Annotated in this window: 97 protein-coding genes and 2 pseudogenes; 58 read left to right on the top strand and 41 right to left on the bottom strand. The window is 58.5% G+C overall.

Going from position 1 to position 102,576, the window contains the following annotated elements; genetic code table 11:
- The 4 genes from BGIM_RS55710 to BGIM_RS0143605 all read left to right on the top strand — a co-directional run.
- Nucleotides 1–353 (top strand): transposase (locus BGIM_RS55710; protein WP_020475877.1); only part of this gene is annotated, 353 nt, incomplete at its 5' end.
- 228 nt (nucleotides 354–581) lie between these two features.
- Complete coding sequence (locus tag BGIM_RS0143595; protein WP_020475878.1) at nucleotides 582–896, top strand: hypothetical protein; 315 nt, start codon at nucleotides 582–584, stop codon at nucleotides 894–896.
- A gap of 342 nt (nucleotides 897–1,238) precedes the next feature.
- Nucleotides 1,239–1,484: a hypothetical protein gene (locus BGIM_RS0143600; protein WP_020475879.1), complete on the top strand. Its 246-nt coding sequence runs from the start codon at nucleotides 1,239–1,241 to the stop codon at nucleotides 1,482–1,484.
- A 362-nt stretch (nucleotides 1,485–1,846) separates the two neighbouring features.
- Entirely contained in the window at nucleotides 1,847–2,773 is a 927-nt protein-coding gene (locus BGIM_RS0143605; RefSeq protein ID WP_020475880.1) for a hypothetical protein, read from the top strand.
- A gap of 170 nt (nucleotides 2,774–2,943) precedes the next feature.
- Here the strand turns inward: BGIM_RS0143605 and BGIM_RS0143610 are convergent, their stop codons facing one another.
- The 6 genes from BGIM_RS0143610 to egtB form a co-directional block, all read right to left on the bottom strand.
- Nucleotides 2,944–3,168 (bottom strand): hypothetical protein, encoded by a 225-nt coding sequence (locus BGIM_RS0143610; protein ID WP_020475881.1) that lies wholly within the window; start codon nucleotides 3,166–3,168, stop codon nucleotides 2,944–2,946.
- A gap of 436 nt (nucleotides 3,169–3,604) precedes the next feature.
- Nucleotides 3,605–5,137 carry an ABC transporter permease/substrate-binding protein gene (locus tag BGIM_RS0143615; RefSeq protein ID WP_020475882.1) on the bottom strand — a complete coding sequence of 511 codons (1,533 nt, stop codon included), beginning with the start codon at nucleotides 5,135–5,137 and terminating at the stop codon, nucleotides 3,605–3,607.
- Entirely contained in the window at nucleotides 5,127–5,873 is a 747-nt protein-coding gene (locus BGIM_RS0143620; RefSeq protein WP_020475883.1) for an ATP-binding cassette domain-containing protein, read from the bottom strand. The genes BGIM_RS0143615 and BGIM_RS0143620 overlap by 11 nt, the downstream gene beginning before the upstream one ends.
- A gap of 4 nt (nucleotides 5,874–5,877) precedes the next feature.
- Nucleotides 5,878–6,162 (bottom strand): DUF427 domain-containing protein, encoded by a 285-nt coding sequence (locus BGIM_RS0143625; protein ID WP_029631909.1) that lies wholly within the window; start codon nucleotides 6,160–6,162, stop codon nucleotides 5,878–5,880.
- A gap of 16 nt (nucleotides 6,163–6,178) precedes the next feature.
- Nucleotides 6,179–7,129, bottom strand: a complete 951-nt coding sequence (egtD, locus tag BGIM_RS0143630) for an L-histidine N(alpha)-methyltransferase (RefSeq protein ID WP_020475885.1) — start codon at nucleotides 7,127–7,129, stop codon at nucleotides 6,179–6,181.
- Nucleotides 7,126–8,397, bottom strand: coding sequence for an ergothioneine biosynthesis protein EgtB (gene egtB, locus BGIM_RS0143635; protein ID WP_020475886.1), 1,272 nt, complete (start codon nucleotides 8,395–8,397; stop codon nucleotides 7,126–7,128). The genes egtD and egtB overlap by 4 nt, the downstream gene beginning before the upstream one ends.
- 220 nt (nucleotides 8,398–8,617) lie before the next feature.
- Here egtB and BGIM_RS0143645 point away from each other — a divergent pair, with 220 nt between their 5' ends.
- Both BGIM_RS0143645 and BGIM_RS0143650 read left to right on the top strand, forming a co-directional pair.
- The gene (locus tag BGIM_RS0143645) at nucleotides 8,618–9,637 is read left to right on the top strand and encodes an LLM class flavin-dependent oxidoreductase (RefSeq protein WP_029631911.1); all 1,020 of its coding nucleotides are present in this window, start codon (nucleotides 8,618–8,620) and stop codon (nucleotides 9,635–9,637) included.
- 137 nt (nucleotides 9,638–9,774) lie between these two features.
- Nucleotides 9,775–11,424, top strand: coding sequence for an FAD-dependent oxidoreductase (locus BGIM_RS0143650; protein ID WP_020475888.1), 1,650 nt, complete (start codon nucleotides 9,775–9,777; stop codon nucleotides 11,422–11,424).
- 20 nt (nucleotides 11,425–11,444) lie between these two features.
- Here BGIM_RS0143650 and BGIM_RS0143655 read toward each other — a convergent pair whose 3' ends face one another.
- From BGIM_RS0143655 to BGIM_RS0143680, 6 genes are all read right to left on the bottom strand, one after another.
- Entirely contained in the window at nucleotides 11,445–11,879 is a 435-nt protein-coding gene (locus BGIM_RS0143655; RefSeq protein WP_020475889.1) for a cupin domain-containing protein, read from the bottom strand.
- Between the two features lie 16 nt (nucleotides 11,880–11,895).
- Nucleotides 11,896–12,357: a carboxymuconolactone decarboxylase family protein gene (locus BGIM_RS0143660; RefSeq protein ID WP_020475890.1), complete on the bottom strand. Its 462-nt coding sequence runs from the start codon at nucleotides 12,355–12,357 to the stop codon at nucleotides 11,896–11,898.
- 12 nt (nucleotides 12,358–12,369) lie between these two features.
- Nucleotides 12,370–13,212 (bottom strand): RNA polymerase sigma factor SigJ, encoded by an 843-nt coding sequence (gene sigJ, locus BGIM_RS0143665; RefSeq protein ID WP_020475891.1) that lies wholly within the window; start codon nucleotides 13,210–13,212, stop codon nucleotides 12,370–12,372.
- Between the two features lie 98 nt (nucleotides 13,213–13,310).
- A complete protein-coding gene (locus BGIM_RS0143670; protein ID WP_020475892.1) occupies nucleotides 13,311–14,072 on the bottom strand; it encodes a class I SAM-dependent methyltransferase in 762 nt (253 codons plus the stop codon).
- Between the two features lie 88 nt (nucleotides 14,073–14,160).
- Nucleotides 14,161–14,301 (bottom strand): alpha/beta fold hydrolase, encoded by a 141-nt coding sequence (locus BGIM_RS64195; RefSeq protein ID WP_157369888.1) that lies wholly within the window; start codon nucleotides 14,299–14,301, stop codon nucleotides 14,161–14,163.
- Between the two features lie 148 nt (nucleotides 14,302–14,449).
- The gene (locus BGIM_RS0143680; RefSeq protein WP_157369889.1) at nucleotides 14,450–15,127 is read right to left on the bottom strand and encodes a hypothetical protein; all 678 of its coding nucleotides are present in this window, start codon (nucleotides 15,125–15,127) and stop codon (nucleotides 14,450–14,452) included.
- A 277-nt stretch (nucleotides 15,128–15,404) separates the two neighbouring features.
- Between BGIM_RS0143680 and BGIM_RS64200 the strand changes: the two genes are divergently transcribed.
- The 3 genes from BGIM_RS64200 to BGIM_RS0143700 all read left to right on the top strand — a co-directional run bounded on the left by BGIM_RS64200 (nucleotide 15,405) and on the right by BGIM_RS0143700 (nucleotide 16,824).
- On the top strand, nucleotides 15,405–15,674 hold the full coding sequence (locus BGIM_RS64200) for a hypothetical protein (RefSeq protein WP_157369890.1): 270 nt from the start codon (nucleotides 15,405–15,407) through the stop codon (nucleotides 15,672–15,674).
- Nucleotides 15,675–15,768: 94 nt separating this feature from the next.
- Nucleotides 15,769–16,056 (top strand): GlsB/YeaQ/YmgE family stress response membrane protein, encoded by a 288-nt coding sequence (locus tag BGIM_RS0143690; protein WP_020475896.1) that lies wholly within the window; start codon nucleotides 15,769–15,771, stop codon nucleotides 16,054–16,056.
- Nucleotides 16,057–16,416: 360 nt separating this feature from the next.
- Nucleotides 16,417–16,824 carry a hypothetical protein gene (locus BGIM_RS0143700; protein ID WP_020475897.1) on the top strand — a complete coding sequence of 136 codons (408 nt, stop codon included), beginning with the start codon at nucleotides 16,417–16,419 and terminating at the stop codon, nucleotides 16,822–16,824.
- Between the two features lie 4 nt (nucleotides 16,825–16,828).
- Here the strand turns inward: BGIM_RS0143700 and BGIM_RS0143705 are convergent, their stop codons facing one another.
- Complete coding sequence (locus tag BGIM_RS0143705) at nucleotides 16,829–17,506, bottom strand: hypothetical protein (protein WP_157369891.1); 678 nt, start codon at nucleotides 17,504–17,506, stop codon at nucleotides 16,829–16,831.
- Between the two features lie 363 nt (nucleotides 17,507–17,869).
- On the opposite strand from BGIM_RS0143705, the pseudogene ada reads away from it, so the two are divergent.
- The 8 genes and pseudogenes from ada (at nucleotide 17,870) to BGIM_RS0143745 (ending at nucleotide 26,450) form a co-directional block, all read left to right on the top strand.
- Nucleotides 17,870–18,958 (top strand): annotated as a pseudogene (ada, locus tag BGIM_RS55715) (bifunctional DNA-binding transcriptional regulator/O6-methylguanine-DNA methyltransferase Ada).
- Nucleotides 18,959–18,961: 3 nt separating this feature from the next.
- Complete coding sequence (locus BGIM_RS0143715) at nucleotides 18,962–19,867, top strand: DNA-3-methyladenine glycosylase family protein (RefSeq protein WP_020475901.1); 906 nt, start codon at nucleotides 18,962–18,964, stop codon at nucleotides 19,865–19,867.
- Nucleotides 19,868–19,971: 104 nt separating this feature from the next.
- Nucleotides 19,972–20,964, top strand: coding sequence for a DUF1559 domain-containing protein (locus BGIM_RS0143720; RefSeq protein WP_020475902.1), 993 nt, complete (start codon nucleotides 19,972–19,974; stop codon nucleotides 20,962–20,964).
- Nucleotides 20,948–21,394 (top strand): hypothetical protein, encoded by a 447-nt coding sequence (locus BGIM_RS55720; RefSeq protein ID WP_020475903.1) that lies wholly within the window; start codon nucleotides 20,948–20,950, stop codon nucleotides 21,392–21,394. The genes BGIM_RS0143720 and BGIM_RS55720 overlap by 17 nt, the downstream gene beginning before the upstream one ends.
- A 205-nt stretch (nucleotides 21,395–21,599) precedes the next feature.
- A complete protein-coding gene (locus BGIM_RS0143730; RefSeq protein WP_029631920.1) occupies nucleotides 21,600–23,801 on the top strand; it encodes an NfeD family protein in 2,202 nt (733 codons plus the stop codon).
- A 189-nt stretch (nucleotides 23,802–23,990) separates the two neighbouring features.
- Complete coding sequence (locus BGIM_RS0143735; protein WP_020475905.1) at nucleotides 23,991–24,518, top strand: NfeD family protein; 528 nt, start codon at nucleotides 23,991–23,993, stop codon at nucleotides 24,516–24,518.
- Nucleotides 24,519–24,570: 52 nt separating this feature from the next.
- Nucleotides 24,571–25,623 carry a flotillin-like protein FloA gene (gene floA, locus BGIM_RS0143740; protein WP_020475906.1) on the top strand — a complete coding sequence of 351 codons (1,053 nt, stop codon included), beginning with the start codon at nucleotides 24,571–24,573 and terminating at the stop codon, nucleotides 25,621–25,623.
- Between the two features lie 191 nt (nucleotides 25,624–25,814).
- A complete protein-coding gene (locus BGIM_RS0143745; protein WP_029631921.1) occupies nucleotides 25,815–26,450 on the top strand; it encodes a hypothetical protein in 636 nt (211 codons plus the stop codon).
- 10 nt (nucleotides 26,451–26,460) lie between these two features.
- On the opposite strand, the gene BGIM_RS59385 is transcribed toward BGIM_RS0143745, so the two are convergent.
- A complete protein-coding gene (locus BGIM_RS59385) occupies nucleotides 26,461–29,634 on the bottom strand; it encodes a PAS domain S-box protein (RefSeq protein WP_020475907.1) in 3,174 nt (1,057 codons plus the stop codon).
- A 61-nt stretch (nucleotides 29,635–29,695) separates the two neighbouring features.
- Nucleotides 29,696–30,250, bottom strand: a complete 555-nt coding sequence (locus tag BGIM_RS0143755; RefSeq protein WP_157369892.1) for a hypothetical protein — start codon at nucleotides 30,248–30,250, stop codon at nucleotides 29,696–29,698.
- Nucleotides 30,251–30,609: 359 nt separating this feature from the next.
- Here BGIM_RS0143755 and rpmJ point away from each other — a divergent pair, with 359 nt between their 5' ends.
- From rpmJ to tnpA, 8 genes are all read left to right on the top strand, one after another.
- Entirely contained in the window at nucleotides 30,610–30,723 is a 114-nt protein-coding gene (rpmJ, locus tag BGIM_RS60845; protein WP_072022325.1) for a 50S ribosomal protein L36, read from the top strand.
- Nucleotides 30,724–30,743: 20 nt separating this feature from the next.
- Nucleotides 30,744–31,127, top strand: a complete 384-nt coding sequence (gene rpsM, locus BGIM_RS0143760) for a 30S ribosomal protein S13 (protein WP_020475909.1) — start codon at nucleotides 30,744–30,746, stop codon at nucleotides 31,125–31,127.
- Nucleotides 31,128–31,200: 73 nt separating this feature from the next.
- Entirely contained in the window at nucleotides 31,201–31,581 is a 381-nt protein-coding gene (gene rpsK, locus BGIM_RS0143765) for a 30S ribosomal protein S11 (protein WP_020475910.1), read from the top strand.
- A 52-nt stretch (nucleotides 31,582–31,633) separates the two neighbouring features.
- A complete protein-coding gene (gene rpsD / locus BGIM_RS0143770) occupies nucleotides 31,634–32,275 on the top strand; it encodes a 30S ribosomal protein S4 (protein WP_020475911.1) in 642 nt (213 codons plus the stop codon).
- Nucleotides 32,276–32,409: 134 nt separating this feature from the next.
- The gene (locus BGIM_RS0143775; protein ID WP_020475912.1) at nucleotides 32,410–33,408 is read left to right on the top strand and encodes a DNA-directed RNA polymerase subunit alpha; all 999 of its coding nucleotides are present in this window, start codon (nucleotides 32,410–32,412) and stop codon (nucleotides 33,406–33,408) included.
- Nucleotides 33,409–33,492: 84 nt separating this feature from the next.
- On the top strand, nucleotides 33,493–34,065 hold the full coding sequence (gene rplQ, locus BGIM_RS55730; RefSeq protein WP_020475913.1) for a 50S ribosomal protein L17: 573 nt from the start codon (nucleotides 33,493–33,495) through the stop codon (nucleotides 34,063–34,065).
- 177 nt (nucleotides 34,066–34,242) lie between these two features.
- A complete protein-coding gene (locus BGIM_RS0143790) occupies nucleotides 34,243–35,469 on the top strand; it encodes a prolyl oligopeptidase family serine peptidase (protein WP_202947400.1) in 1,227 nt (408 codons plus the stop codon).
- A 210-nt stretch (nucleotides 35,470–35,679) separates the two neighbouring features.
- Nucleotides 35,680–36,132: an IS200/IS605 family transposase gene (gene tnpA / locus BGIM_RS0143795; protein ID WP_029631925.1), complete on the top strand. Its 453-nt coding sequence runs from the start codon at nucleotides 35,680–35,682 to the stop codon at nucleotides 36,130–36,132.
- A gap of 185 nt (nucleotides 36,133–36,317) precedes the next feature.
- On the opposite strand, the gene BGIM_RS55735 is transcribed toward tnpA, so the two are convergent.
- Both BGIM_RS55735 and BGIM_RS0143805 read right to left on the bottom strand, forming a co-directional pair.
- Nucleotides 36,318–37,436, bottom strand: a complete 1,119-nt coding sequence (locus BGIM_RS55735; RefSeq protein WP_020475917.1) for a hypothetical protein — start codon at nucleotides 37,434–37,436, stop codon at nucleotides 36,318–36,320.
- A 72-nt stretch (nucleotides 37,437–37,508) separates the two neighbouring features.
- Nucleotides 37,509–38,624 (bottom strand): DEAD/DEAH box helicase, encoded by a 1,116-nt coding sequence (locus BGIM_RS0143805; protein ID WP_162136351.1) that lies wholly within the window; start codon nucleotides 38,622–38,624, stop codon nucleotides 37,509–37,511.
- A gap of 207 nt (nucleotides 38,625–38,831) precedes the next feature.
- On the opposite strand from BGIM_RS0143805, the gene BGIM_RS67625 reads away from it, so the two are divergent.
- From BGIM_RS67625 to BGIM_RS0143830, 4 genes are all read left to right on the top strand, one after another.
- Nucleotides 38,832–39,599 (top strand): hypothetical protein, encoded by a 768-nt coding sequence (locus tag BGIM_RS67625; protein WP_020475919.1) that lies wholly within the window; start codon nucleotides 38,832–38,834, stop codon nucleotides 39,597–39,599.
- Nucleotides 39,600–39,708: 109 nt separating this feature from the next.
- Nucleotides 39,709–40,992 (top strand): glycosyltransferase family 39 protein, encoded by a 1,284-nt coding sequence (locus BGIM_RS0143815; RefSeq protein WP_020475920.1) that lies wholly within the window; start codon nucleotides 39,709–39,711, stop codon nucleotides 40,990–40,992.
- Between the two features lie 207 nt (nucleotides 40,993–41,199).
- A complete protein-coding gene (locus tag BGIM_RS0143825; protein ID WP_020475922.1) occupies nucleotides 41,200–44,730 on the top strand; it encodes a DUF4838 domain-containing protein in 3,531 nt (1,176 codons plus the stop codon).
- 26 nt (nucleotides 44,731–44,756) lie between these two features.
- Nucleotides 44,757–45,701 (top strand): 2-hydroxyacid dehydrogenase, encoded by a 945-nt coding sequence (locus BGIM_RS0143830; RefSeq protein WP_020475923.1) that lies wholly within the window; start codon nucleotides 44,757–44,759, stop codon nucleotides 45,699–45,701.
- A 156-nt stretch (nucleotides 45,702–45,857) separates the two neighbouring features.
- Here the strand turns inward: BGIM_RS0143830 and BGIM_RS0143835 are convergent, their stop codons facing one another.
- The gene (locus BGIM_RS0143835) at nucleotides 45,858–46,466 is read right to left on the bottom strand and encodes a hypothetical protein (RefSeq protein ID WP_040892174.1); all 609 of its coding nucleotides are present in this window, start codon (nucleotides 46,464–46,466) and stop codon (nucleotides 45,858–45,860) included.
- Nucleotides 46,467–46,582: 116 nt separating this feature from the next.
- Between BGIM_RS0143835 and BGIM_RS0143840 the strand changes: the two genes are divergently transcribed.
- The gene (locus tag BGIM_RS0143840) at nucleotides 46,583–47,161 is read left to right on the top strand and encodes a hypothetical protein (RefSeq protein WP_020475925.1); all 579 of its coding nucleotides are present in this window, start codon (nucleotides 46,583–46,585) and stop codon (nucleotides 47,159–47,161) included.
- A 59-nt stretch (nucleotides 47,162–47,220) separates the two neighbouring features.
- On the opposite strand, the gene BGIM_RS0143845 is transcribed toward BGIM_RS0143840, so the two are convergent.
- The 5 genes from BGIM_RS0143845 to BGIM_RS64205 all read right to left on the bottom strand — a co-directional run bounded on the left by BGIM_RS0143845 (nucleotide 47,221) and on the right by BGIM_RS64205 (nucleotide 50,420).
- Nucleotides 47,221–47,826, bottom strand: coding sequence for a hypothetical protein (locus BGIM_RS0143845; RefSeq protein ID WP_020475926.1), 606 nt, complete (start codon nucleotides 47,824–47,826; stop codon nucleotides 47,221–47,223).
- Nucleotides 47,827–47,865: 39 nt separating this feature from the next.
- The gene (locus BGIM_RS0143850) at nucleotides 47,866–48,501 is read right to left on the bottom strand and encodes a hypothetical protein (protein WP_157369894.1); all 636 of its coding nucleotides are present in this window, start codon (nucleotides 48,499–48,501) and stop codon (nucleotides 47,866–47,868) included.
- A gap of 39 nt (nucleotides 48,502–48,540) precedes the next feature.
- A complete protein-coding gene (locus BGIM_RS0143855; RefSeq protein WP_020475928.1) occupies nucleotides 48,541–49,128 on the bottom strand; it encodes a Coa1/Tim21 domain-containing protein in 588 nt (195 codons plus the stop codon).
- Between the two features lie 4 nt (nucleotides 49,129–49,132).
- Entirely contained in the window at nucleotides 49,133–49,828 is a 696-nt protein-coding gene (locus BGIM_RS0143860; RefSeq protein ID WP_020475929.1) for a radical SAM protein, read from the bottom strand.
- A gap of 61 nt (nucleotides 49,829–49,889) precedes the next feature.
- Nucleotides 49,890–50,420: a sigma-70 family RNA polymerase sigma factor gene (locus BGIM_RS64205; protein WP_020475930.1), complete on the bottom strand. Its 531-nt coding sequence runs from the start codon at nucleotides 50,418–50,420 to the stop codon at nucleotides 49,890–49,892.
- Between the two features lie 87 nt (nucleotides 50,421–50,507).
- Here BGIM_RS64205 and BGIM_RS55745 point away from each other — a divergent pair, with 87 nt between their 5' ends.
- The 3 genes from BGIM_RS55745 (at nucleotide 50,508) to BGIM_RS55750 (ending at nucleotide 54,212) form a co-directional block, all read left to right on the top strand.
- Nucleotides 50,508–52,136 (top strand): PQQ-binding-like beta-propeller repeat protein, encoded by a 1,629-nt coding sequence (locus BGIM_RS55745; protein ID WP_020475931.1) that lies wholly within the window; start codon nucleotides 50,508–50,510, stop codon nucleotides 52,134–52,136.
- A 288-nt stretch (nucleotides 52,137–52,424) separates the two neighbouring features.
- Nucleotides 52,425–53,111 carry a M48 family metallopeptidase gene (locus tag BGIM_RS0143880; RefSeq protein ID WP_020475933.1) on the top strand — a complete coding sequence of 229 codons (687 nt, stop codon included), beginning with the start codon at nucleotides 52,425–52,427 and terminating at the stop codon, nucleotides 53,109–53,111.
- A 75-nt stretch (nucleotides 53,112–53,186) separates the two neighbouring features.
- The gene (locus BGIM_RS55750) at nucleotides 53,187–54,212 is read left to right on the top strand and encodes a substrate-binding domain-containing protein (protein ID WP_020475934.1); all 1,026 of its coding nucleotides are present in this window, start codon (nucleotides 53,187–53,189) and stop codon (nucleotides 54,210–54,212) included.
- Nucleotides 54,213–54,265: 53 nt separating this feature from the next.
- On the opposite strand, the gene BGIM_RS0143890 is transcribed toward BGIM_RS55750, so the two are convergent.
- The 5 genes and pseudogenes from BGIM_RS0143890 to BGIM_RS0143905 all read right to left on the bottom strand — a co-directional run bounded on the left by BGIM_RS0143890 (nucleotide 54,266) and on the right by BGIM_RS0143905 (nucleotide 57,531).
- The gene (locus BGIM_RS0143890) at nucleotides 54,266–54,547 is read right to left on the bottom strand and encodes a hypothetical protein (protein ID WP_020475935.1); all 282 of its coding nucleotides are present in this window, start codon (nucleotides 54,545–54,547) and stop codon (nucleotides 54,266–54,268) included.
- 32 nt (nucleotides 54,548–54,579) lie between these two features.
- Entirely contained in the window at nucleotides 54,580–55,494 is a 915-nt protein-coding gene (locus tag BGIM_RS67630) for a S1 family peptidase (protein WP_238537833.1), read from the bottom strand.
- Between the two features lie 273 nt (nucleotides 55,495–55,767).
- Nucleotides 55,768–56,313, bottom strand: a pseudogene (locus tag BGIM_RS68540) (pentapeptide repeat-containing protein); the annotation flags it as partial.
- Nucleotides 56,314–56,332: 19 nt separating this feature from the next.
- The gene (locus BGIM_RS0143900) at nucleotides 56,333–56,554 is read right to left on the bottom strand and encodes a hypothetical protein (protein WP_020475937.1); all 222 of its coding nucleotides are present in this window, start codon (nucleotides 56,552–56,554) and stop codon (nucleotides 56,333–56,335) included.
- Nucleotides 56,555–56,577: 23 nt separating this feature from the next.
- Nucleotides 56,578–57,531 (bottom strand): chymotrypsin family serine protease, encoded by a 954-nt coding sequence (locus tag BGIM_RS0143905; protein ID WP_157369895.1) that lies wholly within the window; start codon nucleotides 57,529–57,531, stop codon nucleotides 56,578–56,580.
- A 568-nt stretch (nucleotides 57,532–58,099) separates the two neighbouring features.
- Between BGIM_RS0143905 and BGIM_RS0143915 the strand changes: the two genes are divergently transcribed.
- From BGIM_RS0143915 to nadB, 9 genes are all read left to right on the top strand, one after another.
- Nucleotides 58,100–59,413, top strand: a complete 1,314-nt coding sequence (locus tag BGIM_RS0143915) for a DUF1501 domain-containing protein (RefSeq protein ID WP_157369896.1) — start codon at nucleotides 58,100–58,102, stop codon at nucleotides 59,411–59,413.
- Between the two features lie 128 nt (nucleotides 59,414–59,541).
- Nucleotides 59,542–62,028: a PPC domain-containing protein gene (locus BGIM_RS55755; protein WP_020475942.1), complete on the top strand. Its 2,487-nt coding sequence runs from the start codon at nucleotides 59,542–59,544 to the stop codon at nucleotides 62,026–62,028.
- Nucleotides 62,029–62,105: 77 nt separating this feature from the next.
- The gene (locus BGIM_RS0143925; RefSeq protein ID WP_020475943.1) at nucleotides 62,106–62,933 is read left to right on the top strand and encodes a 2OG-Fe(II) oxygenase; all 828 of its coding nucleotides are present in this window, start codon (nucleotides 62,106–62,108) and stop codon (nucleotides 62,931–62,933) included.
- Between the two features lie 55 nt (nucleotides 62,934–62,988).
- Nucleotides 62,989–65,415: a DUF1549 and DUF1553 domain-containing protein gene (locus BGIM_RS0143930; protein WP_020475944.1), complete on the top strand. Its 2,427-nt coding sequence runs from the start codon at nucleotides 62,989–62,991 to the stop codon at nucleotides 65,413–65,415.
- A gap of 289 nt (nucleotides 65,416–65,704) precedes the next feature.
- On the top strand, nucleotides 65,705–66,238 hold the full coding sequence (locus BGIM_RS0143935) for a hypothetical protein (RefSeq protein WP_020475945.1): 534 nt from the start codon (nucleotides 65,705–65,707) through the stop codon (nucleotides 66,236–66,238).
- A 57-nt stretch (nucleotides 66,239–66,295) separates the two neighbouring features.
- A complete protein-coding gene (locus BGIM_RS55760) occupies nucleotides 66,296–68,380 on the top strand; it encodes a c-type cytochrome domain-containing protein (RefSeq protein ID WP_020475946.1) in 2,085 nt (694 codons plus the stop codon).
- A 175-nt stretch (nucleotides 68,381–68,555) separates the two neighbouring features.
- Nucleotides 68,556–69,641 (top strand): hypothetical protein, encoded by a 1,086-nt coding sequence (locus BGIM_RS0143945; protein ID WP_157369898.1) that lies wholly within the window; start codon nucleotides 68,556–68,558, stop codon nucleotides 69,639–69,641.
- A gap of 250 nt (nucleotides 69,642–69,891) precedes the next feature.
- A complete protein-coding gene (locus BGIM_RS0143950) occupies nucleotides 69,892–70,815 on the top strand; it encodes an ADP-ribosylglycohydrolase family protein (RefSeq protein ID WP_020475948.1) in 924 nt (307 codons plus the stop codon).
- Between the two features lie 67 nt (nucleotides 70,816–70,882).
- Nucleotides 70,883–72,490, top strand: a complete 1,608-nt coding sequence (nadB, locus tag BGIM_RS55765; protein ID WP_020475949.1) for an L-aspartate oxidase — start codon at nucleotides 70,883–70,885, stop codon at nucleotides 72,488–72,490.
- Nucleotides 72,491–72,497: 7 nt separating this feature from the next.
- On the opposite strand, the gene BGIM_RS0143960 is transcribed toward nadB, so the two are convergent.
- The 4 genes from BGIM_RS0143960 to BGIM_RS59395 form a co-directional block, all read right to left on the bottom strand.
- Nucleotides 72,498–74,348 (bottom strand): calcium-binding protein, encoded by a 1,851-nt coding sequence (locus BGIM_RS0143960; RefSeq protein WP_020475950.1) that lies wholly within the window; start codon nucleotides 74,346–74,348, stop codon nucleotides 72,498–72,500.
- 241 nt (nucleotides 74,349–74,589) lie between these two features.
- Nucleotides 74,590–75,594, bottom strand: coding sequence for a ThuA domain-containing protein (locus BGIM_RS0143965; protein ID WP_020475951.1), 1,005 nt, complete (start codon nucleotides 75,592–75,594; stop codon nucleotides 74,590–74,592).
- Nucleotides 75,595–75,688: 94 nt separating this feature from the next.
- Nucleotides 75,689–76,198: a hypothetical protein gene (locus BGIM_RS0143970; protein WP_020475952.1), complete on the bottom strand. Its 510-nt coding sequence runs from the start codon at nucleotides 76,196–76,198 to the stop codon at nucleotides 75,689–75,691.
- Between the two features lie 165 nt (nucleotides 76,199–76,363).
- Nucleotides 76,364–77,083: a DUF4058 family protein gene (locus tag BGIM_RS59395; protein WP_020475953.1), complete on the bottom strand. Its 720-nt coding sequence runs from the start codon at nucleotides 77,081–77,083 to the stop codon at nucleotides 76,364–76,366.
- 108 nt (nucleotides 77,084–77,191) lie between these two features.
- On the opposite strand from BGIM_RS59395, the gene BGIM_RS55775 reads away from it, so the two are divergent.
- The 3 genes from BGIM_RS55775 (at nucleotide 77,192) to BGIM_RS0143990 (ending at nucleotide 78,605) form a co-directional block, all read left to right on the top strand.
- A complete protein-coding gene (locus tag BGIM_RS55775) occupies nucleotides 77,192–77,560 on the top strand; it encodes an ArsR/SmtB family transcription factor (RefSeq protein WP_020475954.1) in 369 nt (122 codons plus the stop codon).
- Entirely contained in the window at nucleotides 77,560–78,051 is a 492-nt protein-coding gene (locus tag BGIM_RS0143985) for an SRPBCC family protein (protein ID WP_020475955.1), read from the top strand. Before BGIM_RS55775 ends, BGIM_RS0143985 begins: the two co-directional genes overlap by 1 nt.
- Before the next feature lie 86 nt (nucleotides 78,052–78,137).
- The gene (locus BGIM_RS0143990) at nucleotides 78,138–78,605 is read left to right on the top strand and encodes a VOC family protein (RefSeq protein ID WP_020475956.1); all 468 of its coding nucleotides are present in this window, start codon (nucleotides 78,138–78,140) and stop codon (nucleotides 78,603–78,605) included.
- A gap of 121 nt (nucleotides 78,606–78,726) precedes the next feature.
- Here the strand turns inward: BGIM_RS0143990 and BGIM_RS60850 are convergent, their stop codons facing one another.
- Together BGIM_RS60850 and BGIM_RS60855 are read right to left on the bottom strand one after the other, a co-directional pair.
- Nucleotides 78,727–79,383 (bottom strand): RloB family protein, encoded by a 657-nt coding sequence (locus BGIM_RS60850; RefSeq protein ID WP_020475957.1) that lies wholly within the window; start codon nucleotides 79,381–79,383, stop codon nucleotides 78,727–78,729.
- A complete protein-coding gene (locus tag BGIM_RS60855; RefSeq protein WP_072022327.1) occupies nucleotides 79,380–80,693 on the bottom strand; it encodes an AAA family ATPase in 1,314 nt (437 codons plus the stop codon). The genes BGIM_RS60850 and BGIM_RS60855 overlap by 4 nt, the downstream gene beginning before the upstream one ends.
- 222 nt (nucleotides 80,694–80,915) lie before the next feature.
- Between BGIM_RS60855 and BGIM_RS64210 the strand changes: the two genes are divergently transcribed.
- The 3 genes from BGIM_RS64210 to BGIM_RS67975 all read left to right on the top strand — a co-directional run bounded on the left by BGIM_RS64210 (nucleotide 80,916) and on the right by BGIM_RS67975 (nucleotide 82,330).
- A complete protein-coding gene (locus BGIM_RS64210) occupies nucleotides 80,916–81,200 on the top strand; it encodes a hypothetical protein (protein ID WP_157369899.1) in 285 nt (94 codons plus the stop codon).
- A 92-nt stretch (nucleotides 81,201–81,292) separates the two neighbouring features.
- A complete protein-coding gene (locus BGIM_RS0144025) occupies nucleotides 81,293–82,150 on the top strand; it encodes a phytanoyl-CoA dioxygenase family protein (RefSeq protein ID WP_020475961.1) in 858 nt (285 codons plus the stop codon).
- Between the two features lie 51 nt (nucleotides 82,151–82,201).
- Entirely contained in the window at nucleotides 82,202–82,330 is a 129-nt protein-coding gene (locus tag BGIM_RS67975; RefSeq protein WP_020475962.1) for a hypothetical protein, read from the top strand.
- 180 nt (nucleotides 82,331–82,510) lie between these two features.
- On the opposite strand, the gene BGIM_RS0144030 is transcribed toward BGIM_RS67975, so the two are convergent.
- Complete coding sequence (locus BGIM_RS0144030) at nucleotides 82,511–83,629, bottom strand: Gfo/Idh/MocA family protein (RefSeq protein WP_020475963.1); 1,119 nt, start codon at nucleotides 83,627–83,629, stop codon at nucleotides 82,511–82,513.
- 86 nt (nucleotides 83,630–83,715) lie between these two features.
- Here BGIM_RS0144030 and BGIM_RS59400 point away from each other — a divergent pair, with 86 nt between their 5' ends.
- Nucleotides 83,716–84,573 (top strand): alpha/beta hydrolase family esterase, encoded by an 858-nt coding sequence (locus BGIM_RS59400; RefSeq protein WP_020475964.1) that lies wholly within the window; start codon nucleotides 83,716–83,718, stop codon nucleotides 84,571–84,573.
- A 5-nt stretch (nucleotides 84,574–84,578) separates the two neighbouring features.
- Here the strand turns inward: BGIM_RS59400 and BGIM_RS0144040 are convergent, their stop codons facing one another.
- The 5 genes from BGIM_RS0144040 to BGIM_RS0144065 form a co-directional block, all read right to left on the bottom strand.
- On the bottom strand, nucleotides 84,579–85,910 hold the full coding sequence (locus BGIM_RS0144040; RefSeq protein WP_020475965.1) for a hypothetical protein: 1,332 nt from the start codon (nucleotides 85,908–85,910) through the stop codon (nucleotides 84,579–84,581).
- Between the two features lie 58 nt (nucleotides 85,911–85,968).
- Nucleotides 85,969–87,249 (bottom strand): GTP cyclohydrolase II, encoded by a 1,281-nt coding sequence (gene ribA / locus BGIM_RS0144045; protein WP_020475966.1) that lies wholly within the window; start codon nucleotides 87,247–87,249, stop codon nucleotides 85,969–85,971.
- Nucleotides 87,250–87,401: 152 nt separating this feature from the next.
- Nucleotides 87,402–87,857 (bottom strand): hypothetical protein, encoded by a 456-nt coding sequence (locus tag BGIM_RS65335; protein ID WP_020475967.1) that lies wholly within the window; start codon nucleotides 87,855–87,857, stop codon nucleotides 87,402–87,404.
- A 114-nt stretch (nucleotides 87,858–87,971) separates the two neighbouring features.
- Nucleotides 87,972–88,484 carry an NUDIX hydrolase gene (locus tag BGIM_RS0144055; protein WP_020475968.1) on the bottom strand — a complete coding sequence of 171 codons (513 nt, stop codon included), beginning with the start codon at nucleotides 88,482–88,484 and terminating at the stop codon, nucleotides 87,972–87,974.
- Nucleotides 88,485–89,005: 521 nt separating this feature from the next.
- Nucleotides 89,006–90,274, bottom strand: a complete 1,269-nt coding sequence (locus tag BGIM_RS0144065; RefSeq protein ID WP_020475970.1) for a Gfo/Idh/MocA family protein — start codon at nucleotides 90,272–90,274, stop codon at nucleotides 89,006–89,008.
- A gap of 150 nt (nucleotides 90,275–90,424) precedes the next feature.
- On the opposite strand from BGIM_RS0144065, the gene BGIM_RS0144070 reads away from it, so the two are divergent.
- The 5 genes from BGIM_RS0144070 to BGIM_RS55785 all read left to right on the top strand — a co-directional run bounded on the left by BGIM_RS0144070 (nucleotide 90,425) and on the right by BGIM_RS55785 (nucleotide 95,365).
- Nucleotides 90,425–91,663, top strand: coding sequence for a PQQ-binding-like beta-propeller repeat protein (locus BGIM_RS0144070; protein ID WP_020475971.1), 1,239 nt, complete (start codon nucleotides 90,425–90,427; stop codon nucleotides 91,661–91,663).
- A 291-nt stretch (nucleotides 91,664–91,954) separates the two neighbouring features.
- On the top strand, nucleotides 91,955–92,242 hold the full coding sequence (locus BGIM_RS0144075; protein ID WP_020475972.1) for a hypothetical protein: 288 nt from the start codon (nucleotides 91,955–91,957) through the stop codon (nucleotides 92,240–92,242).
- 342 nt (nucleotides 92,243–92,584) lie between these two features.
- Nucleotides 92,585–93,703 (top strand): three-Cys-motif partner protein TcmP, encoded by a 1,119-nt coding sequence (locus BGIM_RS0144080; protein ID WP_020475973.1) that lies wholly within the window; start codon nucleotides 92,585–92,587, stop codon nucleotides 93,701–93,703.
- Between the two features lie 9 nt (nucleotides 93,704–93,712).
- Nucleotides 93,713–94,522, top strand: coding sequence for a DUF5131 family protein (locus tag BGIM_RS0144085; protein WP_020475974.1), 810 nt, complete (start codon nucleotides 93,713–93,715; stop codon nucleotides 94,520–94,522).
- A gap of 123 nt (nucleotides 94,523–94,645) precedes the next feature.
- Entirely contained in the window at nucleotides 94,646–95,365 is a 720-nt protein-coding gene (locus BGIM_RS55785) for an NUDIX hydrolase (protein ID WP_020475975.1), read from the top strand.
- Between the two features lie 73 nt (nucleotides 95,366–95,438).
- Here BGIM_RS55785 and BGIM_RS0144095 read toward each other — a convergent pair whose 3' ends face one another.
- Nucleotides 95,439–97,163: a hypothetical protein gene (locus BGIM_RS0144095; protein WP_020475976.1), complete on the bottom strand. Its 1,725-nt coding sequence runs from the start codon at nucleotides 97,161–97,163 to the stop codon at nucleotides 95,439–95,441.
- A gap of 77 nt (nucleotides 97,164–97,240) precedes the next feature.
- On the opposite strand from BGIM_RS0144095, the gene hemF reads away from it, so the two are divergent.
- From hemF to BGIM_RS55795, 4 genes are all read left to right on the top strand, one after another.
- Nucleotides 97,241–98,146 carry an oxygen-dependent coproporphyrinogen oxidase gene (hemF, locus tag BGIM_RS0144100; RefSeq protein ID WP_020475977.1) on the top strand — a complete coding sequence of 302 codons (906 nt, stop codon included), beginning with the start codon at nucleotides 97,241–97,243 and terminating at the stop codon, nucleotides 98,144–98,146.
- Between the two features lie 225 nt (nucleotides 98,147–98,371).
- Complete coding sequence (locus BGIM_RS0144105; RefSeq protein ID WP_020475978.1) at nucleotides 98,372–99,997, top strand: PAS domain-containing sensor histidine kinase; 1,626 nt, start codon at nucleotides 98,372–98,374, stop codon at nucleotides 99,995–99,997.
- Nucleotides 99,998–100,007: 10 nt separating this feature from the next.
- Complete coding sequence (locus BGIM_RS59405; protein WP_157369901.1) at nucleotides 100,008–100,871, top strand: response regulator; 864 nt, start codon at nucleotides 100,008–100,010, stop codon at nucleotides 100,869–100,871.
- A 53-nt stretch (nucleotides 100,872–100,924) separates the two neighbouring features.
- Nucleotides 100,925–102,130: an HD domain-containing phosphohydrolase gene (locus BGIM_RS55795; RefSeq protein WP_020475980.1), complete on the top strand. Its 1,206-nt coding sequence runs from the start codon at nucleotides 100,925–100,927 to the stop codon at nucleotides 102,128–102,130.
- Nucleotides 102,131–102,576: the final 446 nt, after the last annotated feature.

The following is a 102,576-nucleotide window of genomic DNA, read 5'->3' on the forward strand; positions in this document are numbered from 1 at the left end:
CGGACGCCGCCGGGACGCTGCCGTTGGTTGACTCGGCCGGCCCGCTCGCCCCCGAGGGGGAAGATGAAGGGCCGGGCGGGCGGCCCGGGGAGCTGTACGGGGACCGGGCGTATGACGCGGAAGCGTTGCGGGACGAGTTGCGGGAGCGGGACATCGAGCCGAAGCTCGCGAAACGCCGGACGCCTCATGGCAGCGGGTTGGGCAAAGTCCGGTGGGTGGTGGAGCGGACGATTGGCTGGCTGCACAACTTTCGCAAGCTGAGGGTCGTGACCGAGAAGACCCAAGAGATGCAACTGGCTCTGTTGAATCTCGGCCTCAGCCTTATCTGCTTTAACTATTTTTGCAATTCATAAAGTTAGAGGCTCTTACAGTTCACGATTCCCTGATTGTTCCCCATTCAGCCAGAGAACTTGTCTCAGAAGCGATTTTAGAACTTGCCTTGGCGCGCTACGGGGTTAGTCCTCATCTGAAGATCAAGGAATTGAAGCCTCAGTTTTGAAATTTGAAATCAAGACGCTTTTCTTTTGAGGCAATCTTACTCGCGTCTAAAATCATTTACCTACTTCATTGGAGACGGACTCTTGCCAAAATTTTTACTCATTGATCCAACTGCCACACATTTTTTTGAAATCAAGGTTTTGGATCACCTGCCCACATCACCGACACAGGGCTGGTCTGAGGATAATTTGGGTGCGTTCACGCTTCACAACGAACTTGCCAAACTCACTCCCGGAGTTCCACACGAGGTTTTCCGCAATGTGTTGGCAAAAGATGTCGTCAGCCGCCTAACCGGAGAGATCACATACGATTTCTTTGGTCATGTCGTGATCGGTGGGCTTTCCGATGCTGTAATCGAACAAGTCTTGAATGGTGGGAATCCGATTTTTTGGGATTGAATGCATAGAATTCAAAGCATCACTTATAAATTTTTGAACCATTTCAGAGGTCGAACAGGTCAGGATTTAGCCCCTGAACTCCTAAAACGCCGTTTAAGACCCGATCGCCACCCAAACAGGGGTAAATGCCGGGGGTGAAAATGGCATTTCGCAGAATTGAATTACTTTCCTAAAAGCGCACTCGAATCATTTTCAAGCTCGTTGAACCATAGGCGGCCCGAAGGGCCGCAACTACTTAAACAGGTCTCAAAATTCATCAAAAAACACATTCGCCTTAAGGATTTCAATTTGGCATGATGTGATTCGTTAAGGAAATTTTGATTTACTAAACGAGGATTTGCGATGAGTGCGGAACAATTTGTGAGACATGCGGACGGCAAATTCCGTCTTTGGTTGATGAATGGCGACGATGTGAGACAGAACCCCGACCTGGCACAACCATTCTTCTACGAATTCAACACCGTGGGCGAGATTGAGGCGTGTATCACTGGAATGGATCTAATGGCGAGCCAAGAACCGCATTGGTTTGCCACTGAACACGAGGCACACGCATTTTCAGCCGCGATCAGAGAGAAATTGACCGTCTAAATGGGGTGAAACTATTGGCTTTTGAGCCGCCAATAGTTTCATTTCGACAAGACATTTAAACGACTGTAATTGCGAATCTGTTCTCAATTTAAAGAAAGGTTATACAGAGAATAACTTTTACACTGGGTTTCCCCAGCATTTGTACACTATGTTTTGATTTATGTATTATGGGGGGCGCACATATCGCTCTTTTCCCATACCCCAACTACCATTTATTAGAATTTCAGATCAGGCGCGAATCCGTGCCTAGACCTCTCGTCTGTTCCCGCTACTGGGAGGATGGGGTCTGTGCGACTCTGAAAACTAATTCATGACAGAAAGGGGAACAACCATTAATTTACCAATAACTTGAAAGAACTTTTATGAAGACCGACGCTCGCATTGAACACCTCTTGAAGTACGATTCTCGTTTGGATTTTATCCGTGACCGTGTCAAAAAAATCGTCAAAAGGTTTTCACACGGTTTGTATTTGCATGGTCCGGGAGGCATCTCGAAATCCTACACGGTAATTGAAGCTCTTCAGGCTGAAGGGTTGAAAAAAGACGAGCATTGGACGCTTCTAAACGGTCAGATTACCGCCTGTGGTTTGTTTGAGCAAATTTGCCGCACCCCTGATAACATTATCCTGTTTGAAGATTGTGAAAATTTCATTACGGTGCCAACTGTTTGCACTCTTTTGCGTTCTGCTTTGCACTCTCAAGCCGGTTACCCGCGTCGCGTCTCCTGGACAACTAAATCAGTAAGGAAGAATCAGATCGATTATGTTGATTTCAATGGCTCGTTTATTTTCAACATGAATAGACCCATCGAGAAAAGCCCTGCCCTAAATGCAATGAAAACTCGAATGTTCGTTCTCGAACTTTCACCAACTTTGGAAGAGCTTGAGGCGAAAGCATGGGATATTGCCAGTCAAGGTCACAACACAATGAAGGGCATACTTTCCTCTGACGAGTGCAACGTGGTTTGCGAATTTTTCATCGATGTCTGCAAGCGTTATTTCAAACCCCTAAATTTTCGAGAACTCGTCAACGCATTTGACGAATATCTCTGGTTTAAATCAGGTGACAGCAAATTCGACTGGAAATCTGCCGTTGAAAGTAGTCTCGCGGGGGAAGTCATCTGCATGACACGGGATCAGATGAATGAGCGGAAAATTCAAATTGCCGTTGCCATTCACTCGCGTGAAGATTTGAAGGCAATGGAGAAACCTGCGTTATTCTCCATCGAAGCGAAGAGTAGCCAAAGCGTGTACTACCGTTGTCTCAGCAAAGCCGGAATTAAGCGTTGAGACTTGGGAAAGTGAGAAAATGAAGCAACAGGCAGATCAACAAATCTAATTTTGTTAATCAGTTTTAGCTTTTACTTTCAGGGAAACCGCTATGGCCGCAAGGCGGCCATAGCGTACACATTCATCAACCTTCGGATCATGCAACCCGGTCGGGTTACACGAGGTAGCGTTTACAGGCTACCAAAAAAGAACCGATCCCTTCCATCCATGATGAGTTTGAGTTCATCATGAGTAAACTCTCGCATCAACCTATTTCCCTTTTGGTCGATGAGGGAATAAACCCTGTTTCGAGGTTCTTCCCTCGCCGTCCGATAGCGGTTTCCGGTCGCAATGACCTCAACCGTTGAATTGGGGGCATAGTAAGTGCCGCCATCGGACGATGCGTCGTTCGCCATGTTTTTTCTCCAAAAACATTGAAAAAAACCACACACTCGGAATGATGACCCGACGCTAGCCACCGTCCCTTGCCCTATATTATACGGGACCGAACAAACCCCTAGCTCTGCCCCACGAAACCCATTCCGTACCACTGGTACGAAATCAGGTACGATATCCCCCAAAAATGGTACGATATCGTACCAAGCCATATCTTCTAAAACCCCATATTTTCTAGGCAAATTCGCGATTATCAACCGCCTCAGAAACCATCCCCGCCGCCTCCACTGAAACAGGTTGTGACGAAAGTCACAACCTGTTTTCATTTAAGCATTTCTTACCAGAACATTTCGCCAAATTGTCGCTGGACGAAGAACGGGCTGACTGCATGGCTTCAAGGAATGAGTTGGCCATAATGCTGAAGCAAGTTGAGAAATCCGGCCGAGGATTGTCGCATTAGCCTCGGCGGGAGATGGCTCGTTCGGCCAGTTCAAACAGGCCCTCCACGGCCAGCGCCAGCAGGGCGGCGGGGATCGCGCCTTCGAGCATCAGCGGGATGTCGAACTTGTCGATCCCGCGCAGGATCGGGCGGCCGTAGCCGCCGGCGCCGATGAAACCGCCCAGCGTGGCCGTTCCGACATTGATGACCGCCGCCGTCCGGGCGCCGGCCAGAATGGTGCGGGCGGCGAGCGGAAGTTCCACCCGCCACAAGATCGCCCAGGCGGGCAGGCCCAGTGCCTCTGCCGATTCTTTCAGCGGGGCGGGGATGCCGGTCAGTCCGGCGTAGGTGTTCCGGACAATTGGTAGCAGACTATAGAGGAACAACGCCGCCACGGCGGGCGGGGCGCCGGTTCCTTTGCCGACCAGCCACATCATCACCGGAATCATGAACAGCAACAATGCCAGCGAAGGGATGGTTTGAATTACCCCGGTCACCGCGAGAACGATTCGGCCAATCGCCGGGTGGCGGGCGGCCAGGATTCCGAGGGGAACCGCGACGAGCAACGCGGCCAGCAGTGATGGAACCACCAGCCAAAGGTGTTCCACGGTCGTTGTCAACAATCGCCCGGCGAGCGAACCATCGGACGACTGGCCCCCGTCGCCGACGTTCAAGACACGACCAAGAAACTCGCCCGCCACCAGTCCTTCGTCCCGCTTTTCTTCTTGCACTGTGGCGTTCATCCGCTGCATGTCCGGTTCGGAGATGCGGCCTTCGAGTCGCCGGAGTTGTTCAACGACTTTCGGGTGCCTGTCCCCCAAATCGGCACGGTAAAGCCAGACCGCCTCGTAAGCGGGGAAGAAATTGCGGTCATCGGCGAGGACGAGCAGATCGTATTGTGCGATTTCGCCGTCGGTGGTGTATACCTCGGTCAGGTCAATCGCCTTTTCCACCAAGGCGCGGTAAGCGAGCGTATGGTTCATCCCCTGCACATTCGCTTGCGGCAAATCGTAATGCCGCTTCACTCCGGGCCACCCGTCCGGGCGGTCGAGGAATTCATGGATGAAGCCGAGGCGCAATTCGGGATGGCCGCGCAGGTCTGAAATCTTGGTGATGCCCTTGTTGGCGGCCGTGTCTTTGCGCATGCCGAGGGCGTAGTTGTTGCGGAAGCCGAGCGGCTTGCCGATCCGAATGCCACGGGCCGCCAGCGCCTCGGAAAGATCCGGGGGATCGGCCTTCAGCATTTGCCGGGTGATGGTGCCGGTGTATTCGGGGTAAACATCAATATCGCCTTGGGTGAGGGCCAGCCATAGTGCGGGCGTGCCCCCGAGATCGTCCCGCCGCGATTCGACGCCCCCCTCGCGGGCCAGCCTCGCCCCCATCTCCGCCAGGATCACCGATTCCGTGAATTTCTTCGCCCCGACCACCACCGGCCGGTTCGCAGGGCGGGAGCATCCGGGGGAGAGGATCGCCACGATGGCCAGCAGGGCGACGAACGCCGATGAGCAAACCCGCCATCCGTTGTTTCTGGTGTTGGTTTCATGGCTCATTGTCACGCACCTCCGGGCCGCGTTGGGCTTGCACGAATCGGGTGACAAACGGATCGGCCGGGCGATGCCACAGATCAGAGGCGCTGCCTTGCTGAAGAATCCGGCCATCCCGGAGCAGCACGACAAGATCGGCGAAATAAGCGGCTTCGCCAAGGTCATGAGTGACCAACACCACCGTTTTGCCAACCGCCCGAAACACGTCTCGCAGTTCCGTTTGAAGATCGGCGCGGACGAGCGGATCGAGGGCGCCGAGCGGTTCGTCGAGGAGCAGGGCGTCCGGGTTCAGCATGAGGGCGCGCATCAGGCCGACACGCTGACGCTGCCCGCCGGAAAGCTGTTGGGGGAACCGGTCCAGCCCGTCGAGCGGGAACCGGGTTAATTCGGCCAGTTCGGCCAGCCGGGCGTTGATTCGCCCGTGATCCCAGCCGAGATGCCGGGCCATCAGGGTGACATTGCCGCGAGCGGTGAGATGCGGGAACAAGCCGCCGTCTTGAATGACATAGCCGGTGCGCAACCGGACCGCACGGGCGTTCGACGGGCTGACCGGAGTTCCATCAAAGATGACGGCGCCGTCATCTGGCTTGACCAGCCCGACGAGGAGCCGCAGAAGGGTTGATTTGCCACACCCGCTCGGCCCGATCAACACGGTCGTCCGGCCGACCGGGAACGTGAGCGAAACCGGGCCAAGAGCCGGCTGGCCCGCGTAAATTTTCGTGACATCGTTGAGGGCAAACATGTCCTTATCCCTCTACTTTGACGCCCTTCCAAAAAGCCACATACCCGGCGATTTCTTTGGCCGCGTCCTTCGGTTCGGGATAATACCACGCGGCATCCGGGTTTTGCTTGCCGTCCACATTGATGGTGTGGTAGCTCGCCGTTCCTTTCCACCCGCAAACGGTGTGGGTTTCGCTCGGTTTGAAAAACTCCTTGTGGATGGCCTCCGGCGGGAAATAGTGATTCCCCTCGATGACGATGGTTTGGTCCGATTCGGCCAGCACGGCCCCGTTCCAGATTGCTTTCATCAGTCCCCCTCCGCTGAAATCAGCTCATGGCGGTTAGATAGAGGACGGCGAAATAACCGTTCTCGTCGGTCCAGACTTGGTCAGAGCGCCAGTGGCACCCGGCGGCCCGCCGGGTGAGTTCGGCGAGGTCATATTTGTGGGAATTCTCCGTGTGGATCGACTCCCCGGCCCGAAAGGCAAATGTCCGGTCGCCCACCCGCACTTGTTGGATGGTATCGCTTACCAAGTGCATTTCGATCCGCGAATGCTCGCGGTTGTGGAAGGCGCGATGGCGGAAGGAATCCACGTCGAAGTCCGCATCCAGTTCGCGGTTGATCCGCGTCAGCAAATTGCGGTTGAAGGCGGCGGTTACCCCCAAGGCGTCGTTGTAAGCCGGTTCCAACACGGCCGGATCTTTCCGAAGGTCCGCGCCGAGCAACAGGCCGCCGCCGGGGCCGACCAGCCGGGCCATGCGGCACAGCAGCGCGTTGGCCTCCGTCGGCTCGAAGTTCCCGATGGTGGAACCGGGGAAGTACACCACGCGCCGGGCCGCCGTCACCGGCGGCAACTCGAAGGGACGGACGAAGTCGGCCACGACCGGATACACGTCAAGGCCGGGATAGTCGGCGGCCAGCCCCGCCGCCGCGTCTCGCAGGTGTTCCCCGGACACGTCCACCGGAACATATCCGGCCGGATGATCGAGGCGGTCGAGCAACAGTCGCGTTTTCACCAAACTGCCGGCTCCGAGTTCGATCAACAGACACGCCGACCCGCACCGGGCCGCCATCGCCCCGACATCCTTACGAACAATGGCCAATTCGGTTCGCGTCAGGTAATACTCGTCCAGTTCGGTGATCTGGTCGAACAACCGCGAACCGGCGGCATCGTAAAAGTATTTGGAGGGAATTCGCTTCTGCGGCAACGAAAGTCCGGCGAGAACATCAGCCCGGAAAAGATCGGAGGAGGAGAGAGCGCCGGCGCGAATCGTCATGAGGGGCCATCCTTCGCGAGCCGAAAACCGGAGAACTGCCAGCGGGCATCCGGCGGGAAGAAGTTTCGATACGTCGGCCGGACGTGCCTGGCGGGCGTCACACACGAACCGCCGCGCAACACCATCTGATTGCACATGAATTTTCCGTTGTACTCGCCCAACGCGCCGGACGCGGGCCGATAACCGGGATAGGGGGCATACGGGCTGGCCGTCCATTCCCACACGTCCCCGAAGAATTGCCCGCCGCCATTGTCGGGGGCGGGATGAAACCGACCGGACTCCAGAAAATGGCCCGGTGATTCGCCAGCCCCGGCCGCGATCTCCCATTCGGCCTCAGTCGGCAACCGGGCGCCAGCCCACCGGGCGAAGGCATCGGCTTCGTAGTAACTCACGTGGCAAACCGGCTCGATCATGTTGAGCGGTTGTTGGCCCCGGAGTGTAAACACCGACCGAAGACCGGCTGCGTCCGAATCCCAATACAACGGCGCCCCCCAACCTTTTTGTTGCCGGGTTGTCCAGCCATCCGCAAGCCATAACTCCGGCCGGTCGTACCCGCCATCTTCGATGAATTCCAAGAACTCCTCAACCGTCACGGGGCGGGACGCGATTTGAAACCGCTCGACAAATGTCCGATGTCGGGGGGATTCGTTGTCAAAGACAAACCCCGCCCCCGCATGGCCAATCGAACGCACTCCGGCTGGATGATCTGTCCACCGGAGCGGCGTGCCCTTTCCTTCACCAAAAGAAGTACCCGCCAGATAGACAGGCCGCAAGGGGTTCAGGCCAAACGCATGTTTCAGATCGGTGAGCAACAATTCCTGATGTTGTTGCTCGTGGTTGATTCCCAGTTCAACGATCGGGGTAATCGCCTGCCAGGTGACCTCATCTGCCGTTTCCAGCAGGCCGGCCATCCTCTTGTTGACATCATGTCGATAAGCAAAGACTTCCCCGGATGCGGGCCGGGAAAGCAAGCCTCGCGCCGGTCGTGGCCAGCGCTCGCCGACCGCTTCGTAATAGGAGTTGAACAGGAAGGAAAACAACGGATGGAAAGGCCGAAAGCCCGGCTCGAACGATGCGAGAACAAACGTCTCGAAGAACCATGTGGAGTGGGCCAGATGCCACTTCGGCGGGCTGCACTCCGGCATCGATTGAAGCAGGTAATCATCCGGCACCAGTGGCTCGCACAACCGCTCGGTCAATCGGCGAACTTGGTGGTACTGCGTTCGGAGCGATTCCCGGTGAGATGGCGAAAACGGTTCGGCCGACATCACACCCCCAAAGGCGATATTTTCTCCCGCTGGCGCGGTTTGAATCACGGGTCGCCTCTATGTTAGTCAGCCGCCTGTCGAAAAAGACAATCTTTTTCCCGGAGATGTCCGGCGATCAACGCCGCAAAGATTCGCGGGCTCATGGCAATTGCAAACTTGAGTGTTTCGACACCCTGTCAGAGGCTCCATTTTGGACATCGCCCTGTCTATTGATGATTTCATGAAGCCGCTTCACACGATCCCGTTTTCTGTTTTGGACCTTTCACCCATCCGGCAGGGAAGCACGGCCGCCGAGTCGTTTCGGAACACCCTCGATCTGGCCCGTCATGCGGAACGGCTGGGTTATCATCGCTTCTGGCTGGCCGAACATCACAACATCGCCGGGGTGGCCAGCGCGGCGACCTCTGTGGTCATCGCCCATGTGGCCGCCGGAACCTCCCGCATCCGGGTGGGGGCAGGGGGGATCATGCTCCCGAATCATGCCCCGCTGGTCATCGCCGAACAATTCGGCACCTTGGAATCCCTCCATCCCGGCCGGATTGATCTCGGGTTGGGTCGCGCTCCGGGGGGCGACCGGCGAACCTCGCAAGCCCTCCGCAGACATTTGGGAAGCAACGGGGACACCTTCCCGCAGGATTTGGAAGAACTCCGCAATTACCTTCGGCCGGGCGGTTCAACCAATGGCGTCCGGGCCATCCCCGGCGAGGGGTTGGATGTTCCGATTTGGCTGCTCGGCTCCAGCGATTTCAGCGCGAGACTGGCCGCCGAGTTGGGATTGCCGTTTGCCTTCGCCTCCCACTTCGCCCCGGATTATCTGCATGAGGCGTTGGGTCTCTACCGCCGTCTGTTTGTGCCATCCGCGACGTTGAAAGAACCGCATGTGATGGTCGGGATCAACGTGTTCGCCGCCGACACCGACGCGGAGGCCCGGCGGTTGTTCTCCACCCTTCAACAGCAGTTCTTGAATCTGGTGCGGGGAATGCCCAAACAACTGCCGCCGCCCGTTGACCGGATAGAGGAACTGCTTTCCCCGGCAGAGCAATACCAAGTGGACCGGATGACCCGTTGTTCGGCCATCGGCGGCTCGGAGGCCGTGCGGCGTCAGTTGGAGGCGTTTGTCGAACAAACCCAAGCCGATGAGTTGATGATTACCGCCCAGATTTACGATCACGCCGCCCGCTGCCGGTCGTTCGAGATCGCGGCGGACATTCGCAAGCGGTCCAAAGTGGATGACAGTTAGATTCTGATTGGAGTTTTTGGGAGACTTCTTCTTGATCCGGTTGATGGGCGATACCCGGCCGGGCGGTTACCTTAACCGGGATGGGAGGCGATGTGCCGCTCGTGTTGCCGAATGGTTTGTGAGAGAGCGTGGCAAATATGGCCCAAGACATCGACATATCGGCTTTTCCCGTCCTCACCCCGGCGGAGCTTCGCGTTTTGAAGCCTCTTGCCGATTCGATTGCCTATGAGGCGGATGAGGTCGTCTTCAAGGCCGGCACGGCCGAACTCGACTTGTTCGTCATTGAGGACGGGGGAATCGACATCCGCAACCCGGCCGACAACAACTCCCTTATCGTCACCCATCACGCGGGCGGGTTTGCCGGGGATATCGATCTCCTCACTGGCCGCCCGGTCATCGTGAGCGGGCATGCCCATGGTCCGACCCGCCTGCTCCGGGTGCCGCATCGGATGATCCGGGCTTTGCTTAATCGCATCCCCTCGCTTGGGGAAAAATTGATGGTTGCCTTCACCCGCCGCCGGGAACTGTTGGCACAAACAGGCAATCTGGGCATCAGCGTCCTCGGGGCCGGATATTGCAAGGACACGAATCTGGTCCGGGAATTCCTGCACAAAAACTTCGTCCCCCACCGCTGGATCAATTCGGAGACCGAGGACGGCCGACGGGCGATGGCCGCGCAGAAAAGCGGTAGCCCGATGCCCGTGGTCGACTGCGGCGATGGCAAAGTGCTTTTCAATCCCAGCCTTCGCGAACTGGCGAAGTGCGCGGGCGTCTGGCGAACTTGTCCCGGCGAAACGGTTGACCTGGCGGTCATCGGGGCCGGTCCCGCTGGGATCGCCGCCGCCGTTTATGCAGCCTCCGAAGGACTCTCGACGTTGCTGCTGGATCGCCTTGGCCCCGGCGGGCAGGCGGGAGGCTCCTCGAAGATTGAGAATTTCATTGGTTTCCCGGCCGGGTTGAGCGGAACCGAACTCTCCACCCGTGGCGTGCTTCAAATGCTCAAGTTCGGGGCCAAGATGGCCGCCCCGGTCAGGGTGGATCGCATCGAGTCACCGGCCGATCCGCATTTGCCCCGGTTGCTGCATCTGGATTGCGACACGATTGTCCGGGCGCGAGTGGTTCTCATCGCCACGGGCGTGAACTGGCGGAAACTTCCGGCCGCCGGGGCAGATCGATTTGAGGGGGCGGGTATCCATTATGTTTGCACGGCCGTGGAGGCGGTGCTTTACGACGAGTGCGACGTGGTGGTGGTCGGCGGGGGAAACTCGGCCGGTCAGGCGGCCATGCACTTGGCCGAGTGTTGCCGCACCCGACGGGTTCATGTGGTGGTGCGCAGTCCGCTGGATTCGGGAATGTCGGAATATCTCGTCAACCGCATTCGCGGGGCCGGCAACATCACGGTTCATGAAGGCGCCCGGATCGCGGAGGCCGAGGGAAAAAGTCGTCTGGAAAGTGTTGTTCTCGAACGAGGGCCGGGCGAGACCCAACAGCGACTGGCCTGTTCCGGCGTGTTCGTGTTTATCGGAGCCGACCCGGCGGCCGGATGGCTCCCGTCGGAGATTGCTCGGGACAAACTCGGGTATTTGCTCACCGGCTCGGATGTCGTGCGGTCCGGCCTTTGGCCGTTGAAGGATCGAGATCCTTGCCCGCTTGAAACGACGCTCCCCGGTGTGCTGGCGGCCGGTGATGTGCGAGCCGGATCAACGAAGCGGGTGGGGTTTGCCGTGGGCGATGGCTCGCTTGCCGTCACTTGTGTCCACAAACTGTTGTCGCTTGGGTATCGTTGATCCGGCCAGCCGCTCCGGGATCAATCCTTTTTCGGTTCCGGAATGGCCACCTGTTTGGCGTCACGCGAATGAACGACGACCGCCAGCACGCGGGTTTTTGTCTTTTCGCTCGGATTCTTGGACACGCGATGCAGGCATCCGGTCGGCTCGTAAAACGTGTCGCCTGTCTTCAGTGTTTTGGCGGGTTGGTCGTCGATGGCGTGCTCATATTCTCCCTCCAGCACATATCCGAACACCGGGCCGGGATGCCGGTGCGGCGAACCCCCCTGGCCGGGATCGAGCGACACTTCGACCACGGTGACCTTCGCTTCCTTTCCGTCCACTTTCTCGGAGATGTTCCGCTCGGAAAGCACGGTCACTTTGGTCTTGGCCGTTTCGTCGTGACGGGCCAGCGTCATGCCTCCGGCTCCGAGAATGATTCCCGAGGCCAGTGCAAACAATGTTGTCCGGTTCATGATTTTTCTCCGATGGTTACGCGGGTTGATGGGCGGGTTTGTATGATCCGGGCACGGCCCGGAAACTGATGGCGAGGCGGTTCCACCCGTTGATGGCGATGACCGCCCAAGTCAGGTCGGCCAGTTCTTTCTCGTTGAAATGCCGGCGGGCTTCTTCGTACACCGCATCCGGCACGCCGCCGGAAACTTGGGTCACCGCCTCGGTCCAGGCGAGAGCCGTCCGTTCGCGATCGGTGTAGAACGGCGTCTCCCGCCAGGCATTCAAGGCGTAGAGCCGCTGTTCTGTCTCGCCCGCCGCACGCGCGTCTTTGGTGTGCATGTCAAGGCAGTACGCGCACCCGTTGATTTGGGAGGCCCGCGTCTTGACCAGTTCCATCAGATTGTGTTCCAGCCCGCAATCCGCGAGATACTTGCCCAGGGCCATCATCGCCCGCACCGGTTCCGGGGCCAGTTGATAATAGTTGAGTCGCTGTTGCATGACATTCTCCTTTCACGGCCATCGCCGTAATTTTTCCGGATTCAACATTGCGTAGAGAGCGCGCACACTGCCGTTCTCCGCGTTGAACGAATAAATCTGCACGGGAATTCCGTCGGTCGAGAACACCACCCCCGGTTGCCCGTTGACGGTGGTGAAGGTCAGGTCGCAAACCTCCCGGAGTTTGCGGAACCGCACGGCCAGCAAATTCGCCACCCGGTGCCGTCCCAAGACGGGCTTCGGGGCGGCGGGAACCTGTCCCCCGCCATCCGAGTAGTACGCCACATCCTCGGTGAGCATCGCCTCAATGGCCGTGACATCGCCGCTCTGGCAGGCGGCATAAAACCGCTCGGCCAGACCGTCCGCATCGCTCGCGTTAGGCTCAAACCGCCGCTCCCGGCGGCCAAGCCGTTTCTTTGCCCGCGTGGTGAGCTGACGGACGGCCACCGGGGTTTTGTCCAGCAGGCCCGCGATCTCGCCAAACTCGTAGCCGAACACCTCCCGCAATAAATAAGCGGCGCGCTCGGTCGGCGAAAGTGTTTCCAGCAACACCAGAAATGCCATCGAGAGGGATTCGGCCAGTTCCAGACGGTCGGCCGCCGCCCCGTCCCACGCTTCCGAGACCGGTTCCGGAAGCCACGGGCCGGCGTAGGTCTCCCGTCGGGTTTGACGCAATTTGTCAATGCACAATCGTGTGACTGTCCGCACCAGCCACCCTTCGGGGGAGGCGATGCTGTTCGTTTGGTGAAACCGCAGATACGCCTCCTGCACCGCGTCCTCCGCGTCGGCCACCAAGCCGAGCATTCGGTATGCGACGGCCAGTAGTTTCGGACGCAGATGATCGATGTCGGAACCCATGATGAGGTCTCGAACCGTGCTTTCGTCATCAAGGACGGAGATGTCGGCGGTTTTGTGACAGGCCGGGAGATTTTTCTGAAAATCAGTCCGGTCACCAGTTATTTGATGCCGGAGACGATGACAACGGGAAAAGAGAACCGAAGGCCATCCTCGCGGGATGCGCCGATGCCAAGTTTGCCGACGCCGATGTCCGCCGCCACGGCCTCGCGGAACGCCTCGGTGCCGCCGCAAACCGGGAACGAGCGGGAGAGCAGGTCGTCGACCTTGACGAGATATTTGTAAAACTCCCAGCGAACATCCGTCATCCCGGCAAACAGGGCTTCCAGTTCGGTCAACTGGAGGGCATGAGTATGTGACGGATCACGCCATTGTTCCAACCGGTCATATGCCGCCGCCTGTTCCGGGGTGTTGGTGAAAACATCCGCGATGGTGACCCGGCCGCCGGTTCGGCAAACTCGTTTCATTTCCGCAAAGACACCGTTCGGGTCGGTGAAATGGTGAAATGAATATCGGGTGATGACCTTGTCAAATGAACCTTCCGCAAACGGGAGTGGTTGGGCATCGCCGACAATCCAGGAAAGATTCACCAGTCCGAGTGATTGCTGACGCTTGCCCGCTTGTTCGATCATCGCCGGAGTCAGGTCAATCCCGGTGACGTGTTTGGCCGCTTTCGCCACTTCGCAGGCCACCAACCCCGGCCCGCAGGCCACATCGAGAACCTCGTCAACCGGGGTGATTCCCGCCGTGGCGATGAGCAGCCGATGGATCTCGAAATCGTCCCGAGCGTGCATCTCGGAAAACGGTTTCGCCTGCCGGGTAAACTGATCCAAAATCAATTGTCGTTGTTCGTCCGCCGCCATTTGCTATCTCCAATGGGAATCCTTCACGGACGGGCATTCTATCACCGGGTTCGCGCTCGTCCGGCTGCGGAAAATTCCTTTTTTGGCTTCAGATAATTTGGGGGGCCGAGAGGTGATTGATGAGCAGTTCGTTTACCCGGTCCGGTTCCGTCAGCACGACTCCGTGAGACGCTCCGCTGAGTTCCGTGAACCTGGCCCCCGGAATCCCGGCCGCCAATTCCAAGAACACTCTTGAAAACCCAACAAGCGCAACTTCAAAACTCGCGAGGCGGGGAGCCTCGCGCGAATCACGTTAATCAGTGACTATCAGCCATCTTGGAAGTTATTGAAGGTTAACAAGTTCTGTGATGGCCCATGAGTGACAGATCAACGCGCACTCATGTCGTCAGCACGGTTCGACGCGACACCACGATCGGGACGAACCGAAAGGCCGGTCCCTTGCCGGCGTGCGCGCCTCCGGCGGCGGCGAACATGGAGAGCCATACCCCGGCGAAGGTGATCCACGCCAGCCGACGGGCGGCGGCCCTGGCCTCCCGGCGGGCTTCCGGATCGTCAACCTTGGCGTTTGCCTCGGCCTTCCAGGCGTTGATGCGGTCTTGCGAAATGCCATTCTCGCGGGCCGCCTGCTCCCAGTTCGGGGCGGACCGGTTGGCGACATCCACCACCCCGACGACCGCGTTCAGCCCTGATTTCAACCCCATCGCCCCAAAGAGAACGAGGATCGTGGTGACGGTGGCCCATGTGATGAGGCCAAGCAAAACCGCCTCTTCCGAGTCCTCGCCCACTGTGAACAGGTTGGTGACGAATGCCCCGCAAAACATGGCGATGCAGGTGACAATGATGAGCCAGACCACCGTCCCGGCGGTGAGATCGCGGGCGGTCACTCCGTCGTAGACCGACAGGCCGACGGCCGTCGTGAGGATGCCCAACAGGTAATAAATGCCGAGGGCCACGGCGGCGCCGCCCATGACGGCACCCCAACTGATCCGTGATCCGACACTTTGATCCACATCTCGGGCGGCCGTTCCGACGACCGCCGTGACTTGTTGTTCCATGTGAGCTCCGGTATGTTCCGTTCGTTTGGAGAGAGACGGCCCCGGCCACCCATCAAAGCGGGAAGCCAAATACCCGAAGATCGGCAACGCAAGTCGTTGGAGGGGGCCGTTGGCGGGTTTCGACGGCGACAGGCCGCCCGAATATCCCGCCGGCCTTAGTGAAGCAAATGGCGTTCCGGTCAGATAGCGGGTCAAATGCCGCCGATTTTAACCGGATGAATGGCGCCGGATATGCGTCGGGTTGGGAAATAATCCATCGAATTCCATGAGGCCCCCGATGACCACGTTGTTCGCCACCGCCAAGTCTGCCGATCCATCACCGCCTCCTGAATTGCCGCCGCCCGTGCCGGAAGAGCCAAGTCCTCCTCTGGAGCCGCCGCCAAGCCCGTTGCCGCCGCCGATGCCTCACCGGGAACCGGAGCAACCCCGGTCGCCGACCACCGAACCGGGGCGAGAGCCGGGGACGTTTCCCGGCCCCGGCCCAACGCCACCGCCGGTTCCTTCGCCAATGCCCCCGCCGCCGATCGTGCCTGCTCTTTCAATCTGATTTACGCGGGTGAACAGCCCCATCACCTTGGTGATTGAGGCATGGAATGTGCTTCTCTTGTCGAGTAACGACAACTCAAACAGAGGGCAAAACAATGATCGCGTTTATGTGCTGGATTATCACGGGCCTGATCGTGGGCCTGATCGCCAGAGCCATCCTGCCCGGCCGGCAGGCAATGGGCATTGCCAACACCATCATCATCGGCATCACCGGGGCCATCGTTGGTGGCATGATCTCATCATTGATCTGGCCTGCTTGGGTGGATGATCCAAGCGTGGACCGCATGTGGCCGGGCTGGCTCATGTCGGTGGCCGGCGGTGTTTTGGTCTTGTGGGCTTACACGGCTTTCTACGGTAATCGGAATCTCACCAACGCCGGATGAGAAGCAAGTCACCCAAGGCGGCCCATCCGGCCGCCGCCTTTTCTGTTCAAAATTTGCATCCCACAATCTGCTGGCATCCCATTTTCGACGCCTTCCTCCGACGGCCATTTCTCCGTTCCAGGCGTTGCTGTTCAAGTTTCTGAGCAAGCCGCTTGACCATTGGAAATCCAACGCCATTTGATGAACACCGGACCCAAAGGATTCACTTCGGGAGGGTCGGGAAAACGAGAGAAATTTCCGGGTGTCGAATGGAAGAAATTCTGACGCGCAAGCCGCCGCCCGGAACGCATTACCCGCAGACACCGGGTGATGGACCATCGTGGGCCGCCTCCCGTGACAACGACCGCCGGGAGCCGTCTTATGGCCGACTATCCGTCTGTTCCACCTGCCCTTGAGGCCGCCATGCAGGCGAGGGCTTGCAGCGACGATCCTTCTTTTGACACGCCGTTGCCGGGCCGGATCATCGACTTGGGGGAAGTCAGTGATGGCGGAGAGGGAAGACCCGGAGAGATCGAGCATGTGCTTCGCGCGAGGGGGGATGTCGAGCTTTTATTGACCAAGGACGAACTGAACCGGCTGCTTCGGCAGGCGGTGTCGGCTGCCGAGGCGTCGCCGGATTGGGGGCCTGGCCGGGAGTTCTTTCATGAGGTCACGGATGACGCTCACGTCTTCGAGGGGGAAGAACCATCCTCTTTCACCATCGCCCATTTGGGCACGTCATACGATATCCGCTACTACGACGGGTTCGCCACCGAGTTCATCCAATAACCCATCACTTGGGTTGAAGCAACAGAAGCAGAAGCCACGTTTGCGCGGCGACCAACAGAGGCAATCCCGCCGCCACCCCTGCCGTCAACAGCCACACCTTGCGGCGAACTTTCCGGACCAGCGAGTTGTCCACCGTTCGTTCCAAATCATCCTTCAGTTTCAACAGATCGATTTCGCTCTTTCCCTCCGCACGGAATCGTTGAAGGATGTGAATACGCACCGATTCCAGCAACCGGGATTGAGTCACCCGCCGTGCCCAACCCCCTTGCTCATCGCTTGTCACACTGCGAACCGCGCCGCTCAACATGTTGTCCGCCTGCGCCAACGGCAATGGGGCCAGGACGACCCGCATGCTGTTCTCTCCGCCGATCCCCAACATCCGCTCGAAAACCAGCCTCACCAACGATTGCCCGAGTTTGAGTGTCCCGAATGCGTAAACGACAATCGCCAACGCCGCCTGTTTGAACCCGAGCATGACGCCAAGGATCGCGGCTTCAAAGAGCGCCAGAGCCGCGGCAGCCGTGCCGAAAGCCCAATGATGTTCGCTCAGGAAGTGATTCGAGAGCGCGCCCAACGCTCCCCCGAAGAGAGTTGTCACGATGATCGTGAGAGTGAAGGATCGCATCGTCACGCGGGACAGGGCCGCCAAGTGGCCGCCGAGGGAACGAAGGTCTATGTTCACAGATTTGTCCTCATGGCGGCCGTCCTCCAAATTAATGCAATTACCTTGATCGAAGTGCAAGTTCGGAACCGATCCGGGAATATCGGGAGTGTTTGGCCGGAAAACAACCGGAACAAGAGGTTCCGTCCCGCCACGTTGGTATTCAGCTTGCAAGTATTGGATAGGCAGACCCGGTTGGCGATTCCATCAGCCCGTCAAAGATGATGTCGTCAATTTTCGAGAGAATCAATGCCTATGGTGGCCGATCTCGTTCTTCGCGTGAATCGAATTTGAAAGCAAGAATCGGAGTTTCCTCCATGACGGGCCGCCTTACGATGGGATGAGTTCATCACCGTCCAACGGCGAGACGGAAGGGGAAATATCATGGCGATCATGGATACCAAACGGCGGACACCTCCCGAAAGTTTTTCCAATGACGATGCCCGCTGGCAGGCGGTGGTCCGACGCGATCCGGCCGCCGACGGGGTGTTCTTTTACTCCGTGAAAACAACCGGCGTGTATTGTCGGCCCGTCTGCCCCGCCCGGCAGGCGTTGCGGAAGAATGTGCGGTTTCATGACACTGGCCGCGAAGCCTTGGCGGCGGGGTTTCGCGCCTGCAAGCGATGTCAGCCGGACAAGGAGAGTTTGGCCGAACGGCACGCGGAGGTGGTTGCCCGAACCTGCCGCCTGATCGAGGAAGCCGAGGAAACGCCGGGTCTTGAAGAACTGGCGGCAGCGACGGGCCTGAGCGCCTTTCATCTGCATCGGCTTTTCAAGGCTCATACGGGGGTGACGCCGAAGCAATATGCCGCCACTCATCGGGTCGGCCGGGTTCGGCGGGAGTTGGCGCAAGCCGACACGGTCACCGAGGCCATTTACGAGGCCGGTTATCATTCCAATGGCCGCTTTTACGAATCATCGACGGACATGCTGGGCATGACTCCTCAAGCATTCCGCAAGGGAGGCCGGGGCAAGACGCTGCGTTTTGCGGTCGGCGAATGTCGGTTTGGGGCGATCTTGGTGGCCGCTTCCCCCGAGGGGATTTGTGCCATTTTGTTGGGGGACGACCCGGACAAATTGGTCCGCGAACTTCAAGATCGCTTTCCCAATGCCGAATTGGCGGGCGGCGATCAAGAATTTGAACAGTGAGTGTCCAAGGTCGTCGGGTTTGTCTCATCCCCCGCGAAGGGGCTGGACTTGCCGCTGGACATTCAAGGCACGGCCTTTCAACGGAAGGTTTGGGAGGCGTTGCGAAAGATTCCCGTTGGTTCGACAGTAACTTATGCGGAGATCGCCGAACAAATCGGCCATCCGAAATCCGTTCGGGCGGTCGCCGGGGCATGTGCCGCGAACCCCGTTGCGGTGGCGATTCCCTGTCATCGGGTGATCCGCACGGATGGTTCGTTGTCCGGCTATCGATGGGGAGTGGAGCGAAAGCGGGAATTACTCCGGTGCGAACAAGAAGGAAGCTAGATCATGGCAGGCAAGGTTGTTTGCTTGGATGTTGATTACACGCCGCCGTTGGATTGGGATTTTTTCGCACGGCATCTGGGCGGCCGGGCGACTCGCGGCGTCGAGATGATGGAGGGGAACAGCTATTGCCGCAGTATCGAAATCGACGGGCGAATCGGCTGCATTTCCATTGTGCCATCCGCCAGCGATCACCAGTTTCAAGTGAAGATCACCGGGGAAGCCCGCAAGCATCCGGAGGTGGTGGCTGATCGGGTTCGGAGGATGCTTGATCTCAATATTGATCTGGCGGCCGTGCATCAAACGTTGAAGGCCGACCCCATTTTGGCCCCGTTGCTGGCCGCGTATCCGGGAATCCGTGTGCCGGGGGCTTGGTCCCGTTTTGAAGTGTTGGTGCGCACGATTGTCGGCCAGCAAGTCACCGTCAAGGCGGCCACGACGATCATGGGGCGACTGGCCAGCCGGTTCGGCCAGCCGACCGGGTTGTCAAAAGGCCCGGAATTCGTCTTCCCCACTCCGGCGCAAATCGCAGAGGGCGGCATGGAAGGCATCGGCATGCCGGGCAAGCGGGTGGCGGCCCTTCAGACCGTCGCGAGGGCCATCGCCGAGAACCGGATTCCGTCGTTTGACACCGCTCCCGCAACCGAAATCCGACAGGCCCTGATGACAATGCCCGGCATCGGCCCGTGGACGATGGAATACTTTTCGCTCAAAGCATTGGGCGATGCCGATGCCTGGCCGGGGACCGATCTGGTGTTGAAGCGGGTGGTGGAACAGATGTCCGCAGGCAAGCCGGGAGGCGCGGACCTTTGGCGCCCCTATCGTGGTTACGCCGCCATGCACCTTTGGAACCGGGCTTCGCAGGCCAATGCCTTGAAGGAGTCAAATCCGGCAAGCGAAGTCGTTAAATGAGAAGTGTCGTGTAACAAGTCTCTCATACTTTGCTTCTCGCTTGACAGTCATATTTTGTCTCGGTAATAATCGGGCTTCACCGATCCTCTTCCGGGTGCCCGCTCATGTCTCGCTCAGGACAAACACAATCAAGGAGCGCCTTCACGCTCATTGAATTGCTCGTGGTCATTGCGATTATCGCCATCTTGATTGGCCTGCTTCTTCCGGCGGTTCAGAAGATCCGCGAGGCGGCCAATCGCATGAAATGCAGCAACAACTTGAAGCAAATCGGGCTGGCGACGCATAACTACCACGACGCAAACGGATCGCTGCCGGTGGGCGCCGTCGGGCCGACCGCCATGAATGTTCGCATCACATGGATGTTGAACATCCTGCCGTATGTGGAACAGGACAACCTTTACAAAAGCGTGAACCCGGTTATCACAGGATCTGGCACCAACATCACCAACGTGACGTACAACTCGGCCGCCTACAACCCGCCGGTCACGGGGTATGCCTGCCCGTCGGACAATGCCATCAGCACGAAGTATGCGACGGGTGTTTCCCGGTCCAACTATGTCGGCTGCTTCAGCGCCGACGGCGTGATGGTCAGTTCGGATGCGGGCTACACTTATGAAGGGGCCTCCGCGAAAAACCCCTCCAGCAAACTCACGATGTTTAATTACAACGTGACCCGAACTTTTGCCGACATCACCGACGGGCTCTCCAACACGGCGGCCATTTCTGAATTGATCACCGGCTCGGACGGCCTGTCCGATCAACGCGGCGTGTGGTCCGATTGCTGGGGGGCGCAATATTCCCATGCCCGGACGCCGAACACCAACATCCCCGATGCCGTCTGGAGCGTGGTGGCCAACACCACCTACAACTATTGTTCGGACACCTCCAACAAACCGAAGCGAAACGCCCCCTGCGACGGCAGCAGCAGCACATGGGCGGGGGAAATTTATTCGGCCCGAAGCTACCACACCGGCGGCGTCAACGTCTGTCTTGGCGACGGCTCCGTTCGATTTGTGAAAAACAGCGTGACGCTGAGCATCTGGCAGGGACTCGGAAGCATGAACGGCGGCGAGGTGATCGATGGCAGCGCGTATTGATCCCCGCGACCGTTTCCGTTTGTTGTCGGGTTTGTGTTTCTGTGCGATGCTGGCTTTTCTGACCGGATGCGGCAAGGGGCCAGTCCGCGTCTGGGGGGAGGTTCGCCACCAGGGTATCCCTTTGGCGACGGGAACAATTGTTTTCACCCCCGTCGACGGGACGACCGGTCCCTCGACCGGCGGGAAAATCGTCGATGGGAAGTACGATGTTCCATCCGACAAAGGGGCCACTCCCGGCGGGGTCTACCGGGTGGAGATCACCGCCCTGCGGAAATCCGGCAAGACCATCCCCAATCTGGCCGACCCGAAGAAGGGGCCGCCCGAAGAACTCATGGAACAGTTCCTCGGGCCGGAGTTCAATGTGAAGTCCGCCCTTCGGGCGGTTGTCGAACCGGGTTCAAACGGGCGGTTCGATTTCGACCTAAAGTGACGGCACGGACACCAATCGGAGCGAACCGTTCCTCCGATTCCCAAATGTGACACGCCCCGAACCGAACCACATTTGACAGCGTTTTCTTGTTCGCTGTATAATCAGCTCATAACCTCTCCCGGTCGGCGGTGTCCTTCCGATGGATCGCCTCAGCCTCGTTGACGGAGCCAACTCCATCTTGCGTCGCACCTTAGGGATTCGTTTCATGGAAGTTTCTTTGCCTTTCATCGGTCGGCGACTGTTCGCCCCGCTCGCTCTCTTTCTGGCCGGATGCGTTGCGTGTCCGGACGCTGTCCGCGCCCAGGAGGCGAATGCGAACGACGGTCTGTTCGTCACCGTGCCCAATCCGATCACCGAAGGGGCCATCAGCCAGATTAAAACGGCCGTTGAGAAGGCGAAGGCATCGCCGGGTCGCAACATCAAACGGGTCATCTTTGATTTCAACCCGGAAGGCAAGGAAGCGGCCACCGAGAGCTATGGTCCCCCGTATGAACTGGCCGTGTATATCCGCTCCTTAGTGTCGAATGGCATCACGCCGACCGCGTTCGTCCACGCCAAAACGACCCGCCACACCGTGTTGCCGGTGATCGCCTGCGAAGAACGGGTGATTTCCTCCGGGGCCACCATCGGGGACGTGCCCTCCAAGGAACGGCCGGTCGCCAAGAACGAACTGGACTATTACATCCAGCTCGCGGGAATCAATCACGCCGGGGCCGTCGCCCGGATGATTGACAAGGATGTGGTTCTCGTGCAGGCCCTGAACAAAGGGGGAACCATCTATGTGGACCTCCGCAAGACCGAGGGACCGGGCAAAGATCCTGCCTATGACGAGGTTCGGGTGGTCAACCGCAACCCCGTTCAACTTCCCTCCGGTCCGGCCCTTTACAACACGGAACAGGCCCGCCGGTTTGAGCTTTTCAAGGTGCAACTGGAAACGCGGCCCGAAATCGCCACCTATTACCAGCTTCCCACGACAGCCTTGGAGGAAGATCCCATCGGCCCCGACGGGATGCGGCCTTGCAAGATCATGATCGAGGGTTTGGTGGACGTGTCGATGCGGGAGAAACTGCGCCGGCAGATCGAAGCGGCGAAAGCCCGGAAGGAGAATTATTTTTTCTTCGTGATCGAATGCGAAGGGGGTGATTCCGGTGTGGCCCGCGAAATTGCGGACGACATCATCAATCTTGCCAAAGATCCGAATCATCGAAGCCGGACCATCGCGTTTGTCCCCGGCCAGCCGAAAGATTTGGCGGTTTTCCTCGCCTTTGCGTGTCAGGAACGGGTGATGTTCAAGGGGCCTCGCCCGGAGGCCGAGGCCACCCTCGGGGATTTCACGTCTTACCTGAGCAACAAGAACAAGAACGAGAACTTCTTGAAGGAAAATCTGCTCGCCGTCTCGGAACAACGCGGCATTCCGGCCATTCTCATTGAGGGGCTGTTCGACAGGAACCTGGAGATCATTCAGGCTCGCAACGCGAAGACCGGAGAAACCAAACTGATGTCCGACATCGAGTTGAAACAACTCGCCGGACAGGGGTGGGCGAAAGAAGGGACGGTCATCAAGCAGAAAAACAGCCTCTTGGTTTTAAACGCCACGACGGCCAAAAATCTGCGGATTGCCTCCACGGTGGACAACAAGGATGTGACGGAGGTTTATGCCAAATACGGGGTGGAAGCGAAGACGGTGCGGGACTCCGAGCCTTCGTGGCTCGATAATTTCGCCGCGTTTCTGCGGTCGCCGGGCGTTTCCATCTTCCTCATCATCGTCGGCATCGCCGGGTTGGTGCTGGAAATGAAGGCGCCGGGGCTGATCGTTCCCGGCGTCATCTCGGCCGTTTGCTTCATCTTGTTTTTCTGGGCGCAAACGCAGCTTGGCGGCCAGCTCATCTATCTGGCCATCATGTTGTTTCTGCTCGGGCTGGTTCTGCTGGCCGTGGAAATCTTCCTCATCCCCGGCTTCGGCGTCACCGGGGTGAGCGGTATCCTGCTGATCCTCGGCGGGTTGGTGCTGGCCGGATTGGACAAGGCTCCCGAAAGCACCGCCGACTGGATTGACATCGTCAGCCGGGCGTTGCGGTATGGCCTCATGACCGCCGGGAGCGTGTTGCTTGCGTTCTTCGTCTCGCGGTTCCTTCCCAAGATTCCGTATGCGAACCGGTTGATGCTGGTTCCCCCGGAGGACAAGATCGACGCGGATGCCGATTCTTCCCCGTTGCCGGGTGTGGATTCGTACATCGCCCTGCTCGGTCAGGTCGGCACGACCACCTCCATGTTGCGACCGGCCGGGATGGCCAAGTTCGCCGACCGTTATGTGGATGTGATCTCCGAGGGAGATTTCATCGACGCCGGCACGCCGGTCCAAGTGGTCGAAGTGGAAGGAACACGGGTCGTGGTGAAACGGGTGTAAGACAGAGAAGAATTTTTAGCCAAGGATCGGACACAGATAAAGGCACAATGAGATGAGAACCGGGCAAGACAAGCCAGTCTTCATTTCTCTTGTCTGATTTTCGTTTCCACCGTTTTGTCTAAATCCGTATTCGATCCGTGGCTAAAATAGTTTTTGACTTGCTTTTATTCCCATGAGGCCAGATCCCTGATGGACTTTCAAGCCAGTGGTTATCTGCTAATCATCCTCGGGATCGTCTTCATCCTCGCGGAACTGGTGTTGTTCACCGGCGGCATTCTGGCCGGGATTGGGGCGATGATCTCGCTTGTTGGCGTCGCGCTGTTGTTCGCGTTTGGTTCCACCGAAACCGGGCTGACGGCCTTGTTGTCTCTTTGCATCGGGGCTCCGTTGTTCGGGGCGTTGATCTTCTATGTCTGGCCGTATTCCCCCATGAGCCGAAAACTCATCAAGTCCGTCGAGGACGACGTGACGGTGGCCAACATCTCCGGCAATTTGGAACTGGAGCAGCTTCGCGGCCGGATTGGCCGGGTGGTATCACCATTGCGGCCCTCGGGGATCGCCGATTTTGACGGCCAGCGTGTGGATGTCATCACCCAGGGGATGATGGTGGAAACCGGGGCGTTTGTGCGGTGCATCGACGTTCGGGCCGGCCGGGTGGTTGTGCGGCCGACCGAAAAACCTTCCGCAAATGATCTGGAAACCGCCGATTTTTCATAAACCAATGACGAATAACACTTAGAGACAACATCCCTTGAAAGGACACCCCGACATGTGGGCTCCCCTGTTCGCCCAAGGCAAAGGCGGAAATCTTGATGGCGGTCAGATTTGGATTCTGGTCGTCGCCGGGATCGCCTTGCTCGTTTTCCTGTTCATGCTGATTCTGTTTTTCAGTTTTGTGCGGCTCTACATCCAAAGTTTGTTGACCGGGGCGAAGATCGGCATCTTCGACCTGATCGGCATGAAACTGCGGAACGTCGATTATCAGATGGTCGTTCGTCAGAAGATTGCATTGATTCAGTCGGGCGTGAAGGTGACAACCGAGGATTTGGAATCGCATTATCTCTCGCGCGGCAACGTCCCCAAGACCTCCACGGCCGTGATCGCCGCCCACAAGGCCGGGATCGACATGCCGTGGAAGACCGCCGCCGCGATTGACCTCGCCGGGCGTGATATTCTGGACGCCGTGCGAACGAGCGTGAATCCGAAAGTGATCGATTGCCCGGACGCCGGGAAAGGCCGTCAGTTTCTCGATGCCGTCTGCCAGAACGGGATTCAGCTTCGTTGCCGCGCCCGGGTGACAGTGCGGACGAAACTGGAACGACTGGTCGGCGGGGCGACGGAAGAAACGATCATCGCCCGCGTCGGCGAAGGGATCGTCGAGGCCATCGGCTCGGCCATCGACCACCGCGAAGTGTTGAAGAACCCCAACCTGATTTCCCGGACGGTGTTGATGAAGTCGCTCGACGCCCAGACGGCGTTTGAGATCGTCTCCATCGATGTGGCCGACATCGAAGTCGGCGAGAACATCGGGGCAAAACTGCAAGCCGACCAGGCCGCCGCTGACCTTCGCGTGGCCCAGGCCGAGGCCGAAAAACGCCGGGCGGCCGCCGTGGCGAAGGAACAGGAAATGACCGCCTTGGTGCAGGAAAACCGGGCGAAGGTGGTGCTGGCCGAGGCCGAGGTGCCGCTGGCCATCGCCAATGCCTTCCGCGACGGCCGGTTGGGCGTCATGGAGTATTACAACATGAAGAACCTCCAAGCCGACACGGCGATGCGAGCCAGCATCGGCGGGGCGACGGGGGACGGGCAGACTGGCAAATAGTCTGCGAGATGGGTGAGTGATTTTGTTTGGAGGGATGAGGGATGAGGGATGAGGGATGAGGGAAAACCAATCTGAGCCATAGGACATACCGAGTTTTTGGCGAACTGGTTTTCCCTCATCCCTCATCCCTCATCCCTCATCCCTCCAAACCGGAGAGTTGATGCGCAGCGATTAAACGGTGGAGGGGTGTCATGGATAAACTGATTTTCGCCGTCATCGGGATGTTCGTGCTGGTGTGGATTGTCAGCGCGGTCATGAAGGCTTCCCAGTCGGCCAACCCGCCCCGGCCGACGACACCGCCGCCGAACCGCAACCGGCCGAATCAGCAGCAGAAGCAACCGGAGAAGACCACCAACTCCGATCTCGAACGCTTCATGGCCGAGATCGACAAGTTGCGCACGCGGGGAGAAGCTCCCCCGCCGCCGCAAACACGTCCGGCGGCCAATCCCCGGCCGCCACGCATTAATCAACCGGCAACCGCTCGGGGAGAGACACCCGCCCGGCCGCGCGGAGAACGCCGGCCCAACAATCGCCGCTCTAGCGCCCCGCCGCCGTTGCCGCCGAAATCCGCCGAGGTGCCGGTGTTGCGGCCGGTGACGCCCGTGGAACCCGCCGGGCCGACCGGCGGGGGAACCGCGCACACCCTTCCGGGATTCAAACAAGCCAAAATCGCCCGCACGGCTTCCAGCGGCGGCGGAACTCTCCGAGAAGAAGTTTCGCCGGTCATGAAGACGTTGCAAACAATTTTGAAGGGCGATCAGGGGCCGGCCATTGCAATGGTGCTGACGGAAATCTTCGGCGAACCGCGTTGTCGCCGGAAGTTTTAAGGCCTGCTGTTCATGGCTTTTTGCCCAACGTGAAGTAAATCGTCGCCCCGTGATTCACTTTCCCCTCGGCCCAAACGTGGCCGCCGTGGCGGTTGATGACCCGCCGGACAGTGGCGAGCCCGATTCCGTTTCCCTCGAACTCGGTTGCCAGATGCAACCGCTGAAAGGGCTTGAACAGCCGGTCGGCATATTTGGGATCGAACCCGGCGCCGTTGTCCCGCACGAAGAACACCTGTTCCCCGTCTTGTTCCATCGAACCAAATTCGATTCTCGCGCCGGTCGTTCCTCCGGTGTATTTCCAAGCATTCCCAAACAGATTCTCGAAGGCCACCCGGACAAGGTTTTCGTCTCCTTGGGTTCGCAGGTTCGGTTCGATCGTCACCTCCACAAACCGTTCCGGTTCGGCGTTCTGGATGACAGACATCACTTGGGCGGCCAGTTGGCTGATGTCAAACGAGGTCCGGCGAAGCTCGCCGCGTCCGACACGTGAAAGCACCAGCATGGCGTCGATCAACTCGCCCATCCGCTGGCTGGCGGCCCGCACCCGGTGGAGGCAATCCCGGCCCTCGTCGTCCAGTCGTTCGCCGCAGTCTTCCAGCAGCGCCTGGCTGAAGCCATCGATGGCCCGGAGCGGGGTTCGGAGGTCGTGGGAAACGGAATACGAGAACGACTCCAGCTCCTGATTGGCGGCCGCGAGTTGGGCGGTGCGATCCAGCACGCGATCCTCGAGTTCCGCATTGAGCCGTCGAACTTCCTCCTCGGCCTGGTGGCGTTTGGTGATGTCAATGGTCGTCCATAGCACGCATGGCTCGCCGTCCACGTCGATCATGATGGCCGACCCCAGCCCGGTCATCTTCTCGCCGTTGGGCAGCGTCGCCTCGAATTCCATCTCGGGGACGACCTTGGTGGTTTCCAAGATGCGGCGAACTTCTTTTAGCAACCCCGAATTCACCTGAAAGCCAATGTCGCCAATCGTCCGGCCGATCACTTCTTCGCGGGGAACGCCGATTCGCCTCGCCCAAATGTCGTTGATTTCCACATGGGTCGTGTTGGAAAAGCGGGTGATGCTCATCATGGCCGGGCTGCCGTAAAACGCCCGGCGAAACCGGACTTCCGAGCTGCGCAATGCCGATTCCTGCCGTTTTTGCTCGGTGACATCCTGCACCAGCGACGTGACGCCGATCACCCGGCCGTCGTCGTCGATCAGCGGGGTGTTGTACCACTCACAATCAATGATCCGGCCGTCGGCTGTCAGATTTTGGTTGGTGCTGCGTTCGCCGCCGCGCAGGTGAATCAGCCTGTTCCAAATCTCATCCACGTGTTCCCGCATGTTTTCGGGGAGGTTGAAGGAGAAGTGTTTCCCGATCGCTTCACCGGCGCCATGGCCGAAGATCCGCTCGGCCGCCGGGTTCCAGGCGAGGACTCGCCCGACATCATCCCATTCGATGACGCCGAGGGGCGTTTGCATCCGGTGCAGTTCCAGACGCTGTTGGGTGATTCGCAATATCTCCGAGGCCTTTCTCGCCGCCGTCATGTCCCGGCTCAAGCCTGCCACGCGAGCCGCCCGGCCATCCTCCCCCGGAATGGGGACGATCATGGTGGACATCCAGCGGGTCACCCCGTCGATCGTCAGTTCATGGTCGTGAGTAAGCGAGATGCCGAGGCGGACGCACAACAAGAATTGATCGGCCAGCCATTCGATGCCGGGGTCCGGGATGGCCTCCATGAGCGTTTTCCCGATCAGTTTGTCGCGGCTGTCGCCGAACAGTTCGGCGGCGGTCGGGTTGATGTCCTCGACGATCAGCCGATTCTCGGGGGTCAGCCGGAGGATCCACTCGCTGTCCGCGCTATGGATGAACATCCCGCGGATGAGGGCTTCTTTTTGGTGGAGTTCGAGGTTCGCCAGCTTCAGGCTGCCCTGATAGTCGATGACGTTGCGGGCCATCTTGTTGAAGTCCCCGGCCAGTTGCCGGATCTCGGCGAAGCCGGTGGGGGCGATCAGGGGCGGGTTTTGCTGGTTGGCGAGCAGGTGGGTCTTTTCCTGAAGCTCGATCAGCGGGCGGGCCAATTGCCGGGCCATCAAAGCGGCCGCAAGGACGGCGAGGATCACCACGCCCGCGAGAATCGCCAGATGCCAGTATTGCTGTTCCCAGACCGGTCCCATCGTCGCGGCTCGGGGCATCAGCAGCACGACATGCCAGCGGGGGCCGCCCGGCAGCGTGACGGGGCGGAGAATGGCCGTGTGTTGTTCGCCGTTGTGGGCAAATAGCCTGGGTTCGCCCTCGTCGGATTCCCAGTTTCCCGGTGATTGCCGGGCGAATTCGCGGATCACCGGATCGTGGACCGATTCCAGATTTTCGGCCAGTTGGTTGTTCCCGTCCAGCAAGGACGTGGACGCCTCGGGATGGGCGATAACCCGTCGGGCGCCATCGGCCCGGTGTTCGACGATGAACGCATAGCCCCCCGCCAGGTCTTCGCGAACTTTTTCAAGATACTTTGACAGTCCGTAAACGCTAAAATCCACATCCCACACGGCCACCAATTGGCCGTCTTTGCCGTACATCGGAATGGCATGGGACACACCGGGAAGCGGGCCGTAAACGCCCTTGCCGTAAAACTGGTAACTCTCGGTCCACACGGGTTTTCCGGTGGATTTCGCGGCAATGTAATGGGGTCGTTGGCGGGGGTCGTAATCCGTGTCGGCCAGCTTAGGGCCGGCTTTCACAATCGTCCGGCCGTCAATCCGGTAATCGGCTGAAACCCGGCGGCCGCTGGCATTGATGAAATATTCGCGATAACCAATCTCGCCATCCGGCCCTCGCTCGAACATCGCATACGAACCTTCCTTCTCCAAGGCGAGTCCCAGATAGGCCAGATCGGGCTGGAGGCGAAAGGCCGCGAGCATCGGCGTGAACAAGCCGTGAAACTGTTCATGAGTCATCGCTTCCGGCAATTCGACGGCGGCCATCGTGTGGCCGAAGGTCATCGCCTCTTGGAGAACCGAGTCGATCCGGCCGTTGGTGCGCTGCATGGCCTGCCGGACCATTGAACCGGAAAGGACCTCCACGGATCGTTGGTGATACCACCACGAAACGAAGGCAAGCAGGCCGGTCGCCAACACCACCAACGGGATGTTCACGGCCAGCAGAACGGTTCGGAAATGCAAGGGTTTGCGGATGGACATGCGAGCTCGCCCATGTGGACATGGAACGAGGCCCATTATATCGAATGGACGGCCCGAAAGATCACGCGGCGGCGGCCCGAATGTCCGGCAGGGATTCCCAGAGGGCGGTGGCGGCCGCCAGAAGATGTTCGCGAAACCGCAAGGTTTCCTCGGGCGGGTACTCGCCCCGGCGGCGTAGAATGGCCCACGGTTGCACCGGCCGCAACGATCCCGAGGGATGCCATTCGGAATGCCGAAGCAACGGCCGGTTGTCGGCGGCGATGGCCACGGCCGTGTCCGTGATGATCCGGCACAGGTCGGTGTCCGCGTCGAACGGGTCAGCCGTCGGGGACACCACCAAGTCGATCCGGTCGGCCAGCAGAGCCTCGGCCAATTCTTCCGCAATCACCCGGACGCGGGCGTGTTCATGGAGATGCAGGGCTTCTCGAAGGCCCGCCCGCTGATACCGCCCGAACAAACAACCGGGAACCGCTCCGAGGGCTTCCAGTTCGGCCCGCCGGCAGAGATGCTCGCCGTTTGGGCCGGAATAATTTGCGGATAGCAAATGGATGACGGGCGTTTTCTCCCGAATCCATAAGAAGTGTGTTCGCAGAAAATCCGCAGTCGGTGCGACCACGGCCGTTCGTCCTGAATTCGGGGGCTTCCGTTTCATGCGACGGAGGCCATACCCGACCGACGACCAGATTGCAAGCTTTTTGTGCCGATGGCCCCTCTGGAATCCAAAGGGTTGTTCGCGCATCTTAATAATGGACGAATCATGTTGGCGCGTGGCCAACACAGGCGGTTTGATTGCCTGAAGGTCAGCTAATCCGCGGCAATTCGAGTATGCGGCACGGTCGAGGGGCGCAACCACTTTTTTTGAGGGCGCGCCGGAAATTGACGAAAACTCGAACGTGCGGACCTTGCCGGGTTAGTTGGTGATTCTAATATGATAGCTTTCCATTTCGCCGGACGCCGGCCAGTGATAGGTGGACGATGAAAGTTCGATCGAGCGTTCGACGGATGTGTGCCAAGTGCAAGCTCATCCGCCGCAAGGGTGTGGTGCGTGTGATTTGCGAAGACCCCCGCCACAAGCAGCGTCAGGGTTAATCCCCAGGAGTTTTTGACCCATGCCGCGTATTCAGGGTGTTGACCTTCCGAACGACAAGCCGACCCACATTAGCTTGCGCTACCTGCGCGGCATCGGGCCGACGACTTCGCTGCGGTTGTGCGAACAAGCCAACATCGACCCGCAACGACGGGCCAAAGAACTGACGGACGACGACCTCGCCAAGATCGCCACGTTGCTTGACCGGGAATACCTCGTCGAAGGTACCCTGCGTCGCACCGAGTTTGGCAACATCGAGCGCCTCAAGCAGATCAACTGCTACCGGGGCACCCGCCACAAGCGGAACCTCCCGGCCCGCGGCCAGCGTTCCAAGACGAACGCCCGTACCCGCAAGGGCCCCCGCAAGACCGTTGCGGGCAAAAAGGGCGTCAAGGACATGAAGTAGTAGTGGGTGGCGGTGATCGCGCTCCTTTCGGGGCGCGGGTGTTCCTCGTACAAAACAAGACCAAGCGGCAGTCATGGCCAAGAGCAAGAAACGAAAGACACGGAAGAACGTCACCCGCGGGGTGGCCCACATCCAGTCGACCTTCAACAACACGATCGTCACCATCACGGACGCCGCCGGGGACACCCTCTGCACCGCGTCCGGCGGGGCCGTCGGCTTCAAGGGGAGCCGCAAGAGCACCCCGTATGCCGCCCAGCGGGCCGCCGAGGCGTGTGCCGAGCGGGCCTCGAAGTTCGGCGTGAAGGAAGTGGAAGTTCGCGTCAAGGGGCCGGGCGCCGGGCGTGAGTCGGCCATCACCGCCCTTCAGCAATCCGGGCTGAACGTGAAGATGATCGAAGACGTGACTCCGCTGCCGCACAACGGTTGCCGGGCTCCCAAGAAACGCCGCGTGTAATCCGAGTTCCCGAAACCATCCGTATTCCTCCAGCGACTGTTTACCGAAACACATGGCTCGTTACACCGATCCCGTTTGCAAGCGTTGCCGCCGCGAGGGCATGAAGCTCTTTCTCAAGGCGAGCCGTTGTTATTCCCCCAAATGCCCGATGGACCGGGACGACCGGCGAAAGCCGCCGGGGATGCACGGGGCGCGCAAGTCGAAGCTCAGCGAATACGGCGTTCGCCTTCGCGAAAAGCAAAAGCTCAAGTGGTTCTACGGCGTGCTGGAACGCCAGTTCCGCCGCTACTTCACCCTCGCCTCCAAGTCCCCGGAAAACACCGGGGCCGTGCTGCTGAGCATTCTGGAGCGTCGGCTGGACAATGTGATCCACCGTCTCGGGTTTGCCCCGTCCCGGAACAGTGCCCGCCAGTTGGTCAACGGCGGCCACGTGATGGTCAACGACGTCCCCACGAACATCCCCAGCATGATCCTCAAGCCGGGCGACATCGTGAAGGTGAAGAGCCGAGAAAAGAGCCTCAAGCTCGCCCGCTCCATCAAGCCGGAATCGGCCGAACGCGTGCCGGACTTCCTTGAAGTCATCCCCGGTGAAATCCCGGAAGGCCGCCTGACCCGCCTGCCGGATCGCGGCGACATCGACCCGCGCATCACCGAAATCCGCGAGCAGTTGATTATTGAAATCGCCGCCCGCTAATTAACAGTCAAAAGGCCAATCACCGCTCGGAATGAAGATTCGGGAAGGCGACCCCGGACGGCACTCACCCCGCCCGGACTCCCCCCGAAACCCTTCATTCCGTTTTGTACTTCCCATGCCGGAGGGTATTTTCCATGCGAATCAAGTGGCGTAACCTGGAACTCCCCAGCCGCGTGACCACCGACCGGGGTCTCACGGAAACCTACGGCAAGTTCTACGCCGAACCCTTTGAAAAAGGCTTCGGCATCACCATCGGCAACAGCCTCCGCCGGGTGCTGCTCTCCAGCCTCGAAGGCAGTGGCGTGACTCGGGTGAAGATCCAAGGCGTCCAGCACGAAGTCTCCACCATCCCCGGCGTTGTCGAGGACGTGACGGACATCGTCCTGAACATCAAGTCCCTTGTGGTGAAAAACAATTCGGAATCCCCGAAGACCATCCGCATTGACCGCCATCAAAAGGGCGTCGTCAAGGCGGCCGACATCCAGCACGACGCGGACGTGCAGATCATCAACCCGGAACACATCATCGCCACCCTGACGGACGATGTTCCGTTCGTCGTGGAAATGAGCGTCGAAAACGGCCGGGGTTACCGGGCCGCCGACGAAAACGCCGGGCGTGAGCGTGAAATCGGCGTGATCCCGGTGGACACGAGCTTCTCGCCGGTCGTGCGGGTGAAGTACGAAATCGAAGAAACCCGCGTCGGCCAGAAGACCAACTACGACCGGCTGGCCCTCGAAGTGTGGACCAACGGAACCACGACCCCGCAAATGGCCGTCGTGGAAGCCGCCAAGATTCTTCGCAAGCACCTCAACCCGTTCGTTCAATACACCGAACCAGGCACGGAACTCCCGATCGACGACCGATTCGAGGCCGGCCCGAGCGCCCGCGAATCGTCGGACGCCGATCTGGAACGCAAACTGAACATGAGCCTCGCGGAACTCGAACTCTCCGTGCGGGCCACGAACTGCCTCGAATCCGAAAATATCTCCACCGTCCGCGACCTTGTGTCCCGCGCGGAAGATGAACTTCTCGAAGTCCGCAACTTCGGCGAAACGACCCTCAAGGAAGTCCGGGCCAAGCTCTCCGAGCATGGCCTCGCCCTCGGTATGCGTTTGCCGATGCCCCGCCGATAAGTTTGATTTGATTTTTTCACCCGTGGCCGGGCGAGCGTGTCGGGATGACACCCGTATAACCGGCCTACAATTGGAAGGTTTGTCATGCGTCACTTGAAGAAGGGCCGTAAGCTCGGCCGGAACTCGACTCACCGCAAAGCCATGTTCCGCAACATGGTCATGAGCCTGGTTTCCCACGAACGGATCAAGACGACGGTCCCGAAGGCCAAGGAACTCCGCCCGATCATCGAGCGGTACATCACCCTTGCCAAGCGCGCCTTGGCCACCGGCGACCGCTTGAAGATTCTTCACGCCCGCCGTTTGGTGATGGCCCGTCTCGGCCCAGTCGCCAAGATTGACATCGTGGACGGCACCGGCGAACCGATCGGTGATGAAAACGTCGTCGAAAAGATCTTCAACGTGCTGGCCCCGCGGTTCAAGGATCGCGTCGGCGGTTACACCCGGATCATGAAGACCAGCCATCGCCGTCTCGGTGATGCCGGCGAAACCGCCTACATCGAATTGCTGAAGGAAGGCGAGACGAAGGTCACCGCCAAGAAGGCCGAAGACAAGCCGAATCCCGTCGCCCCCGTGGCCACGACCCCGATTGCTCCGGCTCCGCTGGCTCCGGCCCCGGCTCCCGAAACGCCCGCTCCGGAAGCCCCGCCCGCGAGCTGAACGGGATCATCGACGAAGTGAATTGAAAAAGGCCGTCCCGATGGGGCGGCCTTTTTTGTTGATTGACACCGGCTTCCGACTCGGCAAAGATAGGCGCATGATCGACCCCGCCATCCTCGTTGATCTGAAAATCACCCCTTCTTGAATGTCTTGATTGACACCATTCCGGAGAACATTGTGAAGAATTTGATCCTCTCCCTCGGGCTTGTTTTGGCGACCGCCGCCGGGGCCTTTGCCTTGGATGTTAGCTGGCCGCCGGCCAGGCAAAAAGAATCGGAATTTACGGGGCGAAAGCTGGAGACCTTCCAGCATGGCAGCCGGCAGGAATGGGGCTACGCAGAAGCCCAAAAAGACACGTTCTTGGTGCTTCATCCGACGAAAGAGATCAAATCAAACGCCCCGCTTTATGTGGTTCTGCATTCGGCCGGACACGATGTTCATTCCTGTCTGGCCTGCACGACCAAGGTTGGCAACCACGACATTTACCATGCCCCGCAAGATTTCTTCGCGCTCTATGTCGATTGCAAAGCCAACAAGGGAGACTGGTGGTGGAGCATCAACAAATACCCCGGCCCCGAAGTCAGCCCGCCGGAAAAGCGGGTGATTGACACCGTGAAATGGGTGGTCAAACAATACGGCATCGACGAGAACCGCGTTTATTTGTGCGGCAATTCGATGGGCGGAAGCGGCACCTTGGGAATCGGAATGCGACACGGTGATGTCTTCGCCGCCATCAAGGCTAATGTTCCCGCCGAAGTGAAACACGTTTCCAGCCGGATGTACTTCCCGCCGCAGACGGTGCCGACGAATATCACCCTGCCTGATCCTCCCATCGTCGTTGACTACTCCGCGCCGAACGATGGTTGGTCCCGAGGCCATGATGGGTTCATCAAGGCCATGAACGACCGGAAATACGCCCTCTTCATGTATTGGGGGCCGTTCGGCCATGCGAACAACCATCAAGAAATTATGAAAGTGAATGACCTGATTAATTCATTTGACTGGCTGAACGTCAAGAAAAACGAATCCTATCCGGTCTTCACCGATGCCTCGACCAACGACACCCATCCCTGGCCGAATCAACTCACCGACAAGAAAGCGGGCCAGATCAATGCCTTCTTCCGATGGAAAGATGTGAGTGACACGGCCGATAGCGTCGAAACGTCGCTTTTTCTGGTGAAGCCCACGGAGTTGAAGACGACGTTCACGATCCCGGCCGAGGCCACCGCCGATGTCACGCTGCGCCGGTTGCAAATGTTGAAAATCGCCCCGGCAACAACGGTGCGCTGGAGATACGGCAAGTCCACCGGAGAGGCAACGGCCGACGCCACCGGGTGCGTCACCATTCCGAAATTGAAGATCACCGCAGAACCGACCAGTTTGGTCATTAGCAAGTTGAAGTAAGCAGACACGGGACAGGGCATGACGCCCATGTCGGTCATCTGCTGTCGATCTTGAAAGCAAAGATTCGCGTGTGCCTTTTCGGTCCAACGGACCGATTAACATAGCCCAGCCCGAAAGGGCTGGGTACAAATGCCATCAGGAAGCCTCGGTCCAACGGACCGATTATCGGCGGCTTTTCTGTTCTCCGAGACATATCGGACATATCAACCCATGCCACAATCACATTCCAGATTGTTCGTTCATCTAATCTTTTCGGTCAAAAATCGTGATTCCTTGTTGGACGAGTCGATTCGTAATGAATTGCATTCAGTGTTGGGAGGCATCCTCCGGGACATCGGTTCACCGCCGGTCATCATCAATTCCGTCGAAGATCATGTGCATTTGTTGTTTCTCCAGTCGAGAACAGATTCGATTTCGGAAATTGTCAACAAGGTGAAAACCAACTCAAGCAAGTGGATTCGTAGTGTGTCCCCCACCCTTAAAGATTTTCATTGGCAGAATGGTTACGGGGCATTTTCAGTGAGTCAGTCAAATGTCAAAAGTGTTGCCAAATACATCGAAGAGCAACGGGAGCATCATCGGAAAATGACATTTCAGGAAGAGTATCGGGACTTCCTGAGAAAACATGAGATTGAGTTTGATGAACGGTATGTATGGGATTGATTTTGGCTGGTGGTTGCGCTTGCGGCCCTGACGGACCTTGGGCCGATAATCGGTCCGTTGGACCGAAGTTTCTTGATGGTATTTGTACCCAGCCCTTTCGGGCTGGGCTATGTTAATCGGTCCGTTGGACCGAAAAAGCCAAGAGGGAATCGAGCCTTTGAAAAATGCTCGACGCCAAGGATAAATCATCGCATCCCGTTGATCGTCTCAATGGTCCGCTCATCCTTGATGAAGAAATCATTCCAGTTGCCATAGCTGCCAGCGGTTCCTTCCAGATCGTATTCGGCGCTGACCAGGTCGCCGATGTAGCCTTGGAGTTCGCGGTTGGCGAACGGGTTAGCCCGGTGGGTGGCCAGTTCGCTGGCGAAGTTCAACAGGTCGTACACCCGGCAGCGGACCGGCAGGGTTCGTTGCTTCTTCACGCTCAGGACATCGGAACTGGTCAGGCCGTAGAGGCGGCTCACGTCGCCGGTCATTTTGTGGAAGGCGTGCATCACCGGGGTGTCGTCGGAGAGGACATCCGTGCCCGAACCGCCGGTCTGGCTCAGGTTGTTTGTGATCTGCATCTTGGCGACGATTTTGTATAGTTGATTCGCTTCGTTCACCGAGGCCCACGACTTGGAGGAAGACTCGAAGCGTTGGTGCAGGGCCGAGAAACCTTCCTCGTTGTTAAAGCCTTCCACCGCACGTTCGAGGGCGAAGCCGGCGCCCTTGGTTCCCTTGCCGCAGTTCAACTCGCTGCGGAACACCGGCGTCATGGCGACGGCGCCGTTGGTGCAGATCAACCGCATCATGGCGAGGTACACGGCCGGGCGGCCGAAACCGTCGATGGGGGTGTCGATCACATACTTGCTGCGGAAGTCATCCCCGGCGATTTGCACCGGCACATCGTGCCGAAGTTTGTGGGTGCTGCTGACGACGCCGTTGGTGTATTTGTGCCCTTCGGCCCCGTGGCGATTGAGCAAGTCCTTCAATTCCTTGTAGTTGATAACCGCTGAGTTTGGCGAGGTGACGGCCAGCAGTTGGTCGGCCTTGCCAGTGCGGTCGATGCAATAGCGGATCGTGTCGTCCGGGGATTTTTCGCTGATCCGGGTGAAGACCTCGGCATGGCCGAAGTATTTGAAGATGTTCGGCGTGAACCCGAACCGCATTTGCAGGCTGGTCCAGAAGCGGTTGGTCGTCTTGAGTTCCTCGCCATGCAAGCCAAGAGACTTGACTTGCTGCCGACCGTTGATTCCGGCTTCGGTGTTCAAACGCAGATCTTTGAGCCGGCAAGTTCCGTAGTCGAATTTCAGGGCCACCATGTGCGGATCCTCCTCGGGGGCCACGATTTTCGCGGCCGGTTTTGGGAATAGTGTTTGTGAACAGGGAGTTTTTCAGACGATCGAAGGTTCGTTGCGGCGATGGCGACGGGCAAGGGCTTGCCGCTTCTTCACGAACTCGGGCAGGTCAACCCGTTGGGTCGCCAGCGCTTTCAACACATTTTGGCTCACCCGCTCGATCATCGGATTGAGGGTGAGGGATTTCCAAGAACCGTGTTCCCACGCATACTGGGAAACGGCTTCGGCCGTGCGGGTGAACGGCCACGGGCTTTGCTGACATTGAACGATTTGCTTGACCGGCAAGTCGGCGAATTTTCTCAACACCCGGCCGCACATTTGGACGGTGACGGCCTTGGTGGACGGTCGGCAGAAGACGGTCTTCAGGGAGGGGCAATCGAACCCCTCGGCCAGCACCATGCAGTTGATCAGCATCTCGGCATCGCCTTTTTCAAAGGCGGCCAGTTGGGCGTCGCGATCGCTCGATCCGGTGACCACTTCCGAACGCACCCCGGCGGCTTCAAGCAGGCGTTGCAGTTCTTCGCATTGGCCGAGCGTGTGGAAGTAGGTGATCGACTTGCCCCACTTGGCCCGGTCGCTCAGGTAGAGGTTGGCGACGGCCTTCGGCGAATGTTGCGGGACGGTGTAATGGTCGAACTTGCTGAGGAAGCCTTCTTGAATCAGTTGCCGGATGCCGGCGTCGCGGATGACTTTGTCGAAGCAGAGCTTCATCTTGTCGGCGCGGAAGGGGGTCGCCGAGAGGCCGAGGATGAACTTCGGCCGGATGACACTGTGCAGGTGGGCCATGCTATTGGCGGCATCATGCTGGGCTTCGTCCACCACCAGCAGATCGAGATTCTTGGGCGGGTCTTTCTCGAACATGGAGATGAATTCAACCTTCACATTCATGCCGCGTTCGTCGATTTCCTCGGCTGTTTGCGTCAGCAGGTTTCGCCGCATGGCGATCCAGCCGACTTTGAGGCCAAGTTCTTGTTGCAACCCCCAGGCGCTCATCAGGCCCATGACCGTCTTGCCGCTGCCGGTGGGGCTTTCGATGAGGACAGACCGCATCTTGCGGTTGAGGAACATGTCCCACACTTTTTCGACGATCCGGCTCTGATAAGGCCGGGGTTCGATTTGCGTGTTGGCGATCAGTTCGGTGACGCGGAGCATGTGAACCGTCCCTCGTCCTTGGGTGACCATCTTGGGGGTTTTGTTGGGGTGATTTTGCCATCGGTTTCCCCAAATCACAATGTCGGTAGGAGACAAAAATTTCCGAAAAAAGTTCACGCGGGACTTGCGGAGCAGGCCGGGATGTTTTGACGGTGCTTGACACGCCTTTCGATAAAATCAACCACACCTATTCGCAAGGAAGCCCAAATGACGGAAGACGACTGGCTGAACGGCGATGACTGGCAGGGAATGCTTGCCTTTATGAGAGGAAAATTATCCAAACGAGAACACACTCTTTACGTGTGCGCCGGACTTCGCCAGATATGGGATTTGCTCTATCACGATGACTCGCGAATAGCTGTTGGCATGGCTGAACGAGAAGCAGACGGGTGGAAGCCAGACAAGGATGAGGGATTTCGTTATTGGCTTCGGGCAGAAGAGGCAACATATTGTGATATGTACTGCAATCCGAGATTGATCATCGAACTAAAGGGAAACGGAAACCATTATTCGGCAGTAGAGCGTTTGCTTGAACTGAAGGTCTTCGCCGAATCAGATATTATTGTCGGGGAAGAGCAGATCGGTGATCATCAGATGATCTCTCGCCTGTCCAATGCGGCCCACATCGCTTGGTACTGCCTGTACAAATTTGAGGATGGCGGGTTTAACAATCAGCTAACTGATCGCCTGATGAGGGAATCGCGGTGGCCGGGTGTTTGGCTGATTCGTGAAATTTTTGGTAACCCGTTCCGAAACGTGATGATTCGCCCCGAATGGCTTGCGTGGGATGGTGGAGCCATTCCCGCCATTGCCGAAGGCATTTACGACGAAAGAGCATTCAACCGCCTCCCCATTTTGGCCGACGCCTTGGAAGACGCGGGTTGCGATGAGGCGGCGATCCTCGATCATTGCCGCCAACCGGGAAATCATGCCCGAGGTTGTTGGGTGATCGATTTGCTGTTGGGGCGACGATAGCGTTGCGAACTGGCATGGCGGCTCCGCATCTCCCGTGGTACACCACAAACACAGGTTTGACGGGTGGTTGAAGGCCGCCCCGGTGTTCCCGCGCGTAAGGAATCGCACGATGACAAAGCCCGCAGTGGGTGTGTTTGTTCTTTGCGTGGCGGTGTTTCTGGCCAATGGGCGTCCGCTTCCCGAGGTTGATTGCGTCGCGGCTCCGTACACGGCTTGGTCGCTTGTGCGACATGGCTCCTATGACCTGCGACAATATCCCGAACTGGATCGTTTTCTGGGCGCCGGGGTTCTGGAACGGCCGGACGGGGGCCGGTTTTCGATGCGCCCGCCGGGAAGCGCGTTCGCGGCTGTTCCGGCGATGCTCCCCTTTGCTTTGTTCCGCGAGACTCCGTTGCGGGACATCAACATGCTCAACTTGGGCAAGCTGACGGCCACTTTCTCCGTGGCGGGAGCGGCGGTTTTCTTTTTCCTTGTCTGTCGGCGGTTGGCTCCATCGGCCGCGTGGCCGGCGACTGTTTTGTTTGCCTTCGGAACCTGTCTGTTTAGTGTCGCCAGTCAGGCGCTTTGGATGCACGGGCCGGCTGTTTTTTGGCTGTGCGCCGCGTTGTATCTGTTAACCTGCCCGGAGTGTGAGCGAAGGAACTATCGGCTGGCGACGGGGTTCTCCCTTGGCATGGCCGTGCTGACCCGGCCCACGACGGGTTTCTTCGTGGTGGCCACGCTGGTGGATTTGCTTGTCCGGCGGCAATGGCGGGCCGCTTTTTGGGTGAGCATGGGGGGAGTGATTCCCGCGATTGTGTTGTTTCATTATCAATGGGTGAATTTCGGCAGCCCGCTGGTCGGCGGGTACAAGGACGATAACTGGGAAGAGTCTCCGCCCCTTTGGCTGGGGTTGGGCGGCCTGTTGGTGGCGCCTTCTCGCGGCCTGTTTGTTTATTCGCCCGCCTTGCTGCTGGCGTTGCCCGGCGCCTGGATGCTGAGACGCCGGGGCGAGGAACCGCTCGCCGGGGTTCGGGGGATGTTGCTGGCCTGGCTGGCGGCCTCGGTGGCCACGCTGCTGTTTTTCGCCCGCTGGTACGACTGGCGAGGGGGATGGTGCTACGGTCCCCGCTTTCTTTGCGAGACGATGCCTCTGATGTGCCTGCTCTTCGCATTTGCCTATGCGAAACTGCGGAACAACTGGCAGCGCGGGTTCGCCATCGGTCTGATCGCAGTGTCCGTCGGTGTCCACTTCCTCGGCGTCTTTGGCTACGGCGGTTACGCTCCCTGGCAGGTACGCCACATGTTGCCGGACCAAGGTCGTTGCTTGTTCTCCTTGGAGGACACTCAGATCGAAGCGCATGTCCGCGACTTCTTCGATCAATTGACCCGGTCGGGCCGATATCGACGCTGAATGCCGACCGTTTTCATCAATTTTCCCCGGAACCGTCCCCCCCATTCTCAGGGTTGAGGTTCTGAATCAACATCAAGTCGGGGACATCGCCCCGGCGGGGAGGCATTTTCGTTGGCCCCTTGCGGAAAATGTCCGGCGGGATAGGAATCACATTCACCGGCTTTTTCCCGCCCCGAACCGCACGTTCAACCCACGGAAGCCTTCGCCATGATTCGTGCTGTCCTTCCCGCCATTTCCGCGGCGCTGATTTTCTCCTCCCTGCTTCGGGCTGATGTCACGCTTGTGGACAACGGCCAGCCGAAGTGTGTCATCGTGGTCGATCCGGCTGTGATGGCGGCAGACAAGCCGGTCAACGGCTTAAAGTTCCCCGAGGCGGAGGCCGAGCGGCAACGCCAGCGATTGCGGGAGTCCGTCAAAGACCTCGCCCTCTATCTCGGCAAAATCAGCGGCGCGAAGATCGAGACGGTGACGGCCGCTCCCGGCCCGGAGGACAAGCGGATTCCCGTGCTGGTTGGCGCGCCGGCCGTCAAGGCGTTTGGCCCGACGACCAAGAATGTCCTTTACAAACAGGGCTTTCGGTATGTCGTTTCGGCAAAAGGTGTCGGCCTCTCCGGCGAATCCGATCTCGCGGCCAGTTATGCGGTGTACGAACTGCTCGACCGGCTCGGTTGCCGATGGTTTATGCCGAGCGAAATGGGTGAGGTGATTCCCTCCGCGAAGACCATCACATTGGAGGAAGTCGATCTGTCTTCCGCTCCGGGGACGCATTATCGTGGTCTTTGGTATGCCGACGAGGATTACAAACGCCGCAACCGTCTCGGCGGCTTGTTGCTCTCGGCCGGTCACGCCTTGGAAATGTACGTCACCAAGGAGGAACGCGAAAAGCATCCCGACTGGGTGGCCGAGATTGGCGGGAAGCCCAGCCCGAACCGGTTGCGCTGGAGCAACGCGGGGCTGGCGGATTCTCTGGCGGACAAGTTGCTCGCCATGAACGCGAAAGACCCGCAACCATCGTATTCCCTCTCCCCGGATGATGGCTCGGATTGGGATGAATCCAAGGAGGACAAGGCTCTCGACGCCGGAGACATCGACCCGACGTTTCAACAAACCGCCCTCGCCGACCGGTTGATGGTGCTGACCAATCGTGTTGCCGGGAAGGTGGCGACGAAGAATCCGGATGTGTTGTTCGGCATGCTTGCCTACGCCCAATACACCCGCCCGCCCGTCCGCGAGAAGGTTCATCCAAGCATTGTGCCGCAACTGGCCCCGATCACGTATAGCCGGGCGCATCCGATGACCGATGACCGGGTGCCCGGCAACAAAGACCTGCGTTATCTCATCGAAGGCTGGGGCAAAAAATCGAAGATGACTTCCATGTATTACTATGGGTGGTTTCTCGCCGAACCCTCGGCGCCGAATCCGATGCTCACGAAATGGGGCGTCGATGTGCCCGCTGCGTTGGCGAATAATTGCAAGTTCTGGCAGCCGGAAACGATGCCGAATTTTGAGACCTCCATGCACGCCCTGTACATGGGGGGCCGCCTCGCGTGGGACCCGACGATCAAGCCGGAAGATGTCTATGCGGACATCAACACCAAGTTTTACGGCAATGCCGCCCGCGAGATGACCGCTTATTGGAAGCACATCGACGACGTGTGGGTGAACACCCCCGAATACTCGGGATGCGGCTTCGCTTATCTGCGGCGCTGGACACCGGAACAAATGAAGAAGGCCCGAATCCTGATGGATGCCGGAATCGCCGCCGCCAAAACACCGGCTGAAAAGCAGCGAATTCAACTGGCCGATGATTCGTTAAAGCTGTTTGAACTGTTCATGAAATTACGGCTTGACCAAGCCGAGGGACGGTTCGCCACGCTGGGCGAAGAAGCGGCCGTGTGGCGAAAGCGGGTGGTCGAACTTGGGGAGAAATACAAGGACCAACACTGCTTCACCCGCGTGGGTTGGACGCCGAACACCGTCAACGGGTCGTATTTCGGCCAGTTTTATCAGCAGACCTATGACGATGCCGAACGTCTGGCGAAAAACTTCGACATCCTGACGAAAGCCCCGGCCCGGCAATTCCGCTATCAGGCCGTCGCCGACAACAAAGGCGAGGCCGCCGGTTGGGCGAAGCCGGAATTTGACGACAAGGCGTGGAAGACCACCGACGTATGCGTGGATTCGTGGTCCACGCTTGGTTACCACGACCACTTTAAATCGATGTGGTATCGCACGGAAGTGAATCTCCCCACGGTGCCGAAAGGGCGCCGGGTTTCCCTCTGGCTCGGCAGTTTCGACGGCAGTGTGAAAGTGTTCGTGAACGGCCAACTTGTCAAGCACACCGACACGGCCGGCAAATCAGCCGACGAGGTGACGGGATACTGCCAGCCGTTTTCCTACGACATCACCTCCGTCGCCAAACCGGGAGCGAACACCGTCGCCCTGTTCTGCACACGAAAAGACTTCAACGAACTCGGCACCGGCGGCTTGCTCGGCCCGGCGGTGGTCTATGCAGAAAAGCCGCTGAGGTGGGTTCCCGCCACCGCCCACGCGGTTCCCAAGGAAACTGCCACGGAGGGGGAGGGCTATTTCTCCATCATTGAGGGGAAGAATGGCCGGTTGTATGTCGGCACCCATGCCAACGGCATGAATTCTTGGTTGGTGGAGTTCGATCCGGCGACGAAGAAGATGAAGATCGTCGTGGACTGCCACAAAGCCATTGGCACGGATATCAAAGGCTTCGGCTCGCAGGCCAAAATTCACACCCGCAACAATGTGGGGGCGAGCGGCAAAATCTATTTCGGCACCAAGCAAGGCTACCCGAGCAAAACCGAAAAGCGCGAAGACTATCCTGGCGGCTATCCGATGGTTTACGACCCGGTGACTGGCGAAACGAAAGTCTACCCGATCCCGGTGAAGCATCACGGTATCAACAGCATCATGCCGGATGAATCACGCGGAATCGCTTACATCTCCACTTGTTCCGATGGTCGGCCGGGGCCAGGTGAAAGCTCTGTCTTCTTGGTTCTCGACCTGAAAACCGGCAAATACAAAGAGCTGATCGACACCAAGCATATTTACGGATTCATTGTGCTGGACAACCTCGGCCGGGCCTATCATCCGTTGCTCGGCGGTGAGATTGCCCGCTATGATCCGAAGACCCAGAAACTCGACCGGCTGAAGCAAACCATCGACGGCAAGGCCCCGGCTCCGGACCAGCATTTGGCCGACCAGCCGAGCGGCCACCCGATCAATTGGGATGCGTCGCCTGACGGCAAAACACTGTACTGTGTGCCGATGAGCGCCAATCAACTGATCGCCTACGACCTGACCGCCACCGGTGACACTTTGCCGGGCCGTGTGTTGGGGCCGCTGGTGGGTTCCGCGAAATCCACGGATTGCCGGGCCATGTGCGTCGGGCCGACCGGGGAAGTGTGGGCGTCCGTCACCGAGTCCAATGTCTTGGGCATCAGCCTGCACCATGTGGTGAGTTACAAACCCGGCGACAAGATGACGCGGGATCACGGGGCGGTGTCGATCAAGAACCCGGAATATATTCTCAAAGACCCGGCTGGCAAACCGCTGCCCTTTCACGGCGGCACCATTGAGATGCCCGATGGCGTGGTGACCAGCCGGCATGTCACCCTTGGAATCTGCCAGACGAAATCCGGTTCCGTGTGTGTGTTGATGTTGTTGCCGTACACGGTGCTGGAGATTTCGCCGGAAGCGTTGAAGTAAACCCGAATCCCCGGAAGGATCTCTCCATGTCTGTCTCCCGTCCCCGCGTGCTGGCCGACCTCCCCGTTGGCCCGGCCGTGTTACAACTTCTGAACGACCGGGTGGAACTGGTTCCGTGGTCGGCCGCCCAAGAGCCGGGGGCGGCCGGGATCACGGCCATCTACACCTACGGCCATCCGGTGGTGAACGGCGAGTTGCTCGACCGCCTGCCGGGTGTTCGCTCCATCAGCAACTTCGGCGTGGGGGTGGATCACATCGATTTGAAAGCCGCCGCCGCCCGGAACATCCCGGTCGGCAACACGCCGGGCATTCTGGACGGGGCCACGGCCGACATGGGCTTCGCCCTGTTGTTGGCGGCCGGGCGGCGATTGGTCGAAGGGGATCGTTTTGCCCGAGGGCCGGAGTTTTTGAAATACGATCCCTCCCGCTATCTGGGGCGGGAAATTCACCATGCCACGCTCGGCATCATCGGCATGGGCCGGATCGGGATGCAAGTCGCCCGTCGGGCGGCCGGGTTCGACATGACCGTGATTTATCACAACCGCCAGCCCCGCCCGGAGGCCGAGCAAACATTGGGGGTGCGATATGCCTCTCTTGAAGAACTGCTGAAAACGGCCGATTATGTGATCCTGACCGTGCCGCTTTCTCCCGCGACGCGCGGCCTGATTGGCCGTGCCGAACTGGCCCTGATGAAACCGACCGCCAGCCTCATCAACATCGCCCGAGGAGCGGTGATCGATCAGGACGCGCTGGCCGAATGTCTCCAAGCCCGTCGCATCCACGCCGCCGCACTGGACGTGACCGACCCGGAGCCATTGCCTCGCGACCATCCTCTGTTGAAACTCGACAACGTCATCATCACCCCGCACTTGGGAAGCGCCACGGAGCAGACCCGGCAGCGCATGGCCGAGATGTCCGTGAGCAATCTAATCGCCGGATTGGCGGGCGAGCCGATGATTTTTGTGCAGTGAAAAATCACGTGGCGAGCGGAAAGAGTGAGCCAGTCGGAGATCAGAGTACTCCGCACGCTCCGCGTGCGGATGGACTTCCCCTGTGGTTAGACGATGAAACGAGTCAAAATCTCAACCGCACGCGGAGCGTGCGGAGTACTCTGATCTCCGACTGGCTCACCCTTGGTCGATTCCGACCATGTGTGACAGGATGCCGACTAGCTTCGGCAATTCGCGGATGTGATATTCACGCTGGTCGAGACGCACCTCGGCCTGGCCCAATTTCATGAACCGCCAGAGCGAACCGGAGGTGACGGCGCCGAACACGGGCAGCTCGGGCGATCCTTCGTTCGAGTTGAAGAGCCGGGCGGCCACCATGGCCGCGACACACTGCCCCAAGCCGGCCTTCAGGTTGTCGTTTTTGGCCTCGGCGATCACCGCGACCGGGCTTTCCAAAAACTGCTGCTCCGGCGAGCGGGACAAAATGAAATCGCAATACCCCGCCAGCCCGCGGGTCGCATCCACGGAAAAATCGATTCCCGAGAAGATGCTGAAGCGGTGGTCGAGTTGTTTCCGCAATCCGGCGAATAGCGGGGCGATCACCAGTTCGGACCGTGCCTTTTCCGTGTTGATGGCGAGGGCCAGCGGAAGAAATTCCTTGAGAATGGCCGTCAGCAGATCGCTTGGCTGCCGTTCGGGAACATCCCCGAACAAATCCGGTGTGTCGATGAGCGCCAACCCGAATCGGTCGAGGGTGTCCCTCAGACTGAATTCACTGTAAGCCACGCGAAACACTCCTCTTCTCAATGCCGCTGACGTTATTAGCTTATCATCCTTCCGAACTGCGGTTGACACGCATTGAATCGTGAATTATTCCCCAAACATTATCGGGGGGTAAGATCATGAATTCGCGATTGCTGGTGGTCGCCTGTGTGGCGATGATTTCGGGGTTGTCGGGCTGCGCGTCGGCCCGTGTTGTCCGGTCTGATTCGGCATCGGTCGTCGTGGCCGTGCCAGACCAGACCAACACTTGGCCATTCCGCTATCAGGACGAGGCGCAGAAAGTCGCCGGTCAGTACATCAAAGATCCGGTGTTTAACGGAAGTGTTGTGCGGGTGAAGGTGGGCGAATCGATCACCAACACCCAGAACACGGATCGCCGGGATTTGGGCGGCCAGAACAACAGGCCGAAGATTGGAGAAGTCACCTCGACTTCCAGCACCACCTCCATGCAGGATACGTATGAGTATCATCTGACATTCGTTCCACGCGCCGCGTCATCGCCGCCGATGCCGGGGGGCCAGCCGTTTAATCCGGCCGGAACGCCCGGGCCGATTCAGCAAACCGGCGGGGTGCAAACGCCGCCGTTGGGTTCCGCCCCGCGACGGGATAATTCGGACCCGCGGATTCCGCCGCCGATCAACCCGCCGGGCAACACTCTGCCGGCGAGCTTCCCGAGTGCGGGCTTGCCGAATCGTTGAGATTTGTTGTCGGCCAAAATGGAACGAGCGGTGACACGACAACCAATTGCGTCGTCGTGTCACCGCTCGTTCTTTCTGTTTTTCGATGACGGCCGGTTCCGACCTTTATTCGCGGGACGGCGCGCCCGAGACTGGCGTTCGGCCTCCGCATCTCGTTCCCGCTCTTGTTTCAATGCCCGCACAAATTCGGGGTGAATGTTCAATAGCGTGATCGTCTGGCTTGTGATGATCTTGGGCTTGATCATTCCAATTCGCAACACCAATGCAAATGCCAGCCACGCCACCAACAAGGTTGCCCCGCCGCCCCAGATGAGGGTGGCGAAGAAATCCTTGTCCTGTTGCTGGTGCGCTTCGGAATAAAGTTCGATTCCCACGATCAGCAAAACGGCCAAAAACCCCAGAGCAAGCCAAGTCCAGAGTTTGCGATTGGCCCAATGCCCCTGATGCCGGTCGCACATGGGTGATTCAATCACCATCCGTTTGGTCATGATTACGCCCGCGACCAGCGCGATCATCAAACCCAGAAACGCCAGCCAGATCACCCAAGATGGATACCACGAGAATTGCCTTCTGACGGTCGTGTTGGCGATTGCGCCACATTTCAGGCAGACCATCGGCAACAAGTCGTTGCGGCATTCATATTCCGTCAGGGTGACCTTGGGCATCGTGGGCGAACTCCGGGCTTCTCGGGCGTTTCGTTGGCTTCATTCGTCATCGTGCCATGAGTCGTTCTTCTTTTTCTTTGGCGGAGGCCGGTCGTCGTCCCGGTCACGGAAGTTCTTCGAGGGACTGCGTTTCCTTTTCGACCGGTTGTGATATTCTTCGTCGGCCGCCCGGTCCTCTTCCAAGGCTTGCACGAAATCGGGATGAATGTTTGTCAGCGTGATGTTCCCGAGCGTGATCTCCGTTGGTTTGATCATCCTGGACCGCAAGACAACCAAGAAAATCCGCCAGGCGATGAAGGCAAATACCCCGACACCGCAGCCAAGGCCGATGATTTCGCCTTCGTGCTCTCCGTGAGCAAAGGCGGAAATCAGGCCGAAGCAGACAAGCTCGAAGATGATCAAAATACCGAAGCTAATCAATGCCCGCAGTCCGATTTTGAGCCAATGCTTCTTGTGGTCTTCGCACATCGGAGCCCGGACATCCATGAATTTGAGAAGGGTCAGCCTCACGATGGCGCCGACCGGCGGGCACATATACCTGAGGGCCGTCGTCCACGGGGGATACCAACTGAACTTTCGCCTCACCCGATCACCGGCCGGTTCGCCGCATTCCATGCAGACATCCGGGAGCAGGTTTTTTCGACACTCATATTCCGTCAGGGTTACCTTGGCCATCGCCATCACACTCCGCGAGTCTCGGACGTTCCTTCAGCCTTATTCGTCGTCGTCGTCGTCCCGCCGGTCGAATTTTTTCTTCCTCGGCGGGGGCTGGTCGTCGTCATCCTCGTCAGCCGCCCGGTCGTCTTCCAAGGCCCGCACGAACTCGGGATGCACCTTGACCAGTGTGATCTTCTTGTCAGTGATCAACGTCGGCTTGATCATGGTGCTTTGGAAAATCACCACCAAAATCAGCCAGGCGAGCAGCCCGAACACCCCCCCCCCGCAGATGAGTCCGGTGAAAGAGTCCTTGTTGGGGCCGTTTTCGACGGCGCCAAGGATGACAATCCCGCCGATGCCGAGGACGGCCAGAATGCCAAAGGTGATCAGCGTCCACATCGTTCGTTTGGACCAGTGATCTTTGTGCAGGTCGCACATCGGCGCCCGGACCGACATTTTCTTGGTGAGAATCAGGGCCACGATGGCCGCTACCAGCACGCCCGCCAGCACGAGAACCATCACCCACGGCGGATACCACGAAAAATTTCGCTTCACCCGTGTGTCGGCCGGTTCGCCGCATTTCATGCAGACGTCCGGCAGCAGATTCTTCCGGCACTCATATTCCGTCAGTGTTACCTTGGCCATTTCGTCACACTCCGCGAGTCTTGGGGTCCCAAATGAATTTGTGCATCTGCAATTGAAAGCGAACATTCAGCCCGGTTTCGAGGAGCCAGGCGGTCAGGTCGTCGAGTCGGACGCGGTCGAACACGGCGCTGAGCAACACGATAAAACGGGTGTCGAGTTGATGTTCGCGGATCGTTTGAACGGTCCAGTCGAAGTCCTTCCGCGAGGCGATCACGAATTTGATCTGATCGGTCGGCTTCAACACATTCAAATTGGCCCAGTTGTTCCGTTCGCATTCGCCGCTGTCGGGGCACTTCAAATCCATGATGACATGGACGCGCGGATCGACCTCGGAGACGTCCTCGGCCCCGCCGGTTTCCAACAAGATGGTGAAGCCCTCATCCGCGAGTGTCGCCATGATCGGCAACACCTCTCGTTGAAGCAATGGCTCTCCGCCGGTGAATTCGACGAGCGGGCAGCCAAACGCCCGGATGCGTTCCAGCACGGTTTCCGGCGAGAGTGGTTGCCCCTCGGTGAAGGCGTGCGGCGTGTCGCACCAAGAGCAGCGCTGACCGCATCCGGTGGTGCGCACGAAGACACACGGCAGCCCGGCGAAGGTCGATTCCCCCTGAATGCTTTTGTAAATCTCGTGAATCAGGAGCTGGCCGACGGGTCGGGCTTCCAACACGCGAAGACGTTGAGGCGGATACTTGGCGATCATTCCCCGTCACTGGCTTGGGTCATCTGAACAATCTGGAGATTGTAGCGAATCGGCCCGGAATTTACCCCGCTTCATGCTCCAGCCGCTTTTCGACACAGTTCCGCAAGGCCGCCTTGATGCGTTTGATGCGGGCATACACCGATTGCACGGTATGCCCGAACTTTTCCGCCAGCAATTCCGCGTCACCGAGTTTCGGGTCATAACGGGAGATAATCAGCCGGCGGCTTTCCGGCGGCAGGTGATCGAGACACGCCTTCAGGGCCAGTTGCCGGGGGTTGGCGGGTTCGCGTTCGTCCAGTCGCTCGGCGGCTTCGGCGAGGGCGCGCACCAACTCGGGATCAAAAACTTGTTCCTTCAAATGATTACGACGATGAGCCAGCACCCGCCGCCGGGCGATCTCTCTGGCCCACGGCAAAAAACCGGCCTCGTCCCGCAGTTGCCCGACTGATTCCATCACGGCCACCGTGGTGGTTTGCAGGATGTCCTCGGCATCCGCATGATGCCGGACACAGGCGAAGATGTAGCCGTACAGGGTCGTCCGGTGCTGCATGAGCAGCCGGGCCATGTCCCCTTGTTGAATGCCTCCGGCCATTCGCGGTTGATGCTCCGTGGGCGGGTCTCCCCTCAGCCTATACTGGATGAAACCCCGACGCCAGCGTCCGGGACCGGAGAAACCATCATGAGCGAAGTTCCCGCCAGGCCCGTTAATCATTTCATGCGGCGGTTTTTCCCCGCGTTGGTAATTCTGATCGCGGGTGCCGTGCTGGTGGCCATCGCCAACTGGCCGGGCAATCAGGCGGATGCGTCGTCCCTCAACATGGGAAAAATGTTGACGGTGATTATTGCCCTGATTTGCCTTTTTGTGTGGGGAATGCGATTCTCCGGCTTGAAACGCCTGCATGTGTTGCTTGCCACGCTCGGGGTCTTTCTGGCGTTCTTCGCGTGTTTCAAAATCCCGTCGATGGATGGCCGGTTTTTCCCGATTATCGCTCCCCGGAACTGGGTGCAGGATCTTTTCCTCGGCGGCAGCCCCGAAACCATTCTGGAAAATCACCGTATCAACACGCCGAAGGCTGATGTTCCGGCAAAATTGGAAATTCAGGAGAATGATTGGCCCGAATATCGGGGCGGCGGCCGCGACGGCATTGTGCGGAAGACAACCTTGTCGCCGGATTGGGGAAAGAACCCGCCCAAGGAACTTTGGCGGCAACCCATCGGCGGCGGCTACGCGGCCTTCAGCGTGGCCAACGGTTTCCTGGTCACCATCGAACAGCGACGGGACGAGGAAGCCGTGGTTTGTTATCAGGCATCCACCGGCCGCGAAGTGTGGGTGTGCAAGTGGCCGACGCTTTTCAAAGAACAACTCGGCGGCGACGGCCCTCGGGCGACGCCGACGATTGCGCACGGGGATGTGTTCGCCCTTGGGGCCAAGGGTCGGCTTGTGTGTGTGGACGGCAACACCGGCACGGAGAAGTGGGCGGTCGAAACGTTGGAGAACAATCAGAACATTCAATGGGCGATGAGCGGTTCGCCGCTCGTTGTCGATGATCTGGTGATCGTGAATCCCGGCGCCCAGAACGAAGAGAGCAAGGGCAAGGCGGTCCGGGCTTACAACCGCAAAACCGGGGATTTCGTTTGGGCCACGGGAACGCGCCCCGCCGGATATTGTTCCCCTGAATTGGCCCAAATCAGCGGCCAGCGAATGATCCTGATGCTCGACGCAACCGGCCTCTCCGGAATCGACATCGTCACCGGAGCCGAACTCTGGCGGTTCGGCTGGCCGACCTATCAGGGGATCAACGTCGCCCAACCGCTGGTGATTGGGTCGAACCGCGTGTGTGTCTCGTCCGGTTACAACACCGGCGGCGTGATGCTGGAGGTGACCCAAGGCGACGGCGGCAAATGGAATGTCAAAGAAGTCTGGCGCACCAAGACGAGTGTGATGCGAAGCAAGTTCATGTCCCCCGTGGTTTACGAGAACCATGCTTATGGGCTTAACGATGGCATCATGGAATGTGTGGACTTGAACACTGGCAAGCAAGTCTGGAAGGATGAACGCACCGCCAAACGCGGCGAAGCATACGGCCACGGCCAAATATTGCTCGTCCAAGACTCGGGGTTGATTGTCGTCCTCACGGAATACGGCGAACTCGCCTTGGTGCGGGCCACGCCGGAGAAGTACGAGGAGCTTGGCCGTATCCAAGCCCTGAAACGCGGCAAGAAAACCTGGAACAACCCGGCGATGGTTGGGAACATCATCTATCTGCGAAACGAAGAAGAAATGGCGGCTTACGAGTTGGCGAAATGAATGACCGCCACGCGCATCGTGAAATCCGTGAAGCCGCGACGCGGAGTCTTCGGAGCGGAGCGCGGGCTGAAACCCGTCAAACGATTACTCATGTTGGCAATGAATTCGGACAGGAAATCCGCGCTCCGCTCCGAAGACTCCGCGTCGCGGCTTCACGGACGCTGAAAGTGGCGAGGCTGTTCTCATCCACCTTTCGTTATCTTTATCCCGCAGTTCCCCCAAAATCTTGAGCTTGCGTTCCTTCTCCGTCGGCGTTATTGGGGGATTGATTCTGGAGGAGGAGCCGCCATGTCGAAACTTCCGGTTGTTGGTTTGTGCGTGTTCGCCATTGGCACGGCTGGTTGCGTGTCCCCGGATGGCAAGACGGAAATGCCGTGGGACACCATCTCCCGTCGGCTGGAACCGGAGCGGGAGCCGGTCCAGGGACCGATCGCTTCCACCAAGGTAGCCACACGAGTGCATGCCATCGGCGCTCAATTGACCGCCGCCAATCCTGGAGAGTTTTCCACGAAACCGGTGTTTTCCACCATTGGTCTTTCGGAATCGATGGTGTTTTCCACAAAAGATGGCCAAATAGTCATTAGCGAGGGGTTGGTGAATCGTTGCACCTCGGATGATGAGATTGCTGCCCTGTTGAGCGCGGAACTTGGAAAGATGACCGCCACTCGTTTCAGAGACAGTGTCCGGTCGGAAGACGTGCCTCCGGACCCGCATCTGACTTCCGATGTGGTCGGTTCGGGCAATACCCCGGACATGACCCGGCTGGCCGAGGCGGGGCTACTGAACCGTCACTCGCCCCCCCCGCGAGCGCGTCGTCCCGCCGCGGATTGCCCCACGCCGGACACGGCGGTGCTTTCTCGCAGCTACCTCAAGAAAGCTGGTTTTGATCCAGAGTGTGTTCAAAGAGTCCAGCCCATGTTGAAGGAAGCCGAGGAGAATGCGGACAAACGCGGAAACCTCATGCAGAGTCGCTGACGCTTGCCGACCGCCGGATTCGGGATATCGTGTGGGCAGGTTCCCCATTCATTTTCACTCTCCCGAGTCTCGGCCATGAAACTGTCCCGGCGGTTATTTGTCTCGTCCCTCGTCGCCATTCTCTGCGGTCTTGGCGGCTCCTGTAGCAAAAACACCGGCAAGGTGAAGGTCGCCGTGGTGACCAACAACCCGGCCGAGTTCTGGAGCATCGCCGAGAAGGGCGCCAAGGACGCCGGGGAAAAGTTCGGCGTGGAAGTCATCTTCCGGATGCCGGAAAAGGGCGAGGCCGGGCTGCAACGGGACATCGTCAACGAAGTCGTCCGGCAGGGGATCAGCGGCCTGTCCGTCAGCGTCATCAATCCCGAAGAACAAACGCCGGACCTGAAACTCATCGGCCAGAAAATCAACCTCATCACGATGGACAACGACGCCGAGGGAACCGGCCGCCTTTGTTACGTGGGCACGGACAACTACGACGCCGGCAAGTCCGCCGGCCGGTTGGTGAAGGAAGCCATGCCGCAAGGGGGCAGCATCGCCATCTTCGTCGGCAACATGACCTCGCTGAACGCCCGGCAACGCTTCCAAGGTGTGGTGGACGAACTGGCCGGGGAAAAGGACGCCAAAGGCCCGGTGTATGGCAAGTATACTCTCTACAAAGGGGAGGCCATCACCGACTCGATCAACAATCAGACGGCCCAAGACAACGCGAAGGATGCCCTCGAAAAGATGTCCGGCACGGAAAACATCTGCATGGTCGGGCTGTATGCCTACAACGCCCCGATGATCTTGCAGGCGGTGAAGGCCAAGAAACTCGCGGGCAAGGTGAAGATTGTCAGCTTTGACGAGGACGCCGCCACGCTTGACGCCATCCAATCCGGCGAGATTTACGGCACGATCGTGCAAGACCCGTACAACTTCGGCTTTAAGTCGGTCGAAATCCTCGCCGAGATCGCCCGGACCGGAGACAAGAGCAAGTTGCCCAAAGACGCCATCCCCGTCCGCGTGATCGTCAAGGAGGGGGCCAAAGACCCCGTGACCGGCCGCGACCGCATCGGAGCCGCCCAATTCGCGGCTGATTTGAAGAAGCTGGTCGGGAAGTGAGATCGGGCCGCTTTGCCCGGCGTTGATGTGCCGGGCCGACTGGAAAATCGCCATTACCGGGCGGATTGATTGGCCATGTCCTGACCCGCGAAAGTGACAAATGGCCCGGAGACGATCACCTCATATCCGTCCGGGCCGCATAGTTCCTCAATCCGGGCCAGCAAATCCTTGTCGGGGTCTTGGTCGGCAAAAATGCCAAGGACGTAATCGTCCGGCAGGCTTTTTAAACCGGCCGGCCGGTTCCTTCGCATCACGCCGTACCCCGAGATTCCGTCCAGTTCGATCAAGGAACTGCCGGCCCGGTCTTCGAGGTTTTGGGCGCTTTTCAAATCCATCAGGTTTGAACCCCTGCCATCATTTAGGATACTCAAAAGTCACAATCAAGCGAGTCGAGAACAGCCTTGATGGGAGTGGCGATCGTCACCCGGTTGCGACCTGTCGAACCGGCGACGACCAAGGCCACCGCCTCGGTCGTCCCTTGTCGCAGTACCACCGCCCCCGAATCGCCCGGCAAACCAAAGACTTGAGTGGCATTGTGCAAACCAATCCCGACATGGCGTTCGTACACTCGCACTGGCCCGGAGGACTTGTCCGTTTTGAACGTGGCGGATGGAACGTCAATCCGGCCAGTGGTATGCTGGGTGGCCGCCCCCCATTTTTCGACAACCAGCCCTGAGAGACAATCCTCGGCTCCGGACGGGTGTCTTAATCCGGCGCCAATGACTGTCGTGGCGGTCGGTTCCAGCCTGGCTGTCGCGGCGTCAATGGTCACCCCGTGGATTCGTCGGTACACAACATTGTTTACCCAAGCAATGATGTCGGGATTGGGCTGTGTCGCAAACCCCGGTGGCTGCCAGACAGAAATTCCCACATTCTCCACCACATGGCCCGCCGTCAAAAGATAGGCGGCCTGATCGTCGGGATTCCGGGATTTGACGAACGCCCCCAGTGTTCCGGGCGGCGAGAGAACCTTCTGCCCCTGCTGGTCGCCACGGTTGATCGACTGGGCGTATTCCGCGTTGGCAAATGTTTGGAAGGGGCCTGTTTCAACGACATCCGTGGGCCACTCTCCCGATCCCACCCGCTCCGGCAGGCGATCTTCAGGCCCGATGAGCGAGAGCGGAAATTTTCTGTTGACAAAGAAAGTCACTCCCCACTGGCCGGTGGGTTCGCCACGCGAGTATTTTTCGGCCATTCCGATGCCGACAATATTCTCCCGCCAGACGGGGGTGGGCGACCAAAATGGTGTCGGTGAAGCGGAGTCTTTCGGTGAATCAACCACCAGATATCGCTGCCAAAATCTTTCGTAGTCATTGAGCAAACGGTCGTGATCGGTTGGAATTAATTTTGGCAATGTTCGTCGGGGGGTTGCGTATCCCGATGGGGTCAATTCGGGCAATGGTCGTCGAAGGTTCCAGTCTTCTGATTCCCGCGTTGAAGGCTGTTTGCCAAAGATCGCTGATCTTGCGGCTGCATTTATTTCTTGAAGACAGACGTTCAGACGAAAGTTGCGTTTTGAAAAATAGTGTGGTTCCCATAATCTCAGATGTGTGTGGTCGAATGTGCAACCAATAATTCGCGATCCATAAAAATGGGATCCATCGAAATTGCAACGTCTAAAAACCACATTTGTCAATTCGGCAAGAAAAAATTCGGATCTGCCAAATGTACTGTCCTCAATCATTGAAGAGGTCAATATCGCATAGTCGAACGAGGCCCTCACGGTCGATGCAAGAATTCTTGCCCCCACCAAGTGAGTGCTTAGGAAATTGGCCCCTTCCAACCGACATTTGGCAAAAGTGGTGCCAGTGAGATTTGCCAGATAGAAGTTCCCGCTCTCGATAGCGGTGTCCTCAAACACCGACTTGTCAAGAGTGGCATCAGTGAAATTGGGGGAAATGAGAGTGCATCGTCGGAAAACGATTCCCCCCAAATCCAAGTATGCAAAATTGGGCGATTCCAATCGCACATCGACAAATTCGGCCCGACGCCCTTCCGGGTTCTCTGCATCGTCCAGCCACTTTTGGTGGGCGGCGACTATGGCGTCGATTTGTTCCTTGGAAATCAACTTTTCGGAAGGTTGCGAGGCCGGTTCGGACATGGGGCATTCCTGAAAGGAGCTATTGGGGCCTTATTGGCCCGGAGATTTCCACCCGGTAGGGATGACCGTCCAAGTCCGCCGGGAGGACGGCTTTGGACTTGAGGTTGTCCTCAGTCAGAAAGACGGTGATTCCAAACGAGTCGTGAGAGGTTTTCTCGACGCCGACGCCGATCACGCCGGGGAGTCGCATCAGATCGCGGGAGAATTTTCGTTTGACCGCGTTCGCATCTGTTTCGCTCATCGTCGATTCCCTCCTGCCGCCGACTAAGCCAGTTGGACTCCCAAGGCGGTCAACGCTTTGTCGATGTGATTCGCGATCGTATGGGTGGCGGAACCCGCGAACAGCAAACCCACCGCTTTGTTCGTGCTTCGCTCCAGGATCAACGATCCCGAATCGCCGGTGTCCGAAAATCTCAGGCCGTCCAGCCCCCTGATCACGATCTGGTCCGCGAAGAAAACCGTGCCGATGTTAAACGGCAGGTTCACGTCGGTGTTGATGCTCGTCACCCGTCCGACGGTGTAGCGTGTTGTCCGGCCGTATTTATGGACGAGCATGTCATGGACGGCGGCGGCGGTTCCGGTTGGAGCGCCAATCTTCAAGATGTCCTTCGTCCAGCCAATGCCGTTCCGAATCTTGGCCACGGCCGCATCAACCTCATTATTCCCCTCCAACTTGTACGGCACAACCCCGGAAAGATCGGCCACATGATCTTGGGGGACTTGTCCGCCGTCCAGCAAACCCGGTTGATAGATGGGCGCTCCGATCGGCAAGCCGCTTCCCTCCTGATCAGTGCGCTCGTTGGCCAGCACATGGTTGTTGCTCAGGATGCAGACTTTGCCGTTTGAGTCGGTCACCGCTGCCCCGAAGGTTCCCGCCATGTGAAGATCCGGCTGATCGGGAAAGACAAATCCGACGGATGATCCGGGGGCGATTGGCCGATGCTTCGTCCGGGGATCGGGCAAACGGCCGGCGGCTTGCGGAACCAACAACCCGACTTCCTCCACATCCGTGGGCATCCCGGAGACGGTTTTGGGCAACAGTTGTTTTTTCTTCAACAACGAAGCATCGATCTTGCGTTGCACAAAGAACTTCACCGCCATGACGCCAGTCGGTTTGCTCCCCTCCAGCATTTCGCCAATGCCAACGCCGACGACGTTAATCTTGGGGTCGGGATTGACGGCGGCCGAAAACAAGCTGATTCCTTGTGGCCGGACCACGTTCGACCTCAAAAATTTGGCGGATAATTCTCGTTTGGCCTCAATCAAATCATTGGTCGAGCCGGCCGCCAGCGCGGCCATGTCGAGAAAATGGCCAGCCGGTGATGGTTTTGGGGAAGGTGTATTTGCCATAACGAGTTTCTTTGGTAGGGAAAGGCAGAAAGGTCGAGTCGGGTGGCATCATGCCAAATGAATTGAGTGGTTTCCAGTGAAAAATACTTTGAAATTTGTCCGACCTAAAGTGCTATCTGTCCGAACAGCCAAATCCTTGTGATCACGCTGATCGACGCTTCTTCGCCCGGCAAACGAACACGTTCATCTTCACTGATCGGAACGATTCCGCAGACCCGCAGGGTCGGATTCGCCGACAAGGGTTGCCGGAAAGTTATTGACAACGCTTTTGACATCGCCTAATCTTATAAACGATATCAGAATACCCTCCCACCCGCCGGATGACGCGCCTGAGCGTCTCCCGGAAGATAGAACCACGCCGCCAGAGACGGTCTTTGGTGGCAACGACCAGCGTGGTCACCCGCCTACCCCTCCATTTTGTTTCGAGAGAGTGTCCATGAGTTCGATTTCAAGGAATGGTTCTTCGCCTTCCCGCCGGTCGTTCATGCAGGTCGGGGCCATCAGTGGTCTGGGCCTCACGTTGGACGGGTTCCTCCGGAACCAAGCCAAGGCCGACACGAAGACCTACGAAACCAAGGAAGGGAAGGCCAAGTCGGTCATCCATATCTTCCTGCCGGGCGGCTCGGCCCACCAAGACTCTTGGGATCCCAAACCCAACGCTCCCATCGAATACCGGGGCGAAATGGGCACCATCAAGACGAAACTCGATGGCGTCCTCTTCAACGAACACATGAAAAAAACCGCCGAAGTGGCGGACAAGATTGCCATCTGCCGGTCGATGACGCACGGCGAAGCCGCCCACGAACGCGGCACCCACAACATGTTCACGGGTTACAGGCCCAGCCCGGCCTTGCAATACCCCTCCTTCGGGGCGGTCGTCAGCCACGAGTTCGGTGTGCGGAACAGCCTGCCGCCCTACGTGGCCATCCCGAGCATGCCGAACACGTTTGCGGGAAGCGGTTACCTCTCCAGCAAGTTTGCTCCGTTTTCCCTCGGCGCCGACCCGGCGAACCCCGGCTTCACCGTCCAAGACCTCGCCCTGCCGGGCGGCGTGGACGACAAGCGTTTCACCACCCGCAAGAACATCCTCACGGCCGTCAACGATCACTTCGCCACCCGCGAACGGTCGGACAACATTGCCGCGATGGACACCTTCTACCAGCAAGCCTACTCGTTGATCTCTTCGCCCAAGGCGAAGGAAGCGTTCAATATCAACGCCGAAGACGCCAAGTTGCGTGACAACTACGGCCGCAACGCCGCCGGTCAGCGGTTCCTGATGGCCCGGCGTCTCGTCGAGGCGGGCGTGCGGTTCGTCAGCCTGACCTACGGCGGGTGGGACATGCACACCGGCATCAAGGCCGGGATGGCCGGTCAACTGCCGCAGTTCGACCAAGCCTTCGCCGCCCTGATCACCGACCTCAGCCAACGTGGCCTGCTTGACAGCACGCTGGTGATGGTTTCGAGCGAATTCGGCCGCACGCCGAAGATCAACGCCACCGCCGGCCGGGACCACTGGCCCAAGGTGTTCAGCGTCGTCCTCGCCGGAGGGGGCATCAAGAAGGGAACCGTTTACGGAACCTCCGACGCGACCGCCACGGAACCGGAAGACGACCCGCTGACGGTGGAAGACCTGAGCACCACGGTCTACAACTGCCTTGGGGTGAACGCCGACAAGGAACTCATGGCACCGGGCAACCGGCCCATCGAAATCGTTGACGGCGGCAAGGTCGTCAAAGCCCTCCTGGCATAATCAGTTGATTGGTATCTCGACGCGACATCGGAGCCAGACCGGACTTTTTCCGGCCGCTCTCTTGTCGCGTTTGTTTTGAATGAGGTCGCCTCTGCCACGCCCAGACGTTCACCGATGAAGGACCAACGATGCGTATTCTCACCGGCTGCCTGTCGGCCCTCCTGATATTTGCCAGTTTCGCCGGGGCGGCATCCCCGACGTTGAACATCATCCAGCCTCGCGGCGTTCAACGGGGCATTGATTCGGTTGTCACCCTCAACGGGAACAATCTCTCGGACGCCCAAGAAGTCATCTTCTACTCCCCCGGTTTCACGGTCACCAAACTGGAACCCGTCAACAACGCCCAGTTCAAGGCCCATGTGAAACTGGCGCCGGACACACGGCTTGGCGAACATGCCGTCCGTGTTCGCACGGCCACCGGCATCACCGAGATGCGGACCCTGTGGGTCGGGGCGTTGCCCATCGTCGATGAGAAAGAACCGAACAATGATTTCGCCGCCCCGCAGAAGGTCGGCTTGAATGTCACCGTTCATGGTGTCGCCGACAACGAGGATGTGGATTACTACTCCGTCGAAGCGAAGAAGGGCCAGCGCATCAGCGTCGAGATCGAGGGAATGCGGCTCGCAACCACCTTTTTTGACCCGTACATCGCGATTTTGGACTCCAAGCGGTTTGAACTGGCGACTTCGGACGACACCGCCCTCTTCAAGCAAGACGGCTGTCTCTCCATCGTCGCCCCGGAAGACGGCACCTACGTCGTGCAAGTCCGGGAAACCTCTTACGGCGGCAACGGCGCCTGCCAATATCGGCTGCACATCGGCAACTTCCCCCGGCCGACCGCCATTGTGCCCGCGGGGGGCAAACTCGGCGAGGAAGTGGAAGTTCGCTTCCTTGGGGACGCGAGCGGTGAAATTCGTCAGAAGATCAAACTGCCGGCGACCATGCCCGCCGATGGTCGGTTTGGCCTGTATTGTCAGGATGCCGGGGGCATCTCCCCAAGCGCCATCCCCTTCCGGTTGACGGACTCCTTCGCCAATGTCGTTGAAGTTGAGCCGAACGACACGGTGGACGTCGGAACCAAGGGCGTGTTGCCCTGTGCGTTCAATGGCGTGATCGAAAAGCCGGGGGATGTTGATTTTTTCCGCTTCGCCGCCAAAAAAGGGCAGGCTTTTGAAGTTCATTGTTATGCCCGCCGGATCGGTTCCCAGTTGGATTCCGTGATGTCGATGGGCCTTGTCGGTCAGGGGGCGATGGTCGCCAACGACGACAACGGTGGCCCGGACAGCATGTTCCGGGTGACCATTCCGCAGGATGGCGAATACTGGATCAACGTGACGGACCATCTCAAAAAGGGCGCTCCGACGTACTTCTACCGCATCGAGCTTCAGCCCATCGTCGCGACCGTGAAACTGGCCGTGCCGAGTTTCGTGCAATACAGCCAGGAACGCCAGGCGTATCCGGTCCCCCGTGGAAACCGTTTCGCCACGCTGGTCTCGGCCGGTCGGCAGGATTTTGGCGGCGACTTGAACATCACCACCAACGGGCTTCCGGCAAAGGTCGGGGCCGTCACGGATGTGATGCCCGGCAGCATGAGCGTGACGCCGATGGTGTTCGAGGCCGCCCCCGACGCCCCGCTGGCCACCGGCCGGATCACCTACACGGGCACGCATGTCGATCCGAACGTGAAACTCCAAAACATCTTTGAACAACGGGCCGAGTTCGTCATCAGCAATCCGGGGCAGTCGGTTTACACCTTCCGCACGGAAGCCGAGGTGATGATGGCCGTCACCGAGGCGGTGCCGTTCAAGATCAACATCGTGGAGCCGAAAGTTCCGCTGGTTCACAACGGGACGATGCAATTGAAGATCGTCGCCGAACGAGCCGCCGGGTTCAAGGCCGCGATCACTTGCGTGCCGCTGTACAATCCTCCGGGTGTTGGCTCCGCTTCCTCCGTGGTGATCCCCGAAGGGCAGAACGAAGCCTTCCTGACGATGAACGCCAACGGCGGCGCCCCGGTTCGCAAGTGGAAATATGCCGTGCTTGGCACCGCCGCGGTGGGAACGGGTCCGGTGTGGGTGTCGTCCCAACTGGCGACAATTGAAATCGCCCCGCCGTACATGGCGTTCACGATGGAACGGGCCGCGGTTGAACAGGGCAAGGACACCCAGATGTTCTTGAAGATCGCCAACACCAAGCCCTTCGTTGGCGAAGCCACGGTGAAATTGATCGGGATGCCGACCAAGACGACGTATCCGGACCTGAAGATCACCAAGGACACCAAAGAACTTTCCTTCCCCGTGAAGGTGGAGGCGACGGCCCCGGCGGGCATTCACCGGAACATCTTCTGTCAGGTGATTGTGACCGAAAACGGCGAGCAAGTTCCGCACAACCTCGGCAGCACTGAGTTGCGGATCGACGTGCCGCTGCCGCCGAAGAAGGATGCCCCGGTGGTCGCCAAACCAGCGACGCCCGCCCCGATGCCAATGCCCAATCCGATGGCCGCCCCGCCGAAACGCCTCACCCGGCTGGAACAACTTCGGTTGGAACAGGAAGAACGCGAAAAGGCCGCCAAGGCCGGAACCCCGGCCCCGAAGGTTGAGCCGAAAAAGAACTGACGAGGCATCGGGCGGGGACGCATCCTTCCCGGTAGAATTGCCGGACAACGATTGATTGACACCGAAGACGGATCAATATGGACGCCCTGCTGAAGAACGAAGACTTCATGCGACGCCTGGCCAACGTGCCCCCGTCGCTCGCCCATGAATACCAGTCGGCCCAGCCGTTCGCCCATACGGTGTTCGATGATTTCTTCCCGGCGGATGTGGTTGATGCGGTTCATGCCGCGTTTCCCAACCCCAAGGAACTGGAGTGGTTCAAGTTCGATAACTCGAACGAAGTGAAACTGGCCAGCAGCCAGGCCGAGCGGATGCCCACGGTGATTCGGGAGTTCTTGTACTTCCTGAACTCCAAGCCGATGTTGAGCTACCTGGAAAAGCTGACGGGCATCGAGGGACTGATCCCTGATCCCTCCTTCACCGGCGGCGGCCTCCATCAGATTCAGCAGGGGGGCAAGTTGGGGGTCCACATCGACTTCAACAAGTTGGAGTCGAACAATCTTGACCGCCGGTTGAATTTGATCGTGTACATGAACAAGAATTGGAAGGAAGAGTACGGCGGGAAGTTCGAGTTGTGGGACGCCGAGAAAAAAGGCTGCGTGAAGAGTGTCCTGCCGGTCTTCAACCGCTGTGTGGTGTTTTCGACCCATGAAAAGTCCTACCACGGGCATCCCCACCCGCTGACCTGCCCCGAAGGGGAGACCCGGAAATCGGTCGCCCTTTACTACTATTCGAACGGCCGGCCGGAAAACGAACGAGGAAAAGGCCATTCGACCGTGTTTTTGGACGGCGATTCCAAAGAGCCGATTTCGTTGCGAGAGACCGTGAAGTATCTGACCCCGCCCGTTGTTGTCGATGCCGGCCGCTGGCTGATGCGGACCCTGGCCGGCAAGCCCAAGCAGTGATCGTGACCGTGTTGATTGACCGAACACCAAGACCGAAGTATCAGGTGATTGACCGATGAACCGATTGCGTTTCCTCCTCGCGGCCCTCGCGCTCGCCATCTCCCTCGGCGACCTGACGGCCCAATCCCCGCTGGCCACCCTTGAAGTCTTCCCGCCGGACGTGAACCTGGAAACCTCGCGGGATCAACAATCCTTCGTCGTTCAGGCATGGTTTGCGGACGGTCTTTCGCGGGATGTCACCGCCGAGGCCAAGGTGGCTTTCGCCAACCCGGCGTTGGTGAAACTCGAATCCAACATCGTGAAGCCGGTCGCCGACGGCCAGACGGAAATGTCCGTCGAATGGGGCGGCAAGAGCGTCAAGATTCCCGTGAAGGTGAAGGACGCCGGAGCCGACCGGCCGATCTCCTTCAAGCTGGATGTGATGCCCGTGTTCATGCGATCCGGGTGCAACTCCGGTTCGTGCCACGGGGCCGCCCGCGGCAAGGACGGTTTCCGTCTCAGCCTCTTCGGCTTCGATCCGGACGGGGACCACTACCGTCTCACGCGGGAAATCAACGGCCGCCGCATCAATCTGGCCCTCCCCGCCGAAGGGCTTCTGATGGAGAAGTCGGCCGGGAAGGTGCCGCACACCGGCGGCCAGCGCATGAAGGAAGGCGACGAATACTGGAACACGCTGATCCGGTGGCATGACGCGGGCGTTCCGCTCGACGCGGCCACCGTCGCCACCCCGACCGCCCTCGAAGTCTACCCGAAACGGGCGGTGATGGACGGCAAGGACAGCAAGCAACCGGTGACCGTCCGGGCCAAGTATTCCGACGGCACGGACCGCGACGTGACCAATCTGGCCCTGTTCCTCTCGAACAACGACAACTCGGCCAAAGTTTCCCCCGAAGGCGCCGTGATCGCCGACAACCGGGGCGAAGCGTTCATCATGGCCCGGTTCGCCACCTTCACGGTCGGTTCGCCGTTCGTCGTGCTGCCGAAGGGGCTCAAGTTCGAGCCGGTGCCGGTTCAGGAAAACAACTTCATCGACACGCTGGTGAACAAGAAACTCCGCGACTTGCGGATCACCCCGTCCGAACTTTGCACGGATGAAGCCTTCCTTCGCCGGGTGTATGTGGATGTGATTGGCCTGCTGCCGACGCCCGAGGAATACGACCGCTTCATGAAGAATCCCGCCACCAACAAGCGGGAACAACTGGTGGACGAACTGCTCGGCCGCAAGGAATTCGCCGAGGTTTGGGTGATGAAGTGGGCCGAACTGCTTCAGATCAAATCCTCGAACGACGTGAGCTACAAGGCCACACTGCTCTACTTCAGTTGGTTGCAGGACAAGATCGCCAAGAATGTCCCCGTGAACGAGTGGGTGCAAGACATCCTCGGGGCCAACGGCGGCACCTTCAAGAACCCGGCCACGAACTACTACCAGAACGAACGGGACATCCTGAAGGTGTCCGAGAACGTCGCCCAAGTGTTCATGGGGATGCGGATTCAGTGTGCCCAGTGCCACAATCACCCGTTTGATCGTTGGAAGATGGATGATTATTACGGCTTCGCCGCCTTCTTCAGCCAGATTGGCCGCAAGGGCACGGACGACCCCCGTGAAATCGTGGTCTTCAACTCCGGCGGCGGCGAAGTGAACCACCCGCTCGGCGGCCGTGTGATGAAGCCGAAGTTTCTCGGCGGGGCCGAACCGGATGTGGCCGGGAAAGATCGCCGGGTGGTGATGGGCCAATGGCTTGCCTCCCCGGAAAATCCTTATTTTGCCACCAACCTGTCGAACATTGTGTGGTCCCACTTCTTCGGTCAGGGGATCATCAACGAAGTGGATGACGTTCGCATCAGCAACCCGCCGTCCAACCGCGAACTGCTTGACGCCCTCGGCACGAAGTTCACGGAATACAAGTACGACTTTAAGAAATTGGTTCGGGACATCTGCACCTCGCGGACATATCAGCTTTCCACCGTGCCGAACCCGTCCAACGAGGGCGACACCCGGAACTTCGCCCGGCAATCGGTTCGCCGTATCCGGGCCGAGACGATGCTGGACGTGATTTCGCAAGTGACCGAAACGAAGAACAAATTCCCCGGCCTGCCGCTCGGCGCCCGCGCCGTGCAAATCGCCGACGGCAACGTGACGAACTACTTCCTCACGACCTTTGGTCGGGCCACCCGCGAGAGCGTTTGCTCCTGTGAAGTGAAACTGGAACCCACCCTCTCGCAATCGCTGCACATGCTCAACGGCGACGCCACCACCCAACGCATCCGGGGCGGCAACCTGATCGGTAAACGATTGGGCGAGAAGAAGCCGATCGAGGCCATCATCGACGAAGTGTACCTGCGAACGCTGGTCCGCAAGCCTTCCCCGCTTGAGAAGGACCGTCTCATGAAGGCCATCAACGAAGACCCGGACAAAGCCCGCAGCTTGGAAGATGTCTTTTGGGCGCTGATGAACACACGGGAGTTTGTGTTCAACCATTGATTGAGGTTTCGGCTAAACGCCGTGGATGGTTTTTTCGGTCTAACGGACCGATTAACATAGCCCAGCCCGAAAGGGCTGGGGTCAACGAACCATCAAAACCCTCGGTCTGAAGGACCGATTATTCATTCAAGGTCCGTCAGGGCCGCGAAGGCCGAAGCCCAAAGATAATCGGTCCTTCAGACCGAAGCCGCTGGCGGGTGGCTCACCCAGCCCTGACGGGCTGGGCTATGTTAATTGGACCGGAAAAACAAGGCACTTTGGCTGCTGCGTCAATTTGGAATCTGCTCCAATGAAAGTCCGAGTGATTCCTCCCGGCGGTGATCCAAAGCAAGAGTCCCTGTATTGGAGCATGGATCTGACGGATGATCGGGTGATACTGCTCGATGCCAACAGAAATGAGATCGGTTCGTGGGACTGGAACCAAGCGTTATTGCGGTTTAAGCCGGCGAACTTCTGGCGATGCACAAAAGACACTCTTTTTGATCACTCGGCAGAGCAACCTCTCAAGATTGACCGTCGAGACTATGATTCAGTTTGGGTAGCCCTCGAAGTTATTCGGTTACGACTGGATCCAACTCGGTCTTGGCGAATTCTTCGACGAAGCATTGCCTTGACGGTTTTAGGACTGATTTTGGTTCTGACTGGGATAGCGATGGAATTGACAGGGCAAGCTGCGGAGCATGGCAAGGTTTTGACTTTTGGGCGAAACGCCTTCATTTTGGGGTTATGTTTTGTGGTCAGTGGCTTTGCGCAAGTGAACATCCACCGGATGGTTAAGCGAACGGCAGATCAGCCGAAATCATCGGCCGAAACGGAATCTTGACAGTTTTAGATGAGTGACATTAGGAAGACTTCAGCAGGAACAGAGCGAGATATTCAGATGACTCTTCTTCGATCCCTCTTTTTCTCGGCCTCCGTCACGCTGCTGGGGGCAACCGCTGGTTCGGCGGCCGATCCCAAGACGAAGATCACGTTTGACCAGAATGTGATGCCCATCCTGACGCAGCATTGCATCGGCTGCCACAAAGGGGACACGGGCAAGGGGGGACTCGACCTGTCCACCTACGCGAAGACGATGGAAGGCGGGGCATCCGGCGAAGTCGTCAAGCCGGGCGACGCGGATGGTTCCCGACTCTATCGGCTGACGGCCCACAAAGAACAGCCGTACATGCCGCCCAAGCTCCCGGTCATTGCCAAGGAGCAACTGGACACGCTGGCCCTCTGGATCACGCAAGGGGCCTTGGAGAACGCGGGCAGCAAGCCGGTCGCCGTCAAGCCGAAGGCTGAAGTCGGGCTGATGTCCGTCAAGCGGGGCAAGCCGGACGTGGTTCCGATGCCAGCCAAGCCGCTCAACCTGAACCCGATGGTGACCACCGCCAAAGCCAACTCCGTGATTGCGATGGCCGCCAGCCCGTGGGCGCCGCTTCTGGCCGTTGGCGGGCAAAAGCAAATCCTGCTCTACCACGGGGACACGTTTGAATTGCTCGGCGTGCTTCCCTTCACGCACGGCACGCCGACCACCCTGAAATTCAGCCGCAACGGCAGCCTGCTCCTCGCCGGGGGGGGCCGGGGCGGGCAGTCCGGCAAGGTCGTGGTGTTTGACATCAAGACCGGCGAACAAATCATCGAAGTGGGCAACGAGACGGACGCTGTGCTGGCCGCCGACATCTCGGCCGACCAACAGTTGATCGCCCTCGGCGGCCCGAGCAAGATGGTGCGGATTTACTCCACCAAGGACGGCACGCTGGTCAGCGAAATCAAGAAGCACACCGACTGGATTTACGCCATCGAGTTCAGCCCCGATGGCGTGCTGCTGGCAACGGCCGACCGTGCCGGCGGCTTGGTCGTGTGGGAATCCGCCACCGGCCGGGAGTTTTACAACCTGCGGGGCCACACCGCCGCCATTTTGGATGTGAGCTGGCGGGATGATTCCAACGTCCTCGCCTCCTGCGGCGAAGACACGACGATCAAACTCTGGGAAATGGAAAACGGCAACCAGATCAAAACATGGGGCGCGCACGGCGCCGGAACGCAGGCCGTGAAGTTCGCCCACGACAATCGGTTGGTCAGCGCCGGGCGGGACAAGGTCACGAAAATTTGGGACATGAACGGAACGAACACCAAGGCGTTCCCCGCGACGGCCGACGTGGGGTTGCGAGCGGCCTTCAACCATGACGGCACGAAGGTCTATTCGGGCGACTGGAGCGGGACGGTTTTTGAATACGCTTCGGCCGATGCGAAACTTCTCGCCCAAGCGACGACCAACCCGCAGAGTGTCGCCCAGCAACTCGATGCCGCGACGAAGGCCCTCGCGGCCAAGCAAGCCGAGTTCGACGCGAACACCAAGGCGTTCAACGAGGCGAACGCCAAACTCCAAGCCGCCACTGCCGAAGCCGCCCCGGCGATGCGTCTGGCCGGCGACGCGACGAATACATCCAACGCCGCCCAAGCCCAAGCCGCCGCTCTGAAATCGAACGTGGACAAGGCCCAGGCAGGCTTGGCCCCGGCCCAAGGCAAGGCGATGGCTGCCACGGTGAAGGCAACCGCTCTCGCCGAGGCGTATGCGAAGATCAAAGCCGCCGCCGACGCGAACAAGGCCAACGCTGATTTGCAGACGAATGCCGCCGCCGCCAAAGTCGAGGCCGACAAGGCCGCCGCCGAACTCGCCGCCACGACGAAGGTGGTCGCCGACCTGACGGCCGCCCTCAACCAAGCCAGCGCCGCCTACGCTCCGGCCGCCCAAAACGCGGTCATGGCCGCCGCCGCCGCCAAACTGGCAACAGACATCTATGCCCCGAAGGCCCAAGCCATTGCCGCCCTTCAGGGAGCGGTGAACACGTCCAAGGCCGCAGTGGACAAAGCGACGGCCGAACTGGTTGCCTTGAAGGCCGCCGTGGACAAGCTGAAGGCCCCCCCCGCCGTCCCGGCCCCGCCCGCTCCCCCGGCGCCGCCGAAGAAGGGCTAACTGAAGTCGGGCTTGGCCTGAGTGTGAAAGCAAAAGCCGGGTGGTCCGTCAGGCGAAAAATGTCGCTGACGGACCACCCGGCTTTTGCTTTTCTGTTTGCGACGACCATATAAAAGAGGTTGATTCCTTACCCCCAGGATCAGCCATGCGTGTCATTGCCTTTGTGTGTCTTTTCATGCCTTCCCTATCGTTTGCCGCCGGGGAAGTCTTGCAGCAAAAAGCGGCGGTCGTCGCGGCCAAGTACGCGAAGCTCAGATCGGAGCGAGCGAAGTTGCTCGCCGAACTCGACGAGTTGACCGGCGAGAAACTGGACCCCTACGCCGACAACGCCGGCAAAGAGGGATGGTTTCCGTTCGCGGATCTCCCGCCCAAGGGGGCTGATTTTCGTTACGCCTACATCGGACGGGCCACCCGAAGCGGCACCGCCCTCCAAAATGGCAACGCTTTTTTGATCGTTCACAAACGGGAGAATTCGGACAAAGGCACCAAGGTCATCGGGGACGCCAAGCCAATCGCGATCCTCAACTACAAGTCTCCTGTTCCCCTGCCCGGAGATCCGACCCCGTATCTGGTCGGCCGGTTTAAGCCCGCCGAGGAGCCGGTCATTTTTGAAGACCAAAAGATCACCACTTACAAGGAAGTGGACGAACCCAAACGGGACAAAATCAAGGACATGCTGGCCGCCTATGACAAGTTGGGCGTCGAGATTCGCCAAACCACCAATCAGGGCTTGGACGTGGTCAAAAATGCCCAACAAGCCGACATCACGCCCGCCGACCGGGCGAAAATTCTGGCCAAGCTCGGCGACGTGGGCATTGATGACAAAGTTCTGCGGCTGTTGACGACCCGAGTGAAGCCCATCCCCGGCAAAACGCCGGTTGCCGAACTCGACAATCCCCCGGAACTGCCCGCGAACGACCCGGAAGATCCCCGGCCGTTGATTGTCCGTCAATTCGCGCAAGCCCGGCAGTTTGCGAAGGAATATTCCGAGAAAGCCAAAACCAACAAAGCCTTGGAGGCTCCGGCGAAGCAATGGACGGAACGAGCGGCCAAACTGCGAGCCGAAGTCACGGCCGCCAAGACCAAGGCCGAGAAAGAGGAAAAAGCCAAGTTCGCCAAACAAGCCGAGGAAACTTGGCCGGTTCCCAAGGGGACACCGACGATTCAACGGGCCAAAATCGAAGCGAAGCAAACTTCATGGGTCAACGAGCAAATGAAGCCGATTTTGGAAAAGATCGCCAAGGAATATTCGGTCGATTAATTCAGAATCAATCGCCGTAGGCATGATCCCCCAAGAGCCCCACTGCGTCAGCGGTGGGGGTGGCTTCCTGTGGGTGGCGGCCACCCCCACCGCTGACGCAGTGGGGCTCTTGGGATCTCACATCAGAGGTCTGTTGAATTTACCCAAAAGACCGTTTGCCGATCTCGGTTTTGGGCGAACCTTCGTGACTCGTCTTCTGTCAGCCTGAAGGTTTGTCTGCTCTCATTTCATCCAACCAGAATAATCACTCATGGTTTCCAACAATCCTCTGATCAATCGCCAGCGAGGCTGCCTCCTCGGGCTGGCCTGCGGCGATGCCGTGGGAACCACCGTCGAGTTCCGCGCCCGTGGCAGCTTTCCCCCGATGACCGACATGATTGGCGGCGGGCCGTTCGGCCTGCCGGTCGGGGCGTGGACCGATGACACGTCAATGGCGTTGTGTCTGGCGGCCAGTTTGGTCGAGACGGGCCGGTTTGACGCGGACGACCAAATGCGCCGCTATTGCGACTGGCATGATAACGGTTACATGAGCAGCACCGGCCGCTGTTTTGACATCGGGCTGACGGTGTCCGGTTCGCTCCGTCGTTATCAACAAACCGGGAATCCCTTCAGCGGCCGGCTTGAACCCAACTCGGCCGGCAACGGCTGCATCATGCGGCTGGCCCCCGTGCCGATGTTCTTCCATCCCGACATGGAACAGGTGGCTTTTTGGGCCGGGGAAAGTTCCCGGACAACCCACGGGGCGCCGGAGTGCATTGAGTCGTGTCAATTGCTGGCCCTGATGATTGGCGCGGCCTTGGACGGAAAGAGCAAGGATGAAGTATTGTTCGGCCACGATTCGAGCCGCTTTCAGACGCCAAAAGTCCGGGCGATTGCATCCGGGGAGTGGCGCCAAAAGGGCATGGCGGATCTTTCCGGTTCCGGGTACGTGATCCACTGTCTGGAATCATCCGTCTGGTGCTTTTGGAAAACCGATACTTTTCGGGATGCGGTTTTGATGGCCGTCAACTTGGGGGATGATGCCGACACCACCGGGGCCGTCTGCGGCCAACTGGCGGGGGCGTTTTACGGCGAAGATGGCATCCCGCCGGAATGGCTTGCACGGCTCGTCATGATCGACGAGATTCGCCTGCTTGCGGATCGGCTGGCGGCATCGGCTCCTCAAGAAAGTTGAACATGACCACTTTTCCCCCGGTCGGCATATCTTAACCGGATCGACACACTTCGGAACCGAAGCGTCAATGCCTTCAAACCGTCATCTGGTCTCGTTTGATCCCCGCTCCGCTTACCACCAATTCACGGACATCCTCGTCATCGGAGCCGGGATCGCGGGCATCCGGGCGGCGTTGGAGGTTCCGGCCGATCAAAGCGTGCTGGTCATCACCAAAGACCGGCTGACGGAGAGCAATTCCTCGTATGCCCAAGGGGGCATCGCCGGGGTTCTTTCCCCGGAGGACCGCTTTGAGAATCACATCGACGATACCCTCGTCGCCGGGGCGGGGTTGTGCGATCAGGCCATTGTTGAAATGGTCGTCCGCGAGGGGCCGCATCAGATCAACGATCTGGTGAGATTTGGGGTTAATTTCGACCTCAAAGACGGCGAATTGGCCCTCACCCGCGAGGGGGGGCACAGTCATCGGCGAATTGTCCATGCCTTGGGAGACGCGACCGGCTTCGAGGTGATGCGGGCGTTGATCGCCAAGGCCAAGGCCACCCCGAACGTGCAACTGCGGGATGATACTTTCACCCTTGATCTGCTTACTCACGAAGGGCGATGCGTCGGGGCGGTGGTTCACCGGACCAACGTCGGCACGATACTCATCTGGGCCAAACAGGTGATCTTGGCCTCCGGCGGGTGCGGGATCGTCTACCGCGAGACGACGAATCCCCCGGTCGCCACCGGGGACGGCATGGCGGCCGCGTGGCGGGCCGGGGCCGAGATGCGGGACATGGAGTTCATGCAGTTTCACCCCACGGTGCTATACGTCGCCGGGTCGGCCCGCTCGCTCATCAGCGAGGCCGTGCGGGGGGAGGGGGCTTATTTGCGGGATGTGAACGGGGAACGCTTCATGCCGGGAGAAGACCCCAGGGCCGAACTCGCCCCGCGGGATGTGGTGTCGCGGGCCATTTTCCGGTGCATGGAGCGGACGCAACACCCGAACGTCTACCTCGATCTGTCGCATCTCGACCGGGCGATGGTGATGGAACGCTTTCCCGGCATGAACAAGGTGTGCCGAAGTTTCGGGCTGGACATCACGACGGATCAGATTCCCGTGCGGCCCGGCGCCCACTACATGGTCGGCGGCATCAAGGTGGACTCCGAGGGCATGACCGGCATTCCCGGCCTGTGGGGCGCCGGGGAGGTCACTTCCAGCGGCTTGCACGGGGCGAACCGTCTAGCCTCCAATTCACTGATCGAGGGGTTGGTCTACGGCACCTCATGCGCGAGAGGAGCCAGCGCTGCCGCCCGGAAGATGCCGGGGGAAATGCGGGCCTTGCCGCTCGTCTCCAAACAGGAACCGGCCGAGGCCGACGAGCATTTGGATGTGGCCGACCTCACGAACTCGCTCCGCAGCCTGATGGTGCGCAACATGGGCATCGTCCGGGACAAAAAGCGGATGCGGGAGGCCAAGCGGGATGTGGCGTTCTGGTGCCGATACGTCTTGCCGAGGGAATTCGACGACCGCAAGGGCTGGGAATTGCAAAACCTGCTGACGGTCGCCCGGTTAATGATTGATGCCGCGATGACCCGTGAAGAGTCCCGCGGCACCCATTATCGAAGCGACTTTCCCAACCGGGACGACGAACACTGGACCAGGCACGTCGTTAGTCCCGGCCGGGCAGATTGACGATCGGTTAAGGAATAATCACAGGGTCAACTGGTTCCGTGACGCCATTGATGACATCGGTGCCAAGTCCGCCAACTAACTTGGTCCCGCTGCCCGTGCCGGTGAGGTTATCGTTCCCGGCGTCGCCCGTGATGCTGTCGGCCCCGGTGCCAGCGACGATGGTGTCGTTGCCATAGCTGCCCGCGAGGGTGCTATTGCCGTTGCCGGAAGTGATGCTGTCGTCGCCATAGCCGCCATTGATGGAGTTCAGCCCGTCCCCCGCAACAATAATGTCGTTGCCGTTGTTGCCCATGATCGTGTTGTTGCCGCTGCCAGCCTGGATGTTGTCGATGACATTGGAACCGAAGATGTAGTCGTTACCCGTTCCGGCGATGATGGTTTCCACCCCCGCCACACCGACTCCGGTTCCGGAGTAAATCTTGTTGTTGCCATTTCCGGCGTCGATGAAATCGTTGCCGCCGTAGCCGTAAATCAGGTCATCCCCTTCGCCAGCCGTGATCGAATCGGCGACATTGGAACCGTAGATCGAGTCGTTGCCGGTTCCGGCGATGATGGTTTCGGTGCCGGTGCTGTTGTTGGTCGCGGTGATTCCGACCCCGGTGCCGGCATAAATCCTGTTGTTGCCATCGCCGGCGTTGATGAAATCGTTGCCGCCGAGGCCGTAAATCACATCGTTGCCCAATCCGGAGGTGATCGAATCGGCCACGTTGGACCCGTAGATCGTGTCTGCCCCCGTTCCGGTCACAATGGTTTCGATCCCCGTGCCGGAGTTAATCAGCCCGGTGCCGGCGTTGATGTAATTGTTGCCGTCCCCGGCGTCAATGTTGTCGTTGCCGCCGTAGCCGTAAATGGTGTCGCTGCCATTCCCGGCGGTGATGATGTCGGCGACGTTGGACCCGGCGATATAGTTGTTGCCGATCCCGCCGATGAGCGTCTCGACATTGGTGCCGGTCTGGGCATAAAGCCTGTCGTTGCCATCCCCGCCATCAAGGGTGTCGTTTCCGGCTCCGCCGTAAATCGTGTCGTTGCCAATCCCCCCCACGAGGGATTCATCCAGCTCTCCGCCGTAAATCAGGTCGTTGCCGCTTTCGCCATCAATGCTGTTGGCGCCGGCTTGTCCGTAGATTCGGTCATTCCCGTCGCCGGCTTTGATGGTGTCGTTTTCTGTCCCGCCATAGATCAGGTCGTTTCCGGCTCCCGTGGTGATTGAGTCGGCGCCGGCGTTTCCGTTCACATAGTTGTTGCCGCCCGTGTCGGTGATCACGTCGGCCCCGTCGCCGCCATACATGTAATCCGCATAAGGTCCGCTGTCAAACATGGCGCTGCCAATGGTGTCAGCGCCACGGCTGCCATACAGCGTGTCAATGCCATCGTCGCCGAAAATGCTGTCGTCTCCGTCGTTTCCATCGATGAAGTCGGTGCCGGCGCCGCCGTGAATCGTGTCCTTGCCAATCCCGCCGACGATGTTGTCAGGGCCGTCGCCGCCGTCGATATTTGTCGGAATATTGATGGGGCTGTAGAGGGCGTTCGACGGGCTGTTCAGATTGATGTAATCAGCCCCGCCTGCGCCTCCGATGTCAATCTCAGTGATGCTTGAGGCGGTGACACTCGAAAAGGCGACGCCGTTCACAAAGATTGGCGTGTTGGCGACCGCAAGGAACCCCGAGGCGCTCTGACGGATGACGATGGAATCGTTGAATTGTGTTCCGGTGATTGTCAAAACGCCTGTGCCTGGATCCAAGATCGCCCCGGCCGGGACACAACGATCTTCGAGCGTGTGGACGGTCAATGTCGTCGGCGCTTGCGTGTGCCGGGTTTTGAGGCCATAGCGCAAACCGGGGAGAGATTGATAGGACATGACACGCACCTCATGGTCGGACAGTGAAGACAAAACAAAAGCCACAGGCAGATATTCACGCCATTATTGCAAAGCGGACGCCAAAATTTAAAGAACTTGCAAAATCTAACACCGACTTGGGGGAAAAGACCCGCCGTTGGTATTTAGACGGGCGATTTTCCGAAAAGTGACGATAATTCTGATGGATCTCAATTATGAGAAATTGATGAGAGACACTTGGGCGAAAATAAGGCCTGCCAAATCAATCTTTCAGCAAATCGGCCGGTTTGACATTCTTGACGTAACCGTTGTTCCGGAACGGTTGCGGGTCAAATTTGCCAACAATGTCCACTTTGGCGTCGGCCGTGATCTTGTCTTCCAACCCCAGACACCAATAGGTGGCATTGACGAGCATCCGGCGAACGCCCTCGCTCAAAAGATCCTGCGAAGCACCCATCGTTGTCGTGAACACTCGTCCACTCTTTTCCCCGGCCTTGTAGGTCTTCACCCAGGCCACCGGCATCATCGGGTCGTTCTTTGGCCCGGCCAGCGGGGGGGAATCTTTCTTCATACCAGTGAGAATCTGTCCCATCACCAGCGGCTGACTGTCGCCCGGCAATGGCAGGCGGACACCGTACACGTCGGTCGGCCCGAAGATGTCGCCGTCCTTGATGCCCTTGAGGATCGGGTGCTTTTCCTGATCCTTGGCGATCAGCCCCAGCGTGGCCTGTGATCCGTGGTTGCCGTGGTGCGTCCTCCACGTTTCGCCCAGCACGACGCGGCCGAAACCGTCCTCCCAGCCTTTTTCCTTGCTTGTCCACGTGTACTTCGCAAAGGCTGATTTGCCGCCGATGTTGAAGGCGTGGGTGGCCGTCCGCAGGCCGATGACCGGCTTGCCGGTTTCCAAATAGTCAACGACATGCTTCATCTGGTCGTCTGGCAGATTGCGGAACCGGGTGAAGATCACCATCAAGTCGGCCGTCTTGAGGGCCTCCAGGCCGGGGATGTTGTTGTTCGTGTTCGGGCTGATGGTCCCGTCCTTCGGGTCGATGGCGAACAGGACGGTGCATTTGAAGCCGTGATGCTTCGAGAGGATTTTGGCCAGTTGCGGGCAGGCTTCCTCGGAGCGGTATTCCTCGTCCCCGCTGATCAAAACAACATGCTTGCTGGCCGGCTTGCCGACTGGCTCAAGGACGATCCACGGATCTTCGGCCCGGAGCGACAACGCCCCGGCGACGAGCAACAAACAGGAGAGAAATGCTTTCATGGGGATGCACCGTAGGCAGGAGGTTTGGCGGGCGAACCGGGTGCGTTCAAATTACAAGATCAGGCCGCCGGGAGCGACAAAATTCGGCGGCTGGTCAGGGGGCCTTGGGGGCGGCGTCTTTTGTCTCCAACAATTCGATTTCCAAGCCGAGCAAAAGCCGTTTCATCGTCAGCAATTGTCGGGGAAGGGCGGTCTCCGACTCTTTGAGCAGCCCGGCGTCAGCCGTCAGATGCTTGACCAGTTCGACATGCAACTCCAGCATCCGGTGTTTCTCGGCCGCATCCGCGCCGGTGGTCGCCAGGTCGGATCGCAATTGGGCGAAGTCGTCGGCCAGCACCATCAACGGGGCGCCCCCGGTCTCGACGAGCGCCACGCCGCCCGCCAGGATTTTCAGGCTCAGGTTATATCGTTCTTTGGCCAGCTTGCGGACCGGGGCATCCCCGTCGACGGCCGCCATCGGCTTCAACCCCCCCATTTTTTTGAGCAGTTGGCCGTTCTGTTCCGGGGCTGGCGCGGAGGTTTTCGGCGTTTGCGACAAGGCAACGTCTGGAAAAATCAAAATGCCAATGGCGATCAGCCAATGCCATTTGGTGTTCGCAATCATGGGAGTCTCCGGGAGAAAGGGACTTAATACGCATGTAAAATTGTAACCCGCCGGCTTTGGCGATGAAATCTATTCCCGGAGCGAATGCGCTCCGTTACACGAGTGGGAAGTGAAGTTGAACGGCGTTTCCGAAACTGGCGAATCAATCGAAAATGACAATTGGTGTCATCGAATCCGCAAGGAGCGGCAGGCTTCCTCGCAAGTCAGTTCAAGTTCCAAAGGAACCATCAAGTCCGGGGACAGCCAGACCGGGAGCGTCGGCAGCGCGCCGCCGACGGCCAGCTCATGTTCCCACGACTCAAGCCGCCAGCGCGGCCCCAAGCGTCGGCCGCGACAGGTGACGGCATAAATCCCGCTCCGCGAGACTTCGGTTCGCGGAGCGTGAAGCTCGTCCAGCAGTTCGCCATAGAGATTGGCGGTGCGGTTGGTTACCGGATCGACGATGGTCACGCAGACATCTTTCTTCAGCAGCGATTCGCATTTGTTGACAAAAGTTTGCCGGTTCTCGGGCCGGTCTTTGTTCGACGGGCTGACGAGTTCGATGGCGGCCACCAGCCGAAACTCGTCCTGTGTGTAGATGTTCACCTCATATTCGGATGGCTCCGGAAATTCGGTGTCCAGCAGGATGGTCGGCGCGCTCGGTGTCCAAGGGACCACGGCGACACTTTTGTCGCCGTCAACCAAGATTGGGCGGTCGCTCCGCGCTTCTTCAAACTTGCCGCTTCTATGTCCCGCCATCGTTCCGAAATGCAGACGAGGTTGGGCAACGTATTCCTCCGGCAAGATCGAATTCAATCTCCTCACGATCATCGCCGGCCAGCCACCATGAAGTGCCTCCCAATTGAGAAGTGTGGAGGTTGCGTGGAAATGATCGCGGAGCGGCATGGGATTGTCCCCTTTTCCCCATTGTAGCGAGTGGCAAACCACGTCTCTTGACAGCCGTCTTGTCGGGTGTAATATAACCATATAGTTCCATAACCAATAGGTTATTCAATGAGGCGGTCTGATCGACTTGACGCGACGTTCGCGGCTTTGGCCGATCCGACCCGCCGGGCGATTCTCGCCCGGCTGGCCAACGGAGAGGCATCGGTCACCGATCTGGCGAAGCCGTTCAAAATGAGCCAGCCGGCGATCTCCAAACACCTGCGAGTGCTGGAGCGGGCGGGCCTGATTTCACGCGGGCGTGATGCCCAGCGACGGCCCCGCCGAATCGAGGGCAAGCCGCTTGCAGAGGCGACCGGATGGCTGGAGCAGTATCGCCGGATCTGGGAGGGTAACTTCCAGCGGCTGGACGAATTGCTCGACGAATTGAAAATCCAACAACCCAACGACGACACCCCAACACCCACGGGAGACGATTGATGAGGAACACACTGAAAGTCACCACGCCAACGGATCGTGAGATCGTGATGACTCGCACGTTTGACGCCCCGCGTCCGTTGCTCTTTGAGGCCCTGAGCAAGCCGGAATTCCTCAAGCGATGGCTGCTCGGCCCGCCCGGCTGGTCGATGGTGACTTGCGAGGAGGACATGAAAGTCGGCGGCCTGTTTCGCTATGCCTGGCGCAACGAAGACGGGCAGGAAATGGCCATGACCGGCGCCTACCGGGAGGTGGTCGCCCCCGAACGGGTCGTTCGCACCGAACACTTTGAATTCGGCTGCGCGCCCCAGGCGGGCGAGCAGGTGGTCACTCTTCACCTCGCCGAACAGGGCGACAAAACCAAGCTCACGATCACGATGCTCTTCCCGTCGAAGGAAGCCCGTGACGGGATGGTGGCCTCCGGCATGGAACACGGCGTGGCCGCGAGTTACGACCGGTTGGACGACCTCCTTGCTGTGGCGGTTCCGCAGTAAGGATTCGGCGAATTGTCCATGTTTTGATGTGCGTGATAACTGTGTTGATTGCGTCCGTGAATTGACTGGTTGCCAAGGAGAAACCCATGCAAAAGATCACCCCGTTTTTGTGGTTCGATGGCAAGGCCGAGGAGGCCATGAACTTTTATCTCTCCGTTTTCAAGAACTCAAAAGCCGTCAGCGTGACCCGCCACGGAGACGCCGGCCCTGGTTCAAAGGGATCGGTGATGAGCGCCATCTTCGAGCTTGACGGCGTGGAGTTTTACGCGTTGAACGGCGGCCCGATGTTCACGTTCACACCGGCTATTTCGTTCTTCGTGAAATGCGAAACTCAACCGGAGATCGACGAGTATTGGGAAAAGCTCTCCGAGGGAGGCGCCAAAAACAGATGCGGCTGGTTGCAGGACAAATTCGGCGTGTCGTGGCAGATCGTTCCCACCGTGCTGGGCGAGCTTCTGCAAGGCAAGGACGCCGACAAATCCAAGCGGGTCATGCAAGCCATGTTGCAAATGGACAAGCTGGATATCAGCGCCTTGAAGAAAGCCGCTGAGTGATGACAGGTTATTGCCTTTGCGCTTTGACGCTGGGCGCCGACTGCTAGCATTTCGGCTGTCCGGCTGAGAATCACAAGCTGTGGCTGTAGAACATAAAGTCCTTTAATATGAAACGGAAAATTCAAGATTTTAGAATTGCATTTACAAGCAAATAAACCTCGCTGCACGGATTTTGGTCTTCTGGTTTGTCGCCTCGATCAATGCCTGGTTTTCGAAGTTTTTCGGCGCGAGTGCATGCTTCAGTAGCACGGGTTACGACCTCACAAAAATCGCAACTGCCCTTTTGATAATCGGTCAAGTGATCTTTTAATACATGAACCATGCCGTCACAATCCATGGTTGCTGTGTCATTTTCCTCAAAATGGAGCAGTACCCAATACTCAAAGCATTTGGTAGATATGGCGAGTTTGATGTCGTTCGCTTTAGCTTTATTGCGAGCATTATTGATCTTGCTGCCGTAATCACCATCAATCACACACCAAATTTGATCAAATGGCTCATCCTCGGTTTTATTATTCATCTCCTTAATTTCAATTGCTCGCTCTACTACTTGAATAGGTTGCGTTTTTCCACCACTTCCGGCGATACGGATAGAAGATGCAGTAAGGTTGTAATGTTTTTTGAGCGCGTTAAAATAATTAGGCGCGGACTTGTCATCTTCGCAAACGATTAAAAATCGTTTTTCTAGATCTCGCACGCCACGGAGTCGTTGAAGTTGTTCATTTAGTGCCACGACTTTTTTGGATAGAGGCTTCTTGAATTTTCTGCCTTTGCTCATAGCGATAGCTTCTCCACGCCGGGAATTGCGCCGTACATGCCGGACAGATAGCGTTTGCGAATATTATGTACTGGCCGTGCCTCATCTTTAAATTCTGCTAATGAGTAGAGTTCAGACTCGCCCTTGGAGTTTTTTTTCGCAAAATAAACCTGATCTCGTCGAAGTGCCGGAGGCTGGCCGTCACAGCTTTCTAAGAGGCCCGCATCATGGGTGGTAAAAATAAGTTGTGATCGCACACGGTCTGTCGGGGCGTCATTGACGGCGCGGACCAGTCTGTCGAGCAATTTTGGATGCAAACTCGCGCTCAATTCATCGGCCAGCAGAGTGATTGGTTTATTTGCCAATATCCACCAATCACCCGCAATGTTGAACAGTTTTTTGGTTCCAGAAGACTCATCCGAAAAATCAATGGCCTGAACCGTGCTTCCTTGATGCAAAAATGAAACTATAACTCTAGAGTCTGGAAATTTGAAGCCACCACCTGATTTTTCAATCTCTTCTTTGATTGCGATAGGAAATGTGAAATTTTCTCGGCGAGTGTTAACATCACAAATTCCCACGTCCGCAGGTCGTATGAGATGATTCATGATCCATTCGCGATATTCGGCGTCATCGGCAAATCTTTCATCTTTCGTGCTTGGAAGTGAAATCGTCAGCCCCGCTGCCGCCGAATAATCTTCATGTCGAGTAGCGTTCCGAATCGTTTTGTAATAGGGCTGCACAGATTCTTTTCCCTTGTGAGGGCCATGTTGTGCAAGTTTTGACAGCACAGAAACATTAGGCTGCATCTCTTTGACGTACAATCGATTTGCATCGCTCCGTGATATTAATGATCCGCGAATTTCTCCGGAAGGATTTCGTTCAATAAGTTTTGTTTCGCGATTTTGGTTCAGTACTGAGAGTGTTTCTCGCAAAATTGCATTGGCAACGTAGCTGATCTCATATCGGAGTATTGAGTTTTTATACACAACATCGCAACCTAGCTCTATTGGAGAAGTTTTCGATTCGCTATCAAGCGAAAATGGTTCGTATGGAGGAATTTTAGAGCCAGGCTTTGATTGCGGACTGGAATCAGTGGCTAGCCACCGCAGCGCGTGAGCAGCTAGCAACGCCGTCGATTTTCCCGATGCGTTGGGGCCATAAATTGCCACAGTGCGCAATAATTGAAGCGGTTCGGACATCCCAGTGATTGGAACTTCAATTACTCCTCTGTGACGGTCTTCTTCGCGTTTTAGGTCGGCCGCGACCATAGATAGCTCGAATTTGCCCTTAAAAGAGCGAAAATTGCTACCATAGAGCCTCACGAGCATACATATCTCCAGACCATTCGGTTTTTACAAACCGCGCAAGATTCCTGCGCACTTTAGTTGTAGCTTGGTGCGATTGTTTTGTCCAGCAACCTTGCTAGAGGTTACAAATGGGGTTTTTCAAGGCTGATTTGGAAATAATGGAGAATTCGCTAGAAATTACTTTGGCATTCGCTTCCAGTACATGAGCGACCAATTCCCGGCCAAATCGCTGGTAGAGTTTTGATGCCTGATGAGCAGGCGATAGTAGCTCGGGCCGTAGATTATGTCGATGTTTCTCTTGAACTCGTCGTTTTTTGTGGCCCGCAAAAATCATGTTGTTGTGAAGGCCCGGCGGTTGCTCATGTGGCGGCCCCGGTATTCCTTGAGAATCGTCAGATCGCTTTGCCCTTCGGCGATGATCTCGGCGACGAAAGTCATTTAGAGATGACCGTTTTCATCCATCTTTGCTTTTGTCCGCTTGAATTGTTTTCTTGTTTGAATTTGTATTCAATCCATGGCGAAAAATAGTTTTGCTTTGATGAGCTTTTTTGTCCGATTCGTGGCATCTCGATTTTGGGTAAGATGACATCAACCCGTTTTTCCCAAGCGAGGACTCTCCCGTGAACAGTCGAATTTTGAGCGATGCCGCCGTGGCCGAGTATCACGAACAGGGTTTTCACGTGGCCCGGAAGATTTTTGATGTCGGGGAGATCGACCTGTTACACCGGGCGGCCAAGGAGGATCACGAACTGGACAAACGCTCCTTCGGCCGGGCCGACGGGGAGGGGGGAACCGTCCGGCTTTCGCTGTGGAACCATCCGGGGGACGGCATTTACGGCATGTTCGCTCGCTGCGAGCGGCTGGCAGGGTCGGCCGCGAAGATTTTGGGCGGAGAAGTTTACCACTACCACTCGAAGATGATTATGAAGGATGCCAAGGTCGGCGGGGCGTGGACGTGGCATCAGGATTACGGGTATTGGTACCAAAACGGAGTTCTTCAACCATTGCTGACCAGTGTGATGATCGCCGTGGACCGGGCCACCAAGGAAAACGGCTGCTTGCAGGTGATCGCCGGGTCGCACCATTGCGGCCGGATCGACCACATCTTAAAGGGTGAACAGGCTGGGGCCGACCGGGAGCGTGTGGAGGAAATTGCAAAGCGAATGAAAATTGTGCATGTCGAAATGGAACCGGGGGATGCCGTTTTCTTCCATGCCAATTTATTGCACCGGTCGGATCAAAACCGCTCGGACCATGCCCGGTGGGCGATGATCTGTTGTTACAATGCGGCCCGCAACGATCCGTTTAAGGATTCGCATCATCCCCGGTATACACCGTTGCATGTCGTGCCGGATTCGGCGATCATGGAGGTGGGCGTCAAACGGTTTTCGGACGATGCCGCCGATGTGTCATGGCTGGAGGACAACCGGGACCGCAGCGCCTCAATTCTCGCCCGCCCCCCGCAGCCGCAGGAGTGATCGGCACGGGGTTTGCTTTTATCTCTCTCGCCCCCGCGAACGGAGTGAACCATGTACGAAACGTATGACGCCGCGACGGATCGAAACGACCAGCTTGTGATGCTTCTATGGCTTGGAGGAGGCACAGGAGCCTGTGCGTCAGCCTTTTCGTATGGGCTGGTGATTCTCGGCCTGATCTAAAACGCCCCGGCGACGTTGAATTTCAACCAGCCGCACATCGTTTAACCACATCTGTGACGAACAAAGACCAAGAGCCTCCGCATCCGCGTTGAGGCTCTTGGTCTTTTGCGTAGGAGGCTGCCGACAAAACCAATTGTGACGGTTTTGTCGGCTTTCCCGCATCGTCGGGCAGTCCGCTTCTCAAAAGTCCGGCAGCTTGATTTTGTCGCCCTTCTTCAAAGCCGACTCGTGGGCGCAGATGCCAACGGCCGTCCAGTTGGCGCTGGTCGGGGCGTCCGGGAAGGCGGGTTGCTTGCCGAGGCAGGCCATCACGAAATTGTGAACCAAGTGCGGGTGCGAACCGCCGTGGCCGCCTCCTTGAACAAAACTCAGGTGGGTGGTGTCATGGATCGCCCCGGTATACTTGCGAATCGGTTCCGGCAGCCGGCCGGCGTAGTCGGGAACCTTCACGCGGCGGGGAATCTGCCCTTCCGGCAGTCCCTTGGTGTGCAACACCGGGTCTTCCCCCTCGACGGCCTGCCACTCGAAGCTCACCCGGCTGGCCATCACGTCGAAGCTCTCCCGATATTGCCGGGCGGTGTCGAACAGACTCCGCGTCACTTCGGCGGCCACGTCCGACCCTTTGATCGCGAACGTCGCGCTCTCGATGGCAAACGGGCTGTTGTACTTCGCAATCAGGTTCTCGCTGATCCGGCCGGACCCGTGACACACCACATGCTCGGCCAGCGCCGGTTTGCCGGGTTCGCTGACAATCGCCAGACACGGGCTGACGCAGTGCGTCGCGTACCACATCGGCGGCAAGCCGGGCCAGTATTCCGGCCAACCATCCATGTCTTGCTGGTGCGACCCGCGCAGAAACTGGATGCGGCCAAGCACCCCCCGGTCGTATAGTTCTTTCACGAACAAATATTCCCGGCTGTAAACGACGGTTTCCATCATCATGTACACCGTGCCAGCCTTACGCTGGGCCTGGCAGAGTTCATGAAGCTCGTCGATGGTCGTCGCCATTGGCACGGTGCAGGCGACGTGCTTGCCCGCCTTGATGGCCGCGAGGCTTTGCGAAGCGTGATCGGGAATCGGGCTGTTGATGTGGACCGCGTCGATGTCCGGGTCTTTCAAAAGCTCGGCATAATCCGTGAAGAGTTTCTTGATGCCGAATTTCTCGCCGGCCCGGTCAAGTTCCGCCTTGTTTCGCCGGCAAAGGGCGACGATCTCGGCGTCCGGATGGTCTTTGTAGATCGGGATGAACTCCGCCCCGAAACCGAGGCCGATGATCGCCACTCGCAATTTCCTGGCCATGACAGCGAACCACTTTCCAAATGCGGGAGAGAGGATGTTGGGTCGAGAATACCGCCCCGCGTGCCTGACGGCAATCGGCGAGAGGGATGAAAATCCGTAACCCGCCCGCCATTGCCGGGTTGAACATCGATAGCCGATTCGCCGATCATTCGAGGGAAATCATTATGCGTGCGTTTGCCGGGTCGGCCTTGCTCGTTGGCGTTTTGTTGGTGCTTGGTTGCGGGAGACCAATGGGCGGCCCGGCCGAATTGCAAGCCGCCGAGCCGGCCCCGGCGGTTCATGGGGAATTTGCCAGCGAGAAAGTCTCGGTTGGTAATGCGAGCCGGGTATATCGGCTGGTTGTGCCGAAATCCGTCGATCTGGCCAAATCGGCCCCGCTGGTAGTCGCCTTTCACGGCATGGGCATCGACAGCAAAGACCTGATGCCCAACTACACGAAACTCAACGACACGGCCACGAAACATGGATTCATCATCGCCTATCCGGAGGCCATCGGCCGGAGTTGGGGGCTGGCGCCAGAGAAGGTGAAAAACGATCTCGCGTTTTTCGACGCGCTGACCGACCAGCTCAAAGCCCGATACAAGATCGACACCAATCGGATTTACGTCCTCGGGATGTCCAACGGCGGCTACTTCGCCCATCTTGTCGGCAAGGAACGCTCCAAGACCGTCGCGGCTGTGGCCTCCCACTCGGGACCACTGGGATTGCAGACCCTCGGCGGGGTAAACGCCGACCGCAAATTCCCGGTCATCATCATTCACGGGGACAAGGACCGGTTGCTCTCCGTCGATTTCGCCCGCGAGAATCGCGACAAGTACAAGAAGGAAGGGCATCCCGTCGAATATGTCGAGCTATCCGGCGTGGGCCACATGTGGGGCACAAAGGCTGACGTAAATGAGACGATCTGGAAGTTCTTCGCCGATCATCCGCTCAACAAGAAGTGAGATGGTTAATTGGCCTTGCCGGCCGCGTCCCTGACCTGTTGGGTGGTCGGCAAGCGTTGTTCAAGTCGATGGATATTTCGCGGGCTGTCATAGGTGTCGCGGTAATCGGCCGTGCGATGGCCCCCGCCTTCCAGCCGGTGGACATATTCCATAAAGCTCGCGGTGAGAATCAGTTGCCCGGCCACCAACGCGGCCAGACAAATCCGGCCAATTCGCCGGGAGGATTCGGAGCCATATCCCACCGCGTGATACGCCAGCCAGATCGCCATGATCGGAAAGCACACCATCAAATAATGCCGGAAAAACGGCAGGAATGAGATGGTGAGCAACAAGCCGTAACCCCACACGACCGCGTTGGTCAACGTCCGCGTCGGGGTGGATTCCACGGGTTCCCGCCGACGCCAGCGTTGAACGCACAGCAGCAAGATCGTCAGCCCGGCGGCCACCATCACCCCTTGGAGGGCGAACAGCAAATAAGTGGGTTTTCCATCCCAGAATGGCTGGCCGAGGAAATCCATCACCCCGTCACCAAGGGCGTGTTTGAAGCCAATCCCAAGTGGTTGCGTGATCCAATGAGTGTAAAACTTCATGGATAACAGATTATCCCATACAAATGTGTCGGCCGGCGTCTTTTCCTTGGCGCTCGTCATGTACGATAGCCAATTCAACATCGGCAACACGCCGACGGCGCTCCCGGCCAGCCACCAACGCCACCGCACCGAGGCCCGGTCCTTCCAGAGCATCCACCCGACGATTCCGGCTGACATGATGAAGCCGGGCATGTGAACCTGCCCGATCAAGGCCCCGATCAGTCCCCAAATGAACGCCCCCGCGCGACGGTCCCGGTACCACCAGCCGATCCACATGATGACCAGCGGAATGGGAAACAACGAAGGGGGCCAGATTTTGCGTTGAAACCGCACATCGACTGGGTTGACGGCCGCGAGAAACACGGCCCAGATCCACACTTCCCGCTGACCGGCCGGTATGCACCACCAGACAAAACCCGCGAGAAGCAACAAGGCGATGGCATTGCAGACTTGCACGCCCCGAACCAAATCCACTGGCGTGGCGGCGGGGCAAACCCGATCAAGGGCGACAAACACCCAGACGCTCATGCCGGGGTTTAACACCTTCCGGCTGGAGGGCATCCCCAGCGGCGGGATCTTCCCGGTTTCGCGGGCCGTTCGCACCATGTCAAACGTCCACGCCTCGTCCATCTTGTATTCGATGTCCCCCGGCCAGGCGAGGCGCAAGGCCCCGCCGATGAAGACGGCCAGCAACAGCAGGGCCGCCTCAAGTCCGGTGGCCGATCCTTGGCGCAGACGCGAGAGCATGAGACTGGCGGTTATCGGCAATTTCGCCGGATGTGTCAAGACAGGGTGAAATTGACACTCACTTGATATCTTCCAGCAAATGCCCGAGCTTGTCCTTCTTGGTCTGAAGGTAATGGGCGTTGTTCGGATTCGATGGAATTTGAATCGGCAGACGGTCCACGATCTTCAGCCCGTAACTGTCGAGGCCGATGATCTTCTTCGGGTTGTTCGTCAGCAGACGAATTTCCCGCACGCCGAGGTCGAAAAGAATTTGGGCGCCCAGACCATAATGCCGGAGGTCGGCCGGGAAGCCGAGGCGCTGGTTGGCCTCCACGGTGTCCAAACCTTCTTCTTGTTGCAACTTGTAAGCCTTAAGCTTGTTCAACAGGCCGATGCCCCGGCCTTCCTGCCGCATGTACAGCAACACGCCCCGGCCGGCCTCGGCGATCTGCCGCATCGAGTGCGAGAGTTGGGAGCCGCAATCGCACAGGGCGCTTTGTAGCGTGTCCCCGGTGAGGCATTCGCTGTGGACGCGGACCAGCACAGGGTCGCGCTGCACCGGGGTGACGCCGTTCTCTTCCTTGCCGATGCCGCCGACCGTCAGGGCCAGGTGAAGTTCCTTGTCCACAATGGACGAATAGGCAAACAAGTCGAAGGTGCCGAGGGCAGTCGGCAGTTTCAGGCTCAGTTCGCGGGTAACGAGTTTTTCGCGTTGCCGCCGGTATTTGATGAGATCGGCGATGGAACACATCTTCAGGTCGTGCTTCGCGCAAAATTCAACCAAGTCCGGCATCCGGGCCATGTGGCCGTCCTCGCGGACAACTTCGCAGATCACGGCCGCCGATTTCATCCCGGCCAGCCGGGCGAGATCGACGCTCCCCTCGGTGTGTCCGGCCCGCACCAGCACGCCCCCCTCGCGGGCGCGCAGACCATCGAGGTGGCCTTTGTCGAACACCAGATCCCCGTGGGTGGCGTTGTCCGCGATGGCGGTTTGGATGCTGGTCGCCCGGTCGAACGCCGAGATGCCGGTGGTGACTCCCTCGCGGGCGTCAAAATTATGCGTAAACGGCGTGGCGCTTGGGTCCAGATTCACTCCGGGGAGCAACTGCAACCCGACCCGGTCGCACATCTCGCCGGACATCGCCAGACACAACCGGCCGCACGCCTGCCGGATCATGAAGTTGACGGCCTGCGGTGTCACCGCCTCGGCCGCGATGACGACATCCCCCTCGTTCTCCCGGTGTTCGTCGTCCACGAGGACGATCATCTTCCCGGCCTTGAGATCCGCGATGGCTTCATCAATGGTGCAGACGGCGTGCGGCATCGGATATCCTTCTTGGGCGGTAATCAGCAACCACATTTATTGTAAGCGTTTGGGAGGGCCACCGGAAAAGTAAGCACAAACGGCCTCAACCCCTCTTAGATGCTTCCAACCGAATAATGGGTTCGGAAACGCAAAGACCCGCGGCCAAAGCCACGGGTCATGCTTGCTATCTTGTGTTCAGCCAACGATCAGTCTTCGAGGTTGACCTTCTTCATTTGAAGGAACAGCCCCTTCTTGTCCTCGGACTTGGTGAGGAGGAACTGCTCGGCCTCGGCCTTCTGGTTGAACGGGAAGGATTCCAGTTCTTTGCTGGAGTTGTCCAGCACTACCCAGACGGCCTTTTGCCGGACGGCCTTCTTTGAAGAGCGAGCCCGCTTGACGGGAGCCTTTTTGGGCTTCGCCTTCGCCTTGGCTTTTTTCTTCTTCTTTTTGGGGCCGTCCTCATCGTCGTCGTCGTCGTCGTCATCACCGGCGTCGTCGTCTTCGGCCGCCTCTTCTTCAACTTCGGCCGCCTCCTCGCCGTCCTCGTCCTCGTCCTCGTCCTCGTCCTCGTCCTCGTCGGCATCATCTAGTTCTTCGTCTTCAGCCTTTTCCGGTTCCTCGTCGTCCGGTCGTGGGCCGGCGCCCTTCTTGCGTCCCGCCATGCGGCATCTCCTCTGTCAGCGAACAGCCTTGGGTGTTTTCCCCGGACAATCATGTTGATTTAACAATCCAAGGGGTTTTTGGCAACCGGACAGGTTGGGTTGTCCGGGCCGACATCACCCCCTCATCCGTTCCCACAGAAGCAACGAGGTGATAGTTTTGGCATCCTTGATTGTGCCATCAAGGGCCATTTTGATCGCATCGACCCATGCCACCGTGACCGGTTCCAGTTCCTCGTCCGCCTCCGGCCGGGGCGGTCCGGGGGTGAGATCCTCGGCCACGAAGAGGTGCAATTTCTCATCCATCACGCCGGGGGAGGCGTAGAGATAATTCAAATAAGTCCACTTCCCGGCGACATACCCGGTCTCCTCGGCCAGTTCCCGGACGGCCGCCTCCTGAATCGGCTCTCCCGGCTCTAGCGTCCCGGCCGGAATCTCCCACAGGGTTTCCCCGATCACGAACCGGAAGTTCCGCAGGATGCAAATATGGTCCCGGTCAATGACCGGCAAAATGACGACCGCCCCCGGATGCAGGATCATGTCCCGCCGGATGACCTCCCCGTTCGGCCCGGCGCTGGTGTCAACCGCCACCTTGATCTTGCGGCCTTGGTGAATGATCTCTCGGGGCATGGTGGGTTCCTTGTGTTGATAAAGAGATCGTGAAGCCGCGACGCGGAGGTTTTGCGAAGCGGAGCGCGGACTTCCGGTACTCAACCGCTGAAGTGATGGCAATCATATGACGCGAGATGTCCTCGCTTCGCTGCGCAAAGCCTCCGCGTCGCGGCTTCACGATGAACCACGTTGTTGATCCACTGTAAAATAGCCTTGAGTCAGCTCTATTTTCGTCTCTGAAAACGGGCCAAATATCAGCGGATTGTGCAGAAGGGAGCTGCATTATGCCAAAATCATTTGGGCAGGTGGGTGTAATCACCGGGGAATTCGCATGGGTGGTGTCCAGTTTTGGGCCGGAAATTGACCGGTTTTGAGCGGAAAATGGGAAAATAGTGGTCCCAGAGGGGGTTCTGGAGGCCGTTTTGAACACTTTTTTGACCGATTTTTTTCCCGAATCGGTGATTTTCTGAAAGGGCCAAGAGCCTCGAAATTTGTGAAAAAAGGCTCTTGGAAACCGCCATTCCCGTTGGGGCCGGAAATCAGATTTTCCACTTCTCGCGGGGTTCGCGGGATACCAGTTTGTTGGCCTCGGCATCATCGAATTGTTCCTTCACCGGATCCCAGCGGAGCTTTTTCCGCAACTGGTAGCCGATGTTGGTCAGGTGGCAGACGGTGGCCGAGCGGTGGCCGGTTTCGGCGACGCAGATCGGTTGCTTGCGGCTTCGCACACACTCCACCCAATTGCGTTTGTGATCGTGCGACGGGTACGTGTGCCATTCCGATTCGCCGATGGGAGTCTTCACGATCTCCATCGGGTCGCTTTCGAGCTTGTTCCGCCAGACACGGATGGTCCCCTTTTCACCGATGAATTCGCAATCGACACTGCCGCCGTGGATCATCTCGGTGCCGTTGGCGTAGATCAATTTCAGCCCGCGAAGATCCTTCTCGGGGGGAATGATTTCCACCGGGCCGGAGTTGTCCATGTCCAAAGCCCATTGGGCGATGTCAAAATGGTGGGCACCCATGTCCGCGACGCCGCCGCCGGCGTATTCGCGGTATTCCCGCCAGGCCGGGAAGTGGCCGTGGACGCCCTTGGGGCAAAGAATCTCGTTGTAACCGCGTTCGGGCGCCGGCCCGAGCCACACATCCCAATCCGTTCCCTTGGGAACATCCTGCGTTGGCAGATCGCATGGCTTCGACGGATTGCCGACGCCGATCTTGATGGTCTTCACCTTGCCGATGCGGCCATTGCGAACCAGTTCGACGGCCGTGCGGAAGTAGTTGTTGAACTCGCTGCGCTGCTGGCTGCCGGTCTGGAAGATGATGCCCGACTTGGCCACTTCGCCGACAAGCCGGCGTCCCTCGGCGATGTCGTGAGTCAGCGGCTTTTCGCAGTAAATGTCCTTCTTCCCTCGCGCCGCCAAGATTGAGGTGATGGTGTGCCAGTGGTCCGGCGTGGCGATCACGACGGCATCCAGGTCCTTGTGGGCCAGCAGATCCCGGAAGTCGGCGTAGGTGGCGCAGGCCGTGGTCTGGCCCTTTTTGTTCTTCGAGAAATGGTTGTCCACCCGTTTTTGGGCGTCTTCGCGCCGCTCGGCCACCACATCGCACACGGCGACGACTTGAACATCCTTCATGCCGAGAAAGCCGCCGAGATGGCCCCGGCCCATCGTGCCGACGCCGATGAAGCCGAGATTCAACTTTTCGTTCGGGGAGACTTTCTTGGGTTCTTCGCCAAGCAGGGGAAAGGCAACGGCGGCGGAGGCTCCTGTTGCGAGGAACTGTCGCCGGGAGAGAGACGAACGCATGGCATTCCTTCAAAGTGGTGATGATGGGTGGATGCGCCCAGATTAACCGACCCGAAATGGAATCGCAACCGGCGCGTGACAAGTTTTCCGGAGGATGGTAAACTAAAACCCTGCCTGCCAACCCAAACCTCTCTCCACGGAATTCCATCAATGAAGTTCTTGTCAATCATGCTGTTGCTGGCCGTCTGCGTCACGGCTCGCGCGGAAGACTGGCCGCAATTTTTGGGGCCGAAGGGGGACGGACACTATTCCGGCCCCAAACTCCCGACCGAGTGGGGCACGGTGAAAAACGTGGCGTGGAAGACGCCGATCCCCGGCAAGGGATGGTCCACGCCGATCTTTTCCAAGGGCAAACTGTTCCTCACCTCGGCCGTACCGGTGGAGAACAACGACCAATCCCTGCACGCGATCTGTGTGGACGCGAAAACCGGCAAGGTTGACTGGGATTTTGAAGTTTTCAAACAACCGGCGGCCTCCTCCCCGAAGATCCACGGCAAGAACTCGCACGCGAGTTCCACGCCGGCGACCGACGGCCAGACGGTGTTCGTCCACTTCGGCCACGGAGGGACCGCCGCCCTGGACTTCGCCGGCAAGGTTCTTTGGACGCGCACCGGCATCTACGAAAAACCGGTCCACGGCAACGGCGGTTCGCCCATCTTGGTGGACAACGCCCTTGTGTTCAGTTGCGACGGCACGGACAAACAAATGGTGATCGCCCTCGACCAGAAGACGGGCAAGACCCTGTGGGAGACCCCCCGGAACAACAAGGCAACGAAGCCGTTTTCGTTCACCACCCCCCAATTGTTTGAACAGAACGGCAAACGATTGGTTCTCAGCGGCGGCAGCAACGTCCTGATGGCGGTCAACCCGGCTGACGGCAAGGAAGTTTGGCGCGCCCCCTACAACGGCTATTCGGTGATTCCCCGGCCCATTGTGGGTGATGGTTTGGTGTACATCAGCACCGGCTACGACAGCCCGGTGGTCCACGCGGTGAAACTGGACGCCACCGGAGACGCGACCAAGCGGGAATTCGCCTGGTCCGTGAAGAAGGGGGCGCCCAACACGCCCTCTCTGTTGCTGGTCGGAGCCGAGTTGTACATGCTCTCCGATGGCGGCGTGTTCACCTGCCTCGACGCCAAAACCGGCGACGTGATCTATTCCGAACGGGTGAAGGGCCAGTATTCGGCCTCCATGCTGTATGCCGACGGCAAGATTTACCTGACGAGTGAAACCGGCAACGGCACCCTGCTGGCGGCCGGAAAGAAATTCAACCTGCTCGGCGAGTTTGACATGAAGGAAAAGACCTTCGCCACCCCCATCGGCGTGGACGGGGCGTTGTACATCCGCACCGAAACACAACTCTACAAGTTCTTAAACCCGGTGAAGTAAGGCCCGCGCGGAGACAGGTGACACGGAGACAAGGTGACACGGTGACACGACAATGGGACGGGCCTGAAGTTTTTGAACGCTTGTTCACAGTGCTATTTTAAAAAACAAGGCGTTTTGTCAATTTTTCCAGCATCGGAATTGTCAAGTCAAACCGCGTCTGATAATCTTTCAGTAGTAGTATCGGGCCTGTCACCCGATTTAATTGGCAATCTGGCCAATCCTACCCAAAGGGGTGGCCAGTCAAATCTCTTGCCATCTCTCTGCTATCACTTTTCTTGACAGGGAATACTCATGAGTTTGGTTAAATCGTATTGGCTTGAGCAACAGGAGCGTGAAGCCGCAGCCGCCCGAATCGCCGTTCAAGCCGGGGTACTATTGGAGTGTTCGTACTGCGGCGAATTGATCGATTTGTTTGGTGATATCACTGATGCCTATCGGCTTGCCAACCACCTCATTTCCAAAGGTGAAGGCGGCCTTGGCTCAAATCGTCGCGCCGTCACAGATGCCATCAAGGCAGCGGTAGACAACGCCGGGTTCGAGTGCCGTTGTGATGCCACATGGCGTCGGGATGGCGTGTGAAAGTGCGGTAACAATGTGTCAGGTGGGATATGACCATTGTCTTCACCGCCGTTATTCTTCGTTCTTCATCGCGGGACCGTTATTCATGGACTCCGCGATGAAGAACGAAGAATGACGGCGGTTTTTCCCACTTACTTCACAAGAGGCGGGAGCAGGGCTCGGAGTGAGGTGTTCCTCAAGCATTGTCTTTTGTTGGGATTGTGAAGGCAGTTTTCTTATCCAGTCTTGGTGGTGAATAAACGTCCACTATAATGAAGACAGATTTGGTTCGACAAATAATTGCGACTCGTCACGCCTCACATCCACGAACCAAACACTGAGGCGATGCCCCGGAGCCCTTCCATGTCGGAAATGTTCTTCAGCGAGCAGACCGAACAGTCCGCAGTCAAAGCCGCGCTGGTGGCCAAATATTTTCCCGCCTATATGCGGGTCATCGCCAGTGCCCAAATGCGGTATGGCGGTGACCGCATCGCTTACATCGATTTATTTTCGGGGCCGGGGCGGTACGAGGATGGGTCGCAGTCCACGCCCGTCAAAATTATTGAGCAGGCCATCGACGACGCGGAAATGCGAAAGCGGTTGGTGGCGATCTTCAATGACAAAGACGAGAAAAACGTTCAGTCGCTCCAGACGACTTTGAATGCCCTGCCAAACTATGGAACCCTCAAGTATCCACCGCAAATCCATCATGGGGAAGTCGGGGAGGAGATCGTCAAGCGTTTTGAGTCTATGAAACTCGTCCCTACCCTCTTTTTCGTGGACCCTTGGGGTTACAAAGGGATGACGCTCCGGCTCATCAACTCGGTTTTGAAAGATTGGGGGTGCGACTGTTTTTTCTTCTTCAATTACAACCGCATCAACATGGGGATCGTAAATGACGCCGTCGAAAAGCACATGGACGCTCTTTTTGGGGTGGACCGCGCCAATTCCCTTCGTGCAAAGTTCGCCGACAAGTCCTTGAGCCCGTTCGAGCGGGAGGCGTTCATCGTCGAAGAAATGTGCTTGGCACTAAAAGAGATGGGTGGAAAATTCGTGCTCCCGTTCCGATTTCATAATGACAAGGGCACACGCATCACGCATCACCTGTTCTTCGTAACCAAGAACTTCATGGGCTACAAAATCATGAAGCAGATCATGTACGACCACAGCAGCGGGAAGAGCGAGGGAATAGTCAATTTCGAGTACAACCCGGCCGATGTGAGGCAACCACTGTTGTTTGAATTCTTGAGGCCCGTCGAAGACCTGGGTCCCATGATGTTGGATCACTTTGCCGGACAGACGCTGGACATTGAGGAGATTTACGAAAAACATAGCGTTGGCCGACCGTTTGTGCTAAAGCACTACCGAGAAATTCTTTGTGCGTTGGAGCAAAACGGAGACGTGACGATGTCCCGTCCATGCCCTCCCAGAAAAAAAGGAACCTTGGCACCAGATGTCAAAGTCACGTTCCCGCCCAAATAGGAGATAGCCATGTCCGCACTCTCGACAATTGAATGGACTGACGCCACGTGGAATCCGGTGCGGGGCTGCACCCGGATCAGTCCGGGATGCGTTCATTGTTACGCTGCGACATTTGCCGAGCGGTTTCGCGGGGTGCCCGGTCATCCTTACGAGCAGGGGTTCGACCTGCGACTCGTGCCTGAGAAATTGGCCGAGCCTCTGAAGTGGGGAGCGGCGAAAGCGATTTTCGTCAACTCGATGAGTGACCTGTTCCACAAGGATGTGCCGGACGATTACATCGAGCAGGTCGCGAGGGTCATGGAAGCGGGCAACTGGCATACGTACCAAGTGCTGACCAAGCGGCCTGAGCGGATGCGGGAACTGTTGAAGGGACGACTCGCGTTTGCGGCCGATCTGCCTCATGTCTGGTGGGGAACGAGCGTTGAGAACCGGCGGCATGGCCTACCGCGAGTTGATCTTCTCAGGAACACGCCGGCCCAAGTCCGCTTTCTGTCCGTGGAACCGCTGTTGGAGGATTTGGGCACCATCGACTTGTCTGGCATCGACTGGGTGATCGTCGGCGGGGAGAGTGGGGCCGGGGCTCGGCTGATGCAGCATGAATGGGTCGCAAACCTTCGGGACCAGTGCGCCAACCAACGCACTTTGTTTTTCTTCAAGCAATGGGGAGGAGTTCGCAAGTCTCAAACAGGCCGTGAACTGGATGGCCGAACGTATGACAGCATGCCCGATCGGCCGACAGTAACTATTCCATCGGCTAGCGAGCGAAAAGCTCTCGTGGATGCCATCAATCGCGGTCGTGTGCCTCTGACTGTTGTTTGACTCGCTCGTTTTTCGAGAATCAATGTAGTTCCTCTCTCATCCTTCGTTCTTCATCCTTGTACGAGTGGCCGCTGTTCATATAGTGAGAGTTTCGCTCAATCCTCTAGACCGACGGCTTGCGGGATGGAACTTTCCCTCATTATCGATCAAATGGCGGACGCCATTGGTGAGATCAACACCAATTCCACTCCGGCGAGACGGCTCGTCGGCGGGGGGGTGGTGGTTGACGCCAAGTGTCGTCTTCTGATGGTCTACTCCGATTTCGCCTACCAAGGCTGGCACTTCCCCAAAGGGGGGTTGGACGAAGGGGAAAATTCGCTCCAAGCCGCCATTCGCGAAGTGTTTGAGGAATCCGGCGGCGTGAAAGCGAAGCCGTTCTCCGGGAACATCAAGTTTGAATTGCAACCCGGCCGGGTTTACCGCGAACCGATCGGTTTCGGTTCCTCGCGGGCCGAAGCGGTCGAGGACGAACCCTCGGAAAAGATCAGCCTCGGGGCTTACCAATTGCTGGTCGAGGCCGCCAAGGAAGCCCGCATCGACCTGGATGAACTGCACAAGCACCGCTACACGATTTTCGACGCCTTGGTCGAACGGGAAATCCCCGTTTCGTGGGTGACGGTGCCGACCTATCACCTGCTGGCCTACGAAAGCGGCAAAGCGACCCCGACGGCCGAGACGCAGGCCGTGGAATGGCAGCCCGCCCTCAACATCCGCGACATGCGGCCCCCCGGCAAAGGCAGCGGCAAGCCCCGCCTCGGTGGTGCCACCCGTACCCTTCTCGACTGGCCGAAGTTCATGGAACTCGTCGAAGCCTGCAAGGCCGAGGCGAAAGAAGCGATTTGATCTGACGAGCCGAATGGCTCGTTTTTTATCTTGGCGAGCCATTCGGCTCGCCAAAACATTAACCTTGCCTAATTCACTTCGCCTTCGGAGCCGCCTGAACCGGCTTGGCCATTGCCCCCGCCCGGACGCCGCCCATCATGAAGAACGAGGTCGGACCGCCCAAGAATCCGAATTGCAGGCTGTAATTCAGCGTCAGGTGCAGTTTTTCGCCGCCGGTCAGGTCCAGCGTCATCCCAGCGGTCTTTTCGTTTTTTTCCATTGAATCCAGCATTGTCTTCATGATGCCGGTCGGGCCTTCGTCGTCGTTGCCGAAGGCCTCGGGGGGAAGCAATTTCTTCATCATCTGGGCAGTCTTCTTCGGGTTGCCCGAACTGTCATACGCGGCACTGGGGGCCGGTTTCAGGGCGGCGGTTTCCGCGAGGGCCTTTTTGGCGTCCGGGCCATAGGCGAAGTAAATCGCGTTTTTGCCGACGCCGATGTAAACAGTTTGGTCTTTCCCGAAGAAATTTTGCAATCCGTCCGGCCCGTCCTGAACGCGGATTTCATGCAGATTTAATTCGCCCAGTTTGCCCGCATCCATCTTGATCCACTTTTGAATCTCTTCCGGGGCCGCCTTCAACGCCGTTTTTGCCGCTTTTTCCAAGTCGGCCGTCTCTTGCATTTGAATCCCGCCCACCGCTGTGTAATGGCCGTCTTTGTTGGGGCCGCGAAGCACCAAACCCAAGTCCATTTCCCCGGTTTTGAGCGTCGCCAGCAGCGACTTGAACCCGGCTTCCGTCAGGGCGATCATTTCGGGCGAGCCGATCTTCGCGACCTCGCCAACGGCCGCTTTTTCGCCGAGCGTCACCAGTTTCACCAAGACTTCCTGAATGTCCTCGTGGAACAACGGGGCTGACAACATCATCCATTGCACCGCATCCTTTGTGATCAGGCCTGCAAAGGCGTTTGTGGAGGCCGGGCGGCGGGCGATGGCGGCCGCGAGGGCCGTTTTCGGCATGGCTTCCAAGGCGATGTCAAATTTGAGGCTGGCGGTCTTCGGGTCCGCGTCGAGCCGGAAGGTGATTTCTTTTCCCTGATCGGCGAACAATCGCAGCCAGCGGATGCCGAGCGATTGCAGGATGTTGACCATCTCTTTCGACTCGGCCGTCGTGATCGCTTCCTTGCCCTGATCGATGAACTCGTTAAGGTTGGCCACCAAAAATTTCTTCAATTCCGGCGGCATCCGGTCAACCTTTAAGGTGATAAACGCCGGGGATTTGTCCTTCTCGTTAATGACTTCCTTGGGGGGAAGAATGGTCTTGGGGGCCAGGGCGTCGGCGCCGCCGAGACTGAAATAAGCATACCCTTCGTTGAATTTCAGATGGACCGGAAACGGCATCCCCGCGCCGGTGGCGACGATGAACGTCCCCTCCTCCGGAGACTTCTCGGTTTTAATGTTCAATTCGCCGATTCGGTTGAGAAACTCTTCTTGGTTCTTGACGGGAATCATGATGACGAGCCGGCATTTTTTCAGGTCGGCGTCGGCGAGGCCATAGAGGGCGAACGGCTTGCTCGGGTCGATGGAGGGAAAGTTGTCCGGCGAGATGGAGCGAAGCCCCTCCTTCTCAAACTCGGCGAGGAGCTTGTCCCCGCCCAACGATTTTGTCCCTTCACGGACCATTGCCACCATGTCGTTCCAAGAGCGGGCCTGGCCGACAAGGGCCGGACCGGCGGTTCGTTCGTCCGGTCGCGGGGCCGCCGTCAGGGGGGCGGCCAGGCCAAGCACGAGTCCGGCCATCAGCGGAAAAGTCATTCGCATGAGTCACCTCGGGGTGTGTTACGATGTGATTCGCATATCTTATGGTGGGATTGCCATCTATTTGCGGGAAAAAAGCCATGACCGCCGCCGAGTTACATACCCATGCCGTGGAGTTTTTTCGGGGGTTGCAGGATCGCATCTGCGCCGGATTGGAACAAGCGGACGGCGAGGGCCGGTTCCGCGAAGACACTTGGGTCCGCGCGGAGGGGGGCGGCGGCCGGTCCCGTGTGATGGAAAACGGCGGTGTTTTCGAGAAGGGCGGAGTGAACTTTTCCGAAGTTCATGGCGTGATGACCCCGGAATTCGCCAAGCAGATCCCCGGCGAGGGATTGAACTTCACCGCCACCGGCCTCTCATTGGTGCTGCATCCCCGCAATCCGCATATCCCCACGGTGCATGCCAACTTCCGTTATCTCACGAAGGGGGGCCATTGGTGGTTCGGCGGCGGCGGTGACCTCACCCCCTACTATCCCGTGCTGGAGGATGTCGCCCACTTTCACCGCACTTGGAAAACCGTCTGCGACCGGCACGCCCCGCTCACCGATCACGCGGCAATGAAGCACGCCTGCGACGAGTATTTCTTCCTGCCGCACCGGCAGGAAGCCCGCGGCGTCGGCGGCATCTTCTTCGACTACAAATCCGGCGACATGCCCGCTTGGCTGGCCTTCGTCAAGGAAGCGGCCGAGGCCTTTCTGCCCAGTTATCTGCCGATCGTGGAGCGACGCAAAGACACCCCTTTTGCGGACGAACAACGGCGATTTCAGGAATACCGCCGGGGGCGATACGTCGAGTTCAACCTGATCTATGATCGCGGCACGATCTTCGGACTGAAGACCAACGGCCGGGTGGAATCCATTCTGATGTCCCTGCCGCCGACGGTTCGCTATTGGTATGATTACAAACCCGAACCCGGCAGCCCGGAGGCCCGGCTCACCGAATATTGGCTAAAGCCGAAAGACTGGATCGGGCTCGCGAATTCATGATGCTTTCCGGCGTCATCGCCTGACGGCACTGCTTTCCTGATCCAAACAGATTCACTGACCGCTTTTCGACGTGTCCGCATCACATCTGATTTTTCAAGCATCACCTGAATTTGGGGGCGGGCATTGCGGCCCGCGCCTGAAAATCATTCTGATCCAGAATCAATCGCGCCCTAGGTTTTTGCTGGTTGACCGACACCCTCCTCTCCGCATGGAAGGTCCGCGAAAATGCAGGTGCGCTCACCCGGCGCCGAAGTGGTCGTTTCCCGGTTGCCTTCCATTCAGGGAGAGCGACGTCGGGAACTCATTGACTTGATTCCGCAACTTGTGCTGGTGATTGATGACAACGGCCAGTTGGCGGAGGCCAATCACCGGTTCCTAGAAGCCACGGGGCTGGAATACGGCACGTTCGCCCCATGGGGCCGGTTGCTCAGCGTCGAGGACGCCTGGGGGTTTCAGACCGCATGGATGGCCGCTTTCCAGACAAACGAACCGTTTGAATTCACGGGCCGCCTCACGTGCGCCGGTCCCGTGGCGGGCCAATGGTTTCTTTTCCAGTTCCGGCCGTCGGGGATCGCGAAACAAGATCGCCGCTGGTACGGCACGATGACGGAACTTCGGGACCGCCAGCCGATCCAGCGAGAAATTGACGGAGTCAACAGCCAGTTGAACAGCCGGTTGATCGCCAGGCCGGTCTCCTCGCTCACGACGAACAAATCCACCGGTTCCGTTGACAAATACCGGCGGCGAAGCGAACTGCTTTCGGAGATTCTCGACAGCCTGCTCGAAGGCGTTGTTCTGCTGGATGCCGGCGGAAATGTCCAACAGGCGAACGAGGCCGCGCGGGATTTGTTCGGGCCGGAGTTGCTGGCGCGCCCGGTTGGCGACTGGCCCTCCTTTGGGTTGATTCTCCGGGCCGATCAGACGCCCGCCGGAATAACCGATCTGCCAGTCTGTCTCGCCCTTGACGGGGAGGAGACGCCCGAGAAAGAGTTGTGGCTGAACGCCCCGGACGATACTCGCCTTCGCTGCGAAATGCGGGCGATTCCGCTGGGAGACTCCAACGGCCATGTTCGCGGAGCCGTGCTGGTCTGCCGCGACGTGACCGAACGCCGCCGGATGGAGGAGCAACTCAGCCATCTCCAAAAATTGGAGGCCATCGGCCATCTGTCGGCCGGGATCGCCCACGAGATCAACACGCCGCTGCAATATGTGGGGGACAACCTTCGGTTCCTTTTGGAAGCCTTCGGGGAACTCACCGCCGACCGCGACGAATCGGACTTCCTGCGGAAAGAAGTTCCCACGGCGATCTCCCAGAGCGTCGAGGGGGTGGAGCATGTGGCGGCCATCGTCCGCGCCATGAAGGAATTTGCCGGAACCGGTCCGGAGGACGCGATGGTCGTCTCGCTGAACCGGGTTGTGGAAAATGTGCTGGCTGTCACGCGGAACGCCTGGAAGTTTGGCGTGGAGGTCACCCTCGATCTCGAGGCCGGCCTGTCGGCGATTCCCGGTTACGCCCGTGATCTGAATCAGGCGGTGTATCACCTGTTCATGAACGCCGTCGAGGCCGTGCGGGAATCCCCCGGCGGGACCGGTTCGATTATCCTGCGGACGCGAAGCCTTGAGAACAGCGTGCAATTATCCGTGGGAGACAGCGGGACGGGGATTGCCCCGGATATCCGGGCGTATGTGTTCAATCCGTTTTTCACGACCAAAGCCCCCGGCCGCCATTCGGGCCAAGGGTTGACTCATGTGTTGGCCGCCGTGATCCAACGGCATCATGGATCGGTTGAATTGGAAACCAGTGAGCTGGGCGGGGTGAATATGATCGTCCGTCTGCCGCGTGAATGGTGAGGAGAGCCGCGTGACTCGGGTGATGATTGTTGACGACGAATCGCTGGTGCTCGGGACGCTGCGCCGGATGCTGGCGCTGCGGTTGCGGGACGCGGACATCCGCACATCCCACCAACCGCTGGCCGCCCGGCAAGAACTCCTGCGAGAGCCGGTTGACATTCTCGTGACCGACCGGAACATGCCGGGGATTTCCGGCGAGGAACTCATCCGCGACGTGAAACGGGCCAGCCCGGACACCGTCTGCGTGCTGTTGACGGGCGATGAGGCGAAAACGCCTTGGTTCTCCCCGACAGGTTGCTTCGCCTGCCTCGGCAAGCCCGTGAATCTGGCGGTGCTGGGCGAAACGGTCCGGCAGGCGATGGAGGTCTCCACGGCGGCGAAAGACCCGGGAACCCGGAAGGTCCTTGACATGCTGGCCAAGGCGATGCCCCCCGCCGCCGGGGAATTGCCCCACGACGGGCGCGGCTCCGGGCGGCGCTGGCTGGAAGCCTGCGGCGCAACGGTCGGCCTGGGCGGGGCGGGGCTGAATTCTTCCGCATCCGTGCTGAAAATCATGAGCAGCGATTTCCTGCCCGCGCTGGCTGTTGTGACAGGTTTTGTGGAACAATTGTCGATGGTGGCAGATCGTCCGGTGATCGAGCGTCACTGGCGGGAAATGCTCGCCCTTGCGGGCGTTGCCCGAAGAACCGTCGCGTCCGCGGGGGCCGACGAGTCCGAACAGCTCACGGTTCAGTTGCGGGAATTCAGCACGGGAATCGGCGCCATGCTTGGCGAATTGTCCGGGGCGGCGCCGGACAAGATCGGCCTCGCCTTGTTCGCCCGCCTCGGTTTCACCCAGGCGGTGTTCGGTTGTCCGGTTCCTCTGAGGGGTTGATCGCAACAATTGCTTTTATTCCGAATTCCAAGTTATCAAGCTCCGAGTTTGACATGAACGACCGCGTGCTGTTTGTGGACGACGACGCCAATCTGCTCGCCTCGTTTCGGCGGCAGTTTGGCCGGGAGTTCCGCGTCGAAACCGCGTCCGATGGCAACGAGGCCATCCGCACGCTCAACGACAAGGGACCGTTCGCCGTCGTCGTTTCCGATCTCCGCATGCCGGGGATGAGCGGCACGGAACTGCTGAAAAAAACCCATGTGATGTTCCCGGACACCACGCGCATTCTTTTGACCGGCTACGCCGACTTGCAGTCCGCCCTTGATGCGGTGAATCATGGCAACGTCTTCAGGTTGCTCACCAAGCCCGCCTCTCCTGAGTCGCTGCGGCTGGCCATCAACACCGGCCGGGAGCAGCATCAATTGAAGATGGATCAGCGGGATTTGCTGGAGGGAACCCTTAGCGGATCGCTGAAGGTGCTGAGCGAAGTGTTGTCGCTCATCAGCCCGGAGGCCTTCGGCCGGACCAACCGTCTTCGCAAAGTCGTCAACAAACTGGCCGACATCTTAAAGATCCGGGAACGCTGGCAGATCGACGCGGCCGCCATGCTCGCGCTGATCGGCTTTGTGTCAATCCCTGAAGGTGTCCTGCACCGGCATGTCCTGAGCCTTCGGCTGACGCTGGATGAGGAAGACATGATCCGCCGTCATCCGCAGGTGGGCCACGAACTTCTGGTGGCCATTCCCCGGATGAAAGAGGTGGCCGACATCGTCTTGTATCAGAACCGCCGATACGACGGTTGGGACGACACCGGCCTGACGGCGAGCGGCCCGGCGATCCCGATGGGCTCCCGGCTGCTTAAGGTGGCGCTCGACTTCGACGAGGCGATGCAGAAGGGACTCGGCCCGCGCGGGGCTTTTCAACAGTTGGAAAACCATCCAATGTATTACGACCCGCGAGTCCTTGAGGCGCTGCGAGAGGCCGTCGCCATGGACGACCCGAACAAACTGGTCACGATTCGCGTGGATCAGGTGAAAGCCGGAATGATCCTGCATCTTGGGCTGTTCAACAACTTCGGCGTGCGACTGGTCGCCGAGGGGACGGAAGTCACCCCGGCGCTCCTGAGCCGCATCTTGGGAATGGCCTCGCGCGGCATGGTGACGGAACCCTTCATCGTGCAACTGCCCCCCGAGTTGGCCGCCGAGATGGACATCCCCGCCGAGATACCACACACCGACTTGGTCGGCGCCGGGCGGTGAGAAACCGCCTTGCTTCTTCCGGTAGAAAAGCTCGCCAAACAATCAGCGCCTTGCTTAAGGTGCTGACATTTCACCGCTTCACAGAGCCCTCTTCGACCCCGCAGGTAATGTCCGGCCGTCTCGCGACGGGGCAATGCGAGCAATTCTGCCTAAATGGACTTTGAAAACCGTCAGGTTTTCCGCACAACCAGCGCCATCAAATTGCCTTGTTGTTCAGGTGGTAATTTAAGGGATGGGTAATTTATGATGGCTATTGCCATCACAAATTGCGGGCGTGAGACGCCCAGTGGCGAAGGTCGTCACACAGTGATTTCCAAAAATGTTTTGGGAAGCCGTTGACATGCGAATGCGGGAGCATAGAAATGTAACTCGCGACGAAGGTTTGTGTGGTTTGCGAAACAAACGACAGGGACCAAAGTCGGTGGAAAGCGGGGTTGAAACACCCC

Source organism: Zavarzinella formosa DSM 19928, from assembly GCF_000255705.1.
GTDB classification, from domain to species: Bacteria; Planctomycetota; Planctomycetia; order Gemmatales; family Gemmataceae; genus Zavarzinella; species Zavarzinella formosa.

What these genes read in the sequence shown, in the direction of transcription:
- BGIM_RS0143860 (WP_020475929.1), bottom strand. Translation starts at nt 49,828, where the DNA reads ATGATCGCCAAGTATCCGCCTCAACGTCTTCGCGTGTTGGAAGCCCGA.
- rpsD (WP_020475911.1), top strand. Translation starts at nt 31,634, where the DNA reads ATGGCTCGTTACACCGATCCCGTTTGCAAGCGTTGCCGCCGCGAGGGC.
- BGIM_RS0143970 (WP_020475952.1), bottom strand. Translation starts at nt 76,198, where the DNA reads ATGATTGCGAACACCAAATGGCATTGGCTGATCGCCATTGGCATTTTG.
- BGIM_RS0144065 (WP_020475970.1), bottom strand. Translation starts at nt 90,274, where the DNA reads ATGCGTTCGTCTCTCTCCCGGCGACAGTTCCTCGCAACAGGAGCCTCC.
- BGIM_RS0143730 (WP_029631920.1), top strand. Translation starts at nt 21,600, where the DNA reads ATGGAAGTTTCTTTGCCTTTCATCGGTCGGCGACTGTTCGCCCCGCTC.
- BGIM_RS67625 (WP_020475919.1), top strand. Translation starts at nt 38,832, where the DNA reads ATGACGGAAGACGACTGGCTGAACGGCGATGACTGGCAGGGAATGCTT.
- BGIM_RS0144105 (WP_020475978.1), top strand. Translation starts at nt 98,372, where the DNA reads ATGCAGGTGCGCTCACCCGGCGCCGAAGTGGTCGTTTCCCGGTTGCCT.
- BGIM_RS0144070 (WP_020475971.1), top strand. Translation starts at nt 90,425, where the DNA reads ATGAAGTTCTTGTCAATCATGCTGTTGCTGGCCGTCTGCGTCACGGCT.
- BGIM_RS59400 (WP_020475964.1), top strand. Translation starts at nt 83,716, where the DNA reads ATGAAAATCCGTAACCCGCCCGCCATTGCCGGGTTGAACATCGATAGC.
- BGIM_RS64200 (WP_157369890.1), top strand. Translation starts at nt 15,405, where the DNA reads ATGACCACGTTGTTCGCCACCGCCAAGTCTGCCGATCCATCACCGCCT.
- rpsK (WP_020475910.1), top strand. Translation starts at nt 31,201, where the DNA reads ATGGCCAAGAGCAAGAAACGAAAGACACGGAAGAACGTCACCCGCGGG.
- BGIM_RS0143600 (WP_020475879.1), top strand. Translation starts at nt 1,239, where the DNA reads ATGAGTGCGGAACAATTTGTGAGACATGCGGACGGCAAATTCCGTCTT.
- BGIM_RS0143700 (WP_020475897.1), top strand. Translation starts at nt 16,417, where the DNA reads ATGGCCGACTATCCGTCTGTTCCACCTGCCCTTGAGGCCGCCATGCAG.
- BGIM_RS67975 (WP_020475962.1), top strand. Translation starts at nt 82,202, where the DNA reads ATGTACGAAACGTATGACGCCGCGACGGATCGAAACGACCAGCTTGTG.
- BGIM_RS0143890 (WP_020475935.1), bottom strand. Translation starts at nt 54,547, where the DNA reads ATGGATTTGAAAAGCGCCCAAAACCTCGAAGACCGGGCCGGCAGTTCC.
- BGIM_RS0143690 (WP_020475896.1), top strand. Translation starts at nt 15,769, where the DNA reads ATGATCGCGTTTATGTGCTGGATTATCACGGGCCTGATCGTGGGCCTG.
- BGIM_RS55720 (WP_020475903.1), top strand. Translation starts at nt 20,948, where the DNA reads ATGGCAGCGCGTATTGATCCCCGCGACCGTTTCCGTTTGTTGTCGGGT.
- BGIM_RS0144055 (WP_020475968.1), bottom strand. Translation starts at nt 88,484, where the DNA reads ATGCCCCGAGAGATCATTCACCAAGGCCGCAAGATCAAGGTGGCGGTT.
- BGIM_RS60855 (WP_072022327.1), bottom strand. Translation starts at nt 80,693, where the DNA reads ATGCTCGTGAGGCTCTATGGTAGCAATTTTCGCTCTTTTAAGGGCAAA.
- BGIM_RS64205 (WP_020475930.1), bottom strand. Translation starts at nt 50,420, where the DNA reads ATGGCCGGAGGCATTCAACAAGGGGACATGGCCCGGCTGCTCATGCAG.
- BGIM_RS0143830 (WP_020475923.1), top strand. Translation starts at nt 44,757, where the DNA reads ATGTCTGTCTCCCGTCCCCGCGTGCTGGCCGACCTCCCCGTTGGCCCG.
- BGIM_RS0143680 (WP_157369889.1), bottom strand. Translation starts at nt 15,127, where the DNA reads ATGGAACAACAAGTCACGGCGGTCGTCGGAACGGCCGCCCGAGATGTG.
- BGIM_RS0143950 (WP_020475948.1), top strand. Translation starts at nt 69,892, where the DNA reads ATGGTTTCCAACAATCCTCTGATCAATCGCCAGCGAGGCTGCCTCCTC.
- BGIM_RS0143775 (WP_020475912.1), top strand. Translation starts at nt 32,410, where the DNA reads ATGCGAATCAAGTGGCGTAACCTGGAACTCCCCAGCCGCGTGACCACC.
- BGIM_RS59385 (WP_020475907.1), bottom strand. Translation starts at nt 29,634, where the DNA reads ATGTCCATCCGCAAACCCTTGCATTTCCGAACCGTTCTGCTGGCCGTG.
- egtD (WP_020475885.1), bottom strand. Translation starts at nt 7,129, where the DNA reads ATGACGATTCGCGCCGGCGCTCTCTCCTCCTCCGATCTTTTCCGGGCT.
- BGIM_RS0143930 (WP_020475944.1), top strand. Translation starts at nt 62,989, where the DNA reads ATGAACCGATTGCGTTTCCTCCTCGCGGCCCTCGCGCTCGCCATCTCC.
- BGIM_RS0143915 (WP_157369896.1), top strand. Translation starts at nt 58,100, where the DNA reads ATGAGTTCGATTTCAAGGAATGGTTCTTCGCCTTCCCGCCGGTCGTTC.
- ribA (WP_020475966.1), bottom strand. Translation starts at nt 87,249, where the DNA reads ATGTGGTTGCTGATTACCGCCCAAGAAGGATATCCGATGCCGCACGCC.
- BGIM_RS0143660 (WP_020475890.1), bottom strand. Translation starts at nt 12,357, where the DNA reads ATGCAACAGCGACTCAACTATTATCAACTGGCCCCGGAACCGGTGCGG.
- BGIM_RS0143620 (WP_020475883.1), bottom strand. Translation starts at nt 5,873, where the DNA reads ATGTTTGCCCTCAACGATGTCACGAAAATTTACGCGGGCCAGCCGGCT.
- BGIM_RS0144075 (WP_020475972.1), top strand. Translation starts at nt 91,955, where the DNA reads ATGAGTTTGGTTAAATCGTATTGGCTTGAGCAACAGGAGCGTGAAGCC.
- BGIM_RS60850 (WP_020475957.1), bottom strand. Translation starts at nt 79,383, where the DNA reads ATGAGCAAAGGCAGAAAATTCAAGAAGCCTCTATCCAAAAAAGTCGTG.
- BGIM_RS0143945 (WP_157369898.1), top strand. Translation starts at nt 68,556, where the DNA reads ATGCCTTCCCTATCGTTTGCCGCCGGGGAAGTCTTGCAGCAAAAAGCG.
- BGIM_RS0143990 (WP_020475956.1), top strand. Translation starts at nt 78,138, where the DNA reads ATGCAAAAGATCACCCCGTTTTTGTGGTTCGATGGCAAGGCCGAGGAG.
- BGIM_RS0143735 (WP_020475905.1), top strand. Translation starts at nt 23,991, where the DNA reads ATGGACTTTCAAGCCAGTGGTTATCTGCTAATCATCCTCGGGATCGTC.
- BGIM_RS0143650 (WP_020475888.1), top strand. Translation starts at nt 9,775, where the DNA reads ATGGCCCAAGACATCGACATATCGGCTTTTCCCGTCCTCACCCCGGCG.
- BGIM_RS0144080 (WP_020475973.1), top strand. Translation starts at nt 92,585, where the DNA reads ATGTCGGAAATGTTCTTCAGCGAGCAGACCGAACAGTCCGCAGTCAAA.
- BGIM_RS0144095 (WP_020475976.1), bottom strand. Translation starts at nt 97,163, where the DNA reads ATGCGAATGACTTTTCCGCTGATGGCCGGACTCGTGCTTGGCCTGGCC.
- BGIM_RS55750 (WP_020475934.1), top strand. Translation starts at nt 53,187, where the DNA reads ATGAAACTGTCCCGGCGGTTATTTGTCTCGTCCCTCGTCGCCATTCTC.
- BGIM_RS55785 (WP_020475975.1), top strand. Translation starts at nt 94,646, where the DNA reads ATGGAACTTTCCCTCATTATCGATCAAATGGCGGACGCCATTGGTGAG.
- BGIM_RS55755 (WP_020475942.1), top strand. Translation starts at nt 59,542, where the DNA reads ATGCGTATTCTCACCGGCTGCCTGTCGGCCCTCCTGATATTTGCCAGT.
- BGIM_RS59395 (WP_020475953.1), bottom strand. Translation starts at nt 77,083, where the DNA reads ATGCCGCTCCGCGATCATTTCCACGCAACCTCCACACTTCTCAATTGG.
- BGIM_RS0143815 (WP_020475920.1), top strand. Translation starts at nt 39,709, where the DNA reads ATGACAAAGCCCGCAGTGGGTGTGTTTGTTCTTTGCGTGGCGGTGTTT.
- BGIM_RS0143610 (WP_020475881.1), bottom strand. Translation starts at nt 3,168, where the DNA reads ATGGCGAACGACGCATCGTCCGATGGCGGCACTTACTATGCCCCCAAT.
- BGIM_RS0144040 (WP_020475965.1), bottom strand. Translation starts at nt 85,910, where the DNA reads ATGCTCTCGCGTCTGCGCCAAGGATCGGCCACCGGACTTGAGGCGGCC.
- BGIM_RS0143825 (WP_020475922.1), top strand. Translation starts at nt 41,200, where the DNA reads ATGATTCGTGCTGTCCTTCCCGCCATTTCCGCGGCGCTGATTTTCTCC.
- BGIM_RS0143900 (WP_020475937.1), bottom strand. Translation starts at nt 56,554, where the DNA reads ATGAGCGAAACAGATGCGAACGCGGTCAAACGAAAATTCTCCCGCGAT.
- BGIM_RS0143745 (WP_029631921.1), top strand. Translation starts at nt 25,815, where the DNA reads ATGGATAAACTGATTTTCGCCGTCATCGGGATGTTCGTGCTGGTGTGG.
- hemF (WP_020475977.1), top strand. Translation starts at nt 97,241, where the DNA reads ATGACCGCCGCCGAGTTACATACCCATGCCGTGGAGTTTTTTCGGGGG.
- BGIM_RS0143925 (WP_020475943.1), top strand. Translation starts at nt 62,106, where the DNA reads ATGGACGCCCTGCTGAAGAACGAAGACTTCATGCGACGCCTGGCCAAC.
- BGIM_RS55735 (WP_020475917.1), bottom strand. Translation starts at nt 37,436, where the DNA reads ATGGTGGCCCTGAAATTCGACTACGGAACTTGCCGGCTCAAAGATCTG.
- BGIM_RS0143840 (WP_020475925.1), top strand. Translation starts at nt 46,583, where the DNA reads ATGAATTCGCGATTGCTGGTGGTCGCCTGTGTGGCGATGATTTCGGGG.
- tnpA (WP_029631925.1), top strand. Translation starts at nt 35,680, where the DNA reads ATGCCACAATCACATTCCAGATTGTTCGTTCATCTAATCTTTTCGGTC.
- BGIM_RS0143645 (WP_029631911.1), top strand. Translation starts at nt 8,618, where the DNA reads ATGAAGCCGCTTCACACGATCCCGTTTTCTGTTTTGGACCTTTCACCC.
- floA (WP_020475906.1), top strand. Translation starts at nt 24,571, where the DNA reads ATGTGGGCTCCCCTGTTCGCCCAAGGCAAAGGCGGAAATCTTGATGGC.
- egtB (WP_020475886.1), bottom strand. Translation starts at nt 8,397, where the DNA reads ATGTCGGCCGAACCGTTTTCGCCATCTCACCGGGAATCGCTCCGAACG.
- BGIM_RS0144030 (WP_020475963.1), bottom strand. Translation starts at nt 83,629, where the DNA reads ATGGCCAGGAAATTGCGAGTGGCGATCATCGGCCTCGGTTTCGGGGCG.
- BGIM_RS0143935 (WP_020475945.1), top strand. Translation starts at nt 65,705, where the DNA reads ATGAAAGTCCGAGTGATTCCTCCCGGCGGTGATCCAAAGCAAGAGTCC.
- BGIM_RS55760 (WP_020475946.1), top strand. Translation starts at nt 66,296, where the DNA reads ATGACTCTTCTTCGATCCCTCTTTTTCTCGGCCTCCGTCACGCTGCTG.
- BGIM_RS0143855 (WP_020475928.1), bottom strand. Translation starts at nt 49,128, where the DNA reads ATGGCCAAGGTAACACTGACGGAATATGAGTGCCGGAAGAATCTGCTG.
- BGIM_RS0143715 (WP_020475901.1), top strand. Translation starts at nt 18,962, where the DNA reads ATGGCAGGCAAGGTTGTTTGCTTGGATGTTGATTACACGCCGCCGTTG.
- nadB (WP_020475949.1), top strand. Translation starts at nt 70,883, where the DNA reads ATGCCTTCAAACCGTCATCTGGTCTCGTTTGATCCCCGCTCCGCTTAC.
- BGIM_RS0143850 (WP_157369894.1), bottom strand. Translation starts at nt 48,501, where the DNA reads ATGGCCAAGGTAACCCTGACGGAATATGAGTGTCGAAAAAACCTGCTC.
- rpsM (WP_020475909.1), top strand. Translation starts at nt 30,744, where the DNA reads ATGCCGCGTATTCAGGGTGTTGACCTTCCGAACGACAAGCCGACCCAC.
- BGIM_RS0143880 (WP_020475933.1), top strand. Translation starts at nt 52,425, where the DNA reads ATGTCGAAACTTCCGGTTGTTGGTTTGTGCGTGTTCGCCATTGGCACG.
- BGIM_RS55795 (WP_020475980.1), top strand. Translation starts at nt 100,925, where the DNA reads ATGAACGACCGCGTGCTGTTTGTGGACGACGACGCCAATCTGCTCGCC.
- BGIM_RS0143805 (WP_162136351.1), bottom strand. Translation starts at nt 38,624, where the DNA reads ATGCTCCGCGTCACCGAACTGATCGCCAACACGCAAATCGAACCCCGG.
- BGIM_RS0143965 (WP_020475951.1), bottom strand. Translation starts at nt 75,594, where the DNA reads ATGAAAGCATTTCTCTCCTGTTTGTTGCTCGTCGCCGGGGCGTTGTCG.
- sigJ (WP_020475891.1), bottom strand. Translation starts at nt 13,212, where the DNA reads ATGGGTTCCGACATCGATCATCTGCGTCCGAAACTACTGGCCGTCGCA.
- rplQ (WP_020475913.1), top strand. Translation starts at nt 33,493, where the DNA reads ATGCGTCACTTGAAGAAGGGCCGTAAGCTCGGCCGGAACTCGACTCAC.
- BGIM_RS0143720 (WP_020475902.1), top strand. Translation starts at nt 19,972, where the DNA reads ATGTCTCGCTCAGGACAAACACAATCAAGGAGCGCCTTCACGCTCATT.
- BGIM_RS55745 (WP_020475931.1), top strand. Translation starts at nt 50,508, where the DNA reads ATGAGCGAAGTTCCCGCCAGGCCCGTTAATCATTTCATGCGGCGGTTT.
- rpmJ (WP_072022325.1), top strand. Translation starts at nt 30,610, where the DNA reads ATGAAAGTTCGATCGAGCGTTCGACGGATGTGTGCCAAGTGCAAGCTC.
- BGIM_RS55775 (WP_020475954.1), top strand. Translation starts at nt 77,192, where the DNA reads ATGAGGCGGTCTGATCGACTTGACGCGACGTTCGCGGCTTTGGCCGAT.
- BGIM_RS0143670 (WP_020475892.1), bottom strand. Translation starts at nt 14,072, where the DNA reads ATGGCGGCGGACGAACAACGACAATTGATTTTGGATCAGTTTACCCGG.
- BGIM_RS65335 (WP_020475967.1), bottom strand. Translation starts at nt 87,857, where the DNA reads ATGGCGGGACGCAAGAAGGGCGCCGGCCCACGACCGGACGACGAGGAA.
- BGIM_RS0143845 (WP_020475926.1), bottom strand. Translation starts at nt 47,826, where the DNA reads ATGCCCAAGGTCACCCTGACGGAATATGAATGCCGCAACGACTTGTTG.
- BGIM_RS0143960 (WP_020475950.1), bottom strand. Translation starts at nt 74,348, where the DNA reads ATGTCCTATCAATCTCTCCCCGGTTTGCGCTATGGCCTCAAAACCCGG.
- BGIM_RS0143605 (WP_020475880.1), top strand. Translation starts at nt 1,847, where the DNA reads ATGAAGACCGACGCTCGCATTGAACACCTCTTGAAGTACGATTCTCGT.
- BGIM_RS0143615 (WP_020475882.1), bottom strand. Translation starts at nt 5,137, where the DNA reads ATGAGCCATGAAACCAACACCAGAAACAACGGATGGCGGGTTTGCTCA.
- BGIM_RS0143985 (WP_020475955.1), top strand. Translation starts at nt 77,560, where the DNA reads ATGAGGAACACACTGAAAGTCACCACGCCAACGGATCGTGAGATCGTG.
- BGIM_RS0143655 (WP_020475889.1), bottom strand. Translation starts at nt 11,879, where the DNA reads ATGAACCGGACAACATTGTTTGCACTGGCCTCGGGAATCATTCTCGGA.
- BGIM_RS0144085 (WP_020475974.1), top strand. Translation starts at nt 93,713, where the DNA reads ATGTCCGCACTCTCGACAATTGAATGGACTGACGCCACGTGGAATCCG.
- BGIM_RS64210 (WP_157369899.1), top strand. Translation starts at nt 80,916, where the DNA reads ATGCCTGATGAGCAGGCGATAGTAGCTCGGGCCGTAGATTATGTCGAT.